This is a genomic window from Fulvivirga ligni, from assembly GCF_021389935.1.
Taxonomy (GTDB): domain Bacteria; phylum Bacteroidota; class Bacteroidia; order Cytophagales; family Cyclobacteriaceae; genus Fulvivirga; species Fulvivirga ligni.
Window position 1 is genome coordinate 1,453,087 of sequence record NZ_CP089979.1, and the last position, 115,343, is coordinate 1,568,429.

General features: G+C 38.7%; 96 protein-coding genes, 1 tRNA gene and 1 riboswitch (2 of these 98 only partly in view). Of the genes, 72 read left to right on the forward strand and 25 right to left on the reverse strand.

The window, feature by feature from the left end; all coding sequences use genetic code 11:
• A protein-coding gene (locus LVD16_RS06485) for a hypothetical protein (RefSeq protein WP_233773108.1) crosses the window boundary here: on the forward strand, positions 1–179 show its 3' end. Its footprint begins 1,468 nt before the window's first position; the window shows 179 of its 1,647 coding nt (coding positions 1,469–1,647); the start codon falls outside the window, past its left edge; it ends in the stop codon at positions 177–179.
• 70 nt (positions 180–249) lie between these two features.
• On the opposite strand, the gene LVD16_RS06490 is transcribed toward LVD16_RS06485, so the two are convergent.
• The 3 genes from LVD16_RS06490 to LVD16_RS06500 all read right to left on the reverse strand — a co-directional run bounded on the left by LVD16_RS06490 (position 250) and on the right by LVD16_RS06500 (position 4,155).
• Positions 250–2,790, reverse strand: coding sequence for an ATP-dependent Clp protease ATP-binding subunit (locus LVD16_RS06490; protein WP_233773109.1), 2,541 nt, complete (start codon positions 2,788–2,790; stop codon positions 250–252).
• Positions 2,791–2,890: 100 nt separating this feature from the next.
• Positions 2,891–3,529: a WbqC family protein gene (locus LVD16_RS06495; protein ID WP_233773110.1), complete on the reverse strand. Its 639-nt coding sequence runs from the start codon at positions 3,527–3,529 to the stop codon at positions 2,891–2,893.
• Complete coding sequence (locus LVD16_RS06500) at positions 3,526–4,155, reverse strand: L-threonylcarbamoyladenylate synthase (RefSeq protein WP_233773111.1); 630 nt, start codon at positions 4,153–4,155, stop codon at positions 3,526–3,528. Before LVD16_RS06500 ends, LVD16_RS06495 begins: the two co-directional genes overlap by 4 nt.
• 91 nt (positions 4,156–4,246) lie before the next feature.
• Here LVD16_RS06500 and LVD16_RS06505 point away from each other — a divergent pair, with 91 nt between their 5' ends.
• From LVD16_RS06505 to LVD16_RS06535, 7 genes are all read left to right on the forward strand, one after another.
• Positions 4,247–5,614, forward strand: a complete 1,368-nt coding sequence (locus LVD16_RS06505; protein ID WP_233773112.1) for an aminopeptidase P family protein — start codon at positions 4,247–4,249, stop codon at positions 5,612–5,614.
• Between the two features lie 227 nt (positions 5,615–5,841).
• Positions 5,842–6,045, forward strand: a complete 204-nt coding sequence (locus LVD16_RS06510; RefSeq protein WP_233773113.1) for a hypothetical protein — start codon at positions 5,842–5,844, stop codon at positions 6,043–6,045.
• Between the two features lie 42 nt (positions 6,046–6,087).
• Positions 6,088–7,488 (forward strand): tetratricopeptide repeat protein, encoded by a 1,401-nt coding sequence (locus tag LVD16_RS06515; RefSeq protein WP_233773114.1) that lies wholly within the window; start codon positions 6,088–6,090, stop codon positions 7,486–7,488.
• Positions 7,489–7,636: 148 nt separating this feature from the next.
• Positions 7,637–8,689: an endolytic transglycosylase MltG gene (gene mltG, locus LVD16_RS06520; RefSeq protein WP_233773115.1), complete on the forward strand. Its 1,053-nt coding sequence runs from the start codon at positions 7,637–7,639 to the stop codon at positions 8,687–8,689.
• Positions 8,689–9,099, forward strand: a complete 411-nt coding sequence (locus LVD16_RS06525) for an acyl-CoA thioesterase (protein ID WP_233773116.1) — start codon at positions 8,689–8,691, stop codon at positions 9,097–9,099. Before mltG ends, LVD16_RS06525 begins: the two co-directional genes overlap by 1 nt.
• The gene (locus LVD16_RS06530) at positions 9,096–10,073 is read left to right on the forward strand and encodes a YihY/virulence factor BrkB family protein (protein ID WP_233773117.1); all 978 of its coding nucleotides are present in this window, start codon (positions 9,096–9,098) and stop codon (positions 10,071–10,073) included. The genes LVD16_RS06525 and LVD16_RS06530 overlap by 4 nt, the downstream gene beginning before the upstream one ends.
• 94 nt (positions 10,074–10,167) lie before the next feature.
• Positions 10,168–10,252, forward strand: a tRNA-Ser gene (locus LVD16_RS06535).
• A gap of 75 nt (positions 10,253–10,327) precedes the next feature.
• Here LVD16_RS06535 and LVD16_RS06540 read toward each other — a convergent pair.
• From LVD16_RS06540 to LVD16_RS06560, 5 genes are all read right to left on the reverse strand, one after another.
• Complete coding sequence (locus LVD16_RS06540; RefSeq protein ID WP_233773118.1) at positions 10,328–10,723, reverse strand: tellurite resistance TerB family protein; 396 nt, start codon at positions 10,721–10,723, stop codon at positions 10,328–10,330.
• A 175-nt stretch (positions 10,724–10,898) separates the two neighbouring features.
• A complete protein-coding gene (locus tag LVD16_RS06545; RefSeq protein WP_233773119.1) occupies positions 10,899–12,824 on the reverse strand; it encodes an AAA domain-containing protein in 1,926 nt (641 codons plus the stop codon).
• A 36-nt stretch (positions 12,825–12,860) separates the two neighbouring features.
• A complete protein-coding gene (locus LVD16_RS06550; RefSeq protein WP_233773120.1) occupies positions 12,861–14,417 on the reverse strand; it encodes a hypothetical protein in 1,557 nt (518 codons plus the stop codon).
• A gap of 117 nt (positions 14,418–14,534) precedes the next feature.
• Positions 14,535–15,239 carry a LytR/AlgR family response regulator transcription factor gene (locus LVD16_RS06555; RefSeq protein WP_233773121.1) on the reverse strand — a complete coding sequence of 235 codons (705 nt, stop codon included), beginning with the start codon at positions 15,237–15,239 and terminating at the stop codon, positions 14,535–14,537.
• Positions 15,229–16,338, reverse strand: a complete 1,110-nt coding sequence (locus LVD16_RS06560) for a sensor histidine kinase (RefSeq protein ID WP_233773122.1) — start codon at positions 16,336–16,338, stop codon at positions 15,229–15,231. Before LVD16_RS06560 ends, LVD16_RS06555 begins: the two co-directional genes overlap by 11 nt.
• Positions 16,339–16,551: 213 nt before the next feature.
• Here LVD16_RS06560 and LVD16_RS06565 point away from each other — a divergent pair, with 213 nt between their 5' ends.
• The 10 genes from LVD16_RS06565 to LVD16_RS06610 all read left to right on the forward strand — a co-directional run bounded on the left by LVD16_RS06565 (position 16,552) and on the right by LVD16_RS06610 (position 32,519).
• The gene (locus LVD16_RS06565; protein WP_233773123.1) at positions 16,552–19,605 is read left to right on the forward strand and encodes a SusC/RagA family TonB-linked outer membrane protein; all 3,054 of its coding nucleotides are present in this window, start codon (positions 16,552–16,554) and stop codon (positions 19,603–19,605) included.
• Positions 19,606–19,622: 17 nt separating this feature from the next.
• Entirely contained in the window at positions 19,623–21,176 is a 1,554-nt protein-coding gene (locus LVD16_RS06570) for a SusD/RagB family nutrient-binding outer membrane lipoprotein (protein ID WP_233773124.1), read from the forward strand.
• A 108-nt stretch (positions 21,177–21,284) separates the two neighbouring features.
• The gene (locus LVD16_RS06575) at positions 21,285–22,256 is read left to right on the forward strand and encodes an ROK family protein (protein ID WP_233773125.1); all 972 of its coding nucleotides are present in this window, start codon (positions 21,285–21,287) and stop codon (positions 22,254–22,256) included.
• A 37-nt stretch (positions 22,257–22,293) separates the two neighbouring features.
• On the forward strand, positions 22,294–24,243 hold the full coding sequence (nagB, locus tag LVD16_RS06580) for a glucosamine-6-phosphate deaminase (protein ID WP_233773126.1): 1,950 nt from the start codon (positions 22,294–22,296) through the stop codon (positions 24,241–24,243).
• A 10-nt stretch (positions 24,244–24,253) separates the two neighbouring features.
• Positions 24,254–26,959: a family 20 glycosylhydrolase gene (locus LVD16_RS06585; RefSeq protein ID WP_233773127.1), complete on the forward strand. Its 2,706-nt coding sequence runs from the start codon at positions 24,254–24,256 to the stop codon at positions 26,957–26,959.
• Positions 26,952–28,031: an acyltransferase family protein gene (locus LVD16_RS06590; RefSeq protein WP_233773128.1), complete on the forward strand. Its 1,080-nt coding sequence runs from the start codon at positions 26,952–26,954 to the stop codon at positions 28,029–28,031. The genes LVD16_RS06585 and LVD16_RS06590 overlap by 8 nt, the downstream gene beginning before the upstream one ends.
• Positions 28,032–28,045: 14 nt before the next feature.
• The gene (locus LVD16_RS06595) at positions 28,046–29,827 is read left to right on the forward strand and encodes a sodium:solute symporter family protein (RefSeq protein ID WP_233773129.1); all 1,782 of its coding nucleotides are present in this window, start codon (positions 28,046–28,048) and stop codon (positions 29,825–29,827) included.
• Between the two features lie 139 nt (positions 29,828–29,966).
• A complete protein-coding gene (locus tag LVD16_RS06600) occupies positions 29,967–30,572 on the forward strand; it encodes a hypothetical protein (protein WP_233773130.1) in 606 nt (201 codons plus the stop codon).
• A 224-nt stretch (positions 30,573–30,796) separates the two neighbouring features.
• The gene (locus LVD16_RS06605; RefSeq protein WP_233773131.1) at positions 30,797–31,099 is read left to right on the forward strand and encodes a hypothetical protein; all 303 of its coding nucleotides are present in this window, start codon (positions 30,797–30,799) and stop codon (positions 31,097–31,099) included.
• A gap of 781 nt (positions 31,100–31,880) precedes the next feature.
• The gene (locus tag LVD16_RS06610; RefSeq protein WP_233773132.1) at positions 31,881–32,519 is read left to right on the forward strand and encodes a porin family protein; all 639 of its coding nucleotides are present in this window, start codon (positions 31,881–31,883) and stop codon (positions 32,517–32,519) included.
• 63 nt (positions 32,520–32,582) lie between these two features.
• Here the strand turns inward: LVD16_RS06610 and LVD16_RS06615 are convergent, their stop codons facing one another.
• The 3 genes from LVD16_RS06615 to LVD16_RS06625 form a co-directional block, all read right to left on the reverse strand.
• Positions 32,583–33,038, reverse strand: coding sequence for a bactofilin family protein (locus LVD16_RS06615; protein ID WP_233773133.1), 456 nt, complete (start codon positions 33,036–33,038; stop codon positions 32,583–32,585).
• Positions 33,039–33,153: 115 nt separating this feature from the next.
• Positions 33,154–34,401: a cation:proton antiporter gene (locus LVD16_RS06620; RefSeq protein ID WP_233773134.1), complete on the reverse strand. Its 1,248-nt coding sequence runs from the start codon at positions 34,399–34,401 to the stop codon at positions 33,154–33,156.
• Positions 34,394–35,239, reverse strand: coding sequence for a universal stress protein (locus LVD16_RS06625; RefSeq protein WP_233773135.1), 846 nt, complete (start codon positions 35,237–35,239; stop codon positions 34,394–34,396). The genes LVD16_RS06620 and LVD16_RS06625 overlap by 8 nt, the downstream gene beginning before the upstream one ends.
• Positions 35,240–35,623: 384 nt before the next feature.
• On the opposite strand from LVD16_RS06625, the gene LVD16_RS06630 reads away from it, so the two are divergent.
• Positions 35,624–35,980, forward strand: a complete 357-nt coding sequence (locus tag LVD16_RS06630; protein WP_233773136.1) for a rhodanese-like domain-containing protein — start codon at positions 35,624–35,626, stop codon at positions 35,978–35,980.
• 351 nt (positions 35,981–36,331) lie between these two features.
• On the opposite strand, the gene LVD16_RS06635 is transcribed toward LVD16_RS06630, so the two are convergent.
• Positions 36,332–37,825, reverse strand: coding sequence for a sodium:solute symporter (locus LVD16_RS06635; protein WP_233773137.1), 1,494 nt, complete (start codon positions 37,823–37,825; stop codon positions 36,332–36,334).
• A 74-nt stretch (positions 37,826–37,899) separates the two neighbouring features.
• Here LVD16_RS06635 and LVD16_RS06640 point away from each other — a divergent pair, with 74 nt between their 5' ends.
• From LVD16_RS06640 to LVD16_RS06690, 11 genes are all read left to right on the forward strand, one after another.
• The gene (locus tag LVD16_RS06640) at positions 37,900–38,175 is read left to right on the forward strand and encodes an ATP-dependent Clp protease adaptor ClpS (RefSeq protein WP_233773138.1); all 276 of its coding nucleotides are present in this window, start codon (positions 37,900–37,902) and stop codon (positions 38,173–38,175) included.
• A gap of 341 nt (positions 38,176–38,516) precedes the next feature.
• Positions 38,517–39,131 (forward strand): recombination mediator RecR, encoded by a 615-nt coding sequence (gene recR / locus LVD16_RS06645; protein ID WP_233773139.1) that lies wholly within the window; start codon positions 38,517–38,519, stop codon positions 39,129–39,131.
• Between the two features lie 47 nt (positions 39,132–39,178).
• A complete protein-coding gene (locus LVD16_RS06650) occupies positions 39,179–41,755 on the forward strand; it encodes a response regulator (protein WP_233773140.1) in 2,577 nt (858 codons plus the stop codon).
• A gap of 157 nt (positions 41,756–41,912) precedes the next feature.
• Entirely contained in the window at positions 41,913–42,482 is a 570-nt protein-coding gene (locus tag LVD16_RS06655) for a hypothetical protein (protein WP_233773141.1), read from the forward strand.
• Positions 42,483–42,672: 190 nt separating this feature from the next.
• Positions 42,673–43,911, forward strand: a complete 1,239-nt coding sequence (locus tag LVD16_RS06660) for a NosD domain-containing protein (RefSeq protein WP_233773142.1) — start codon at positions 42,673–42,675, stop codon at positions 43,909–43,911.
• 30 nt (positions 43,912–43,941) lie between these two features.
• Positions 43,942–45,234 (forward strand): NHL domain-containing protein, encoded by a 1,293-nt coding sequence (locus LVD16_RS06665; protein ID WP_233773143.1) that lies wholly within the window; start codon positions 43,942–43,944, stop codon positions 45,232–45,234.
• Positions 45,231–46,913 carry a hypothetical protein gene (locus LVD16_RS06670; RefSeq protein WP_233773144.1) on the forward strand — a complete coding sequence of 561 codons (1,683 nt, stop codon included), beginning with the start codon at positions 45,231–45,233 and terminating at the stop codon, positions 46,911–46,913. The genes LVD16_RS06665 and LVD16_RS06670 overlap by 4 nt, the downstream gene beginning before the upstream one ends.
• A 9-nt stretch (positions 46,914–46,922) precedes the next feature.
• A complete protein-coding gene (locus LVD16_RS06675) occupies positions 46,923–53,840 on the forward strand; it encodes a hypothetical protein (RefSeq protein WP_233773145.1) in 6,918 nt (2,305 codons plus the stop codon).
• Between the two features lie 4 nt (positions 53,841–53,844).
• A complete protein-coding gene (locus LVD16_RS06680) occupies positions 53,845–55,914 on the forward strand; it encodes a fibronectin type III domain-containing protein (protein ID WP_233773146.1) in 2,070 nt (689 codons plus the stop codon).
• A gap of 162 nt (positions 55,915–56,076) precedes the next feature.
• A complete protein-coding gene (locus LVD16_RS06685) occupies positions 56,077–57,288 on the forward strand; it encodes a pyridoxal phosphate-dependent aminotransferase (RefSeq protein ID WP_233773147.1) in 1,212 nt (403 codons plus the stop codon).
• A gap of 1 nt (position 57,289) precedes the next feature.
• Positions 57,290–58,282, forward strand: a complete 993-nt coding sequence (locus LVD16_RS06690; RefSeq protein ID WP_233773148.1) for a bifunctional heptose 7-phosphate kinase/heptose 1-phosphate adenyltransferase — start codon at positions 57,290–57,292, stop codon at positions 58,280–58,282.
• 181 nt (positions 58,283–58,463) lie between these two features.
• Here LVD16_RS06690 and LVD16_RS06695 read toward each other — a convergent pair whose 3' ends face one another.
• Entirely contained in the window at positions 58,464–59,726 is a 1,263-nt protein-coding gene (locus tag LVD16_RS06695; protein WP_233773149.1) for a carboxypeptidase-like regulatory domain-containing protein, read from the reverse strand.
• 194 nt (positions 59,727–59,920) lie between these two features.
• Between LVD16_RS06695 and LVD16_RS06700 the strand changes: the two genes are divergently transcribed.
• Together LVD16_RS06700 and LVD16_RS06705 are read left to right on the forward strand one after the other, a co-directional pair.
• Positions 59,921–61,033, forward strand: coding sequence for a sensor histidine kinase (locus LVD16_RS06700; RefSeq protein ID WP_233773150.1), 1,113 nt, complete (start codon positions 59,921–59,923; stop codon positions 61,031–61,033).
• 27 nt (positions 61,034–61,060) lie between these two features.
• The gene (locus tag LVD16_RS06705; RefSeq protein WP_233773151.1) at positions 61,061–61,810 is read left to right on the forward strand and encodes a LytR/AlgR family response regulator transcription factor; all 750 of its coding nucleotides are present in this window, start codon (positions 61,061–61,063) and stop codon (positions 61,808–61,810) included.
• Between the two features lie 2 nt (positions 61,811–61,812).
• On the opposite strand, the gene LVD16_RS06710 is transcribed toward LVD16_RS06705, so the two are convergent.
• The gene (locus LVD16_RS06710) at positions 61,813–62,355 is read right to left on the reverse strand and encodes a hypothetical protein (RefSeq protein WP_233773152.1); all 543 of its coding nucleotides are present in this window, start codon (positions 62,353–62,355) and stop codon (positions 61,813–61,815) included.
• 191 nt (positions 62,356–62,546) lie between these two features.
• Between LVD16_RS06710 and LVD16_RS06715 the strand changes: the two genes are divergently transcribed.
• A complete protein-coding gene (locus LVD16_RS06715) occupies positions 62,547–64,250 on the forward strand; it encodes an alanine/glycine:cation symporter family protein (protein WP_233773153.1) in 1,704 nt (567 codons plus the stop codon).
• Between the two features lies 1 nt (position 64,251).
• Here LVD16_RS06715 and LVD16_RS06720 read toward each other — a convergent pair whose 3' ends face one another.
• Both LVD16_RS06720 and LVD16_RS06725 read right to left on the reverse strand, forming a co-directional pair.
• On the reverse strand, positions 64,252–65,664 hold the full coding sequence (locus LVD16_RS06720) for an energy transducer TonB (RefSeq protein ID WP_233773154.1): 1,413 nt from the start codon (positions 65,662–65,664) through the stop codon (positions 64,252–64,254).
• Positions 65,657–66,229, reverse strand: a complete 573-nt coding sequence (locus LVD16_RS06725) for an RNA polymerase sigma factor (RefSeq protein WP_233773155.1) — start codon at positions 66,227–66,229, stop codon at positions 65,657–65,659. The genes LVD16_RS06720 and LVD16_RS06725 overlap by 8 nt, the downstream gene beginning before the upstream one ends.
• 101 nt (positions 66,230–66,330) lie before the next feature.
• Here LVD16_RS06725 and LVD16_RS06730 point away from each other — a divergent pair, with 101 nt between their 5' ends.
• Together LVD16_RS06730 and LVD16_RS06735 are read left to right on the forward strand one after the other, a co-directional pair.
• The gene (locus tag LVD16_RS06730) at positions 66,331–68,163 is read left to right on the forward strand and encodes a vWA domain-containing protein (protein WP_233773156.1); all 1,833 of its coding nucleotides are present in this window, start codon (positions 66,331–66,333) and stop codon (positions 68,161–68,163) included.
• Positions 68,164–68,614: 451 nt separating this feature from the next.
• A complete protein-coding gene (locus tag LVD16_RS06735; protein WP_233773157.1) occupies positions 68,615–70,123 on the forward strand; it encodes an ArnT family glycosyltransferase in 1,509 nt (502 codons plus the stop codon).
• On the opposite strand, the gene LVD16_RS06740 is transcribed toward LVD16_RS06735, so the two are convergent.
• On the reverse strand, positions 70,107–70,820 hold the full coding sequence (locus LVD16_RS06740) for a lipopolysaccharide core heptose(II) kinase RfaY (RefSeq protein ID WP_233773158.1): 714 nt from the start codon (positions 70,818–70,820) through the stop codon (positions 70,107–70,109). The two genes, LVD16_RS06735 and LVD16_RS06740, sit on opposite strands and share 17 nt — an antisense overlap.
• Positions 70,821–71,046: 226 nt before the next feature.
• Here LVD16_RS06740 and LVD16_RS06745 point away from each other — a divergent pair, with 226 nt between their 5' ends.
• The 5 genes from LVD16_RS06745 (at position 71,047) to LVD16_RS06765 (ending at position 75,792) form a co-directional block, all read left to right on the forward strand.
• Complete coding sequence (locus LVD16_RS06745; protein ID WP_233773159.1) at positions 71,047–71,628, forward strand: sigma-70 family RNA polymerase sigma factor; 582 nt, start codon at positions 71,047–71,049, stop codon at positions 71,626–71,628.
• Positions 71,629–71,640: 12 nt separating this feature from the next.
• Positions 71,641–71,934 (forward strand): anti-sigma factor, encoded by a 294-nt coding sequence (locus tag LVD16_RS06750; protein ID WP_233773160.1) that lies wholly within the window; start codon positions 71,641–71,643, stop codon positions 71,932–71,934.
• A gap of 6 nt (positions 71,935–71,940) precedes the next feature.
• Positions 71,941–72,513 carry a guanylate kinase gene (gene gmk / locus LVD16_RS06755; RefSeq protein WP_233773161.1) on the forward strand — a complete coding sequence of 191 codons (573 nt, stop codon included), beginning with the start codon at positions 71,941–71,943 and terminating at the stop codon, positions 72,511–72,513.
• A 14-nt stretch (positions 72,514–72,527) separates the two neighbouring features.
• Positions 72,528–73,100, forward strand: coding sequence for a nicotinate (nicotinamide) nucleotide adenylyltransferase (gene nadD / locus LVD16_RS06760; RefSeq protein WP_233773162.1), 573 nt, complete (start codon positions 72,528–72,530; stop codon positions 73,098–73,100).
• An 85-nt stretch (positions 73,101–73,185) separates the two neighbouring features.
• On the forward strand, positions 73,186–75,792 hold the full coding sequence (locus LVD16_RS06765) for a DUF5686 and carboxypeptidase regulatory-like domain-containing protein (RefSeq protein WP_233773163.1): 2,607 nt from the start codon (positions 73,186–73,188) through the stop codon (positions 75,790–75,792).
• Positions 75,793–75,837: 45 nt separating this feature from the next.
• Here the strand turns inward: LVD16_RS06765 and LVD16_RS06770 are convergent, their stop codons facing one another.
• The 6 genes from LVD16_RS06770 to LVD16_RS06795 all read right to left on the reverse strand — a co-directional run bounded on the left by LVD16_RS06770 (position 75,838) and on the right by LVD16_RS06795 (position 81,960).
• Complete coding sequence (locus tag LVD16_RS06770) at positions 75,838–77,646, reverse strand: GAF domain-containing protein (protein ID WP_233773164.1); 1,809 nt, start codon at positions 77,644–77,646, stop codon at positions 75,838–75,840.
• Positions 77,647–77,650: 4 nt separating this feature from the next.
• On the reverse strand, positions 77,651–78,292 hold the full coding sequence (locus tag LVD16_RS06775) for a peroxiredoxin family protein (protein WP_233773165.1): 642 nt from the start codon (positions 78,290–78,292) through the stop codon (positions 77,651–77,653).
• A 165-nt stretch (positions 78,293–78,457) separates the two neighbouring features.
• Positions 78,458–80,032, reverse strand: coding sequence for an ArnT family glycosyltransferase (locus LVD16_RS06780; RefSeq protein ID WP_233773166.1), 1,575 nt, complete (start codon positions 80,030–80,032; stop codon positions 78,458–78,460).
• 70 nt (positions 80,033–80,102) lie between these two features.
• On the reverse strand, positions 80,103–80,663 hold the full coding sequence (frr, locus tag LVD16_RS06785) for a ribosome recycling factor (protein ID WP_233773167.1): 561 nt from the start codon (positions 80,661–80,663) through the stop codon (positions 80,103–80,105).
• Between the two features lie 20 nt (positions 80,664–80,683).
• Positions 80,684–81,388, reverse strand: coding sequence for a UMP kinase (gene pyrH / locus LVD16_RS06790; RefSeq protein WP_233773168.1), 705 nt, complete (start codon positions 81,386–81,388; stop codon positions 80,684–80,686).
• A 77-nt stretch (positions 81,389–81,465) separates the two neighbouring features.
• Positions 81,466–81,960, reverse strand: a complete 495-nt coding sequence (locus LVD16_RS06795) for an acyl-CoA carboxylase biotin carboxyl carrier protein subunit (protein ID WP_233773169.1) — start codon at positions 81,958–81,960, stop codon at positions 81,466–81,468.
• A 110-nt stretch (positions 81,961–82,070) separates the two neighbouring features.
• Positions 82,071–82,163, forward strand: a riboswitch (TPP riboswitch).
• Between the two features lie 45 nt (positions 82,164–82,208).
• On the opposite strand from LVD16_RS06795, the gene LVD16_RS06800 reads away from it, so the two are divergent.
• The 9 genes from LVD16_RS06800 (at position 82,209) to rodA (ending at position 93,389) form a co-directional block, all read left to right on the forward strand.
• Positions 82,209–84,653, forward strand: coding sequence for a TonB-dependent receptor (locus tag LVD16_RS06800; RefSeq protein ID WP_306309386.1), 2,445 nt, complete (start codon positions 82,209–82,211; stop codon positions 84,651–84,653).
• A gap of 67 nt (positions 84,654–84,720) precedes the next feature.
• Positions 84,721–85,602, forward strand: coding sequence for a geranylgeranylglycerol-phosphate geranylgeranyltransferase (locus LVD16_RS06805; RefSeq protein ID WP_233773170.1), 882 nt, complete (start codon positions 84,721–84,723; stop codon positions 85,600–85,602).
• A gap of 2 nt (positions 85,603–85,604) precedes the next feature.
• Positions 85,605–86,183 carry a phosphoribosylglycinamide formyltransferase gene (purN, locus tag LVD16_RS06810; protein WP_233773171.1) on the forward strand — a complete coding sequence of 193 codons (579 nt, stop codon included), beginning with the start codon at positions 85,605–85,607 and terminating at the stop codon, positions 86,181–86,183.
• 33 nt (positions 86,184–86,216) lie between these two features.
• Positions 86,217–87,740 carry a bifunctional phosphoribosylaminoimidazolecarboxamide formyltransferase/IMP cyclohydrolase gene (gene purH / locus LVD16_RS06815; protein WP_233773172.1) on the forward strand — a complete coding sequence of 508 codons (1,524 nt, stop codon included), beginning with the start codon at positions 86,217–86,219 and terminating at the stop codon, positions 87,738–87,740.
• An 84-nt stretch (positions 87,741–87,824) separates the two neighbouring features.
• Positions 87,825–88,850 (forward strand): rod shape-determining protein, encoded by a 1,026-nt coding sequence (locus tag LVD16_RS06820; RefSeq protein ID WP_233773173.1) that lies wholly within the window; start codon positions 87,825–87,827, stop codon positions 88,848–88,850.
• 58 nt (positions 88,851–88,908) lie between these two features.
• Positions 88,909–89,796, forward strand: coding sequence for a rod shape-determining protein MreC (gene mreC, locus LVD16_RS06825; protein WP_233773174.1), 888 nt, complete (start codon positions 88,909–88,911; stop codon positions 89,794–89,796).
• On the forward strand, positions 89,786–90,307 hold the full coding sequence (locus tag LVD16_RS06830; RefSeq protein WP_233773175.1) for a Rod shape-determining protein MreD: 522 nt from the start codon (positions 89,786–89,788) through the stop codon (positions 90,305–90,307). The genes mreC and LVD16_RS06830 overlap by 11 nt, the downstream gene beginning before the upstream one ends.
• Positions 90,304–92,115 carry a penicillin-binding protein 2 gene (gene mrdA, locus LVD16_RS06835; protein WP_233773176.1) on the forward strand — a complete coding sequence of 604 codons (1,812 nt, stop codon included), beginning with the start codon at positions 90,304–90,306 and terminating at the stop codon, positions 92,113–92,115. Before LVD16_RS06830 ends, mrdA begins: the two co-directional genes overlap by 4 nt.
• Positions 92,115–93,389, forward strand: a complete 1,275-nt coding sequence (gene rodA / locus LVD16_RS06840) for a rod shape-determining protein RodA (RefSeq protein WP_233773177.1) — start codon at positions 92,115–92,117, stop codon at positions 93,387–93,389. The genes mrdA and rodA overlap by 1 nt, the downstream gene beginning before the upstream one ends.
• Here rodA and LVD16_RS06845 read toward each other — a convergent pair.
• Complete coding sequence (locus LVD16_RS06845; RefSeq protein WP_233773178.1) at positions 93,386–94,231, reverse strand: DUF8457 domain-containing protein; 846 nt, start codon at positions 94,229–94,231, stop codon at positions 93,386–93,388. The genes rodA and LVD16_RS06845 overlap by 4 nt on opposite strands.
• A gap of 198 nt (positions 94,232–94,429) precedes the next feature.
• Here LVD16_RS06845 and LVD16_RS06850 point away from each other — a divergent pair, with 198 nt between their 5' ends.
• Genes LVD16_RS06850 through LVD16_RS06870 form a run of 5 tightly spaced genes read left to right on the forward strand, consistent with a single transcriptional unit; the run spans position 94,430 to position 99,030 of the window.
• Positions 94,430–94,756, forward strand: coding sequence for a 2Fe-2S iron-sulfur cluster-binding protein (locus LVD16_RS06850; RefSeq protein WP_233773179.1), 327 nt, complete (start codon positions 94,430–94,432; stop codon positions 94,754–94,756).
• A 40-nt stretch (positions 94,757–94,796) separates the two neighbouring features.
• The gene (locus tag LVD16_RS06855; protein ID WP_233773180.1) at positions 94,797–95,390 is read left to right on the forward strand and encodes a thymidine kinase; all 594 of its coding nucleotides are present in this window, start codon (positions 94,797–94,799) and stop codon (positions 95,388–95,390) included.
• Between the two features lies 1 nt (position 95,391).
• Positions 95,392–97,653 carry a type IX secretion system anionic LPS delivery protein PorZ gene (gene porZ, locus LVD16_RS06860; protein WP_233773181.1) on the forward strand — a complete coding sequence of 754 codons (2,262 nt, stop codon included), beginning with the start codon at positions 95,392–95,394 and terminating at the stop codon, positions 97,651–97,653.
• Between the two features lie 17 nt (positions 97,654–97,670).
• A complete protein-coding gene (recO, locus tag LVD16_RS06865) occupies positions 97,671–98,333 on the forward strand; it encodes a DNA repair protein RecO (protein ID WP_233773182.1) in 663 nt (220 codons plus the stop codon).
• Positions 98,334–98,379: 46 nt separating this feature from the next.
• Entirely contained in the window at positions 98,380–99,030 is a 651-nt protein-coding gene (locus LVD16_RS06870) for a hypothetical protein (RefSeq protein WP_233773183.1), read from the forward strand.
• On the opposite strand, the gene LVD16_RS06875 is transcribed toward LVD16_RS06870, so the two are convergent.
• On the reverse strand, positions 99,027–100,265 hold the full coding sequence (locus LVD16_RS06875; RefSeq protein WP_233773184.1) for an NAD(P)/FAD-dependent oxidoreductase: 1,239 nt from the start codon (positions 100,263–100,265) through the stop codon (positions 99,027–99,029). The two genes, LVD16_RS06870 and LVD16_RS06875, sit on opposite strands and share 4 nt — an antisense overlap.
• 137 nt (positions 100,266–100,402) lie before the next feature.
• On the opposite strand from LVD16_RS06875, the gene flxA reads away from it, so the two are divergent.
• The 18 genes from flxA to LVD16_RS06965 all read left to right on the forward strand — a co-directional run.
• Positions 100,403–101,941: a flexirubin biosynthesis tyrosine ammonia-lyase FlxA gene (gene flxA / locus LVD16_RS06880; protein WP_233773185.1), complete on the forward strand. Its 1,539-nt coding sequence runs from the start codon at positions 100,403–100,405 to the stop codon at positions 101,939–101,941.
• Between the two features lie 78 nt (positions 101,942–102,019).
• The gene (gene flxB, locus LVD16_RS06885) at positions 102,020–102,745 is read left to right on the forward strand and encodes a flexirubin biosynthesis SDR family reductase FlxB (RefSeq protein WP_233773186.1); all 726 of its coding nucleotides are present in this window, start codon (positions 102,020–102,022) and stop codon (positions 102,743–102,745) included.
• A 15-nt stretch (positions 102,746–102,760) separates the two neighbouring features.
• On the forward strand, positions 102,761–103,981 hold the full coding sequence (locus LVD16_RS06890) for a beta-ketoacyl-[acyl-carrier-protein] synthase family protein (protein ID WP_233773187.1): 1,221 nt from the start codon (positions 102,761–102,763) through the stop codon (positions 103,979–103,981).
• Positions 103,982–103,996: 15 nt separating this feature from the next.
• A complete protein-coding gene (locus tag LVD16_RS06895) occupies positions 103,997–104,245 on the forward strand; it encodes an acyl carrier protein (protein ID WP_233773188.1) in 249 nt (82 codons plus the stop codon).
• Positions 104,245–105,129 carry a lysophospholipid acyltransferase family protein gene (locus LVD16_RS06900; RefSeq protein WP_233773189.1) on the forward strand — a complete coding sequence of 295 codons (885 nt, stop codon included), beginning with the start codon at positions 104,245–104,247 and terminating at the stop codon, positions 105,127–105,129. The genes LVD16_RS06895 and LVD16_RS06900 overlap by 1 nt, the downstream gene beginning before the upstream one ends.
• Positions 105,130–105,131: 2 nt before the next feature.
• The gene (locus LVD16_RS06905) at positions 105,132–105,608 is read left to right on the forward strand and encodes a hotdog family protein (RefSeq protein ID WP_233773190.1); all 477 of its coding nucleotides are present in this window, start codon (positions 105,132–105,134) and stop codon (positions 105,606–105,608) included.
• A complete protein-coding gene (locus LVD16_RS06910) occupies positions 105,601–106,020 on the forward strand; it encodes an acyl-CoA thioesterase (protein WP_233773191.1) in 420 nt (139 codons plus the stop codon). Before LVD16_RS06905 ends, LVD16_RS06910 begins: the two co-directional genes overlap by 8 nt.
• Before the next feature lie 4 nt (positions 106,021–106,024).
• Complete coding sequence (locus LVD16_RS06915; RefSeq protein ID WP_233773192.1) at positions 106,025–107,173, forward strand: beta-ketoacyl synthase N-terminal-like domain-containing protein; 1,149 nt, start codon at positions 106,025–106,027, stop codon at positions 107,171–107,173.
• A gap of 25 nt (positions 107,174–107,198) precedes the next feature.
• The gene (locus tag LVD16_RS06920; protein ID WP_233773193.1) at positions 107,199–107,780 is read left to right on the forward strand and encodes a beta-ketoacyl-[acyl-carrier-protein] synthase family protein; all 582 of its coding nucleotides are present in this window, start codon (positions 107,199–107,201) and stop codon (positions 107,778–107,780) included.
• Positions 107,781–107,783: 3 nt separating this feature from the next.
• Complete coding sequence (locus LVD16_RS06925) at positions 107,784–108,038, forward strand: phosphopantetheine-binding protein (protein ID WP_233773194.1); 255 nt, start codon at positions 107,784–107,786, stop codon at positions 108,036–108,038.
• Between the two features lie 6 nt (positions 108,039–108,044).
• Positions 108,045–109,238 (forward strand): beta-ketoacyl-[acyl-carrier-protein] synthase family protein, encoded by a 1,194-nt coding sequence (locus tag LVD16_RS06930; RefSeq protein ID WP_233773195.1) that lies wholly within the window; start codon positions 108,045–108,047, stop codon positions 109,236–109,238.
• Entirely contained in the window at positions 109,235–110,239 is a 1,005-nt protein-coding gene (locus tag LVD16_RS06935; RefSeq protein ID WP_233773196.1) for a beta-ketoacyl synthase chain length factor, read from the forward strand. Before LVD16_RS06930 ends, LVD16_RS06935 begins: the two co-directional genes overlap by 4 nt.
• Positions 110,226–110,990: a polysaccharide deacetylase family protein gene (locus LVD16_RS06940; protein WP_233773197.1), complete on the forward strand. Its 765-nt coding sequence runs from the start codon at positions 110,226–110,228 to the stop codon at positions 110,988–110,990. Before LVD16_RS06935 ends, LVD16_RS06940 begins: the two co-directional genes overlap by 14 nt.
• A gap of 2 nt (positions 110,991–110,992) precedes the next feature.
• On the forward strand, positions 110,993–111,625 hold the full coding sequence (gene lolA2 / locus LVD16_RS06945; RefSeq protein WP_233773198.1) for a flexirubin biosynthesis/transport protein LolA2: 633 nt from the start codon (positions 110,993–110,995) through the stop codon (positions 111,623–111,625).
• Positions 111,606–112,199, forward strand: a complete 594-nt coding sequence (gene lolB2 / locus LVD16_RS06950) for a flexirubin biosynthesis protein LolB2 (RefSeq protein ID WP_502795806.1) — start codon at positions 111,606–111,608, stop codon at positions 112,197–112,199. The genes lolA2 and lolB2 overlap by 20 nt, the downstream gene beginning before the upstream one ends.
• 1 nt (position 112,200) lies before the next feature.
• On the forward strand, positions 112,201–112,569 hold the full coding sequence (locus LVD16_RS06955) for an ApeI family dehydratase (protein ID WP_233773200.1): 369 nt from the start codon (positions 112,201–112,203) through the stop codon (positions 112,567–112,569).
• Positions 112,570–112,578: 9 nt separating this feature from the next.
• Positions 112,579–113,781 carry a DUF2062 domain-containing protein gene (locus LVD16_RS06960; protein ID WP_233773201.1) on the forward strand — a complete coding sequence of 401 codons (1,203 nt, stop codon included), beginning with the start codon at positions 112,579–112,581 and terminating at the stop codon, positions 113,779–113,781.
• Between the two features lie 50 nt (positions 113,782–113,831).
• A protein-coding gene (locus LVD16_RS06965) for a 1-acyl-sn-glycerol-3-phosphate acyltransferase (RefSeq protein WP_233773202.1) crosses the window boundary here: on the forward strand, positions 113,832–115,343 show its 5' portion. It continues 2,340 nt past the right edge of the window; 1,512 of the gene's 3,852 nt are visible here — the first part of the coding sequence; the start codon lies at positions 113,832–113,834; its stop codon lies off the right edge, out of view.

Genomic DNA, 115,343 nt, shown 5'->3' on the forward strand with positions numbered 1-115,343 from the left:
TTTACACCATGTCAAATATTAATTCGATAAGAGGTGATCTTAGCAAAAAAGATATGCCAGGCATTATTCACAGTAGAGAGAAATATTTGCCTTTCATTCAGTTGAAATGGCTTTTCTTTCTTTTATTGGGACTTTTATCAGCAGAATGGTTCATTAGAAAATACAGCGGATCTTATTAGATTCTGATTCTGGACATAAAAAAAGCCACTTAATTTTAAGTGGCCTTTTGTGTTTATTTAGAATTGAATTCTATTCCTCTTTACCTTCTTTTTTTGAAGATTTAGCTTTCTTAGATTTCAATTGTAATTCATCTGATTTACCATCATGATCTGCCATAATGATTGATCCCTCTTCAAGTTCACCTCTCAGTATTTCCTCAGCTACCGGATCTTCCAGGTATTTCTGAATGGCTCTGTTAAGAGGTCTTGCTCCATATTGTGGATCATAACCTTTATCAGATAAGAAGTCTTTAGCCGCTGTGGTTAATTCTACTTCATATCCAAGAGCATTAATTCTCTGGAATAATTTACCAAGAGTGATATCGATGATCTTATGAATATCTTCTCTTTCAAGAGAATTAAATACAATCACATCATCTAATCTATTCAAGAACTCAGGGCTAAATGCCTTCTTCAAAGCATTTTGGATGGTGGTCTTCATCATCTCATCGTTACTCTGACGAGAAGATGGTGCAAAACCGATTCCAGCTCCGAAATCTTTAAGATCTCTAACTCCGATGTTCGAAGTCATAATGATGATCGTGTTTCTGAAGTCTACCCTTCTTCCAAGACCATCAGTTAATATTCCATCGTCAAGGACCTGAAGCAACAGGTTAAATACATCAGGGTGAGCTTTTTCAATCTCATCCAAAAGTACTACACTGTAAGGTTTTCTTCTAACTTTCTCAGTTAACTGACCTCCTTCTTCATACCCAACATATCCCGGAGGCGCTCCTACTAGTCTTGATACAGAGAATTTCTCCATGTACTCACTCATATCAATTCGTACAAGGCTATCCTCTTTATCGAATAGATAAGTAGAAAGCATTTTTGCTAATTCAGTTTTACCTACACCGGTAGGGCCTAAGAATATGAATGAACCAATTGGCTTCTTCGGATCCTTTAATCCTACACGAGTTCTTTGAATGGCTTTTGTAAGCTTCTTAATAGCTTCATCCTGACCAATTACCTTTCCACTTAGCTCAGTGTTCATACTTAAAAGCTTATTACTTTCTTTCTGAGCTATTCGCTTAGTAGGTATTCCGGTCATCATGGCTATTACATCTGCCACATTGTCCTCGTCTACGGTATATCGCTTGCTCTTAGTTTCATCTTCCCATTTAGCTTTCGCCTGGTCTAATTGCTCTAAAAGCTTCTTCTCTTTATCTCTAAGTTGAGCAGCCTCTTCGTATTTCTGGCTTTTCACAACTTTGTTTTTCTCTTCTTTGATGTCCTCAATGGCAGCTTCAAGCTTCACTATCTCATCTGGTACATGAATGTTATTTATATGTACCCTTGCGCCCGCTTCATCTAAAACATCAATAGCCTTATCTGGTAAATATCTATCACTGATGTATCTATCAGATAGCTTCACACAAGCCTCAATGGCCTCAGGAGTATAATCTACATGATGGTGATCCTCATATTTCTCCTTAATGTTATCCAATATCTGAATTGTTTCTTCAGGAGTAGTGGCATCTACCATTACCATTTGAAAACGTCTCGCTAAAGCACCATCTTTTTCAATGTACTGGCGGTACTCATCAAGCGTGGTAGCACCTATACATTGGATCTCGCCCCTGGCTAACGCAGGTTTAAACATGTTAGAGGCATCTAACGAACCAGAAGCACCACCCGCACCTACTATGGTGTGAAGCTCATCTATAAATAGAATTACTTCAGGAGATTTCTCTAATTCATTCATAACCGCTTTCATACGCTCTTCAAACTGGCCACGATACTTAGTGCCAGCAACTAAAGAAGCTAGATCGAGGGTTACTACTCGCTTACCGAAAAGCACTCTAGATACCTTTTTCTGAACGATTCTCAATGCAAGACCTTCAGCGATAGCTGTTTTACCTACACCAGGCTCACCTATCAAAATAGGATTGTTTTTCTTTCTTCTACTGAGAATCTGAGCTACACGCTCAATTTCCTTTTCACGGCCCACGATAGGGTCCATTTTATTTTCCTCAGCTAATTTGGTCAGATCTCTTCCGAAATTGTCTAATACAGGAGTTCTTGACTTCTCAGTGCCTTTTTTCTCTTTTCCTGCACCAGATCCGGAGCTGCTGCCAAATATTTTAGACGAATCTTCATCAGGATCATCAGTGTCTGATGATGCCATCGGATTTTCTGTTTGATATTCTAATAATTCTTTCACCACATCATAGTTTACGTCAAACTTTTCCAAAATTTGGGTTGCAATGTTATCATCGTCCCTAAGGATAGATAATAGCAAATGCTCCGTGCCAATGAGTTGGCTTTTGAAAATTTTTGCTTCCAGGTATGTGATTTTAAGAACCTTTTCTGATTGACGAGTGAGAGGAATGTTCGCAAGATTCTTAACATCGTGAGACGCAGTTCCTTTAGAAACTTTCTCTACCGCTGTCCTTAATTCTTCTAGCGAGATTCCAAGCTTTTTTAACAGACCTACAGCCACGCCTTCTCCTTCTCTTATCATTCCAAGTAGAAGATGTTCGGTACCTATATAGTCATGCCCAAGCCTCAACGCCTCTTCCCTGCTTAGGGAGATAACTTCTTTAACTCTATTCGAAAATTTTGCTTCCATATTTGAGCAATTCTAGTGACTACTGTAAATGTATAATAACTTGAATATAAATACCACGATACTTGTGATAATTATTCCTTGTAAAAACGTAATTTAATTCCTAAATGTTCACTTTTCCTTTCGTAGAAAGGTTGATCACATTTCTAGAATTTGGACCTTCACAAAATAGTAGATCAATTACACTAAGATTTTCTACAAAACTCAAGCCAAATACCTGAGTGTAGCTTTGGGGTGTATACAGATTATGGTCTGTATGTGGTTTTTTAGGATGAATGGCTGATCTGAAATCTACTATATCTGCTTCGGTGCTTTTAATATACGAATTAGTTAACGTAATAGGTTTATCAATATGCAGAAATTTAAAACATAACTGCAACAGTTGCATGTTGAGATCTAGTAAGAATTTTTCCTTTTTTTGGAAAATAAATTCAAAATGGTCAAAATAATATTCGAAAAATGGAGCTTTTCCATAAGCTGAGCGGATGGTTCGAAGGTGGTTCAGCAACCACTTTTGAGTGTAATCAATTTGGATATCCTTGACTTTTATCTTTTTTCTGCCTCCGATAACGGGTACAATAAGTCTCTCCACCTTGTTAGAAGATAAAATATGACAGCGATTTCTATAGCTCTGCTTTTCGAAATATTCTTCTTGCTCTATGATAATTTCATCATATTGATTTAGACAGCAAAAATATTCGAGAGAGGGTAGATACTGAATGTCTAGCAATACACTACTCATAGGTAATCATTTATGTCGCCGAGGCCCTCTCTGATTACCTCAAAATCGCTCTGAGTGCAGTCAACCACAGTAGAAGGGATGTTGCCTCCAAAACCTCCGTCTATGATAATGTCGACCTCGTGCTTAAACTCTTCATATATAACTTCTGGGTCAGTAGTATATTCTAATATCTCATCATCGTCTTTTATGGATGTGGTGATAATAGGGTTGTTGAGCTGCTGTACAATATTTCTTGGGATATTATTATCAGGAATTCTTATACCGACCGTCTTTTTATTGGTGTTTAGAATCTTTGGAACGTTGCTGTTTGATTCTAAAATGAAAGTAAACGGACCGGGTAAAGCTTTTTTAAGCATTTTAAAAGTCGGTGTATCTAATCTTTTAACATAATTTGAAATATCACTCAAATCATAACATATAAAAGATAAGTTAAGATTTTTGGGTTTTATACCTTTAATCTTGCACACTCTCTCTACGGCTTTTCTGTGGAAAAGGTCACATCCTATTCCGTATATGGTGTCAGTTGGGTAAATAACTATACCTCCATCTCTTAGCACATTTACAATATGCTCTATTTTTTCTCTTTCGGGGTTTTCCGGATAGAGCTTAACAAATTCTGCGGGCATAGAACAAAATTAAAAAAATAAATCTAATGGATGGATATCTGGGAGGATTATGGTTTATTTGAGTATTTAGGAATTAAACAGATTAAATTTAATGGCAGCTTTTTCGAAAGAGACCTATGTAAATAGGAGAGAGGTATTAAAAAAGAATATTAATTCAGGGATTTTGCTACTGATGGGAAACAATGAAAGTAGCATGAACTTTAAAGATAACTGGTATCCATTCAGGCAGGATAGTACTTTCCTTTATTATATAGGTGTTGATCTACCAGAATTAATGGTGATGATTGATTTGGATTCTGGTGAAGAAGTGTTGTTTGGTGACGATTTAAGTATCGATCATATAGTTTGGACCGGTCCTCAACCTACAATAAGTGAATTAGCTTCGGGTGTTGGAATTTCTAAAAGTTCTCCTTTAAATAAGGTAAGTGAGTTTTTGGCACAGGCTAAAGGAAGGCAAATTCATATTCTTCCTCCTTATAGACCTGAAAATAAATCGAAGTTAGTAGAGCTTCTAGGTAAAGTTGAGCCTTCTGTAGAATTTATAAAGGCTGTTGTAAAACAACGATCGATAAAAACAGCAGAAGAGGTAGCTGAAATAGATAAAGCTGTGAGCCTGAGTGCTAAAATGCATTTGGAAATCATAAAAAATGCAAGGCCTGGCATGAAGGAGCATGACCTTGTGGGGATGATCCAGGGAATAGCCGTTGGAGATGGAGGAAATTTATCTTACCCGGCTATTTTAACGATAAATGGGCAGATTCTTCACAATCATTATTATGGTAATACCATCAAAGAAGGTGATATGGTATTGTGTGATGCTGGCGCTGAAGTTTCAAGTCATTATGCGGGTGATTTAACACGGACCTTTCCTGTAGGTAAATCTTTCTCTCCATTACAGAAAGACATGTATCAGATTGTTTTAGATGCTCAATATGCCGCAATAGAAATGTTGAAGGCGGGGGTGAAATTCAAAGATGTACATCTACGTGCCTGTAAAATCCTTTCTCAAGGACTTAAGGATATGGGCTTAATGAAAGGAGATCTTGATGGTGCTATAGAACAAGGTGCGCACGCCATGTTCTTCCAGTGTGGACTGGGGCATATGATGGGATTAGACGTGCACGATATGGAAGATCTGGGAGAGCAATATGTTGGGTATGATGAGCCTAAGAGTACTCAGTTCGGTTTGAAATCCTTAAGACTAGGTAAAGAATTGGAGGCCGGTTTTATTGTAACTATTGAACCTGGTGTTTATATTATACCTGAGTTGATAGACTTGTGGGGTAAGGATAATAAGTATGCAGAGTTTTTAGATTACGATAAATTAAATGAGTATCGTGATTTTGGAGGTATACGAATTGAAGATAACTTCTTGATTACTCAGGATGGTAGTCAGTTATTAGGCGATCCATTAGTGAAAGAAATTTCAGAAATTGAAGCAATTAGGTCGTCAAATTAGAAAATTAGATGATTTCAGTATGTAAGAAATAAGATGATTGCTTCATAAAATAGCACCTTTTTTAGGTGTTTTTCGAGGGTCGTTTTACTGAAAATGTGTTAAAGATGAAATTAGGCTAATTGTGGGGTGAGTTAAGGCGTTGGTTACCTAAGTAATGTTGATACGATTAATGATTGAATATGTATTGAAAATATCATTAAACTTGAAAACACTTAAATTTTACAATTATGAAACCTAAGCATTTTATTCTTTGTATGGCAATTCTTGCAGGTGGATTTTGTTTTACGTCTTGTGCAGACGAGTCAGAAAACATAACACCTAATAAACTACAAGAAGAAGAAACTACTACTAGTTCGACTTCGAATGCTGTTGATGATTCTGATTCCGGGACTGTTGGGGCCGGTGGTCAGGGAAGCGACGGTATGGATTAATCCACCTTGTTAAATTAATGCAACCCTAAACCCCAATATTTTATGAAGAAAATTTGCCTTTACATATCAATTGTTGTCTTTATGTCATTTCTGTCGTGTGAATCGGAGCAGGAGCCTAATGTGGTTCTACCAGAGAACACAACTGAATTAGAGGCTTTGTTGGATCAAGATTTGAGTGTCGCTTCAAAAATATTGGTTAATAACAGGTTGTATAAAATTAATCGAGTTGATAATCCGGAGTTAGCCTTGGGTTATCTTGAGGATGAAAGACTGTTAGCTGAATCTATCGAAGATTATGATGTAGCTGGAAAAGCGCTCTTTAATCAGGGTTTGATACATCTTAACAAAGGTGATTACATCAAATCGCTAGATAAGTATTTACAGGCAGTTAATTATTTCGAAACTCTTAAGGATAATTACAAGATTGCGACCACATTCAATGAGATTGGTCTTGTATTAATGCAATCTGGGAACTATGAGTATGCTATTCACTTTTTAGATGAGGCAAGAGGTCATTTGGATCCTGCAAACAATCTGTTAAGACAACGCTTGGTTTATAACCTGGCGGTATGCTATTACTCAAAGAATACGCCTGATTATATTAAATCGGAATCTTTATTTGATGAAGCTCTAGATAATATAAAATCACTTGAAGAAGGTCAGGACTATCAAAGACATGCGATCTATAACGAATTGGGTGCAATTAAATATAGTGAGCAAAAATATAACGAAGCTATTTCATATTATCTAAAATCCCTTGAGTTTGCAGAAGGCGAACCTGAGAACTTAGCTAGAGGTTATGCTAACATAGGAGAAGCATATATTAGCCTTAACGAATATGGAAAATCTAAAGAATGGATGGACAAGTCCTTGGCTTTAGAATCTAATCTTGATGATAAGCAGGTTGTGGTAAGTATATATAATATCATGGCTAAAAACTTTTTAAGTCAAGGTAAGTATAAGGAAGGTGATGAATATCTTGAGCAGGCCATGGCTATCGCTAATAAGGAGATTATTAATGCTCCGCTTCAGGAAACGTTAGAGTTAACTAGAGAAACTTATAAGAGTTTAAGGCAATCGTCATCAGCAGTGATGGTTTCTAAATACGAGCATGTTATGGAAATAGATGCCAAACAAGATGCTCTAAAAAGGGAATTTGCTGATAATACTAATTATAAAGCATTGCAAACTGCTTTGAGTCTTTCCATTGATCTTAACAATGAGATTAAGGCCAAACAAGCTGAAGTAGAGCAAAGAGAATTAGTAAGTAATATAGCCTTAGTTCTAGGAGTACTTCTGATTATAGGTGCTTTCTTAATTTATACCTACATGAATAACTACCGTAAGGAAAAGAAAAGCAAGGATAAGCTTGAAGATGTTTTTGTTAAGGTAGGAGATATTTTAGAGGGTATTCCTGGAGTATCTTCTTCAGGTACTGCATAAAAACGCTAAATAAAATAAGTAAAAAGAGCAACCAGATTTTCTGGTTGCTCTTTTTCTTTTATTGGATGTGTAAGCTTAATTCCATTACATTCTAGAGCTAAATTGGATATATTTGCCCAGGAAAAATGGTTGTTAGAGAAATTCAGTAATGAAAAAGAAAAAATTAACGGTAATCTTCATCTTGGTTTTTACCATTCTGCTTACATCATTCACCTTCTACGGTTATCAGATGATGTTTACACCAAATGTACTGGTTGGTAAGACGGATAAGATACTTTATATAGAGCCTGGAGAAAGTTTTAAAGATTTGCAGGATAAGCTGCATAAGCAAAAATATGTGAATGACTTGATGTCTTTTAGTTTTATAGCTAAGATACTGAAGTACGATAAGTCCATGAAGCCAGGCAGATTTTTGCTGAAGGCTGATATGAATAACATGGAGGCTGTGAGATTACTCAGATCTGGTAAGCAGGCTCCCGTTAATCTTACTTTCAATAATATTCGCTTAAAATCCGAATTAAGCGAAAAGTTAACCGCCAGACTGGCAATTAGCCCTGAAGAATTTGTAAGAGCACTTGATAGCTTTATTGAGTCTAATAAACTTGGGTTCAATGAAAATAATATTATCAGTATGTTTATTCCTAATACCTATCAAGTGTATTATGATATATCAGCAGAAGGATTAGTTGAGAGAATGCTGTATGAGTATAATCAGTTTTGGACTGATGCAAGAAAAGCAAAAGCAAAGGAAATAGGGCTAAATCAGCAGGAGGTATCTACTCTGGCTTCTATAGTTCAGGCAGAAAGCGTTAAAGCGGATGAGAGTAAAAGGATAGCTGGTTTATATATGAATAGACTTAAAAGAGGAATCGCTCTTCAGGCTGATCCTACCTTGGTGTTTGCTAGCGGCGATTTTGCTTTGAAGAGAGTGCTGAACGAACATAAAGAAATTGACTCTCCTTATAACACCTATATGTATCCTGGGTTGCCCCCTGGCCCGATAAATATGCCTACAATTAGGTCTATAGATGCAGTGCTTAATTATGAGCATAACGATTATATCTATATGTGCGCAAAAGAGGACTTTTCTGGATATCATAATTTTGCTTCAAATTATGCTCAACACATGGTTAATGCTAGGAAGTATCAGAGGCAGCTTTCAATTGAACAGCGAAAGGCCAGACAAAATCAGGTTCAATAATGTTTGACTATAGTACTAAGGTAAGGGTAAGGTATGCAGAGACCGATCAGATGGGCTATGTCTACTATGGAAATTATGCCAGCTATTATGAAGTAGGCCGTGTGGAATGTTTGCGTAGCTTGGGCTTGAGTTATAAAGCGTTGGAAGATCAAGGCATTATGATGCCCGTGCTTGAATGCCATACAAAATATCTTGCACCTGGAAAGTATGATGAATTGCTCACAGTAAAAACGGTAATCAAAGAAATGCCGTCAGTTCGAATTACTTTTAACTATGAGATTTATAATGAGGCTGAAAAACTAATTAATCAGGGAGAAACGACGCTGGTTTTTGTTAATATGGAAACAGGCAGACCTTGTAGAGTTCCTGAGAGCATGGAGAAATTGTTGAGCCCATTTTTCGATAAATGAAGAAAAGAATCACCCGTTTAATAGTTAGGTCGAATACCTATAAGGCACTCATTGAACTTTTAAAAAGCATTAAGTTTAAAAGATATGATGGATTGAGCTTGTACGAGGTGATTCTGGTGTTTATTGAAAAAATAAGTAAAGATGAAGTAATTGAAAGGGCCAATGGAGTAGCTTTCAATTTTACCTTGGCAGTTTTTCCGGGAATAATATTTCTATTCACCCTAACACCATATATCCATGAGGTGGTTCCCGGCGTAAGTAAAGCTAATATCATGCAGTTTATTGGAGATGTTATTCCTCCTAATATGTATGAGACAGTATATACCACTGTGGAGGATATTGTAGGTAAAACAAGGGGAGGACTTTTGACCTTTGGTGTGCTCTTTTCTTTGTACCTGGCAACGAATGGTATGATGTCGCTCATGAAGGCTTTTAATTCCTGTTATAAGACCATTGACAAGCGGGGTTATTTTAAAATGCGGCTTGTCGCGACGGCACTCACCTTAATGTTGGCCATTGTTCTCATTTTGGCTAGTGTGTTACTAGTTATTGGTAACTTCATTATTGATATAGTGAATAACATTGAGTGGTTGAATATAGAGAACTTCATGATCTATATATTCTTCTTGCTTCGATTCATTGTGCTGTTTATAGTGTTCTTTTTGGCCATATCGTTCATGTATTACTTTGGTCCATCGGTGCATTACAATTGGCGCTTTTTTAGCGTGGGATCTTTCATTGCTACTTTTCTTTGCATGGCAGTGACCTACGGCTTTTCATTCTATGTGTCCAATTTTGCTACTTATAATAAGCTATATGGATCGCTCGGGGTCCTTATAGCCTTGATGATATGGCAAGAGCTTCTTTCGGTGGTTCTATTAGTGGGATATGAGGTGAACGCCAGTATTCATCATGCCTACAGAATTACAGGTATTGACAATGCCAGAATGAGCCACCATGCGAGTGAGGAATAAAAAAATCGATAAAAAATTCTTTAAGAGTTTGCGTTAAAAAAATATTCAATTACATTTGCAATCCTGTTGGGGAAATGATCCTCACAATCGACCTAGAGGAGTGGCAGAGTGGTCGAATGCACCGGTCTTGAAAACCGGCGTGCCGCAAGGTACCGGGGGTTCGAATCCCTCCTCCTCTGCATAAAAAAAGGCTTTCAAACATTTGTTTGAAAGCCTTTTTGCGTTTAGGGGAAATGCCTTTTTAAAAGGCATTTCTAACTTTTCTTTCCAAAGGCTATTCGCTTTTTATAAGTATCATAAATGAGATCATGAATTACTCGTGGTAGTAGATCCAGATTAAGAGCTATTTTCTTGCAGATCTCTATTTCATTCTTGTCTATATCGCCATCGATCATCATTACAGCTACAAGATCTTCCAGTTGCTGTATCTTTTCTTCGTATTTTTTTGGAGGCGTGAATTTAATGTCGTCAGGGTTGTTTTTGATGTTTTGGATTTCATCAGTTTCCATTCCTAAATTCTGAGCAATATTCATTAAAAAATCCCACTCCTCTTTATCTAGATGGCCATCAGCCATAGCCACTGCAATTAAATTTTTTATATGGCTCTTTCTCTTTTCAGATTCAGACCCGAATATGTTGAATAAACTCATGAGAATTAATGTTTTAAGTTATTGTTAAATACAGTGCTATGCCTAAAGGTAAATGGTAAATAGACCTTTTTGTAACCGCTCATATAACAATTAACACAGATTATCTCAGAAAAGCTTCTGTATGCAATGAATAATGTAAGAAGTGTAAGCTTTTCAGCTTTAATGCCCCGATGCCTTACTCCAGATAAATGAATTCAAAAGCGCTTCTATAAGCGCCAATTTCATTAACATAATCAAGAAATGCTGAGTAGAATTCGTTCTGGCCAATAGTAGAGCTGTCTCCTATCACCACCAATTTTTTTCGGGCTCTGGTCATGGCTACATTCATTCTCCTGGCATTAGAGAGGAAGCCGATTTCTCCTTTTTCATTGGATCTGGTGAGGGTGATGTAGATGATGTCTCTCTCTTGGCCCTGAAAACTATCAATGGTGTTGATGTCAGTTCGGGCTTTGATCTGTTCTGGCAGGTGCTTATTTTCTACAAAATGTTCCACCAAGGCGGCGGTTTGTGCTTTGTAGGGGGCAATAATGCCAATGTCTTGAATGTTATCTAGCTTGCCGATTGCCTGAACTTGCTCAATATATTGGTTAAGGTGAAGGGAAAGTAGATTGACTTCATCAGTGTTGAATGTGCTACGGCTCTCTGGGTCTACCTGTTCGAAATATCCACAACCAGCTGTATCTATAAACTCTACCGCACCATCATCTTCAAACACGGTCCAGCCGGCCACTTTAGAGTTGGCAGTGAGCTTGTCTTTGTAGAAGAATCTGCTGGAGAAACTCATGATGTCAGTATGCATTCTATATTGCTCCTGTAGCATGACATCAGCAGAATTATTTTTGATAGCTCTTTCAAATAGTGTTATTTCTAAGCCCTCTTTTGCTGCAGTGAAAGATTTAATGGTAGGGGGTAGTTGATGATGATCACCCGCAAATATTACTCTTTGAGATTTTATTATTGGAGTCCATGAGGCTGGTTCCAGGGCTTGGGCTGCTTCATCAATGAATACCGTTTTGAAGCTGATACCTTTAATGGCATTATTGCTTGCTCCCACCAGTGTGCAGGCGATGACCTGAGCTTTGTTCAATATATCATTAGTAATATAAAAACTGAGCTGCTCCGCTTCATCTTTAAAGCTTCTGGCCTCATCTAGTAGTAGTTTGCGTTGCCGCCTCTCTGCTTGGCCAAAGTGTCTTTTATACTTTCTGCCTAGTGCTCGGTATTCTTCAGCCTTTTGCTTTAGATTTTTAAGTTCTTTATAATCTGAATGATGAGCTATTTTGGCATCTAAAGTCTTGCTTAAAATGTCTTCAGTTACTCTTGCCGGATGCCCAAGCCTAAGTACGTTAACACCTCTTGCGCTTAATTTTTCTACTAGAAGATCAACAGCTGCATTACTAGGTGCGCAAACTAACGTCTGTTGCTCTTTACCAACAGTCTGTAAAATAGCCTCAATGATGGTGGTAGTTTTACCTGTTCCCGGAGGTCCGTGTATGATGGCTACATCTTCCGCTTTGTTAATTAAATTTACGGCTGCTTGTTGAGAATCATTTAAGCCTTGAGTTGCAGTATCCGGACTGGTTTTAAAAGATGCGGGTGTTTCTGATAATAGAATGGATGCTAACTCCACTATACGCCCGGTATCTACTTTCTGTAAAGTTTTAAGGGTCTTGTCCATCTCCCTGTAAGAGCTTTCATCAAAAAGTAGTTGTACACCTAAGCTGCCACCTTTTAACCAATCAGGTGCGAAGTCATGGTTTAGGGTGATGAGCATTTCATGTTTATTTACATAATTGACCACCCCATTAATGGCCTCTTCTTGCTCGTTATTATTGCCTGCCGTGGAGAAAACACTAACTAGCTTCCCAGATTGAAAGAGATGAGAGTCAGTGTGTTTGCTTGACCTGGAAACCCTTACTACCAACCTTTCACCGGCGTCAAAGCTGGTTTTTTCTAATTGTACCGGAAACCAACATACACCCTGCTTACGCCTTTCTGTAAGCGAGGTGCTGGTCATTTTTATTTTATATTGATAAAGATCCTCTTCTTTTTCTTTCTTTAATAAAGATTGGAGTTGGGCGAAGTGCTCTTTTATTTTCAATAATATGGTCTTTTAATGATTGATTTCCAGTGTTAATTATTCCTCGAAACCTTCATTGTTAAAGTCAGGGAATTGCTTTTTCAGGTTTTTATCCGTCGATTTAGTAGGGTTTTCCCAGCTGGCATCTAGCTCTAAAAGAATCATCTTTTTGTTATTGAGCTGAGCCTTAAGTTTATCAACATCAGAATAGAAGTTTTTATCTCTTCTCTGAGATTTTAAGGCATATTTTCTGGCATATTGATCTCCTTCGGCTTGAAGTGCATTTCTAATATCTATATTGAGTTTTAGTCTCTCAAGAATATCATCTTTAGATTTACCCAATACTTCGGTAGCCTCTAATGTACCTAATGTAAGTACGGCCGTTCCGCCTACTCCTGTAACATAATCTTTTTCTTTGTTTTCAAGGAATACAGGGCTTACACCAGTTACAGCACCTAAAGATGCGTTGATAATTGATCTATTTTTCTTGCCTTTTTTAGCTCTCTTTAATTGTTTATTCAAGGCCTTCTGGTTGGCGTCTAGCTGATCAATCATGTCCATGGTTTGCACCAGCATGTTTCTGTATTTGTTATATAACCTCTGATCTTTCTGTTCCAGATTCTCAGTGTCTTGAATTTCTATTTTTAAACTTTTCTCCGCTCTCTTATTGCTTTCATCAAGAACATAAAATACCACTTCTACCGTGGTAGTTCTTTCTTCCTCACCTACAAATTCATAACCAGGAGTCCAGGTAAATTCCCACTGAGTGGCGGTGTTTCTGATAAGACCACTTTTTGGTACCCGAAGGTCATTGGAAACGAACGCCACATCTCTTATGTTATCATCTCCATTAGGGTCTGACACGTAAAAGTTAAGGTTAATTACCTCATCTTCTTTCATTTGTATTAGAGTGTCATTAGGAACCATTAATATTTCAGGAGGTAAATCCAGCTGGGTAGGGGATATCAGTATTGTACCCATTGTCTCTGATTTTTCAGGTTGATCTTGCACTATAAAGTGAACTTCAAGTGGCTTTTGTCTAATATTTCTGAATTGATTTCGTGATGGCTTCCAGCTAAAAATCCCTAATTCTGACAAGGAAGCGCCCTCAGGCATCTCAGATAAGATAGATTTGAAAACTATAGGATCTTCATCAGGGTCGTTAATCTGGTTTAGCTGCTTAAGGTTGAACTCATTTTGTGCATACTGCTTCACATAAAATATAGGCAGCTCCCCGATTGATGGAGGCCTGTTTTTATGTGAAATAGTGAAAGGAACCTCTTTTCTGATCTTATTCCCGGTGCTATTGATTGCTTCGAAAATAACACTGAAGTCTTCTTTTTCTTTTACTCTGTCTACAAGATCATAAGATGGTACCCAATGAAAATTTCCAACGGAATCGAAATCAATGCTTAATCCTCTGTCACCATATAGGGAGAATTTATAATCATGACTGGCTTCGCCAGTTATTTTTACTGTGAAATTGAGTGTGTCGCCTTCATTTAAAGTATTCCATTCATAATCCTGAGGGAAAACGAAATTTTGACTGTTTGCTTGAGTGCTAAAAAAGAGAGCCGCAAAAAATAATAAGACAACGTGTTTGGCTTGCATCATGAAATTCATTTGGGTGCAAATTTATAAACGAAAAGTTGTCTAGTAAATTGAATTGAATTTTTTTGCAGTTAAGATTGGAAAAAGTTATATAAAACTCAATTTATTTATAATTGACAGCTATATTTTATCTGCACCGATACGTTTTTTAATTTTCTTCTGGTAGTTTCTTCCTATAGGCAACGACTTGCCTTCTATTTCAATATTATTTCCTTCTAGTGATTTTATTTTATCTATGGCTACCGTGTATGAGCGGTGTATCCTTAAAAACATCTCTTCAGGCAGTAATTTGGTAATACTCCGTAGGTTATGATGCGTAATAAGACTTTCCAAAGGAGTAACCACACGTACATAGTCTTTCAGACTTTCTATGTATAGGATGTCCTGAAGTAGAATTTTTACAATTTTCTTATCTACTTTGATGAATATATGATCATTACTTTCTTGTGCAGTACTACCTGATATGAGTTTAAAATGATCTAAAATCTTATCGGCACTTTTCATGAATCTCTGCAATGATATTGGTTTTACCAGGTAATCCACCACATCTAACTCGAAGCTCTCTACCGCGTATTCTCTGTAGGCAGTGGTTATTACTGTTAAAGGCTTTTTATCCAGTCCCTTGATGAACTCTATGCCACTCATTTCTGGCATATTGATATCAAGGAACATAACATCTACAGATTCCTTTTTAATAAATTGAAACGCTTCCATGGCATCGTTACAAGTACCAATGATCTCAAAGTCGGAAAAATTTTTCAAGTGATTGATGATCACATTTCTCCCGAGAGGTTCGTCATCCACAATCAGGCACTTAATTTTCATCCAGGATAAGTTTTAGTGATATTCTGTACTGATCTTCATCATCCTTTATGCTAAGGTTGAAATCTCGATCATATAATAATTCTAATCTTCTAATAGTATTTTGAATGCCTATTCCGGAGTTACTATTGATGGCTTTGGCCCCGGTGAAATTTTTCTTTTTAGAATTCCTCACCGTAAAGTAAAGTGTGTTCTGCTTTATTTCAAGTCCTATAAGAATTGGTTTTTTTCCATTTTTATAATCCGACCCATGTTTAAAAGCATTTTCAATAAAAGGCATGAGGATAAGTGGAGGTATGGCTTTGTTCTGAATATCTCCAGAAATGTTTACCTCAGCAATGTGTTTATTGCCATATCTTAACCGCTCCAGGTCTATATAATTGTGTATATGCGATACTTCATCTGGTAATGACACCTGCTTATTTTTTCCTTTATATATAACATAGCTCATTAGCTCTGAAAGTTTCAATACAGTTTCTGGTGCTTTGTCTGATTTATCTAGCGTTAGAGAATATAAGTTATTCAGGGTGTTAAAGAAGAAGTGTGGCTGCACCTGTGATCTAAGAAAAGATAATTCAGTTTCATGGTTTCTTCGCTCTAGCTCTCTTGCTCTTTTTTGAGCGCTTACCCAGTCGATGATCAGTTTCATGGCCATGGTAAGACCAATGACATATAGTTCGCCAATAGCTACAGCTATGATATAGTTAAGGCCAAACATGGCCTGGTCTTTTACTACTGACTCCCGCCAGATTTCTGTAGTAACTAAATTGTAAGTAAGAACAATCCGTATCAGTGACATGGCTATGAGTGCCACGAATAACATCATGAGGTACTTAGTAAGGCGAGACGGAATGTATCTGGGGAGGAGATAATAAAGATTAAAGTAAACCAGTACCAGATGTATTGGAAACTCTACCAAGTTAGAACGTAGAGAATAGCCATAATCATCAAAATAGTTTCCCCATCTAAAGATGTTGAAAACAAAATAGCCTATCCAGAATAGAGAGTGATAAACGACCGGCTTCTTGAGTAGAGTAATTATTTTTTCTTTCAAACCAGCACTAATATAGTGATCTCTCAATATGATTGAAAATGATTCCATAAATAAGAAAGTGGCTTTGTAATAACTAAACATAGTGAAAAAAAGCTATTGAAAAGATGGTGTCAGAAGCTATATAAACCGCTTATTTTCAGGCAATCGATTGAATAATGCCAAACAGCTACAAATTTTAACCATTTAGCTAATAAGGTTTATTTATTTTCCTTTTTACGCTTTTCATTATCAAATTGGGATTCCTAATCAACCTTATTATCTATGAAAAATCTTTTACTAACTGGTCTATTTATGGCGTTGCTGATACCTGGCGCCTGGGCCCAATTTCAGGTATCAGGAAAAGTTACTGACCCTCTAGAGAACGCACCGATCCCCGGTGTGAACATAGTGGTGGAAGGCTCCAGCGTGGGCACCACTACCGACATGCAGGGTAACTACAGTTTGCAAGTACCTAATGAAAATGCCGTTTTAGTTTTCTCCTTTATTGGTTACACTACTAAGGAGGTAACGGTAGGCAATCAAACCACTATCAACATAGAGCTCTCTCAAGATGTGACCGAGCTTGGTGAGGTAGTAGTGACAGCGTTGGGTATTGAGAGGGAGGAAGGAAGTCTTACCTATGCTACGCAACAAATAGATGCAGAGGAGCTAACTACCGTTAAGGAACAGAATTTAGTTAATAGTCTTGCCGGTAAAACGGCAGGTATTAGTATTACTAGAACTGCAGGTGGTGTTGGTTCGTCTTCAAGGGTCCTATTAAGGGGGAATAAATCTATTAATGGCCCTAATGAACCATTATATGTTATTGACGGTGTCCCAATGAATAGTGGAGATTTAGGTACCGCTACTGATTTGTTCGGAACTGTTGATAATGGAGATGCAATTGGAAACTTAAACCCAGATGATATTGAGAGCATTAACGTTCTTAAAGGTGCATCAGCTGCGGCACTTTATGGAAGTCAGGCAGCAAATGGTGTTATATTAATTACTACCAAAAAAGGGAAAGAAGGATCGAGTCAAGTTTCTTTTTCCTCATCTATCACCTTTGAATCGCCTTTACTTACTCCAGATTTGCAAAGTAAATACGGACAGGATGCTCCTGGAGCTTCATTGAGTACCTGGGGTAGCGCAAATAATACGGCTAGTGAAGATCATGTTGATGAATTCTTTAGAACTGGTTCTACTTTTATCAATAGCTTGTCTCTTTCAAGTGGAAATGACTTGGGACAATATTACATTTCTTATGCAAGAACGGATGCAAAGGGTATCGTTCCTGAAAACAACATGGAAAAAAACAACTTTATGGTGAGGTTGTCTGGTAAGGTATTCGACAAGGTTACCGTAGACGGAAGTGCTAATTTTATCAATCAGAAAATCAAGAATACTCCTTTACCTGGTTTTTATCATAACCCTGTTTTGGCTACTTATATGTATCCTGAATCTTTCGAAGCATTTAAGGATTATAAATCAAATTACGAGGTGTTCGATCCGGCCAGGAATTTGAACGCTCAAAATTATCCTTACAAGGATAATAACTATATTTTTACGGCAGAAAACCCATATTGGATTGTAAACAGACAGCCAAATGATAGCTGGAGAAATAGAGGAATTTATAAGTTAGGAATAACAGTTCCTGTAGCCAGTAATCTAAAAGTAATGGGGCGGGTTAACCTTGATAGAATTGAGGACCAGTTTGAACAACGTTTATATGCAACATCATCAGCAATCAACGTAAATACTGGTGGGGATTATCAGACAAGAAGTCAAACATCATCCTTTTTATATTCTGATTTATTGTTGACTTACAATAAGTATTTTGGTGATAATTTGTCTTTGAATGCCACTGCTGGATTTAGTAATTATTACACCACTGTAGAGAGTATGTTACTTAGGTCTACTGGTGATAATACCGTAGGAATAATTGTTCCAAACTATTTTGCGATACAAAACTTACAGTCAGGATTTTATAAAGAAGAAACAGCCACTGAAGAGCTATTGCAAGCTGCATTTGCCACAGCTTCTTTAGGAATCAAAGATATGGTTTTTGTTGATTTCACTTTGAGAAATGAGTGGTCGTCGACACTGCCGTCAGATAATAATTCATTCCTTTATCCTTCGGGAGGTTTAACCTTTATTTTATCCGAACTTATAGGACAATCAGATGCTTTAAGTTTTGCTAAAATACGTGGATCTTACAGTGAGGTTGGTAATGATTTACCATTCGGTTATGCATTTGCGCAGCCTAGAACAATTAATGGAAATGGACAAATTCAATCTCCAACCACAGCTCCTTTGGGAGAGCTTAGCCCTGAGAGATCTAAATCTTTCGAATTAGGTACAAATTTGAAATTCTTAAATAATAAAATTGGTCTGGATATTACTTATTACAATAATAAGATTGAAGATCAAATATTTACAATTCCGGCAGCAGTAGGTGATGCTTATGAAAATTATTATATCAATGGCGGTGCTGTTAGAAACAGTGGAATTGAAGCTATGCTAAGTGCTGATGTGGCTACTAGTGGAGCACTTACTTACTCTACTATTTTTAACTTCTCTAAGAATAATAATGAAGTGCTTTCAATAGATCCGCGTCTAGAAAATTCTTCATTTATCGTAACTAAGTTTGTAGATGGACGAATGATGGAGATACGTGTAGAAGAAGGTGGATCATATGGTGATTTCTACGGTATTGATTTTTTAAGAGATTCAAATGGAAACATAGAAGTGTTGGAAGAAACAGATCCTAATACAGGAGAAGTAACCCGTTCTATTCAGACTACCCCAAGTAATGAATTAGTTTATTTAGGAAACCCTAATCCAGACTGGCAGCTTGGATGGCAAAATACTTTCCATTATAAAAATTTCACATTCAAATTTTTAATTGATGGTAAATTTGGCGGAGAAGTTCTTTCTCAAACTGAGTCAATTCTCGATTCATATGGTAGATCTCAGGCCAGTGCTGATGCCAGAGACGCAGAAGTGGTAAATATAGGTGGTCAATCTTTTGATCCTCAGTTCTATTATACTTCAGTGGGAGGAATTGCAGGTGTAGGAAGCCAGTATGTTTATGATGCAACCAATGTTAGACTAAGAGAATTATCTTTAGGATATACATTGCCTGCTGGTTTCTTAGGGAAAGCTGTTAAAAGCATGACTTTGTCAGCAATAGGTAGAAACCTTTTCTTCTTCAAAAATGATGCACCATTTGATCCGGAAGTTTCAGCAGGTTCAAGTAATGTGCTTCAAGGTATGCACACATTCTTTGTGCCGTCTACCAGATCTTATGGCTTTAGTCTTAAAGCTACATTTTAATCATTAAAAATATTGATATGAAAAAGCAGACTAAATATACATTAATCACATTGATGATGGTTGCTATTCTATTCGGCTGTAATGACGTAATGGAAGATATGCAAACTAGTGATAAGGCTCTGAATGAAGAACTGCTTAAGGCAGATGCATTAAATGTAAAATCTTTCATTCCAAGCTTATCAACAAACGTTAATAACATTACAACATCCTGGCAGTATCAGGTAGAGCAAAATCTAAATGCTGATCATTTTAGTGGTTATATGATGAGTGCTAATCCGTTTGGCTTACCTGGAACCAATGCCCATTACAATATTAATGATGGCTGGAATGGGTGGATTTACACAGTGGCTTCTACTAACCTCACTCAAATGGTGGCATTAAAGAGAGAGGCATTACCTGAATATTCAGATTATTATTCTTACGGTTTATTGTTGAAAATACTTTCGGCTTTACCAATGGTAGATGCTTTTGGAGCCTTTCCTTATAAAGATTTTGGAACGGGAACAGATGTGCAGTGGGATAACCTGGAAACTATTTACGATGAAATGTTTTCAGAGCTAGATTTCGCCATTGATACATTAAGTTCTTATGTGGGTACAGAAAGAGCTAATAGAATCAGTAATGATGTTTCTTCTTATAGTGGTGATTACATTAAATTTATAAAACTGGCTAACACGCTTAAGTTAAGGCTGGCTATGCGTATTTCTGATGTTGCTCCTAGCAAGGCGCAAACTTTGGCTGAGGAGGTAATTGCTGATGAGTATGGGACTTTAACGGCTGATGACGGCGAATTTTCAATAGTGACATCATACAACCATCCTTTGTGGCAGTTGGCTGCTTGGGGTGATATTCAAATGGGAGCTGATGTTGAGTCTATACTAGGTGGATATCAAGATCCTAGGCTAGGTGAATTTTTCAGTGCTGCGGCAGATGAAGAAGTTGCAGGTGAGTACAAAGGAATAAGACAGGGTGCACCTCCAATACAAGGGGCGTATGTAGGTTTTTCAAAACCTAATTTTGCTCAAACCGCACCGATGGTATTAGTGACAGCAGCAGAAGCCTATTTTCTGAAAGCTGAGGCAGCCCTATATGGCTGGAACATGGGTGGGACAGCTCAGGAATTTTATGAAGAAGGTATTAAAACATCATTTGCACAATATGGTCTTGAAGATGCGGATGATTACATTAAGAGCCACCTGACTCCTAAAAGCTATACTGATCCTAAAAATGCTTCTAACGCATTTGCAGCTATGACAACCGTAACCCCATCTTGGGAGGATGCTACTGCTGATGAGGAACGCTTAGAGAAGATTATTACTCAAAAGTGGATTGCCATATTCCCTGATGGCGCAGAGGCTTGGGCTGAATTTAGACGAACTGGATACCCTAAGTTAAAGCCAATACCTGCCAGTCAGAATGCTAACATTCCAACAGGGCAGTTTATAAAGAAATTACCTGTTCCATCTAATGTTACCAGTGTGTCTCCTACTAGATATCAAGAGGCTAAAGATAATTTCTTCGGAGGAAATGATAATGCAGGTACGTCAGTCTGGTGGGACGTAGAAAATTAATCAATCAACCAAAACAATCAACTTAAACTATTCCCCTGTATAAAGAGCCTTGCCGGTTAATCTGTTAAGGTGTTAGCTGGCAGGCTCTTTAACTAAACTTTATCTCTTATGCTTGTAGCGGTAGGTATAGATGTAGGCGGTACTAATACTAAGCTTGGCCTGGTTACTAAGGGTGGTAAAATCATAAATAAAACCAGATTTAGAACCCGCGAGCTTACCAGTGCGGAGAGTTTTGCTAATCATCTTATTCTTAATATCAGAGCGTTGCTGGAAACCAGCGCGCAAGAGTTGCAGCTGGTAGGTATTGGCATAGGGGCTCCTATGGCTAATATTCATACAGGGCTTATAGCAGGAGCCGCTAACTTACAGTGGTCCTTCCCGGCAGATATTAGAAAGCCTCTTTCCGATCATTTTGCAGTACCTGTGAAAATCACTAATGATGCTAATCTGGCCGCTATAGGAGAAAAAGTATATGGAAATGCCATTACCATGGAGAATTTCCTTTCTGTAACCATTGGTACCGGGCTTGGTTGTGGTGTTTTTACATCCGGGCAGTTGCAACATGGTGAAAGTGATCTTGCAGGGGAGCTAGGCCATACATCCGTAAAAAAGCGTGGTAGACAGTGCTCTTGTGGTAAGAGAGGGTGTTTAGAAACTTATGTTTCAGCCCGCGGCGTTATTACTACAGCATATAAAACTTTAGGGGAGTATAAAGGAGAAACAAGGCTGAGATCAATTGCTCAGCATGATTTTAATCCGGCCATTATTGATCAACTGGCAAGAGAGGGAGATGGCGCGGCTATTAAAATAATAGCCAAAACTGCTGATACACTGGGTTTTAAGTTGGCAGATGTGGTGGCCATGTATAATCCCGAGGCCATATTCATTACAGGAGGCGTTGCTAATAGCCACCTTCTTATCGAGAAGACCTTAGAATCTATTAAGAAATACATTTATAAAACTTACAGCCACCCCATACAGGTGCTACCATCAGCTTTGAAAGATGATGAGATAGCAGTGCTTGGTGGTGCTGCCATAATTTGGAGTGCATTGCGCCAGGAAGAAGCGGTGTTATCCTGATTGAACAGATAAAAAACGCAAAAAATATAAATAGGAAATGAAAACTTTGACAGCTTCACGAAGTATTGACCATCAACCGAGTGGTACTACAGAGAAGACTAAATTCGAGAGAATACACTCAGAAGTGTTTGAAACATCAGCAGAGGCATCTTTTTCCGTAGCTCAGGAAATTGCACAGCTGATAAGAGGAAAGGCAGAGAATGGTGAGCCTTGTGTGCTCGGACTTGCTACGGGATCATCTCCTACTTCAGTGTATAATGAGCTGGTAAGAATGCACAAAGAGGAGGGTTTGAGCTTTCAGAATGTGGTTACGTTCAATCTGGATGAGTATTTTCCAATGGAGCCGGACGCACTTCAGAGTTATGTCCGTTTCATGAATGAATACTTGTTTGATCATGTAGACATCAAAAAAGAAAACATACACATACCTGATGGCACCTTGCCTTATGAGCTGGTAGATTCTTTCTGTAAAGATTATGAAAAGCTCATTAATGAATATGGAGGCTTAGATTTGCAGGTGCTGGGTATTGGTAGAACAGGACATATTGGTTTTAACGAGCCAGGTTCTCATATCAACTCCAAAACCAGAATGATCAGCCTTGACCACATTACTCGTGTGGATGCTGCCAGTGATTTCTTCGGTCAGGAAAATGTGCCTAGAAGAGCCATTACCATGGGTGTTGGTACTATCATGAAGGCGAAAAGGATTATCCTTATGGCCTGGGGTGAAGGTAAGGCGAAGATTATTCAACGTACTGTTGAGGGTGAAATGTCAGATTCTGTTCCGGCGACTTACCTTCAAAATCATCCTAATACCACAGTGGTTTTAGACGAGGCTGCTTCTGCAGAATTGGTGAGAATAAAAACACCTTGGTTGGTGCAGACTTGCAAATGGGATAATTACTTAATAAAAAAGGCAGTTATTTGGCTTTCACAGAAGCTTGATAAGCCCGTGCTTAAGCTTACCGACAGAGACTATAATGACCACGGTATGAGTGACCTTGTAACCGAGCATGGTCCTGCTTATAATATTAATATTCAGATATTTAACGAGCTTCAGCATACCATTACCGGCTGGCCGGGTGGTAAGCCCAATGCTGATGATACACACAGGCCAGAAAGAGCTGAGCCGGCTAAGAAAAGAGTAATCATTTTCAGCCCTCATCCAGATGATGATGTGATCTCTATGGGAGGTACATTTATCAGGCTGGTAGATCAGGGACACGATGTTCATGTAGCTTATCAAACTTCAGGTAATATTGCTGTGTTTGATCAGGACGTGATCAGATTTGCCGACTTCTTTCAGGAGTTTAATGCAGAGTATAATGAAGGTGGTAAAGATGGAAAAGCTCTTTACGATGAAATTGTTGAAAGCATAAAGAGTAAAAAGCCAGGCGATATTGATAGTCCTAAAGTTCAAGCTATAAAAGGCTTGATAAGAAGGGGTGAGGCGAAAGCTGGCTGTAGATATGTAGGGCTTACAGATGATAAAGCACACTTTTTAGATATGCCTTTTTATGAAACTGGGTTGGTTAAAAAGAAGCCAATCGGTGAAGAGGATGTGCAAATTATTGTCGATCTTATAAAAGAAATTAAGCCTCATCAGATTTATGCAGCTGGAGATCTTTCAGACCCTCACGGAACACACCGCGTTTGTCTGGATGCTATCTTTAGAGCGGTAGATCGATTAAAAGATGAAGATTACATGAAAGACTGCTGGGTGTGGTTGTACAGAGGAGCGTGGCAGGAATGGGATGTAAACGATATTGAAATGGCAGTACCTGTGAGCCCTGAAGAGCTGAGTAGAAAGAGGCAAGCTATATTCAAGCACCAGTCTCAAAAAGATACAGCACTCTTCCCAGGTGCGGATCCAAGAGAGTTCTGGAAGCGTGCCGAAGATCGCAATCATGACACAGCCACGCTTTATGATCAACTAGGGTTGCCAGAGTATGAGGCAATAGAAGGATTTAAAAGATATCATTTTTAAGAAAGATTCAATGAGATATAAGAGAATAGTAGGGTGGGCCTTGGGCCTGATAATGATAGGTAGTGCCTATGTGGGGTATGCTGGTGGAGGAGAGGAAGGTCTTAACCTAATGCCATACCCTAAAGAAGTGAAGTTGCATGAGGGTAAATATTATTTGAATGAAAATTTTAATGTTTCAATAGGTGAAAATGCATCAGACCGTCTGTCTGATGCTGCCACCAGATTTCTCCGTCGTTTGGATGCCAAGACCGGGCTTTTCTTTTTGCAAAACCTGGTAAAGCCGGCAGCAAGTGAAGCCGTCTTGAATGTGAAGACTGAACAGATGGGAGAAATTAAATTATATGAAAACGAGTCTTATCAGCTGGAAGTTAAGGCTGATGGTGTTATGCTTGCCGCTACAACGGATTTGGGAGCTATGCACGGACTTGAGACTTTGCTGCAGTTGGTAATGGCCGACGAAAAGGGATATTACTTGCCTTTAGTGGCTATTGCTGACGAACCGCGCTTTCCGTGGAGAGGCCTTATGATTGATGTGTCCAGACATTTTCACCCTATAGATGTCATCAAAAGAAATATCGATGGATTGGCAGCAGTAAAAATGAATGTGCTCCATTTGCATTTATGTGATGATCAGGGTTTTAGAGTGGAAAGTAAAGTCTATCCTCAGCTGATGGAAAAGGCCTCTGATGGTAAATACTTCACACAGGTGGAGATTAAAGAAGTAGTAAATTATGCTGCAAGTCGTGGTATAAGAGTGGTGCCTGAGTTTGATTTTCCTGGGCACGCCACTAGCTTTTTGACGGCTTTTCCGGAGCTGGCAAGTGCGCCTGGTCCATATACCATAGAAAGACATTCGGGCATATTTGACCCTACGGTAGATCCTACCAATGAGAAAACTTATGAGGTACTAGACAAGCTATTCACTGAAATGGCCAGTCTTTTTCCTGATGAATACTTCCATATTGGAGGAGATGAAAACGAAGGAAAACATTGGGATGCCAATGCTGATATTCAGGCATTTATGAAGAAAAACGGTATAGCTAATAACCACGAGCTACAAACCTATTTTAACAATCGCATTCTTAAAACCTTAAAAGCCTCTGGTAAGAAAATGATGGGCTGGGATGAAATTCTTCATGAAGGTATTCCAACTTCAGCTCTTATTCAATCATGGAGAGGACATGAGGGGTTAGCTGAAGCTGCTAAAAAGGGGTATAAAACCATACTTTCTAATGGTTACTATATTGATTTAATGCATCATGGAGCTAAGCATTATCTGAATGATCCTTTGCCGGAAGGTCATGGACTTACAGCAGAGCAACAGAAAAATGTGCTGGGAGGTGAAGCTACGCAGTGGAGTGAGCTAACTACATCATTAACAATTGATTCACGAATCTGGCCAAGAACAGCAGCTATTGCTGAGAGGCTTTGGTCTCCAGGCAATATCAATGATGTGCAAAGCATGTACAAGCGTATGGAGGTGATAAGCAGAGAACTTGAAGGAGTGGGATTAACGCATATCAGAAATAGAGATGTGATTTTGAGAAATCTTTGTAACTCTTATGATGTGCAGGCTCTTAAGACATTGGCCAATGTGGCTGAGCCTATGAAAGGTTACACCAGAAATACCAATGGTACTTTGTACGCCACCTATTCGCCTTACACACTATTCGCCGATGTGTGTATTACTGATGCTCCAGACGCCTTGCAGTTCAAGTATCTAGTAGATGAGTATTTGGCTGATGAAAATGAGCAGTCGTTAGAAAAGATCAAAAAATGGTTAACAAAATGGGAGCAAAACGAGGCAGAACTAAAGCCTGTTATTGATGCTAATCCTGTGTTGAAATCCATCGAGCCTATGTCTAAGAACTTGGCGACCATATCGTCATTAGCACTTGAGGCACTTTCAGGTATTGAGGGCGACGCTAGAACTCAGATAGACTGGTTCAATAATACCCTTTCTACGTTAAATGATAGTCGAGAGCAAAGCGGGCGAACCAGACTTGAAGTAGTAGATCCTATCGAACGAATCATCAAGTTTAAAACTGCCATTATTGGTGCTGATAAAACCGGTAGCATTAAAGTAGACGGTAGCCTTGGTGAATGGGCTACGGCAGAATGGTATGCCTTCAAGCCATTTAACTATCCTTACTGGAATTACTTGAGCGACTCATGTTATTTCTCAGTAAAATGGGATGATCAGAATCTATATGTGGCCATGAAAGTGAAGAATAGAAATCTTCAGGCTTTGGCAAAGAAAAGAGATCAAAAAGGTTTGCATATGGATGATGGTATAGAAGTGCTTATAGATGCTAATTATGATCAATCCACCACCTGGCAGGATGATGATTATGCCTATCACATTAATATTCTAAATGCAATATTAGATGATAGAGGCATGAAAAAAGGCGAATACAATAGCGCCTGGAATGGTAAATTGAAGTCTGCTGTAGCATTGAATGGCACCTTAAATAACTCTAAAGACAAAGATCAGGGTTATCAGGTAGAGCTGGCCATCAGCTGGAAAGAACTCAACGTGAAGCCGGAGCATAATAAAGCTCTGGGGATTGATTTCGCAGTAAATGATCGAAATGATAAAACCTCAGAATATCAGTATTATGATTTTATGAATCTCACTATGTTTCATAATTCAAAAGGTTTTGCCAAATTGGTTCTTTTAGCAGACGACAACAAATCACAAACCTCTATTGAGTAAACAAGACAGGCTACTTTCCTTAGATATTTTCAGGGGAATCACTATGGTGGGAATGATAATCGTAAATGATCCGGGATCATGGAGCTATATTTATGCGCCTTTGGAACATGCCGAGTGGCACGGCTGTACTCCTACAGACCTGGTTTTTCCTTTTTTCCTATTTATAGTGGGGGTAGCAATTTGTTTGTCTTTACAAAAAGCCAGATATGAAACTGCCCATCATAGCGGCAGAATATGGCATATCGCTAAGCGTAGCATGATATTATTTGCCATAGGATTATTCCTCAATACCTTTCCTGTTTTTGACATCGCGAACATCCGAATACCAGGGGTGCTGCAAAGAATAGCTATTGCTTTTCTGGCTTGTGCTGTTCTATTCCTAAAAACGAATTGGAAGACTCAGGTAAGTATTGGTGTGGGTGTATTGGTTGTTTATTGGTTGATTATGAGTGTTTTGCCTCTGCCTCATGGTCAGGTTTTAGAGCCTGGAAATAACCTGGCAGCTTTTGTAGATTCTAAAATACTCACTGGCCACATGTGGTCAGCTACTAAGACCTGGGACCCGGAAGGTCTATTAAGCACATTCCCAGCCATAGTCACGGGAATGATAGGAATGCTGGCAGGGCAGTGGCTTCAATCAGATAGGGATCCTTATGAGAAAGTGGTGGGATTCTTTGTGGTGGGCAATATTCTCATGGTGCTAGGCCTTTTTTGGGATATGAGTTTTCCCATTAATAAAGCTTTATGGACCAGCTCCTATGTAATTTACACAGGTGGTATTGCACTTAACTTATTAGCTATATTATTTTGGCTGTTGGATATTAAAAAATGGAGAGGCAGTTTTTGGCAGCCGTTCCAGGCTTTTGGTATGAACGCTATTTTCGCCTACATACTTGCAGGAATCATGGCATTTGTAATAGGAAGTACCATTCAGCAACCAATATTTAATACTTTAAAAGATCTGACGGGAGATGCTTATTTAAGCTCATTAATGTTTGCACTAATGTTCACTGCGCTCATGTTTATCCCTGTCTGGATCATGTATAAAAAGAAAATTTTCCTCAAAGTTTAAAAACTTTTACCTTAATGATACTCGAAACAATCGACTGGCTTTCTGTAATCGCTTTCTTTATTATCTCACTCTTTATTGGTCTTCTTGTAGCCAGACAGGCAGGATCCAGTGTGTCAGAATATTTTCTTTCAGGAAGAGACATGCCGTGGTGGCTTTTAGGTGTTTCCATGGTAGCCACTACCTTTTCGGCAGATACTCCAAATTTGGTCACAGATATTGTTCGTCAGAATGGTGTTTCTGGTAACTGGGAATGGTGGGCTTTCCTACTCACTGGTATGCTTACCGTATTCGTGTACTCCAAGCTTTGGAGGCGCTCAGAAGTACTTACCGATCTCGAATTTTATGAGATGCGTTACAGTGGTAAAACAGCGGCCTTTCTTCGTGGCTTCAGGGCTTTATACCTGGGTGTATTCTTCAACATAATGATTATGGCCACCGTATGTCTGGCGGCCATTAAAATAGGCGGTGTCTTACTGGATTTATCGCCAGTTCAAACCTTGTTGATAGCTTCTGTAGTTACGGTGATTTACAGTTCTTTAGGAGGTTTAAAAGGAGTTTTAATAACTGACTTTGTACAGTTTGTTATAGCCATGGCAGGTTCCGTGTGGGCGGCTTATGTTATTGTAAACTTACCTGAGGTGGGTGGTATAGAGGCTTTGCTTTCTCATGAGGAAGTAGCCACAAAACTGGATATATTACCAGATTTCACCAAAACAGAAACGCTGGTGCCATTATTCATTATACCATTGGCCGTACAGTGGTGGAGTGTTTGGTATCCGGGCGCTGAGCCAGGTGGTGGAGGCTACATCGCACAGAGAATGCTCTCAGCTAAGGATGAGAAAAATGCCATTGGTGCAACCTTATTTTTCAATGTAGCACATTATGCTTTAAGACCATGGCCATGGATTTTAATTGCCTTAGCCTCTATTGTGGTTTTTCCTAATTTAGAATCTATTCAGGCGGCATTCCCTAATGTAGCTCCAGGCATAATTAAAAACGATTTGGCTTACCCTGCTATGCTTACCTACCTTCCACATGGTTTGTTAGGAATAGTAATCGCTTCATTGATAGCGGCATTTATGTCTACCATTTCAACCCATCTTAACTGGGGGTCCAGCTATGTGGTAAATGACTTTTATAAACGATTCGTAAACCCTGAAAGCTCTGACAAAACACTGGTAAACGTGGGTAGAATATCTACCGTCATACTTATGGTATTCTCAGCTATTCTAGCGCTTTATTTAGAAAATGCTATTCAGGCATTTAGAATATTGCTAACCATTGGGGCAGGAACAGGTCTCATCTTTATATTAAGATGGTTCTGGTGGAGGATCAATGCCTTTACAGAGCTATCAGGCATGTTTATATCCTTCTTTATCGCCATCTACTTTGAATTTATTCATGAAAGCCTTGGCTTCACTGCGCTAGAAGGTTGGGAAAAACTGCTCATAGGTGTCATTGTTACCACAGTGGTTTGGCTCATAGTTACTTTTACTACCCGTAAGACCGATATGGACCAACTTATTCAGTTCTATATCAAAGTGCGTCCTGCTGGGCCGGGATGGTCAAAAGTGAAAGAAGCTGCTAAAGACAGAGGCGTGGATATGCCAGAAGTAAAGCATGCACTAAGTGCAGAGATATTAAGTGTCTTCATAGGAACTGTGGCTGTTTTCGCTGCATTATTTGCCACCGGATACATCATCTATGGTCGCACAGGTCTGGCATCTATCCTTATATGTGTTTCCGCCGCCTGCTTCGGTTATTTAATTTATATGTGGAAGAGGTTATCGAGTTAATTGAATTATAATGTTTTATAGTTAAAGCCCGTGTTTTTTAGCATGGGCTTTTTTATTTATGTATGGAGAAAAGTTGGATAGTTAATAATTGATGGAGTAAGTACCTGATAATGAGAGGTATGTGTATATTGGATTTAACATGAAAAGATTTCTTTTTTGTTTTCAAATATTTACCATATCCATTTTGGGTGCCTGTGATTCAAATTTTGATCAATGTTCCCATGATTTGAAATACTTAAGTGGTGGTAATAAGCCGGTGATAGCCATAACCGGTAAAGATAATTCAGTAAAAGACAGCTGTCAGTATTTAATTGATTTTAACTACTGGTTTAAAGATAATGCCGTCTCCAGAAAGGGTAGCTTATTAATTCATAATGATGCTTTTTATGTTAGGCTGAAAGAAAGTCAGAGTGGCTTCGTTAGGTATTTCGACTTCACCAAAAAAGCTCATGATGCATACGAAGTGGAAATGCTGGTTGACGGTAAGAAGTATGTCATTAAAATTATCGTTGAGGAGGTGGTTGTGAAAAATAACCAGCAATACCATGTTTTTAGGTTTATAGACTCATTTGAATTTAAAAACAATAGGACAGATACTATAATTATTGCTTCTCTCAACAAAGGCATATTAGGATCTTATTTTACCTATAATAGAAATGGTGTTAATATCATGCTAATGCCAGAGGGAGAGCTTTTAGATGATATGATAGATTATTCTAATGTTGAGAAAAGGAATTTGAATTGATGTTTTTTAATCAAAATAAATAATGTAAAACGGATGCGTTAGCGCTACGCTCAAACGCATCCTAACGGGGGTGTGAAATAGAGGAAAACAGAAATGAGAAGAATAATATTTTATATTTTAGTACTACTTGTAACAATGATATTTTCCTGTTCAAGCTTACAACACTCAATGAAAAAAGAGAATAATTTTTCTGTCATTTTTGGGGATTGTTTAATCAGGATGATGTGAGTGTTACTATAAATGGGGTACAGCTTTTAGAAAATGTTGTATTTAACTCTGGATTTTCTACAGGAAGTGTCCCCAATACATACATTATTTATGAAAATGGCAAACTAAAAACAAGGCAAGATCAAAATGTAAATGAAATTGAGTTGTCAATTGGCAATCAATTGACACTTGAGTTAAAGGTAAGTGACAAGGATAACTTATTTAATCTCTCGCTTTCAAAAGGAAGAATAATAATAGTTGATGCTTGTCAATCAAAGTTGAGTGTTACCCAGCATAGAAAGACAGTTACATTTGAATAAATGAGTGTGTCTTGTGTTATATAATGGAAAATATTTCCCAGCATCGAGTTGGGGCTTTTAATGACTTTGGATAATCTGAGCAACTTCAATCTGAATGAGTAGCGACACTCGTTACCGCGCGTTTAACGTAAGCGTAACCGTCCCGCCATGCTGAGCATGGTGGTTTAGTAAAGCAGATCTGTAATCATAAGCTTTGCTGTTGAGTTAGCAGTGAAATGAAATAATATCACCAAGAATAAATTCAATTTTCGCGACGGCATAATAAGCCTCTAGATTCTGCGAAGAGACTCATCACTATCTTTATATCTCAGCAATCAACTATGCTGTCCATTTGTTTAATGATCTGAAACGGCACCACCATGCTGGGCATGGTGCGAACGGGGCACAAAAAAAAGCGCCTGTTACCAGAGCGCTTTCTTTTACTTAACTAATCAACCTAAACCCTAATCTTAAATATCTTTATATCTGTTTTATCAGATTTTAGCTCTTTTTGAAATCATTTTTCTGAATGATTATAGATCAAAGGTATAACATGTTATGGTCTGAAACTTCAGGGGAAATGTGTAATTTACAAGTTAAGGGATACCCCTAGGTTATGTGATAAGCCACTAAGTAGATCAGCTTAGAAAACTGTAGGAAAATGTATTTCGATCTACAACTTTGAGTAAACTCTTACTCAATAATTCTAGTCCCAGGTGTAGTAATCCTTGAAAATCAGCGATAATTGATGATTTGGCATAGTTGTTTCATGTGATCTCATAAATCAAATGAAATAATAACTATGAAAAAATTGAAGGTTAAGCTAGGAGTTGTGGCTGTGTTGTTAATGTTAGTGGGCGTGAAGCAGGCAAGCGCTCAGGAGGCCAGATCAGGGATTAAAGGAGGTTTAAACCTTAGTAATTTATATGTAGATGATGTGGATGATGAAAACGTAAGAGGTGGATTTAATGCTGGTATCTACACACAAATCATGGTAGGAGAAACTTTCGCAATCCAGCCAGAATTGCTTTACTCTGCTAAAGGTGCAAAAACCGAATATGACAATACATTCGGTAATGGTGAAACTGATTTTAATCTAAACTATATTGAAGCACCAATCTTAGCTACTTTTAAGTTAGGTGATGCTGCAGATATTCACATAGGTCCTTATTTCGGATACTTAGTAAGTGCAAAATCTAAAAGTACTAATGATACCGTATTTGGAGGTATCGATTCTGAAGGTGAATTGGACAGAGATAACTTTAACAAGTTTGACTATGGTTTAGCCGGTGGTATTGGATTTAACTTTTCAGCCCTTACTATAGGTTTAAGATATAATTATGGATTAGCCGAAATAGCTAAGTCTGATAGAGCAGAAACTTTCTTAGGAGATTCTAAAAACTCAACCGCTCAGGTATATGCTGCTTTTAACTTGCAGTAATAACTAAAATATTGAGACCGCAAAAAGCCTTTTGATTAACTTCAAAAGGCTTTTTTTGTTTTATTAATTAGCTTTCGGTGAATTTACGGGAGTGCTGTTAGCTACTGGCTGTCCGTTGTCACTGCCAAACTCTACTTTCTTGGTGGCTTTCCCCATATTACATTTTCCATCAAACATAGCTCCTGACTCTACCACTAATTTGTTGGTGTTGATGTCGCCGTTGATTTTACAATTCGGTTTTAAAACCAATAAATCACTAACCTCTACTGATCCTTTGACTTCGCCTTCTATTTCGGCTACCTGAGAGTGGATATTTCCTTCTATCACTGCAGACTGCCCCACAGCTACCTTAGATTTAGATTTTACATCACCAATGATACGACCTTCTACACGCAGGTTTCCATAGGTTTCAATATTACCTCTAAATGTACTTCCCTGACCGATGATATTATTGGAGTTAGCATACTCCGCGGAGGCCTTGCCTTCGTTGCCTTTAGTTGGATTGTTTTTGTTGAACATGAGCGCTTTTTTTATCTAATCTATTCAATGGACCTATATGTTGCCAAACATACTCTTCTATTAGCACAAACATTAGCTTAAATACAAAATTATAAGACGATTGGTTTAAGTCTTTCTAATTTTTTGAAGAAACAAACTTAAGACAGTATTTCATTAAAGGTGCAGAGGCTACTATAGTTACTACTACCATTACCAGAATGGCTACTAACACTTCATCGGTAATTAGGCCAGCTTGCAGTGCAATGGCTCCGAGGATTACTTCTAAAGTGCCATGGGTGTTCATGCCGAAGCCTACTGCGTATGATTCGTATTTAGGAAGTCCGCCCATACGAGCGCCTAAAGTGGCACCCAAGACTTTAAAAATAAAGGCGAGTACAAGTAGTACCAGGATGATTTGCAGATTGAATGCTGCTATGAAGTTGATGCCTAAACCAATAGAAATGAAGAATAAAGGTGCGAATATATTATTGATAAACTGATGTATGATTTCTTTCGCTCTTTCAGAAAGATGCTTTGAATCTCCTAATGCAACACCAATAATAAAGGCGCCGAAGATACTGTGAATACCAATATATTCGGTAAAGGCTGCTCCTAAGAAACAGAAGGCTAATGATAATGATAACAAACCGCCAGGCCAGGCCAAACGTTTGTTGATCCAGGGTAATGCTTTGTTAATCAATCCTTTACCAATAGTTAGCATTAATACTGTAAATCCTATTGATATCCATATTGTCTTGGAAAGGCTTAGAGATTCTGAGTTTGTGCCCATCATATTTAATATAATGGTAAAAATGATCCATCCCACCAGATCTATTATCATGGCCGATGCGATGATAAGCATGCCCATTCTGGTCTTGAAAACTTCAAGGTCCATAAGTACTCTGGCCACTACCGGTAAGGCAGTAATAGACATTACAGTGCCTATAAACATAGCAAAGACCAGCCTTTTATCTTCATCTGCATAGTCAAAAAGCTCGGGGAAGAACCAGGTAACTATAAAACCTGCCACAAAAGGTATAACTAGTGATACTAAACTTACATAGAGCGCTTGTTTTCCCTGTTGCCAGACTATATGGAGATCTACCTCCAGCCCGGCTATGAATAGCAAGAGCACTACTGATACCTGAATAAATCCATCCAGCACCACTGCAGAGGCACCTGTGGAGGGGAAAAGCATCTCAAATATCTCAGGGGTAAAGTTTCCCAGAATGGTTGGTCCCAGAATAATTCCCGCCAATATTTCTCCTACCACAGCGGGTTGTTTAAACTTACGGGCAAGCTCTGCTAACAGTCTTCCTAAGCTAAGCATTACACATAGCTGTATGAGTAAGTTAATAACTTCGCTATGGTTCAGCTTATCCATTCTTTTTCTTTGGGTTTACAATTAAAAGATCGCACGGAAGATCAGCGAACACATACTCAAGATCATGTGGGAAAACCCGATCAAAGATTCCCATTTTCCTGTTAGGAGATCCTACTACCAATAAGTCTGCTCTGGTACGATTGCAGAAGTTGGCTAACTCAAAACCAGATTTACCTGAGATCACCTTTATATTTACTTTCAGACCGCTGATATCCATCTTTTTCAAAATGTTCTCAACGATAAGAATTTCCTCGTTCACTAAGTTTCTTCTTATTTCCGTTAGCTCCTCCTCTGTTTTTTCGCTACTCACGGACATGGCTAGCCCATATAATTTTATCTCTCGTACAATATGGAGCTGCTGAGAATGCTGTGTTTTTCCAATATATGTTCCTGCCTTAATCGCTTGTATCGAATAAGGGCTGTTCTCTGCATAAATTACCATTCTCTTGCTAGGGTTGCTTTCAAGCGAAGGCTCCGTAAGCATAAGTACAGAACAATCAGCTTTACGCAATATTTTTCTGGCAATGGAGCCAAGGTAATAGTTGATAAAATCCTCTTTTTTTAAAGCACCAGCTACTAAAAGATCAATGCGTTCCTTTTTACAAACTGCCAGAATTCTTTTGGCAGGGTCTCCCGCTTCCCAGATAACCTTCACATCTTCCGTGATGTCTGCTTGCTGCAGATTTTCCATCATAAAAGCATCCTCTTTATCAGTATGTGAGCCCACATGGATGATGATTAGCTCACTTTTGAAAAGCGCCTGAACCCTCTTTGCTTCCGCAAGCAGAGTTTGAAGTCTTGGAGAAAAAGCTATAGCGATGGCTATCTTATTGAACATAGTTGGTTATTGCAGATTCATTAAAAATAAGGATTTTAATTAAACTGTCTATCTAACGGACGGCTATCTCTTGATTTTATTTTATAAAAAATAACAATTGTATTTCATTACCGCATCTATGAAGATGAGCTTCTTCAGCTGGCAACCAGTTTTTTAGACCAAAATCTATAATACGAATACTATAATTAATTGATCGTTTTAAATAATCGTAAATGGCCTACCCGTCAATTGAGTCCCGATTTTGGAAAGTAATTCCTAATTCTGCTTTTAAATTTCTGTTCATATGTAAGAAAACGCTCAAAAATGTCGTTTTTAGATTGGCACAGTGTTAGGTTAATACCATGCAGTATTTAACTGACACAACTATTTATATTTAATTAAATTATGAAAGCGTATAGAAATTTAAATTCTAAGGAATTTTTGGAGTTGTTTAATACGACTCCTGATGCAGTGTTGTTGGATGTAAGAACGGAGAAAGAATTTAAAGCAGAATCATTCGCTGAGGCCTCAAATATTCCTTGTACTGAAACCGATAAGCTTTTGGCTCTAAATAAGGACAAAGCTTATTTTATTCATTGCAGGATGGGAGGAAGAAGTGCTATGGTGGCGTTCACTATGTCTCAAGCTGGTTTTCAAAATCTTTACAATCTAAACGAAGAGTTTAGTAAGCTTAAAACTGAAGCGAAAGGTTATAGTCTGTCTGCCGGAAAAGTTTCCGAAAACGAGACCAAAATTATGTAAAAACTTACATATATGACCTCTCAGAAGCATTTTTGCTTTTGGCACATAGGTTGTAATAAGGAAGATAGGTTTAGGTTGATTAAAAGGCTGTATGATTTTCGTTTTTAGTTGGTTTTAGTATGTACAGCTAATGGCCGCCCTCTGGTAAAGGGCGGCTTTTTTTATGTCTTTATATTATGATTAATTCAATCTTGAGATTCAAAATGAGATCAGATTCTCTTATTGGGATAGATTCTTTTCTGAAATGTGTCTTTAAACTTGTTTTTGGTACATTCTGCCTTTGGCACAAGCCTTGGATATAGTTATATCGTTAGGTTAAGGTTAAAGAAGCTGTAGTTGTTTTAGTTGGTTTTAGTAATTTACAGCGCTTAAGTCGCCCTTTTGGCTAGGGGCGACTTTTTTTATGAGCAATAATAACCCGATAAAGGTCAGAGCTCCATTCACGATCAAAATTTCAAATCCGAATTTATAGCCATTGAACCATGCTTCGGAATTTATATTAATAACATAAGATATTATCGGGCTTAAAAGGCATACTATTGGTACTCCTCCATCTTTTAATTTATAGTTTGTAAATAGCCCAAAAGCATAAAGCCCCAACAAAGGTCCGTAGGTATATCCTGCGGCTTTAAATACCAGACTGATTACGGCCTCATTGTTAATTTCATTGAAAATGATAATAACAATGTAGAGCAGTAGCGAGAATGAAACGTGTACAATCAATCTTGTTCTTTTTTGCTTTTTCTGTACTTCCAGTGTTTCTTCTCTTTGTTTGAAATTTAAAAAGTCTACGCAAAAAGAAGTGGTAAGTGCAGTAAGTGCAGAGTCAGCACTGCTATATGCGGCAGCAATGATTCCGAGTAAGAACATGGCTCCGGCAAACTGGCTAAAATGATCCAGTGCCAGCATAGGGAATAGATTATCTGTTTTAGCTGGTATGGCTATGCCATTATTGTTAGCATATAAATACAGAAGAGCCCCCATACAGAGGAAGAGTAAGTTTACAAAAACCAGAATCACAGAGAACCAGAGCATGTTCTTTTGAGCCTCTCCAATATTTTTACAAGTGAGATTCTTTTGCATCATATCCTGGTCTAAACCAGTCATTACTATGGCTATGAAGGCACCGGAGATAAATTGTTTGAAGAAATTGTTGCCACTTTTCCAATCCCAGAAAAACATTTTAGAATAATCACTCTCTTTAATCGTATTCACCAGTTGACCACCAGATATATCCAGATCTTTGGCTACCAAATAAATTACTACTATTACCGCTGTGATCATAAAAAGCGTTTGTAGTGTATCTGTCCATACAATGGTTTTGATGCCACTTCTAAACGTATAAATCCAGATAAGGGCGATTGTGACTAAGACCGTTACAGAAAAGTCAACACCCAAATCGTTGAAAACAGCAAATTGAAGTACACCGGCTACTAAAAAGAGCCTAAAGGCTGCGCCAACCGTTCTTGATAGGAGAAAATAAAAAGCCCCAGTTTTATATGACCAGAAGCCAAAACGCTGATCCAAATACTCATAAATGGATGTGAGATTCATACGATAATATAGAGGCATAAGTACTTTGCCAATAAATAAATAGCCGAGTAAGTAGCCAAATACTACCTGCATGTAGCCAAACTGGGTGTCAGCTACCCAGCCGGGAATAGAGACGAAAGTTACTCCGGATAAAGAGGCTCCAATCATTCCAAATGCCACCAAATACCAGGGTGACTGGCGGTTAGCGGTGAAAAAGGTCTTGGAATCTGCATTTCTTCCGGTGAGAAATGAAATAAGAATTAATAAGGCGAAATACGCCGCAATTATCGATAAAACTAGATTTGGGCTCATAAAATGTGTTCTAATTCCGGCTAAAGTTGTAATTTTTTTTTTACTTTTGACAAGTAAACTCTAAAGCTCGCTTTATGGATTTTGGATATAAGGAAGAAGAATTAGTTGACGTTTTAGAAGATGTAGATGGCGTACGTGATCTCATGGTGTTTAATGATGATGTAAATACTTTTGATCATGTAATTGAAACACTCGTACGTGTTTGCCAGCATTCTACCACTCAGGCAGAGCAATGTGCCTACATAATTCACTATACAGGTAAGTGCTCTGTTAAAAAAGGAGCTTTCGCAAAACTGAAGCCTTTGAAAGAGGCCATTTGCGAAGTGGGTATAGATGCTCAGGTAGTTTAAGCTGATTTACATCTCTTTAGCTCTCCTTAAAGCCTTGAACTCTCAAGGTTATTGGAATTTTCTGGAAGAGAAAACTTTTCTTTACAGCGAAATAGGTCTGTTTTCATAAAACCGGTCTTGTCTTCGAGGGTCTCAGACTGACCTCAGGTGGCATTTACTTTAAAGAATAGTTAAGACCTACTTACCTAAGCTAGACCGATTACTCTAGCAAAGTCCTTCTGAGGTACTCGAAGGGTAGACCTTCTGCAAAACCTGGAGAAGCCTAAAACTCAAGTTTTAACCTAAATAAATCACGTTTTCTTATCGGCCGGAAGGTTCTAGTCATGTATCTTTGAGGTAATATGGAATATCCTTCAAAGTTGATAGAGCAGGCCGTGGAAGAGATTTCAAAACTTCCCGGTATTGGGAAGAAGACCGCCCTGCGGTTAGCACTTCATTTATTAAAGGAATCAGAAGATCAGACACTGGCACTTTCCGCTGCTTTGCAGGAAATGAGGCAGAATATAAAATACTGCAAGCATTGTTTTAATATTTCTGATGATGATGTCTGTAATATTTGTATCAGCCACAGAAGAGATAAATCTATTGTGTGCGTGGTGGAAGACACCAGAGATGTGATGGCCATTGAAAATACATCGCAGTTCACGGGGCTTTACCATGTCTTGGGCGGAGTGATCTCTCCCATAGAAGGAATAGGTCCATCAGACCTGAATATTGATGCGCTAGTGAATAGAGTGAGTGCATCGCAGGGTGAGATTAAAGAGATTATTTTTGCCCTTAGCTCTACCATGGAAGGTGATACCACCACCTTCTATCTTACCAAAAAATTGAAAGAATTTGACATTTCACTCAGCACCATCGCTAGAGGTATACCTATTGGTGGTGAACTTGAATATGCGGATGAAATTACTCTTGGTAGAAGTATTTTGAGTAGGACGGCTTATTCTAAGGAGTAAATTGTTAGGAATTATTACTATATTTAGATTTGGTAATAATTCATATCATGAGACAAATTCTTCTAGGTCTGTCTCTGGCTTTAAGTTGTTTATCTGTTTGTCAGGCACAGTCATCAGAGGTGTTATTAGATACACTGCTGGTGAAGGCTCGTGGTTATTATAGCAATAATGACTTTGCTAATGCTATTCCCTATTATTTGCAAATAGATTCCATTGCGGAGGCTAATCACATCAACAATAAAACTGTAGTTCAGGCTATTTTAGATAGGTCTGAGATTTCACGCTCCACGTTTACCTCTGATGGAGTGGCAATAGCTCATGAACTACAAATGTTGGCTTTGCACAAAGCTGAAGAGTTGAAGAATCGAGAGCTCATTTATAAGATATATACACAACTTTCGGACATGCACGGGTTAATGGGCAACTATGATAGCGCCAAGTTATTTCTTGATAAAGCTTTTCCATACTACTATAGCGAGAGTGATAATCATGCCATATTAGCTCGTATCTATACCACTTACGGCAATTATTACACTTCAGTAAAACAAAATGATAGCGCATTATGGAAACTTGAGGAAGGTATAGAGCGATTAGAAGAACTAGGAGAAGAGAAAGGCTTGGCAGAGGTTCTGGTCTTCTATGGGGGAGTGCTTAGTGGGCGATTAGAAAATTGTAAAGCTGCGCTAAGTCCATTATTAAGAGCGAAGGCTATTTATGAAAAACTGGATCTGACTGTGGTTGATCGATACATTTACCTCAATGAAGATTTAGCATACTGCTACGCGGAGGTAGGAGATCATGAAAAGGCTTATGAGCTTGCTCAGTTAGCTCATGATAAGAGAAAAGCATATTATAAAAAGACCAAGAATGATATTACTCTGGCGCTCGAAACCAAGTACCAGGCTAATACCAAGCAAAAGGAAATAGAGCTACTTGCCGCCAAAAATGATCTGGCTGAACAACAGAATGAAAATCAACTGCTGTTGTTCATTGGGGTCATTTTTGTGCTCATAGTAGTGGTGTTTTTGATTATTCTGCTTTACGTAAATAGACAGAAAACCACTAAAAAACTACAAGAAATTGACAAGGCAAAGAATAGGTTTTTCGCCAATATATCTCATGAATTTCGAACTCCGCTTACTCTTATTAAAGGCCCTGTAGAGCAAGAGTTAAAATCACAAGATTTAGATCCTGGGTTAAAAAAGCATTTGGAATTAATTGATGGCAATGCCAATAGGCTTTTGAACCTGGTGGATCAGTTATTGGAACTTACCAAGCTAGATAGTAATACGGATCAGCTTCATGTATCAGTTTTTTCATTAGATGAATATTTAAAGGCCCTGCTCTCTTCATTTTATTTTGCCGCTGAGCAGAAGGAAGTTCCTCTGCAGTATGAGGCCAATATGGGCGAGCCAGTTTGGTTGGATGTTTCGGTGGTGGAGAAAGTGGTGGTTAACCTGATGTATAATGCCATTAAGTATACTCCGGCGAAAGAAGGAAGAATAGATGTGAAAGCTGAACTTAGCCAGGGCAACTTCAAGTTGAATATTGGCAACACAGGTAGCATTCCTAAATCAGATTTGAAGCATATTTTTGATCGCTTTTATAGGGCTACCAAATCCGAGGAAGGTGTAGGGTTAGGATTGGCGCTTACCAAAGAGTTAGTGCAACTTCACAAAGGTAATATTGCCGTTACCAGTGATAATAATTATACCGAGTTCACTGTCATAATTCCTGCTCATAAAGATGCTTATGCTGCAAGTGAAATTTCAGAAGGTAAAGGTATTGGAGGAACAACCATCCAGGTAAACTATACTCATGATGAGGTAGAGAACGATACTGAAAAGACATCTGAAGTTCCACTATTATTACTGGTAGAGGATAATCGAGAGCTAAGGAAGTTATTGGTAGAATTGTTTTCGGAAACTTTTCAAATTAAAGAGGCCAGAAACGGTGAAGAGGGTATTAAGCTGGCCCTGGAGTTTGTTCCTGATATCATTATTTCTGATATCATGATGCCTAAGAAGAATGGTATTGAGTTATGTGAAGAGCTGAAAAAAGATGAACGAACCAGTCATATACCTATCATTTTGCTTACGGCAAGAGCAGGTGAAGAGAATGAGCTAGAAGGTGTAGTGCATGGCGCAGATGATTATATTGTAAAGCCATTCAATCAAGATATTCTTAAAGCAAGGGTTAATAATCTTATTGAGTTAAGGAAGCAGCTTAGATCCAGATATAGTCAGGAGGTTATCCTAAAGCCGAAAGATTTAGCAGTTACCTCGGCAGATGAAAAATTCCTGAACAGACTACAGGTATTGCTTGATGCCAGGCTTACGGAACCTGATTTTAGTGCAGAGAATTTCAGTAAAGATATTGGCATGAGCCGTATGCAACTACATAGAAAGTTAAAAGCGCTCATGGGTGTATCTACCACTGAGTTTATTCGCTCTCAGCGATTAAAAATGGCCGCTGATCTGTTAGAAAAAGCCGATGTAAATATGTCCGAAATAGCCTATTCCGTAGGCTTTAATGACCCATCCTATTTCACCAAATGCTTTAAAGAGAGCTATGGTTGCACCCCGGGACAATATGCTCAAAAGTATGTTGCTGATGTAGAGTGATCCTTTTAAATGTTTTATGTTCAGTAATTTATGATCTTGTTACATATTTAATAGCTTCTGTTACATATCACCTATATAGAAAAATAGTATCATAATACCTTTGGTTTGAAGACGGCTCTGTGAAGTTGGGTTTTTGTTCACCTCTAAACTTCAGACCATGATACTTTTTAAAACCAATCAAATTACTGTCCTTCTAAGCCGGGCAGGTCATTATTTATCTCTTTTAGTAGCGCTATTGTTTTTAGGCTCTTGCGAGGTAGATGAGATTCCTGAAAATGATGTCACTAGGCCTAGTTTTGTCTTCTACATTTCTGGCCCCGGAGTGAATGTTAATCTCACAGATGAAATGGATTACTCCGATCTTGTCTTAAAGCTGGCAAGAGGGGGAGAATATAGTTTTGTGTTCATCGCCTCAGACGCTGGAGCTATGGCTTACATGCATATAGGTGTACCTGTAGGTGGTTTTGATTTTTTTGACCTTGAACCTGAAAATATTGATTTTCACGATAATCTGTCTTACAAATACTTGGCCTTATACGGTGATCGCAATGATCCGAGGCGCTCATTAATAATGACAGGAGACTTCATTAGTCAAGAAACTACATCCACTGAATCAAGTATACAACTCTATATGTATGATTTCGGGACAAATATAAGCAGGCAAAACGTTAAAGTCAGATGGGTGGACCAAGATCCAGGAATAGAAAGGCGACTCAAATCAGAATGATTTAAATCCTTTATCTGAATGAACCTAGCGTGAAAAGTTACAATGAAAAACCAAAGGAATACAGAGGCTCTTTGTCGGAGCTGACTAGCAAGAAGATTTACCTCAATATTGATGAGATGAGAGCGGGTAAGTACGAACTGAAAATTTTACATCAGGGAAGAATTATAAAAACTATATTTTTTAGAAAGCCATGAAACTTAACAAAATCAAATCTTACTTATTCCTTGGGCTGGTTGCTCTAGGGCAAGTCATTCTATTATCAGGTTGTGGTGAAGATGAGGGTGGTCTCGGACAGGAGACCTTATCGGATAATATCACCGAAGATTTACATCTGGTAAATATTCATGATGATCCGGATATTCCTGATTACGTGATTGATGGTTTTCTTACGGTAACCGCAGAGCTCACCATCGATCCAGATGTACACATTGCTTTTACAGCAAACTCTGGTCTGTTTATAAACGGAGATGGTATGATTGAAGCCATAGGTGAGGAAGATTTACCGATTAGATTTACAGGAGTTCAAAAAACACCAGGTTATTGGCTGGGTATCAAAGTGAGAGCCAATGACGTTCGTAATCAGCTGGATCATGTCATAGTAGAATATGCAGGCAGCGACATTATTGCTTCTTATGGCAGTGTAGATTTAAAGGCAGGGGTAGCTATAGACGGTGCTTCCGGTAATAGTGGAAGTCTAACTCTAAGGAATTCTACTATTCAAAATTGTGAAGGGTATGGGTTTTTGGTAGAACATGGTACTTTACTCAGAGGATTTCTAAATAACACGTTCTCTGGAAATGAGGAAGCTGCGGTAAGAATTGATGCAGAGAACGCAGACATGCTCGATGACCTATCTAATTACAATAATAATAACGGATATGATGGTGTTGAGATCAACGCTAGTGGCTCGCCTGTTCATGCTTTAACATCTGATGCTGACTGGGTTAACCTTGGTGAAGATGTACCTTACAAAATAGCGCAATCATTTGATGTAGAGGCGGAGCTGACCATTATGGCAGGAGCTACATTGTCCTTCGACGCTAACCAAACCATGTATTTTAAGCAAGATTACAATGGCCCTAATGACGGAATTATTATCGCAAAAGGTACCTCCGGTAACATGATCACTTTTACTGCGGTGAATAAAACTCCTGGTTTTTGGCGTGGTCTGGTAGTCCAAAGCAATAGTGTGCTTAATGAAATGAACTATTGTATAGTGGAGTATGGAGGTAGTGATTTAATCACTGATGAACTGGCCAATATAATCTTAGATAAAGATGGGGCCTATGATCCTCCGGTGCTAAAAGTAACAAACTCCACCATTAGAAATAGTGCAGGCTGCGGTATAGTGGTAGATAACTTCGGAGGCTCGCTTACCGCTTCAGGCAATACCTTCTCCGATAACTCTGGATCAGATGTGTGTGATTGATAAGCATTAAAAACAACTTAATCTAAACCAATGAACCAATCCCTAAGAGCCGCATGCTTCGGCCTGTTGCTCTTTATCCTTTCTTGTACTGACCCGGATGTGCTGAAAGAAGACCCTAATTTACCACAGATAACAAGCTTAATGCCTGCTGAAGGTTATTTAGGGGATAGTGTAGAGGTTTTGGGATCAAATTTACAAAATGTAGACTCTGCATGGGTGAATGGAGAGTTAGCGGTTATTTTGTCTTCCGGCAACAACAGCGTTAGGGTCATTGTCCCAGACAGCGCTACTAGTGGTCCTGTATTATTACATAATGGTATCGGCTATAGCCTGGGGTCGGATTTTACAGTGCTCTTTAACCCTCTAGCCGAGCTGGTGGTATCTACATTTCCTGGATTATCTCCAAACGACAACTTCGGTCCTGCATTTCAGATAGTTCCTGCCCCCCAGGGAGGATTTTACTTTTCAGCTCCTGAGAGAAATCAGATCAATTATATATCAGAAAAAGGAGAAGTGTCAGTTTATGCAGGTACTGGCCAAACTGGTTGGCAGGATGGTGAAGCAAATGAAGCCAGTTTTAATGGCCCGTCAGGTATTGATATTGATGCGGAAGGTAATTTATATGTAGCTGATACCTATAATAATGCTATCCGAAAAATTTCAGTAGGTGGTTTAGTATCTACTCTGGCAGGTAGCGGACAGAGCGGTTTTCAAAATGGTTTCTCACTTCAGGAGGCTTCTTTCAATGCCCCTATTGATGTAGCGGTAGACGATCAATTGCTATATATTTCAGATTTCGGTAATCATGCCATTCGTGTTTTAAATATGTCTGAGCAGCAGGTTTCTACTGCTATCGGCACAGGTGAGGGTGGGTTTCAGGATGGTGATGCGGAAGTTGCCATGTTAAACTTTCCATTAGGCATTTATTATAAAACCAATGACAACACGCTCATAATTGCGGATGCGCTTAACCATAGCATCCGCAGTTATGATGCTGAAAATGGAACCCTCAGTACTCTTGCTGGAAATGGAGAAGCTGGTCTGGTAAATGGCTCATTGGCTGAAGCCCAATTCAGTGTCCCTTATGATGTTATAGCAGATGGTGACGTGATTTATTTGGTAGAGCGCACCAATCATGATGTGCGCAGACTAAGCAATGGACAGGTGCGTACCTGGGCAGGAACGGGAGAAGCTGGTTTTCAAAATGGCCAGGCGGGACAGGCAAAATTTTACGAACCCACCGGCATAACCATAGGGCCGGATGGAGCCTGGTATGTGTGTGATTACAATAATGGTCTCTTAAGAAAAATTCATAGGCCATGAAAGCACTATTACCCGCTTTAATTATATCAGTACTGCCATTCTATTTGAGTGCGCAAAATCTGGAAAATATTCAGGATCAAAAGCCAGTTCAACTTACTGGAGGTCTCAATTTAAGTACGAATTTTTATTCCACCACCCGGAGTAGGGCCTCCCGCGATGCGTTTCTGTGGACACTTTCCGGGAGCCCTACTCTAAACATTTATGGTGTTACACTGCCTTTTACCTTTGTTTTAAGTAAGAAAAATGAGGATTTCAGGCAGCCTTTTAATCAATTTGGCTTAAGCCCTTATTACAAATGGGCTAAGCTGCATTTAGGCTATAGAAGCTTGTCTTTCTCTGATTATAGCTTAAATGGTCATATTTTTAATGGTGTAGGTGCCGAGCTAACTCCTGGTAATTGGCGCCTGGCTGGCATGTATGGCACCTTGCTCAAGCCCATTGAGCCTGATCCTTTTGCCGAATATGCTGTGCAGCCTACTTATAAGAGAAAGGGATATTCGTTTAAAATAGGCTACGGCCCATCTAGCAACTTTCTTGATTTAATATTTCTGAAAGGTTGGGATGACCCGAATTCAATAGAGCGCCCTGCGGATAGTGCCATGGTAAACCCTCAGGAAAACGTAGTGTTGGCTGTAAAAACACACCAGGTAATTTTTAAAAAGTTAATCTTTGATCTGGATGTAGGACTCAGTGGTTTCACCAGCAATCTTTATGTGGAGGATGTTCCTGAAGAAGATCTTCCGAATAGTGGATTGGTGTCTAATTTACTCACAGTCAATTATTCAACACAATTTCTCACCGCGGGAAAAGCAGGGCTCTCGTACCGGCTTAAAGGCGTTTCTCTGAGGCTTCAATACGAGCGCGTGGAACCCGAATACCAAACCATGGGCGCTTATTACTTCAATACCGATCAGGAGAATATCACCATAGCGCCTGGCTTTTCTCTATTCAAAAGAAAAATGAGGGTTAATGCCAGCGTTGGGTGGATGCGGAATAATATTCTGGATAATAAGGCTAATCAAACCAACAGAAGGATAAACTCTCTCCAGCTCAGCTATGCGCCGAGCGCCAAGTTTAACATCAGTGGTACATATAACAACTATCAGATTACCCAGCAACTGATAGATAGGGTGAAAAGAGATGTTATTGATTCGCTACAGCTTGAGCAGTTTACTAACAATCTGAATGTAAACGCTAATTATAATTTCGGATCTAAAACTAAGCGCTATGTATTTAGCTTGGGCTATAGTCGTCAGGCTACAGATCAGGAGTTTGCCAATGAGGCAGTTGGAAATAATAACACAGTCTCAGAATCGCCTATGGCTTCGTTTCGCTTTAATAACCGAGAGTCCGACTGGGGATATCGAGTTAATTTCAATTATAACAGTTTCGAAAATGCAAGCATCAACTCCACTCGGTGGGGACTCACGCTGGGAGCTAACAAGTCACTTTGGGATAAGAAAATGACCTTGAATGGTAATATGGCCTATTTCAAGACGAAACTTAGTGGCCAAGATGGGGGATCCACGATACGCTTTAACCTCAGGAGCAACTACAAGCTGTCTGAAAAACATGCTTTGGGAGTAACGAGTACTTTGGTGAAAAGAAGTTCTCAAAACGAAAGGATAGAAGCTTTTTCTGAGTTTCTGGGAAGCATCAATTATAGCTATTCATTTTAAGTAAATACTATGAAAAGAATTATCTACCTGGCTTTATTTCTTATGACAGCACCAGTGTTCCAGCTGGTGGCTCAGAATCAGGATCAGTATCCACTGTCCGTTTCATTGACTTTGGGGCAGCCTTACCCTGTTAAGCTCTCAGATTTTAAAGATATAAATTCACAGGTATTCATTAATATTACTAATTCCTCAGATCAGGATTATACCATAAAACTGCAGGCAGAACTTCGGGGGCCAATCTTTATCAGGTCCAAAGACATCTATTTGTCTACACCAGGTTCTTGCATTCAGCAAACCATTTTAGCTAATACCACTACCACCTTAACTACCCTTGATCTCTCAGAGGTATATGATCCTGATAATCTTACGGCCAGTAATGAAATTATCGAAGCAATAAGAGGTGACAGAGCCTTGCCACAAGGCGAATATGAACTTTGCTTTCGTGCGTTTGACTGCTCCACCAGAAAAGCCCTGTCTCCCAAATATTCATCTTTTGATGGATGTTTCTCATTCCCAATAGATTATGTGCAGCCACCTAGGCTTCAATTGCCGAGTTGTGGTGAGGTGATTTCTGAGCCTTTCAATACCACTACTTTCATGTGGGATCCTGTTCTATCTCTGCGACCAGGGCAGGTTTTGTACAGATTTAGGTTGGTAGAAATTGATCCAGCTGGTACCAATCCTAATCAGGCTATGCTCAGCTCCACTGCTCGTTATCTGGTGGATGAAGAGGATATTGCGGCCACTTCTTTCAACCTGAATTACGGAGCTGATGTAACGTTGGAAGAAGGTAAATCCTATGCCTGGCAAGTTATAGCATACGATCCAGATGAGAATATCACCTTTGAAAATAATGGTGCTAGTGAGGTGTGCTATTTTAGATACGGAGGGACACTTCAAGGCCTTTCATTCGATCCGATTTATCCACAAACCGGAGATTATTTGCCATTTAATTTCATGCCCTTCATTGTGAAATTTAGTCCTTTTAGCAATGACTATATTCAATATAACGGCAATATGGTGCTTAAAGAAAATATGGGATCAGGTTATCATAACATAGATAGAAAATCTACTAATAATAGTTGGAGGCCAGATGGACCCTGGGAGGTTCAAAAGAGGCGGGTTTTTACTGAGATGACGCAGGAACAGAGTCAGCACCTCCCAGTTTATAAAACTAACTCCGAAGCAGGACTCACTTTTCAGAGAGGCGGGGCTTACTCCTGGGAGTTTAATGGAGAAATGGAAACGAACGATGGTGAGGTGTTGTCAGCAAATTTCTCCAGTCAGGAATTCAAAATAGGGATGGCTCCGGTGAATCAATTGGCTCCTGGCAATGGCGTAAGTAAAGAGCCTGGAATGGTAAAGCTTGAATGGCAGGCTGTGAAACCAGAAAGATTGTTTCCTCCTTTTGATATAGTTAGATCTGACCGAAGAAGAGATGCTCAATTTTTTACAGGCACATTAGATGAACATTGGGTGCTGGAAGTTTCCCGAGACAGCTCATTTGATAGTATTTATTTTAAAAGCGATGATAGAATTCAGGGTATGGACATCCTCAATACTCCAGAAGAGGATATTGTTGCTGCATTGTATCATCCAGTGAGTGTAGATACGATTTTTAATGAAACAGGAACATATTACTGGCGAGTCAAGTGGCTTAAAAATCCTGCAGATATAAGATCTGAGGTATATAGTGTTAGCGAGGTGTTTAATTTTGTTATTGGTGAACCCGGAGAGGAAGCGCCTGAGGAAAGTGCCAGGGAAGAAAGCGAATGTGTTTCTGGATGTGATGCCCCGGCAATTACCGATAATACTGCCACCGGAGGTCTTCGGGTGGATGATGTTTTGAAAATAGGTATGTTTGATCTGGTGGTAAAAAGCATATCGAGCTCCTCCAGCAATAGCTTCACAGGTGAAGGCGAAGTTGAAATTCCATTTCTTCATTTTAAGGCATTGGTATCCTTTCAAAATGTGCAGTATAATGCGGCCAAAATAATATTTTCGGGGACTGTAAAAGCAAAGGATGATCGAGAGTTTGCCTATTCAAGTACCGTAAGTAATGGCGTTGAGGCTCTCGGTATGGAAGAAAGCACGGCGAATGATCTCAAGGATTACCTCAATACAGGTGAGCGTCTGGTGAGTCTATTCACTGGCAATAGAGCCATCGGTTTGCCTATAGGTATTGATAAAGAAATAGAGGGTAAGCAATTTACCATTGCCATTGTAGAAATGGTATTTACACCAGAACGCGCACATCTAAATGCCGTAGCCAATATTGACCTGGACCTATTGGATGATACTCATTTCTTCTCGGCGGGTATCGGTGATTTCTGTTTTTCACCTAATGGCTTTGGCAAAGAAGGAAAAGCATTTCTTCCCACTGATCATAGTTTCGAGCTGGGAGGTGGAAGAAATTTCACCTTAAAAGGTCTAAGCAATGCTACCAGTCTTAATGATAGTAGCTCATATTCATACTTCAATTGGGACTGTAACGGTTTTAAGTGTCTCAACCTTACTGGTGAGTATAAATTCTCAAGAGATGTAATAGTGCCTGATGGAGAAGATGGCATGCCTGGCGAAGGGCAGGTAACGGCCCGAATGAGCTTCAAGTCTTGCAGAGGAAATAATTTTATGGCCTCTTTTGATATGGACCCGTTTCAAATACCCTCTCAGGCTTTAGAGGGGTATGCCTTTGTGGTAGACGAAGCCTGGGTAGACTGGTCTACTTTTGATAATCCTCCTGAATTTCAGGAGAATATACCTTCAAATTATGATCATGCTGGTTTAAGAAGTGAAGAGGCAAGGCTTCGAAATGTTTGGAAAGGATTTTGGCTTAAAAGGCTTCATCTAAAGGTGCCAGAGTATATTGGGAATGTAGAACGAGAGCAGCTAGAGGCCGGAATTTCAAATTTGATCATTGATAATACTGGTTTTACCTGCTCTATAGATGTTGAAAATGTTGTTACTTGGGCTCGCGGTGGGCATGTAGAAGGCTATTCATTTTCACTGGATCGGATTTATGTCAATATAGTCCAGAATAGCTTTTCAGAGGCAGGTCTACAAGGTAAAATAGGGCTACCTATATCCGGAGAAACAGAGTACCTGGAATATACCGCTGCCGTAGATCATACTTCTGCCGGTACTGGTTTTAAGTTTGTAGTACAGCCGAAAGATACCTTAAATGTACCTGTATTTATAGCCAAAGCTTCTATAGAGCCTACTTCTACTTTTGAAATCAGGCTGGGTAGAGAAAACTTTATTGGGGTTGATCTGAATGGATCGATGTCCATTGCCAGTGATAATCAGCCTTCATCCGGAGGAGCTCGGAATGGTGCGCTTGATCTAAATATGCCGGGTGTTCATGTGGAGCATTTAAGGCTAAATAGCCGTGATGGTTTTGATGATACTGACTTTCGATATAGCCTGGCTAGCCCTCAAAAGAACATGTCGGGTTTTCCTATAAGTTTAGATCCGAGGGAGGGGATAAAACTCAAACTCAATGGTATGAATCCGGCTTTGGCTATTAAGCCTAAATTAACTCTTGCTGGCGAGTCCACAGGGTTTGCCGCTTCTGCTGAAATAGAATTACAGTCTGAATTAAACCTTGGAGATGAAGGCAAGCAGCGGTTCAGGCTTACGGGCATAGATCTAAATTCCATTGAAATAGAAGTGGAAGGCTCCGTCTCTATGAAGGGTTATCTGGAGTTTTATAAAACAGAGGCTGCTAAAGGAGTCAGAGGAGGTCTTCAGGTGGGACTTCCCATGGGCATAGGTGCAGAGTTTAATGCGGAATTTGGAGTTTATAAGGCTAATCCTACGGCGACATTCGGCAGTAGAGATCATTACGCTTACTGGTATGTAGATGGCATGGTGAAGTTTGGTGATAGTGGAATCGATCTTTTCCCACCATCACTGTTATTATATGGAATAGGAGGAGGCGCTTATTATCATATGGCACCTGCAGGATTACCTTCGGTGACGTCCATCATGAGAGATGCTGGAGATTCCACACGATCCACTTCAAGCGGCACTCGATATGTCCCTAGCTATGATACCCGATTTGGTTTTAAAATGATGGCGCTCATGGGTTCCTCAGGAAGCGGTAAAGCCTATAATTTTGACGTGTCTCTTGAGGCTAATTTTGCTACTCAAGGTGGGTTGTCAGAGTTTATTGTTCAGGGAAATGCCCGTATTCTTTCCAAAGGTATTAGCTCTTTAGAGGAGGCTCCGATTATGGGCTCGCTACGGGTGGCTTATCATAATCCGCCTGGAGGTGATAAAGTGGTAGAAGGCGATCTGATTATAACAGTCGATGTTTATGATGTCATCACCGGAGTAGGGGAGTTATCTGAAAGACCTCCATGGTATACTGGCCCTTTGGATAATGTGTTTGTGAAAGCCAGGTTCTACGCCGGGCCTGGAGAATGGTATTTTCATATGGGTACACCTGAAAACAGAGCAGGCCTACAGGTGGCTGGCATCGCCAGGTTTGATAGTTATTTAATGATTGGTCATGGTATAAACCCAAATCTGCCGCGGCCTAGTGAAGCGTTCCTGGCCATATTTAATAGAGGAAGATCCTCTGAAGATTTTGATTCAGGAAATGATGATCAACTCAGCCAGTTTATGAGTGGAGCTGTCACTCGTGAGGATGCTGGTTATGCTGAGGCTGAAGGTTTTGCACTTGGAAGTAGTTTCAGTTTTGATTTAAATGCTAATCCATGGCCTTTCTATTTTGAATTAGGCCTTGCACTTGGCTTTGACATCAACGTGATCAAGACCAGAGAAGATTTACAGGTGTGTCAGAATATAGATGGCGAAATTGGATCTAACGGCTGGTTTGCGCAAGGTCAATTCTATGCAGGCCTTTACGGAAGCTTTGGCATTCGGGTAAAGCTATTTCGGGAAAGAAGAATTCCCTTCTTAGAGCTCTCAGCCGGTATGATTCTGAAGGGGCATATGCCAAATCCTACGGGGGCTAAAGGTGAAGCCAGAATTTCATATTCGGTTTTGGCTGGTTTATTCGAGGGCAATTTCTCTTTCAAGGCAGAGGTTGGGGATCAATGTATAACCCGGGGAGGTATTTATGAAATTACATTTCTGCAAGACCTAAAACCTGATATGGAAGATAATGATGTAAGTGTCTACTCCTCCTGTACTGCCGCCTTTGCAGTACCAATAAATGAAATATTGGAAATACCCAGAGAAGATATGAGTGACCCACCTCAAAGGGTGATTGCGTCAGTTGATAGCTGGGAGCTTAAAGATCATACTGGGGTCAAAGTGCAAACCTATGAGATAGAATACCTTGAAGAAAATACCATGGCAGAAATGCAGCCAAAAGATATGCTGAGAGGCAATCATCGTTATCACCAAAAAATCACTTTAAAGGCTAAGGAACTGGTTGGTGGTGAGTGGGTTGCAATGGATTGGAGTGAAAGCAGAGAGGCTGATTTTGTTACAGGTGATGCCCCTGATACCTTCGAGGAAGAGAACATTGTATTTAGCTATCCTTTCAAAAATCAACGTTTTTTTCTTAAAGGAGAAACCCAGGCGGGTAAAGGTTATATGCAGTTAAACCAAGGTGATGTGAATAACCTGGGTGATTATGGTAGTATTGAGTTTAGAACTCATGATTATAAAGCCAGATTTTATGAGCTGGGTCAAGATGATTATACCGAGGTGCCACTGGTAATCACCAATCGATATAGCACGATCAGCTTTGATGTTTCTGGTTTGGATAATGATAAATACTACGCTGTTCAAATATTGAAAATTAAAATAGAGGAACCGAGTGAGAATACAGCTACTGCTTCTACTAATGGTCTCAATGCCTCTGTTTTAGGTGATGTAAATGTCAGACATAGTCCTTATGCCGCACAAATTAGAGAGTCCAGCATTTTGATGAATAGCAGCATTGGCACTATTACTTCTGACATCATTAAAAAGAGAAGCTTGCCGGGGCCAAAGGTGAGGTCAGCCAATGAGCATATTTTGTACTACTATTATTTTAAAACAGATAAGCAAAACACCTTTTTGCAAAAAGTAGCCTCTGAAGACTTAAGGCCTGATTACACCAGTGGAATCATAGAGAAATTTGAATTTGAATTTTCTGATAACGTTCAGTTTGATTGGCTGGATGGGGAAGGCTATCGCAATCAAAATGGACGTGAGATTTTTCCTTCATTAATAGATATGAGCATCAACACTCAGGGTGGTGAATTTGCAACTAATAGCTGGCCAGTTAACTATTATTATACTTTATTCTATGGTAAAGTCAGGGTGCCTGAAATGGAGATTATCCGATTGATAGGGATGCATAGCTTACCCTCATTATCAAGATATACCAGGATACCTTTTGAGGGTATGACCACCTTCACTTCAGATAGCCCATTCAAATCAGCTCTGAACACAGATGAGATGAACAGGGCTAATAATCCGCCACCTTCTACCCTGCAAAGTCGTATGGGCATCAGTAATCATAGCAGATTTGGTAATGTGGTGAATACAGGTGTTCCAGGTAATTTCACTATTGAAATGCCAACATATAAAGTGGTTCAAAGCCTTTCTTTAGCAGGTAAATGGAATCTTTCCAGCTTCAAATCTTCATTAGCTGGCTACATGACACGTTCTTTGCCGGTGAGCATTGGCTGGAGTGGGGAAAATCACTTCCGCGAGCAATATAGAAATGCAGGCTTAAGCAGGGTAGATAGAAATATGGCTGGCTACTTTCTAAGATTTTACCCAAGGCAATATGCAGAGTTCTTTAGGGTATTATTTACACCTGTATCTGATTTGAACTATCAAGCAACTACTGCTTCTAACAAGCATTCTTTCATTATGCAATATAGATATCCGGCCCCTGGCAGAGAGGCGAGACCTTTTGATGGAAGCAATAAACGAATCACCTTTAACCATACACCTTAAGCTCATGAAAAAGTATCTTATACTATGGCTGTTGGCTTTTTCTTCTTTGCAGATTCATGCTCAGACTGACAGCTTGAAAACGCCAACTATTTTCCTTACGGGTAAAAACACGGGTAAGGAAGTTATCTTGCGTTGGGCGCCAGAAACCCCAGGTGTATGGACATTATCTAATGCTCATGGTTATCAATTAGATAGAATGGAGTTCTCATCACAGCAGGACTTCTTAGAGGCTGGATATCAGCCATTAAGCAATACTCCTATAAAGCCATGGCCCATGGAAAAATGGAGGCAGCCTGCTCTTGAAAATGATTATGCAGCACTGGCAGCAGAGATATTGTATGGTGAATCTGACTATTCGCCTGACATCTTTAGGAAGGCAGAGCAATTTAAAAATCTCTTAGGATCAGCCCTGATGGCGGCAGAGTTTTCATCAGTTGCCGCAGAAGGTTTAGGATTGAGATATGTTGATACGGATATTAATCCTGATAAGAAATATTTATACCGGCTATACAGCTTAGGGGCATCCTCAGATTATCCCATTGATACAGCCTATCTTATGATTTCTGGTAATGAAATAGATGCTAATCCTGCTGTAGATATTGCCGAGGTAAAGGAAAGGGAAGGTCATATTGAAATCTGGTGGGATAGAGCCGCGCATGAAAAACTGTTTTCTGGCTATTACATTGAAAAATCGACCAATAAAAAGAACTTTCAAAGAATCAACCAGGCGCCTTTCGTCAGTAGTCCCTTGCCAGGTAGTAGTATTTCCAAAAGTTATATAATCTTTACCGATTCCGTTGAAAATTATCAGCCTCATTACTATCGCATTATTGGAATCAATACTTTTGGGGAGCAGGCGCCAGTCTCTAAAGTGATCAAAGCTATGGGCCGAGACAGGACGCCCCCGCCGCCACCTATCAATGCAAAAGCGGAGCAGATAGCACCAGGTAAAATGAAAATTTCATGGGAGATAAGTGGTGACGATAAAAATATTAAAGGCTTTTTAATTGCCAGGGGGCATAACCCTGAGGTAAAGCCAGTGACTATAACTACTGAGCCGCTCAAGCCTAAGGCAAGGTCGTTTATAGATGAAACTTATGATGAGCTGCAGAATAACTGGTATTTCATCGGCGTGATGGATACCGCCAATAATGCCAATGTCACACTACCTATCTATGGAAATGTAGTGGATACCATTCCACCAGCCGTTCCAGCAAATATTAAAGGCAAAATTGATACTACTGGTGTGGTCACATTATCCTGGAATTTAAACAGGGAGAGAGATTTGCAGGGGTATGCTATTTTCTTTACAAATCAAAATGACCACGTATATGCCAGGGTGAATCAGCAGGTTTTTCAGGATACTGTTTTCTATGATACTTTAAGTGTAAACGTGCTTACGGAAGAGATTTATTACAAAGTGGTGGCTATTGACGCAAATTTTAATCACTCTGATTTTTCCAATCCTATAAAATTAATGAAGCCGGATGTGGTGCCTCCGGTAGCTCCTGTTTTTACTAATTACAAGGTTTCAGAAAAGGGCATTTCTCTCACCTGGGCTCAAAGCTCTAGTGCCGATGTGAATAATCATATGCTTTATCGGAAATTATCAGATACCGATGCCTGGCAAGTGGTTTTTAAAACTGATTCAATAAAGCGCTACCAGAGTTATTTAGATACTAACCTTACTTTAAACGAATCTTACAACTATAAAATAATAGCTGTTGATGACGCTGGCTTAAGCTCAGATGTTTCTTATGAACTCACCTTGCGGGCCATAGATTTTAAAGAGCGGCCAGCAGTGAAGAAATTCAATGCTAAACTTTCAGGTAAAGAAACTAAGCAGGTAGATTTATCCTGGGCATATCCGGTAGAAGGAGATTTTTATTTTAGGATTTACAGAGCCGTAGATGGAGGCGGATTTTCTCCTCTGGATAAAATTCAGAAAGGTCAATTGTCTTTTAAAGATCAGGAGGTGAGGGCTAATAAAAAGTATGAATATGCCATTAAAGTGGTTTATAAAGATGGCAAAGAAAGTGGCTTCGGTCCTATTGCATCGGTCACCATAAATTAGTGTGTAAAGCTCAGATTTTTCATATCATAATAATGTTGGGCGAAAACGGATTTTTTTGAATCTGAATTGCCAATTATCTCACTTTAATTAAAAGTATTTCAATTTTGTGGTAACTCTTTGGTATAATCAATAATTTTGGCTCGTTTTTAAAATAAAAGAAAAATGAGTGAATCACTAACCGTTCAATTGTCTGATAGAATTGCCAACATGGAGGAATCCGCCACACTTGCCATGGCTGCGAAAGCCAGGGAGTTTAAGGCAAAAGGGATTAATGTTATTAGCCTAAGCTTAGGTGAGCCCGATTTTAAGACTCCCAAGCATATTCAAGAGGGAGCCAAACAGGCAATTGATGAAGGTAAGTACTTCGCTTATCCTCCAGTGCCTGGTTATCAGGATTTAAGAGAGGCCATTGCTAAAAAATTCAACGACGAAAATAATATACCTTACAAAGCTGAGAATGTGGTAGTTTCTAACGGAGCGAAGCAGTCTATTGCTAATGTAATGTTCTCATTACTAAATCCTGGTGATGAAGTAATCGTTTATTCTCCTTACTGGGTGAGCTACTCTGCCCTTATCCAATTGGCAGAAGGTACTCCGGTATTCATTACAGGAGGTTTAGAAAATGATTTTAAAGCTACTGCAGAGCAGCTTAAGAATGCTATCACTGATAGAACTAAAGCTATTATCTTCTCTTCTCCATGTAACCCAACAGGTTCTGTGTTTACGAAAGAGGAATTAGAAGCTATTGCTGAGGTAGTTTTAGCTCATGATAGCCTTATGGTGATCTCAGATGAGATCTATGAGCATATCAACTATACCGGCGAGCAGGTGAGCATCGGTTCATTACCAGGTATGGTTGATAGAACTATCACCGTAAATGGTTTCGCTAAAGGTTTTGCTATGACTGGCTGGAGAGTAGGTTATATAGGAGCTCCTTTATGGGTGGCTAAAGCATGCACTAAAATGCAGGGGCAGGTAACTTCAGCTAACTGTTCTATTGCTCAGAGAGCAGCGTTAACAGCTCTTACTTCAGATCTAGGACCTACCTATGAAATGAAGAAGGCTTATGAAGAAAGAAGACAGCTGGTTTATGATCTATTATCAGAAATTCCAGGTGTGAAATTGAATATGCCTAAAGGTGCCTTCTATTTCTTCCCAGACGTAAGCAGCTATTTCGGTAAGTCTACTGACGGTTATGAAATTAAAGATGCTTCTGACCTATGTTTATACATTTTAGAGAAAGCTCACGTTTCATTAGTTACTGGTGAAGCTTTTGGAGCTCCTGAGTGTATAAGATTATCTTATGCAGCTTCAGAAACAGAGCTTAAAGAGGCTATCAGCAAGATTAAAGAAGTATTGAGCTTATTATCATAACATGTCGTACCGTTCAGTTGAGGAAATATTTGAGGCGTTTGATGATCTGAAAGTTTTAATTGTAGGAGATGTAATGGTGGATGCCTACATCTGGGGTGTGGTGGAGAGAATATCTCCGGAAGCTCCTGTTCCTGTGGTAAGAACAACTAAGAGAGATTTTCGACTGGGCGGTGCTGCAAACGTAGCGCTAAATGTACAATCACTTGGCGCTACTCCATTGCTTTGCGCTGTAGTTGGTGACGATGACAGCGGTAAGCGATTTATTGATAGACTTTCAGAAAAAGATATATCTTCAGAAGGCATAGTGGTAAGCGCTGAGCGCCCTACCACTGTGAAAACCAGAGTCATGACCTCTCATCAGCACGTGGTGAGGGTAGATGAAGAAACGGATGTGCTTCTTTCTAAGCAGGAGGAGGCCGCTGTTTACAAAAAAATACAGCAGCTGATGGATCAGGCTGATGTGGTTATTTTTGAAGATTATGATAAAGGCGTTTTAAGTAAAGGCCTAATCAAAGACGTGGTAGACCTGGCTCAGAAAAAGGGCATTCCTACCGTAGTAGATCCTAAAAAACGAAATTTCCTTCACTATAAACATGTCACTTTCTTTAAGCCTAATTTAAAAGAACTCAAAGAGGGTTTAAAATTAGATTTTGATAAAAGTGATCAAAAGGCCATTGAAGAAGCAGTGGCTGTCCTATCTAAAAAGCTGGAAAGTAAAGGTAGTCTTATAACGCTTTCAGAAAGAGGCGTTTATGTAGATTACAAAGGTGAGAATCATCTGGTGCCAGCGCACATGAGAGAAATATCTGATGTTTCAGGTGCGGGTGATACTGTGATCAGCATTGCTGCACTTTGCGTAGCTCTTGATCTGCCTCCTTTTATGATCGCAGCCTTATCTAATCTTGGTGGTGGTCTGGTGTGTGAGTATGTTGGCGTGGTGCCAATCAATAAACAATCTCTTCTAAAAGAAGCTGTAAAACAGAATTGGATTTAAGCTTCCGCTCAAAACAAAAATCCTTATAAACGAAAAAAACATCCAAAAGCACCTGGGCCTAGGGATGTTTTTCGTGTCTATAGTTGGCTTTAATTGATACGAAGTACGCCCTATTCTTTTAGAAAATAAATATGTGCTCGGTGGAGTTGTTTAGGCTACGATGAGTAGCCATATATGCCGATTAATAATCGAATTGATCAGGAAGTTCGCCTTGTTCTTTTAGGTCAGTCATGATCTCTTTATCAAGCGGCGTATCCTTTATTACGTTGTAGTTGTCCCAGAATTCTCTATTGTATTTTTCATCCTGGTACTGTAAGCCATATCTGCGCATTTTGCGCGTATTGCCTATTCTGTTGTCGGTGTTGCTGTGAATTTTATTTATCAGCAGCTCTTGATATAACTCCGTTTCAAACTTGAGTTTATCATCTTTTACAGCATACCAGTTTACTTTTGAAACCAGCTTCATATAGTTCAGATAGAATTTGCCATCATACTCTTTAAAATCAATGGTCTTCTTATCGCTAATGTACTTGCTGTAAGCCTGGTTTTTCTTTCTAACCACATAGTCATTGGGGTATTTTCTGTCTAGCTCAAGCCTAATGATGGCGTAGGTTTTAGTATCTATATAAAGTTTCAATTTGTAGTCAGACTGTGAAGCTACCACAAAAACCCTGTGTCCGTTATAGAAGGTAATTCGGATTCGCTCAAAAGTATCGTAAAACTTATCTTCATCCTCTTCATTGCCATGGAAAAGCCTGTATCTCACATCGTTATGAAGTAGCAAATCTTCCAGCAGGTTGTTCTGGTCAAAATAATTGGTGAATTTATGGTTGTATCCTAAGCTTTTTCTTACTTCTACCAGGGCTACTCTTTCCCTTAGTCTATTCTTGTTTCTAGGCTCATGATAATCTTCATCATAGATTTTAACAGCCGCTTCTAATAAAGAATAATAAGTGCCGCCAATCTTTTTAAGATCTCTGTAAAATCCATCAAGCAAGAAAGGAGTGTTAGGGTAATTCTGATCAATTCTATTTACGGCTATACTCACAATATCACCTCCGCTCAGGCTGTCTTGTATAACCACCTCATCAAGTAACTGAACTGCCTTTTTTAGCTTAAAAATAATGGTATCCTGATTAGGAAGGCTTCTAATGTTAGTCTCTATATTTTCATAGCCTAACATTTTGATAACCAATAGCTTGTTTCTATATTCTGGTGGTATGTGGAAATCGAATTCACCCAGGGAATTAGATACTGTACCTATGGCTTCTCCTTTTACTCCAATAGAGGCAAAAATCAAAGGTTCACTAGTCTCTTGATCTACGATTTTACCTGATATGGTTATAGTAGCTTGTGCCCAAGCGAATAAAGGAGTAATTAAAAATAAAAGTATAAAACCAAACAGGCGCATAGGATTGGTGTTAGCAATATTAATTAAAGCCACAAATGCCAAATATGTAAACGAAACCCCAATTTGTCAATATTTACTGATCATATATTAAGGGAAAATGCAGGTGATGCAAGGTTTTGTTTATAAATGACTTATTTTGGAAAACGATGGAACTGGATAAAGTTATATCTTTGAATCAAACTTTCGGCCTTAATAACTGATTATTATTGCAACAAAATTACTCTGGCTTGAAAATAATTGAAAAAATACCGAGGATATGGAAAATAGCATACCTGCTCATTTGCGCATGGTACGCTATAAACTATACTTTAGGTTCAATAATGAAATGGCAAATTTTACAGCCCTATAATAAGGCGGTGCTGTGGAATGGTTTTTACCTGTTTGAGGCCATATGTATTTTGGTGGCGCTCACCTTCATTTATAGTAATTGGCTTTTAAGGTTTAAGCTGGGTGTGCAGATAGCCGGTCATATCGGCGGTCTTTTGACGTACTTCCTCATTATCAGCTACTTGTCATATTATTTCGATTACTATCTGGATGGCAAAGTGTACTTTGATGACTGGAAAGAGTACATGCTGGACCTGCTAAGCTTTGAAGCGATGCGTTTTTATGATCAGTATCTTATCACCGTAGCGGTTTATTATATTATCAGATATTTCGAAAGCCTACAGAGAAAAGATCAGGAGAAAAGTGAGCTGGCTTTAAAAAATAAAGAGATGGAGCTGTCGTTGCTAAAGTCTCAGATTAACCCGCATTTCTTGTTCAACACGCTTAACTCTATCAGTACGCTGGTAGGTACTAATAAAGAGAAAGCAAGAAAAGTGATCTCGCAATTATCTGATCTGTTTAGATATTCACTAGATTCACATTCGGATCAGAATGTAAGGTTGATACATGAGCTCGATTTTATTGAGAATTATATTCGGATTCAGCAGGTAAGATTCGGTGATAGGCTGAGATATGTGACCGATGTAGAGTCTACTTGCTTAAGTGTGGAAATACCACCGATGGTTTTGCAGCCTCTTATCGAAAATTCCGTTAAATACGGTATAGGTCCTAAAGAAGAAGGGGGTACCATCTGGCTAATCGTGAAAAGGACAGAGCATGGTATTTATTTTGAGATTACAGATGATGGGCTGGGTATAAATGCTAAGAAAGTTCTAGATGGAAACTCCACGGGAGTAGGACTTAAAAATTCTGATCGAAGGTTGCAGAGTACCTATGGTAGGTCTGCATGTTTGCATATAAATGCAGGTAAATATGGATACTCAGTAAGTTTTACGCTACCATCTAATTGGGAGGAAATCAAAAATGAGGAAAAACAATTAGAAGCAGTGTAAGCTAAAAATGATTAAATTGAAGAGACTATGAAAATTGAATGTTTAGTTATAGATGACGAAAAGTTAGCCAGGGATTTATTATTGGAATTTCTGGAGCCCTATCCTGAGATAGAGGTTATTGGCGAATGCTCAAAAGGGCAGGAGGCCGTTGAAAAGATAAATAAACTAAAGCCTAAGCTCATATTCCTTGATGTGCAGATGCCTGGAATGAATGGCTTTGATGTATTAGAAGCCATAGATCATAAACCATATGTGATTTTCACCACAGCTTATGATCAATATGCTATTCAGGCTTTTGATAAAAATGCAGTGGATTATGTTTTAAAGCCATTGGATGAAGAGCGTTTTAGCTTAGCTATAAAAAGAGTAACTGACCGCATAGGTACTGATAAGTCCAACGTGGAGGATATTCTAATGAATATTCAGGCTAATAAAAAGGAGGATGAAAAGTTTAGCAGCCACCTTTTTGTGCAGAAATCTGAAAAGCTTTTAAATCTGGATGTAAATGACATTGTTCATCTTGAAGCTTCTGGAGATTACACTATCCTAACTACCAAAAATGATCAATACCTGAGTTCTTCTGGTATTGGTAAGCTGGAGGAAAAGTTAGACCCTAACAAATTCATTAGGATACACCGATCTACAATCATTAACCTGAATTATCTTAAAGAGATTGAGAAGCACTTTAACGGTGGGCTAATTGTGAAAATGGAAAACAGCAAAAGCTTTCCTGTAAGCCGTACTTATGCTAAGCAAATAAGAAAGAAAGTAGTGTAAGGCTAGTGTACTGTTAGCTTACTCTTAATCAATATCGCCTCATCAGGAGTGCAAACTTCTGGTGAGGACATATATTTAATGATATACTTCACTATATCTTCTCCCAAAACAGAGGCATTGAGCTGATTTAAGTTGCTCATAATCACTTGCTTGTCTTCCTCAATATCTTCGCTCATACCCATATAATCAGGAATGCTCCTTTGTATATAAAGCCTTAAGAATCTTATTTCTAAATTATTCTTATCCTCACTTACTGCTTTGTCCATTAAGTGAGCACTTTTCTTTAGGTAATTGTACTTGCTCATAGGGTTCCAACTGTATTTGGCTATTAGCGCATCAGCCACTGCCTCATATGCTTTAATTACTGCGCTACCATCTTTTACGGAAGTAACATAGTTGTAAAACTCCCAACATTTATCAATGTCAAAATCTGAGTAGAATAGATCTTCTCTAATAGTTTGAATCTCTTTTGGTGTGTTTCCAAAGGAGTTGTTGGTCAGACTTATCTGAGCAAAAATGAGCAATATAATGAAGTACTTTTTCAATACCTGTTTATGGTTAGTATGGTTTTAAACGGGATGGAGCCAAAAGGTTGTTTTTTTAACAATTATTTTTACTTCCAGTAACAATTTTAACACCAAAAACGTCCAAAACGCTCCGCTGGCATAAAAAAACTTTGCCATCTGGATTTATTTATTAGATTTGCCAACTATCCTAAAAACTATAAACTCTAAGCATGCAAAAACTTAACGATATTCTTGTTCTTATAGATAGTTATATTGGAAGCGCCTGGTGGTTTCCTTATGCCTTATTAGGAACAGGTCTTTTCTTCACTATTTATCTGGGCTTTCCACAGATTAGATATTTCAGACACGCCTTAAGAATTGTTAGAGGTAAATACGACAAAGACACCGATCAGGGTGATGCTACTCACTTTCAGGCTCTGGCTACGGCATTATCAGGTACTATCGGTACTGGTAATATTGGTGGTGTAGCTTTGGCTATTCACCTGGGTGGTCCGGCGGCCTTATTTTGGATGCTCGTTACTGCTTTTTTAGGTATGACTACCAAATTTGTGGAAGTTACCCTTTCTCATAAATACAGGGAAAAAGATGAAACCGGGCGTATTGCGGGTGGTCCTATGTATTATATGAAGAATGCTGAGTTTAAGGTTGGCGGTAAGAAATTTAAACTGGCCTGGTTAGGAGGTATCTTTGCATTTGCTACCATCCTTTCTTCTTTTGGTACAGGAAACCTTCCTCAGATCAATCAGATTGCCAGTTCGGTATTTGCTTCGTTCGGTCTGGAGCAGTGGATCACTGGTGCCGTGCTTGCTTTAGTCTTGGCTCTGGTAATCTTAGGCGGAATTAAAAGAATTGTACAGGTTACTGAAAAGTTAGTGCCAGGTATGGCTATCCTTTATTTCTTAGGAGCCTTGGCGGTAATTTTTACTAACTATGAAAATATCATCCCTTCATTCATTTCAATCTTTCAAGATGTGTTTACAGGTTCTGCGGCTGCAGGCGGATTTTTAGGTGCTAACCTTGCTTTTGCCTTTAACCGTGGTGTAAACAGAGGTCTTTTCTCTAATGAAGCAGGTCAGGGTTCTGCACCTATTGCTCACGCAGCAGCTAAAGCGCATGAGCCGGTTTCTGAAGGTATGGTGGCTATATTAGAGCCTTTTATTGATACCATCATTATTTGTACCCTTACAGGTCTTGTTCTCCTTTCTTCAGGAGCCTGGAAAGATAAAGTATCCAATCAGTTTGAATACACAGAGCTGGATATCCTTACTTCTAAGTTTGATGAGAAAAAGGATGAAGATAGAGCCAGACTTTATGACTATCTGGTAAACGATAAGGAGATGACGAAATACACTGGTGACCTGGAAGTGAATAATGGTCAAATTATCAGTGATGTTACTTTGGTTCACTCCAGATCATTTGCTGATAATGTAGAGGTGTTTGATGAAAACGGACCGTACACAGGTTCTTTAGAAGTGAAAGATGGTGATGTAATTGATCCTGACAGGTCAATCATATTCCAGGGAGAATCATTGGTACACAGTGCTCCATTAACGGCGGAGGCTTTTAGAAGAAGTTTCTTAGGTAAATATGGTGAATACATTGTGACCTTCGGTCTTTTGCTATTCGCCTTCTCTACAGCCATCTCATGGTCTTATTATGGAGATAGAGCTACTACCTATCTATTTGGTAGCAAATACATCTTCATCTATAGAATTTTATATATCGTAGGTTTCTTCCTGGCATCATTTGCTGATACCACCGTCATTTGGACGCTATCAGGAATTACAATTGCCTTAATGACACTGCCTAACCTCTTTGGTATATTACTCTTAAGCGGAGAAATGAAAACTACCGTGAAAGAATATTGGGAGGACTTTAAAGCGAGCTGGCCAAACGAGAAAACGCCAGAATAAATTATTGTTCAGAGGTGAATTTTACTTTCACTCTGACCCTATCTAAAGTAGGAATACCATTAGGGCTAGCCGGCGACCAGGCTGGCCCTTCTTTTATTAATCTTATAGCCTCTTTATCATAATCAGCATTCAAACTCTTGATGACTTCAAAGTTAGAAAGCTCGCCATCTTTAGATACATCAAAGGCTATTGTAACCGTCCCTTCCATGGGCTGGGCCAGTTGCTTTGCATTTTCTTTCAGATAGTTTTCTAAAGCATCTTTTCCATCAGCAGGGGTGGCATATGGCAGGCCTGTAATTCTGGATTTCTTTGATCTCGCAAAGCCCAGAACTTCTACTTCTTCGTCTTCAGCATCTGCGTAAGCATAGAAATCTTCAAACATTTCTACATTTATGCTTTCCTTGTCATTGATAGTGATTTCTTGGGTAGTATGACCCTCTGAACTAAATATCAGGGCTTTTTGCTCGAAACCATCTGGTGCAACTATGGTATATTCTCCATTTTCATCGGTAATGGCTCCTATTGGCGTGCCGGATAAAACTACACTGGCACCAGCTATTGGTTTTCCATCTTCAGTGGTCACCTTGCCTTTAATCAGGCTGGGGTAGTCCTCTTTAAACTTGCTGTAAGGTATAATATCTGTAGTAGGCGGATTTTTAAGTCTTCCCTGATCAGAGCTTTTAATATTTTCTCCAGCAATGCGGCCTCTTAAGTCTTGCTGTCTAAGTATCAAGGTATCAGATGTATCAACATACCCTTTGGAACTTATTGCATCCTCATTAGTGATGGTGGAGAGAGATGGTGGTGCGAATTCGGTCATGATGTCCTTGTCAGCTTCTGCTTCTTCCATTTTGTAAGCATAAGCCGGTTCCTCAGCTGCTTTTTTGGGAGATGCAGCTTTTTTCTGAACTGATACAGAATTTCGATGTGATGACTCTTGCTCTGCTGTAGGTTCAGATTCTTTTGCTTCACTTACTTGCTCCTGTTCATCATACTTCTGTATTTCATCAGTAGTGGCATTGCCGATAGGGGAATTGTCAGCTGCTTCAATTTCTGCCTCTTCTTGCGGAGCATCATTCAGAGCGATCATTTCCTTTTTGTCATTATTAAAAAGGGAATTATTAAATACAATGGTTACGGCTATTCCAATTACAGCTACTGAAGCTGCAATTTTCATCCATACAGGTATACCACTTTTCTTGCGCTCTGTTTTCTGGTTTATCTTGTTTTCAAGATCTGGCAGGTCATTAAATGCAGGATAATCTTCAAAGCCATCCATAGCTTCGCTGTCGAAATCGCTATTGAGCATAATTCGTTCTACCCGGTTTCTTTCTTGCGGAGTAAGCTCATCATTGAGGTATTGCTCCATAATTTCCGGACTCAGGGTGTCGCTATGGTGATTTTTGTTATTCACTTTTCTTATCCATACAAATTTTTAAATTCCTTTTCCCGTTCTGAATATAGCTCTTTACTTTATTTAATCCATATTGGGTGATGTCTTCCACCTCTTTATACGATTTATTTTGTAGGTAGAACAATTCAATACACCGTTTCTGTTCATTTTGAAGCGTTTCAATGCATTTTTCTAAACTTTGCAAATCATCTTCAAGTAATGGCTCATCATTATGATGCAGTAAGTGGCCGGATTCCACATGGGTTTCGGTAATATCTTTATGTTTTTGCAGATTTTTATGCTGCGCCGATCGCAGGTACATCAGACAATGGTTTTTGGTGAGTACATAAAGCCAGCTTTTAAAGTTGTCAATGTCCTGAGTTCGAAGCTTTTCTACTAGCTTTTCAAAAATCTGCATAACAGCATCCTGGCTTTCCTCCCTGTTTTTTAAATACTTCAGGCAAACACCATAAACCAGGTGCATATATTTTTTATAAAGCACGCCAATAACCTGCATATCTCCAGTTTTTTTAAACTGGCTGATGGCTCTCAAGTCATCTTCTACGTCAACAGTTATTGGTGGCATTAGTCTGATTTAGCTCTAAACTTAAAAAAAAATCTTCATCATTTATGGAATAATGAGAAGCAGTGCATCTCCATGATAAGTTTATTTTAAAATCTAATGTCATGAAGAAGTATATAATCTTACTATTGGTCCTTTTAGTTGAATTTTCATCAATAGCCCAATCCCGAAAAATTACTGGAAAAGTGATTTCAGCAGAGGATGGTAGTGCATTGCCAGGTGTCACAGTGTTGATAAAAGGTGCCTCTGCTGGTGTGACTACTGATGTGGATGGTGTTTATGAAATACAAGCAGAGTCAAAGGACGTTTTAATCTTTTCATTTATCGGTTTCAAAAGCAAAGAGATAAAAGTAGCTGCTCAATCAATTATTAATGTATCCTTAGAAATGGGTTCAATGCTATTGGATGAGGTAGAGTTAAAGGTAGAAAGACCAGCAGTGAAAAAAAGGAATTTGGGGTATAGCGTAGCATCTGTATCTACGGAAAGGGGTTATATTAGTGATAATAGTTCTTACTACAACACAGAATCCTACTCTGCCATAGAAGAGAACATTTTCAAAGGAGCATTAAAAAGTCCACTTTCAACTTTCAGTATAGATGTGGATGCTGCCTCTTATAGCAACGTAAGAAGATTTTTAAACAATGGTCAGCACCCACCAAAAGATGCGGTGCGCATAGAGGAAATGGTAAATTATTTTACCTATGATTATGCCGAGCCCAAAGGTGATGATCCGTTTTCTATCAATACTGAAATATCTACCGCGCCCTGGAATGATAAACATAAACTAGTGCACATTGGGCTCCAGGGTAAAAATATTCCTACAGATGATCTTCCTCCATCCAATCTGGTTTTTTTGATTGATGTGTCGGGCTCAATGGGTGCTGCCAACAAACTGCCCCTGTTAAAGTCTGCCTTTAAACTTTTGGTGAAGCAAATGAGGCCTGAAGATAAAGTAGCGATAGTAGTATATGCAGGAGCAGCAGGTATGGTGCTGCCTTCAACTACGGGTGATGAAAAAGATGAGATACTCAAGGCTTTGGATCAGCTTCAGGCGGGAGGATCAACAGCTGGTGGACAAGGAATTAAACTAGCCTATAAGGTGGCAAAAGATAACTTTATAACAGGAGGTAACAATAGAATTCTCCTGGCTACTGACGGTGATTTTAATGTGGGAGCTTCCAGCGATGCCGAAATGCAAAGGTTAGTAGAGGAGAAAAGAGATGAAGGTGTGTTTTTAACTACTCTAGGGTTTGGTATGGGAAATTACAAAGACTCTAAAATGGAAACACTGGCAGATAAAGGCAATGGGAATTATGCCTACATCGATAATATCCTGGAAGCTAAAAAGGTGTTTGTGAATGAATTTGGAGGCACCCTCTTTACCATAGCCAAGGATGTGAAAATCCAGGTGGAATTCAATCCTGCTAAAGTAAAAGCCTATCGTTTAATCGGATATGAGAATAGAGCCTTAGAAAATGAGGATTTCAATAATGACAAAAAAGATGCTGGCGAACTGGGTGCAGGTCATACAGTGACAGCGCTTTATGAAATCATTCCGGTGGGCGTTAATAGTAAGTTTGACCCTGTGGATGACTTGAAATATCAGGAAAGTAAAATTTCTAATGAAGCCAAAAAGTCTGATGAGTTGATGACTGTAAAGCTTAGGTATAAGCAGCCTGATGGCGATACAAGTAAATTAATAACCATGCCGCTTAAAGATAAGGCAGTAGCTATTGAAGACACTTCGGATAATTTCCGCTGGTCAGCCGCTGTAGCAGGTTTTGGTATGTTACTTCGAGATTCTGAGTATAAAGGAGACCTTACCTATAGCGCCGTGCAAGCCATGGCAGAGAAAGCTAAAGGCAAAGATAAAGAAGGATATAGAGCTGAATTCATCAATATGGTGAATGCCAGTACTCTATTGGCTAGTAAATAGCCGCTGTTGTTTATGTTGTTGGCAAACAAAAAGAGCACCTGACCGCTGGTGCTCTTTTTTATTTAGTGATTTCTAAATAAATCCTATTTTGAGTTGTTGACCTTTGTTGTTGTGTTGTGATAATCATTATACTAAGAGTATGCCAAATTTGGTAAATGCGGTTTCTGACTCATTTGCAAAGGTTTACACTTTTAAACTGTTCGAACTTGAACAATGCGGTGAACGATTTTATCTCTTTTCAAACTCTGCGTATTCTGGCTTCTATGTTTTTTAAAGTTGCGAGAAGTACAGCCAAATAGAAATAATGCAGACTACCCTTGTTAGGGCTGGTGTATTCCAAATGATATATTAAATTGCCACATTAATAGAAAAAGTTTTAATTATAAAATCAGTAAAGTGGAGGCGTGTAAAGAATACTACTTCACTTGTTGACAATGTTTTTCAGTTAACTATGGTAGAAAGATTATTTATTGAATTTTTTCACAATAGAGTGGTAAGAGTTATCTCCTTGCTTCTAATACTTATTATTTCATTTAGTCTTTACCATAGATATATTCAGCAAGACGAGCCTTGGTTTGGTGAGCAAGCTTACTGGCTTTTGAAGGAGGGTGATGTCAAGATCAAAAGTATGCCAGGGGTTTTCGATTGGACCAATAAGATGCTTATTTTTCATAAGCTCTTTGTCTGGGTGGGAGCAGTTATCATAGCTGTTTTTGGATGGTCATTATATCCGATGAAGCTATTTATTCTGGCGTGCTTTATACTGCTTGCCTATTTTCTAAATAAGCATGCAAGTGACTTAATGGATAAGAAAAAATGGAATTGGCTTACACTTTTACTTCTCATTTCTATTCCTGAATTAATCCATCGAAGCTTCATGTTTAGGCCTGAGGTCATGATCATGTCCTTAGGATTTTTGTCATACTACTGCTTAATCAATTTCGAAAATAAAGGACGGGCCTATTTTGCGGTTTTGGCAGGGCTATTCTCAGGGTTAGCATTTTTAACCCATCTAAATGCCGTAGTTTTTCCGGTAGTAGGCTTTATTTTTCTGCTCTGGAGGAAAGAGTGGAAAGGCCTAATGTTTTACTCATTGATTTGCTTTGGGGTGTGCATGATTTATACCATTGGCCTGTGGGATGCAAATACATTTGACCAGTACATGTTTGAAATGAAGCATTGGCCAACCCATCAAAAGACTTTTGGTGACAAGGTTAATGGAGGAATTTTAGATGTAGTATATAACAATGTATTAAGATTACTTGGTGAGCATAAACGCTACTTCTGGGATCAAGATGTTTGGGGTATTAGTGGTCTGTTTTTGGTAACAATAATAGCTCAGTTTCGATATCTGTGGAATAATTATAGAGCTTTGACTCAGTATGCTCTGCTTTCAGTATTGTGTCTGGCAGTGCTGAGCAGTAGCCCGGGTCCGCGATATCTGGTATATATCATGCCATATATGATCTTGACTACTGCAGTTGGTATTTTCAGATTAAAAGATCATACGGGCTTGGTTGGGCTCAAAGCTTTTTACGTTTTAGCAGTGGCGGCTCAATTGGTTTTTGCTAGCCTCACTCTCAAGTCAATTTTTGAGAAAAATTATGATCATGTGGCTCTGCATGACAAATATTTATCATCCATACCTGAAGGAGATAGGGTGCTGGCTCCCTGGGAATTTATCTATAATCATATTGATGATCATCAGATATTCTCATACAAAACCTATGAATATATTGAGGATCAGGAAAAGATTAAGTTATCGCAGCTAGATCTTTTGCAGCTTGCCGCTGAAAAATTTGAAATGGATTATATTATTCTTGATCATAAACGGAAGGATGATAAAGAATTTCCATGGTTCAACCAGTGGGAAATTCAGCCCAATAATTATTACAAGGAAGATTATAGAACTGATAAGTTCTTGATTTTGAAAAGAATAGCGGCTACCCCAGACCAATAAACTTTTTAAGTTTTCTTCTGGTTCGGGTCCATTTTCTTTCATAGATGTCATACTTGTAAGCCAGCTTATATAGCCACCAGTTGTTTATCTCCCCGAAGTATTCCTCTATGCCAGGCGCGCTTTTTCGGAGGTAAGCAAACTCATAGGCTTTCGAAAATGGAAATATGCCCGCTGGCTTTGGGTTGCTATCTATAACATAGATTTTTTGATCTTCCTTCTTATAAAGGAAATTTCTGATTTGTGGATCACCGTGCAGGTAGCCTTTAGCATGTATTTCTTTGAGCTTCTCTATTACTTTTGGGTAGTACTCTTCGTGGCCCAGACATGGTCTGCCTTTTAGGTATTCGTAGAGTAGCCAAGAGTCTACCACCATGCCTTTCTTTCTTTTTTCAGCGGCCATTATGGGTTCCGTAGAGGGTATGCCTAGTTCTTTGTAAGTGAGCATGCCCTTGATGTTTTTAAAGGCCTCTCCATCTCTAAACCAGGTAGTTAAGCGGATCCATTTTCGTTGGTTTTTTTCTTTCGGAATTTTGAGCACATACTTTTTATCTTCAACCTTTATGATTGTTACCTTGCTGCGCTGATTGTTTTTCAGAACCTTTTTTCTGTTATATCTCTTCTTTTGCACCTCTTTAAAAAGGTGTTTGTCTTCCGGGCTACACAATAAGCTCCAATTTTTCTTCAGAATAACCTCCATCGCTGCAAAAATAAAGGATAAAATTAAAACCGTTTTTAGTAAGGCTTATATTAACCAAACGAAAGCTTCGTTGTTATACCATAGACTGTCCGAAAAACGACATCGCCATCTTTTATTGAAACATTTACGTAAATATGGTGACCGCCGAAAATGGTTTTTCGTTGAGTTAAAGTATAAAAGCAAAATAAGCTATTAATTAAATTGTATAATTATTACTTTTGAACCAATGTCCGATACAAACAGACAAAGTTATTCACAACGTGAAAAGGAGAAAACCTTCGAAAAAGAGTTTCTACCTCACATAGATTCCATGTATAACTTTGCCTACCGCTTAACTTTTGATGAGGATGATGCGAAGGATCTTGTGCAAGATACCTACCTGAAAGCTTTCAGGTTTATCGAATCTTTTGAAAAAGGAACTAATGCAAAAGCGTGGTTGTTTCGGATACTGAAAAATAGTTTTATCAATGATTTCAGGAAGAAAAGTAAGCAGCCTGCTAAGGTAGATTATCAGGAGGTTGAAACTTTTTATAACTCTGAAGATGTTGATAAATCTATTACTACAGATCTAAGGATAGAGACTGTTCAGGACATGATTGGAGATGAAATCTCTAATGCTCTAAATTCTTTAGATGTAGATTTTCGTACAGTTATTATTCTTTGTGACTTGGAAGGATTTAAGTATGATGAGATGGCCAAGATTTTGGATATTCCCATCGGTACGGTGCGTTCAAGGTTACATAGAGCACGAAACCTTTTGAAAGAAAGGCTCAATGATTATGCACAAAAAATGGGTTATAAAAATTAATAGTTTGGTTATATGACAGTATCCTCTACAAATTCATTAGAAAAAGGACAGGTTGAAAGATCTGCCGAAGAAACACCTGATCATAACGAATGCCTCAAGATACTTAGCTTAGTATTAGATCAGGAAGCTTCAGATGAGGAGCACGCCTATTTCAAAAAGCACGTTGAAAACTGCATGCCGTATTACGAAATCTACAATGTAGATAAGGCTATAAAAGATATGATTAAGACAAAATGCATTAGTCAGGATACTCCAGCAGACCTGATTGACAGCATCAAATCAAAAATCTATCAACAGGCAGACTAATCAATTATGCATAAAGGAAGAGCAATAATATTCTCCGCTCCGTCAGGATCGGGGAAAACCACTATTGTTAAGCATTTACTTAAGACGAATCCTAAATTAGGCTTTTCTATTTCTGCTTGCACCAGAGATAAGCGAGGTAGAAATGAGCAGCACGGAAAAGATTATTATTTCCTTACTCCTGATGAATTCAAGAAAAGCATCGATAATGATGAGTTTATTGAGTGGGAGGAAGTGTATGCAGGTAATTTCTACGGTACCCTAAAGTCAGAAGTAGAGCGCATTTGGGAAGAAGGTAGACATGTAATCTTTGATGTAGACGTTAAAGGTGGCCTTCATCTTAAAAATTACTTTGGAGATAAAGCCCTGGCTGTTTTTGTGAAAGTACCTTCTTTAGATGAACTCAAAGAAAGGCTTCATGATAGAAAAACAGAAACGGAGGATAGCCTTTCGCAAAGAATATTCAAAGCTAAATTTGAAATGAGCTTTGAGGATAAATTCGATATCACTCTCGTAAACAAGGATTTAGATGAGTCTTTGGCTACAGCTGAGAAGTTGGTAGATGATTTCTTAGCCAAGTAATAAACCTACTCTGAATGACTGTCGGATTATTTTTTGGTTCATTCAATCCCATTCATATCGGCCATCTGATCATTGCTAACGTGATGGCCGAATCACCAGATATCTCTCAGGTTTGGTTTGTGGTTTCTCCTCAAAATCCTTTTAAAAAAAGGAAAACTCTGCTGCATGAGTTTGATAGGCTTGATATGGTAAATGCAGCCATACAAGATAACTTCAGTATGCAAGCTTGCGACATTGAGTTTAATATGCCCAAGCCCAGCTACACGATTGATACACTTACTTACCTATCTCAAAAGCATCCTGACTATACTTTTAAGCTAATTATAGGCGAGGATAATTTGAAGAGCTTTCCTAAATGGAAAAACGCTGATCAAATTCTTCGTGATTATGGCCTTTATGTTTACCCGCGGCCAAACTCTCAACCTTCAGAATTGTTAGAGCATGAGAATGTTAAAGTAATAGAGGCTCCTATGATGGACATATCCGCTACTTTTATTAGAGAAAGTATTAAGAATAATCGCTCTATAAGGTATCTGGTACCATCTGCTGTGGAGCAAATGATTTTAAGTAAGAAGTTTTATTTGTAACATCTTCCTCTAGAAATCGTCTTTACTTGCATTATAAATGTATTGAATATTATAATATTCAATAGGTTAGCTCCATTATATTCTTATGAGATATTTCTTTTTTGCTTTTAGTATGTTGCTGGTGTCTGCGAGTTATGGCGGTGGCGTTCGCGGAACGGTATCTAATGATGCAGGTGAACTTCTTCCTTTTGCTACCATCTATGTAAAAGAAACAGGCAGCGGGACTACAACCAACTCAGAGGCCTTTTACGAGATTTCTCTCAAACCCGGTAATTACCAGATTATTTTTCAATACGTAGGTTATGCTTCGCTTACCAAGGAAGTTATTGTGGAGAATGATTTTATTGAGCTAAATGTAAAGCTGCAGACTCAGGTGGTGATGCTTAAGGATATTGAGGTGCGTGCAGGAAAGGAGGATCCGGCTTACACCATTATGCGAAAGGCTATAGCCAAGAGTAAGTTTCATACCCAGCAGGTAGATGGCTATTCGGCAAAAGTATACATGAAGGGGACCGGGCAGCTAAAAGATTATCCATTCTTAATGAAAGGCCAGATAAAAAAGGCTGGAATTGATCCTGATCGTGTTTTTATTCAAGAATCTGTAAGTGAGGTTGAATACAAACGTCCTAATACCTATAACGAAAAAGTAATATCTATATATAGTACTGGTGATAATGAAAACACCAGTCCTAATGCCTATATCAACGGCTCTTTTTATGAGCCAGAGTTAGCCAAGTCGGTTTCTCCGCTGTCGCCAAAGGCTTTTTCATATTATACTTTTCAGTATTTGGGCACCTATCAGGATCAGGGTGTGGAGGTGAGTAAAATCAGGGTGCTGCCGCGGTCAAGAGGTGATAATGTTTTTGATGGTACCATCAGTATTGTGGAAGACTATTGGAGTATCTATAGTCTGGATTTGAAGGTGACTAAGTTTGGAATAAATTTCCATATAATACAAGTATATAAGCCTATAGAGGAAGGTGTTTGGCTGCCGGTAACCCATAAATTTCATGTAGAAGGCAAGGTGCTCGGCTTCGAATTTGAGGGTGATTATTTAGCCACTTTAAGTGATTATAAAGTAACAATTAATCCTGACTTGGATGTGGAAATAGAAGTGGTGGATGAAAAGGTGGAGAAGGAGCTGGCCGAGAAGCTTGATAATCAGGTGAAAAGTAAGGAGGAGCAAGAGATACAGGAATTGCTTACCTCAGGAGAGGAAGTTACCCGTAAGCAGCTGAAGAAGGTATTAAAGGCCTATGAAAAGAATGAGCTGAAGTCAATAGATGGTGGTATGGATATTATGGCCAATCGGACCTTTAAAATAGATTCAAATGCCTATGAGCATGATTCCACATATTGGGCTAAAATAAGGCCAGTGCCATTAAACAGAGGTGAGCAGCGTGGTTATGACATTCTTGATAGCCTTAATCAGGTTCGCGAGATGGAAGAAGGTGGAGATACGCTGAGAAACTCGAAAAGGAAAGGCTTTCATATTCAGGATTTGGTGCTGGGTAATAGTTATAAGTTGGGAGACAAAGGGCATTTTACCATCAGAAATCCACTGCTCAATTTTAATTATAATACTGTAGAGGGTTTTAATCTGGACTATTCATTGGCCTATTCTAAAACCTTTGATGAAAAACACTGGATCCGCTTTGGGCCAACGGCCAGGTATGCCTTTGCCAGAGAAAAACTATCCGGATTCTTTAACATCCATTATGGTTTCGGAGACAAACTAACGCGTAATAATCTGGTGGTGAATACAGGTAGGTATGTGAGTCAGTTTAATAGTGATGAGCCTATTCATAGATATGTGAATAGTTTCATGTCATTATTTGCGGAAAGAAACTACATGAAGATTTACGAAAAGGATTTTGTGGAGTTGAAATACCATAAGAAATGGCATGATGAAGTGGATTTGCATGTGTATTCTGAAATAGCTCAAAGAAGGGAGTTGTTTAATAATACAGACTTTACAGTATTTAACTGGAAGGGCGATTATTTTACTCCTAATGCTCCTGTAAGTCTCGAGCTTCCAGATACTTCTTTCCCTGAGCACAATGCTTTCACGGTTGGCGCTAGTATTTCCTACAAACCTTTTGTGAAGTATACTGTCTATAATGGTCGTAAAAATGCCATACCAAATTCTTCCCCAATTTTTGAGGTAAACTATAAAAAAGGAATACCTGAAATATTAAATAGCGCGATAGATTATGATTTTCTGGAGTTAGGTTTTAAAGATCAGTTTGAAATTGGTATTAGAGGTTTGGTAGACATACATCTAAAAGGAGGTATGTTTTTGAATAGTGATAAGATGCAATTCATTGATTATAAGCATTTTCTTGGAGGGAGAACTCCTTTTACTACCCTTGATCCCGTGGGGAGTTTCAGACTGCTGGATTATTATAAATACAGTACTAATGACAAATACTTTGCTGGAAATTTAAATTACCAGTTTAGAAAGCTTTTGGTAACGAGAATACCTTTGGTGAGAATGTCTGGTGTTAGAGAGAATTTCTTTGTGAATTACCTGGCTAATGATGTTTCTTCGAATTATACAGAGCTGGGTTATAGCATCAATTATATCTTTAGAATCTTTAGAATAGAGTTTGCGTCAGCTTTTCAAGATGGACAATATAAGGATTGGGGTGTGAGAATAGGTATCGCCAGCAACCTGATGAACGCATTTTAGAAAAATGAGCGGAGACCGTCCTTAAGAGCCTCCGCTTCGCATTAGTTAGTTGTTGTTAACTTGTTCTAATTCTTTTACACTACTGAGTAGATCTTTTACCTGCTTATTATCAGTGAGTTTCTCTAAAGAATCAATAAGAGTTTGCATGGCTGTTACATCATGGCCGCTCAGTATAATCTTACTCACTCTGCCTGAGTTGTTGAAAATGGGATTGAATGATCCTTTTAAGATCAGCTTATTTCCAGAGTCTCCATGAAGTGTAAATGTGCCTCTCTGCTCTCTTCCTGTTCTCAGATTGGACCAGAATTCCTGGTAGTCACCTGAGCTTGCTATCCGGCTGTCTACCAGATCATTATACTTTAAATTTTTGAACCTGCCTTCTATACTTAGAACAGACGCTAACCTGGTGTTTACTTGTTTTATTTTGCCTTCATGGTCTAATTCCATGTAGAGCAGTTCACCAGAGTTTAATGCCGTTAATGTTTCTTCCATCTCCTTGCTGTTCCTCTGCATTTCTTCCTGTGTGGCAGACAGTTCTTCCATATTTTGGCGCATCTCTTCTTCCTGAGATCTCAATTGCTCAGCCTGCTCTTTAGATTCACTATAGAGCTTGCTGGTGATTTCTGCTGTTCTTACATTGGAAATAGCACTACCAATGCTTTGACCAATTTTCAATAGAAAGTCAATTTGATATTTCTCAATCTTGTGGAAAGAGGCTAGTTCTATTACTCCCTCTACGTTTTCATTATAAATCAGAGGAATAATGATGATGGTGTTAGGATTGGCTTTACCCAGCCCTGAAGTGATGTTTAAATAGTTGTCAGGAATGTCCGTAAGATGAATGAACTGTTGCTCCTGAAAGCACTGACCTACCAGTCCCTGTCCGGGGATAATCTCCTTTTCGAAGTGTTTTTTACGTTCGTAAGCATAGCATCCTTTTAGAATGAGTTTCACTTCATGATGTTCTTCTGTTTTTATAAAGACACCACCTTGATTGGCGTTGAGATATTTTACCAGATAAGAGATGAGTTCATCAGATAGTTGCTCCTGATTTTCGCTGTTCCTAATAATCTCACTTACTTCTGCCAGCCCTACGTTCAAAAACTTATCCTGTTTTTCTCTTTGAGCACTCTCCTGAAGGTTTTTCTTCATGTGTAGCAGTGCTTCACCAAGATGATCACCGTCTTTTAGATCATAGCTGGTGTCATAATTACCGTTAGAGATAGCATTAGCAAATTGTATGTTTTCTTGTATGATCTCTTTTTCTTTCTCCAACTCTATGATATTGTTGGCAGTATTTACGGTGTCTTTATGTAGCTGATAAGCGTGGTAGCCCATAATGATGGCATAGATAGCATAGAGCCCAGCATGGAATAGGAAAGTTTGTAAGTCCATATAGTCCAGCTGGGTGAAATAGATATTCCTGTAGGCATCAATATTATCTCTTAACCCAATGAACTGGATGTATGCAAATGAGGCATGATGCACAACTACAAACAGAACTATAGGAATGAAAAGCTTCCAGTTTCTATAAAAGACCATAATAGAGATGGCTAAGAATGCTGTAAAGTGCATTTCGAAAAGGCCATGCATCTGATAGATAAACTGCGCCATAAAAATGCCCAGGCCTAAGCTGGCCACATAGTGGTGCGCTGTTTTGTTAGGAAAAGTAAGCTTAGTGACGAAATATAAAGCTAGAATTAATGGCCCCGAAGTGAGTGCTATAAGCCATGTGTCATAAAAAATAGCTAAAAAAATGCCGAATAGCAGATAAGCAGAAAGAAGTGTTTCAATAACCTTATCCGATGATTTGTTGATGGCATCAAAAAATGTTTTTAGGTCCTTGCGTTTCATAGTATTAGAATATGTCGAAAAAATTTAGGGCGTTATCATTTTGATTTACTGGTAGTTCGCAGCCATAAGCTATCGTAGCTAATGAGCCAAACTGAGGTGCGGGTTCTTTCTTGAGCCAGGCTTCGAGCGCCATTTCGGCGAACTTGGTGTTTTTTGAAACACAATATCTGGCTCTGTTATAATTTCCTTTGTAAAATAAGGTGCTGTCCGTATTTATGATTACTGCTTGTGGTGTGGCATATACTCCAAGTTGACGAGCTATCTTTCCTGATGGATCTGCTAGAATAGGTATGCCAAGATTATACTTTTCTTTAAAAGCGTTCAGTTCTTCTTCAGCATCTTCATTGATTTGAACTACAGCATAGAAGTTAATGCTATCCTTATATTTTAAAACCATCTTATCGAACTCAGCGGCGTTAAATCTGGAGCAGGGGCAGTCGTTATTATAAAAATGCACGAAGGTGGCCTTGTTGCTGGAGGTGGCAAAAGGCAAATCTTTCAAATCTAGCTTCTCTCCGCTGGCAATTTCAACTAAGTTGGAAGGGACTTCTGTAGGAAGGGAGTATTGAAGCTCCTGTTTCCAAAATATATATGCCAGAGTGCTTAAAGCCATAAGACAAAAGGCTATATATAAAAATATCTTCATTTTGATTAATTAAATATAGTAAATATTACATGATACGTGCCAGTTTTTCTTTGATTTGTTTTTTGCAATTTATTCGTAGTAAAATTAATTTTTACCCATCAAATGAATTTATATTATTTCAAAGGCACAGTATTTTATAAATAATTGCGGTTGAGATTAAACTATTTAATGGATATACGATGTCTGCTGATGATCTGGTTTTACTCTTGATAAGTAAAATGTTTCACCATGAATAGAGAAATGTTCTATTTCCTCAATTTTATTACTTGATAAATTGCTTGATGAGATAATATATCCGGAGGTGGGAAATGAGCTGCTACGCGTTAATGTTTGATCCATTTTAATTTCCAGGTAAGCGGCCAGTATGCTGTGTACATAAGTGATGTCATATAGATAGACGATTTCGTTGTCCGTAATTTGCGAAATGTGTAATGCGGTATCTTTTATATGCTGGTCTTTGGCGTATAATTCGCGCTCTTTAAAATATATACTGTCTATTCCTAGTCTGATGCTGATAACAATAAAGATGAGAATGAGGAGACTTTGCTTGCTATATTTAAGTTGTACGCCAATCAACACCATGAAAATGACAGCCAAAATCCAGGAGTATGTTTTAACATCAGGAATGTTGGTGGCTATGGGGCTGAAAGGTAAATAGCAGCAGCTTACAAATAAAAGTGCGGTCAATGAAAGGTTAATATACTTAAAATGCTTGCTGTATGATTTTGCTCTATTTATGAAGAGATGACTGATTGGTATGATCGCCAAAGGGAGTAACATCATAATGTATCTGTCTTTGGAGCCAGGCATAAACCAATATAGCCATGTGTTAGAAGCAAAAGCTACTATACAGAATGCTATGAAAGGGTTTCCGTGTAGGTATGACCAGAGGCCTTTCCACCGAATGAATGGTATGAGTAATGAAGCGGGCAAACAGAGATATAGCAGCTTGAAGGGAAAAGTGACAAAGTATTGTGCGAATGCTGTGATAGAATGACCCGCTGGTGTTCTTTCTGAGGTTTCCGAAAAGAGAGTTTCTATTAGGGCTTGAAGTGTTCCGTGCGCATAATGCATGTATAAGTAGAGTCCAATAGGTGTAATTAAAAATATGATTCCTGTCAGATGATAGCGACTAATAAGCAGTCTCCAATCTTTTTTATAAAGTAGATATCCGGTTAGCGTAAATAAAACGAAGAGTAAACTCTGAGGGCTTTTAGTAAGAATGCCAATCGCAGCCACGAAATAGGGAATAGCAAAGAGAAGATACTTGTTCTTTCTTTGGTAAAGCGGGTAAATGATTAGGATTGAAGAAAGCGAAATGAAGCTGTAAAAAGTATCGATCTCTGCCAGGTAAGACATAGAAAAGTACAGCGGCGGAGTGATGCAGCACAAGAGAGCTGTGATGAATGCTGCTGATTTTGACATGCTCTTTGTGCAAATCAGAAAGCAGAGTAAACCAATGGCAAGTAAAGAGAGGGCGCTAATCAGGCGGCTATTAAATTCTGAAGTATCTCCGGTGATGTTGTAGATGCCAGCTAAAAGCCAGTTATATAAAGGAGGTTTTTTAAAGTAGGGTTGGCCTTGAAAAGTAGGTTGAAGGTAATCGTTGGAATGTATCATCTCCAAGGCTATGACTACTCTTCGAGGTTCTTCTTTGGTTAGTGTGAATATGCCGAGGTTCCAAACAGTGGAAATGATAAACAAAATGATTATGCTGAGGTAGATTGCCTTTCTGGTCATTCATAATCAAACGCAATAAAAAAAGGGAAGATGGTAGTCTTCCCTTTTCTTAATAATATTATAATATTGATTATACTGTCATAATCTCTTTTTCCTTCTTCTCTAGTAGTTCATCTACCTTCTTAGTGAAGTCATCAGTTAAGGCTTGAACTTTATCTTCAGCTCTTTTGATATCATCTTCAGCAGCTCCATCTTTTTGAAGTTTCTTCAGGTTGTCATTAGTTTCTTTTCTGATGTTTCTGATACTAACTTTACCTTGCTCGCCTTCGCTTTTAGCTTGTTTCACTAAAACCAGACGTCTTTCTTCTGTAAGCTGAGGTATGTTGATGATTACCTGCTCCCCGTCGTTTTGAGGGTTAAGGCCTAAGTCACTGTTAATGATGGCTCTTTCAATTTCAGGAATTATATTCTTCTCCCATGGTTTTACCATTAGCGTTCTTGCTTCCGGAGTAGTAATAGAAGCTACCTGATTTATAGGAGTAGGATTGCCGTAATATTCTACCATTAGCCCTTCTAGCATGCCTGGAGTTGCTTTTCCTGCTCTGATTTTAACTAGTTCGCCACTTAAGTGCTGAATACTTTTGTTCATTGACTCCCTGGCTTCATCCAGGTACATATCTATTTCTTCCATGGTTATTACAGTATATTAAATTAGTTTATAAGTGTTCCAGCGTTATCTCCCTTTACTATTTTCATGAGATTTCCCTGCTTATTCATATCAAACACTATAATTGGGAGGTTGTTTTCCTGGCATAACGTGAAGGCCGTCATATCCATGATGTTGAGGTTCTTCTCATAAGCCTCCTGGAATGTAAGCTCTGAATATCTTGTAGCAGTAGGATCTTTCTCAGGATCGGCCGTATAAACGCCATCTACTCTGGTGCCTTTTAACACTACATCAGCTTGTATTTCAATAGCTCTTAAGCTGGCAGTAGAGTCTGTAGTAAAATAAGGGTTACCGATACCAGCCCCAAAGATTACTATTCTTCCTTTTTCCAGGTGTCTGATCGCTCTTCTTCTAATGAAAGGCTCACAAACTTGTTCCATTTTAATACCAGACATCAATCGGGTGTAGAGTCCTGCTTTTTCTAAAGCACTTTGAAGAGCCATACCATTGATAACGGTAGCTAGCATCCCCATATAATCTCCTTGAACTCTTTCAATTCCTGAAGCTTCCGCCTGAACGCCTCTGAATATATTTCCACCTCCAATTACTATGGCCACTTCTATGCCCATTTCTTTAATGGCCTTTATTTCATTGCCATATTGTTCTAATCTTTTTGGGTCAATACCATACTGTCCTGATCCCATTAGAGATTCGCCACTAAGCTTAAGTAAAATTCTTTTGTATTTCATGAAGAATGGAAAGGTGTTTTTTAGATTTAAATCCCTGCAAATATAACAGGGATAAATGAATATTTAAGAGCAGATCTTTAAAATTGAATCAAGACCTGATTTTTTTCTACGCTATCGCCCTGAGCCACATTAACCACTTTCACTGTGCCATCTCCCGGTGCCTTCAGCACGTTCTCCATTTTCATGGCTTCCAATATCATTAAAGCATCTCCTTCTTTCACCTCATCTCCTTCGGAAACATTTACCTGCAGGATAAGTCCGGGCATTGGAGCTTTAATATCGTTCATCAGATTAGCTGTGCTCATATCCATTCCTAGTTTTTCCAGTAATAGATCAAGCTTGTCTTTTACAGCTATCTCATACTTGTCTCCATTGATTTTTAGCGCTACAGTTTTAGTGCTATAGTCTACTTTCACCACCTCCAGGCGGTAAGAGACATCATCTTTTATAATGTGATATGCGTGATCGCTGATTTTAGTGAAATCCCAGCTAAATAATTCGTCGTTGAGTAAAATTTGGTCGTCTTTGTGGGCTACGCTGTAGTCCTTTTCACCAATTATTGCCTTGTACATACTTTGTTTGATTGTATCATATCAAATATAAAGGCTTATTTCTAAAAGGCATGACCAGAGAATAATTATTTGACACTCTATTTAATATGCCGTTAAAATTTAGATACCTTTGCTTCAATAAGGGGTGCTCATTATTCGGGCTGAGATTATACCCATGACCTGATCCAGGTAATGCTGGCGTAGGGAGGTGTGTTAAAATGTATCTGGGGAATCCCCTGTCCTCAGTTGGTTTAACAAAAAAATATTTAATGATGCGATTTGTTTTTATGACGGCTGTGCTGCTGTCATTAGTAAAGGTGTGCTTTGGGCAGTTTTCCCTGAGCGGTTCCGTAAAGGATGCCTCTTCTGGCGAGGTACTACCCGGTGCTAATGTGATTTTGGGTGAAAGAGCTACTGCTACTGACCTCGATGGTAATTTTTCTATTATGAAATTATCAAAAGGGAAGTATAAGCTTAAAATATCATTCGTAGGTTATGAGACTTATGAAGAATGGGTGGAGGCTACTGGAGATGTGGAACTGAACATCCAGCTAAATCCAGAAACTTTAGTTACGGATGAAGTAATAGTATCTTCAACCAGAGCTAAGGAAAATACACCCACCACCTATAGTAACGTGAGTAAGGAAGATATTAAGGAGAATAATCTGGGGCAGGACTTGCCATACCTTATTAATATGACTCCTTCGTTAGTAACTACTTCAGATGCTGGTGCTGGTGTGGGCTACACCGGACTAAGAATCCGAGGGTCGGATGCCACCAGAATTAATGTAACCATCAACGGTGTGCCACTCAATGATAGTGAGTCGCAAGGTGTTTTCTGGGTAGATATCCCAGATATAGCTTCTTCTACTCAGAATATTCAAATACAAAGAGGTGTGGGTACATCAACTAACGGTGCCGGAGCCTTTGGAGGAACTATCAACCTGCAGACGAACTCAAGAGCACAAAAGCCTTATGCTGAGTTGATTAACTCATTCGGTTCTTATAATACCAGAAGACATACCATTGGCTTTGGAACTGGCCTTTTAAATAATCATTGGTCATTTGACGGTAGATTGTCAAAGATCAAATCTGATGGATATGTGGATAGAGCCTCTTCTGATCTGGATTCCTATTACTTGTCAGGAGGTTATTATGGTGAAAATACCATGGTGAAATTTATCATGTTTGGTGGAAAGGAAAGAACCTATCAGTCTTGGTATGGTACACCAGAAGCAGTACTTGAAAATGATGCTGAAGGTATTGAAGCGGTAATTGCAAACAATGGCGTGAGTGATGCTCAGGCTGAAAACTTAAGAAATAGCGGCCGTACTTTTAACTGGTACATGTATGAAGATGAGGTAGATGACTATGGACAAGATCATTATCAGCTTCATATATCACAAAAATTAGGTTCGAATCTGGTAGGTAACATTACTTTCCATTCCACCTTTGGTGAAGGCTACTACGAGCAGTTTAGAGAAGATGATGATTTTGAGTCCTATGGTTTGCCAAATGTAGTGCTTGGTGATACGACCCTAACTTCATCGGATATTATAAGAAGAAGATGGTTAGATAATGAGTTTTATGGCTTGACCACCTCTTTCGATTATAACAAAGGAGCGCTTAGCCTAAATGTTGGTGGTGCTTATAATGATTATCAAGGAGGTCATTTCGGAGAAATCATCTGGGCTGAGTACGCTGGTAATGCTTTTAATGAGCAGCGCTATTATGATAACAATGCCGATAAAAAGGATTACAACATTTACGCCAAGGCTCAGTACACCATTCAGGATAAATTCTATCCATATTTAGATTTACAGTGGAGAGGTGTGACCTATGATATTCTTGGAGTGGATAGTGATCAGCGTAGCATTGATATGAAAAATGATTTCAGTTTCTTTAACCCTAAAGTTGGGGCTGTTTATGATATCAATAACCAGAGTAGAGCATATGCCAGCTTCAGTGTGGCTAATCGTGAGCCGGTAAGAACTGACTTTGTTGACTCGCCTACACCACCTAAGCACGAATCTTTGTATGATCTGGAGGCAGGTTATAAGTATGGAAATTCTAATCTGCAGCTATCAGCTAATTTTTATTATATGAGTTACAAAAATCAGTTAGTATTAACTGGTGCTCTTAATGATGTAGGTAGCTCTCTCCGTACTAATGTAGATGAAAGCTACAGAACAGGTATTGAGTTAGTGGCCGGTGTAAAATTAAGTGACCGATGGAACTGGCAGTTTAATACTACTTTCAGCCAGAATAAGATAAAAGATTTTACAGAGATCATCTATGACTATGGAGCTAACTGGGATGAGTATAACGTGGTTGAAAATAACTATAAGGATACCGACATTGCCTTTTCACCAAATGCCATTGTAGGTTCTCAGCTTTCTTATTTACCTCTAAAGGGGATCAAGCTTACTCTTTTAAGTAAATATGTAGGCAAGCAGTATTTAGATAATACTTCTAATGATAACCGATCTATAGATGCTTACCTTGTTAATGACATCAGAGCTTCATACACTATTAGCACCAACTTTATAAAAGAGTTGAGTTTCACACTTCAGGTCAATAATATATTTAGCGAAGAGTATGTATCTAACGGCTATACCTTTGGTTATGCTGCCGGTGATTATGAAGTAAGAGAGAACTATTATTACCCTCAAGCCACAAGAAATTTCATGGCTTCTTTAGCCTTAAGATTTTAATATTAGGCACCACATTGTTTAGCATACCATCAGGAGTTAACTTTACCGTGAGAAAGTAGTACTCCTGATGGTTTCTTCTATAAAATCTAGACCAAATAACTTTTCATTATCAGGCTTCATACAGCTTACCAGGCTGTGGAATCTTGTCATTATAGTACTTGCACAGTACTTTACCGCCTTATTCCTCATAGGCAGGGGAGAAGGCTTTTTAGTCTACCTTACTGATATACGTCTTTTCTTATTGGTCTTTTCATCGGTTATTATTGCGGCAGCCGGCTACATTATTAATGATTATTATGATGTGAAGATTGATCTCATCAATAAGCCAGAGCGGGTGGTAGTAGGTAAAGTTCTGAAAAGAAGAATAGCCATGATTGCTCACACGGTTTTGAATGTGGTGGGAGTAGGAATAGGCCTCATCCTATCGCCCAAGATAGCGGTGGTAAATTTTGTGTCTGCATTGCTGCTGTGGCTATATTCCAATCAGCTGAAGAGAATGCCCTTTATTGGGAATTTGGTAGTAGCTTTTCTTACGGGTCTATCCATCTATATACTTAATGTATTATATGGTACGCATCACATTCTGGTGCTGTCTTATGCTACGTTTGCTTTCGCCTTTACTTTGGTGAGAGAGATTATCAAAGACATGGAAGATTTGAAAGGCGACGCCACCTTTGGTTGTAAAACTTTGCCTGTAGTTTATGGCCTTAGAAAAACCAAGGTCATTATATATGTGCTCACCGTTATATTTATAATTTCACTTTCTGTTTTGTCGCATTTGTTTGTTGGTGAAGGAATGACCTATTTTTGCATCAGCCTGATTTTGCCGTTAAGCTATTTGGTGTACAAGCTATACCTGTCAGATACGGTGAAAGATTTTAGGTATTTAAGTAATTATTGTAAAGTAATCATGCTCATAGGTATTTTGAGTATGATATTTTTTAAATAGACATGACCAGAGTAGCCATATTTGCCTCAGGAAGCGGATCTAACGCACAGAAAATAGCTGAGTATTTTAAGGATGATAAAGAGGTAGAGGTAGCCCTTATCTTAAGTAATAAGAAAGATGCCTTCGTTTTAGAAAGAGCCAAAAATCTAGGTTTGCCATCTTTTGTATTTACCAAATCAGAATTCACAGATTCAGAGAAGGTGCTTGATCAGCTAAAAGAGCATAAAATTGATTTCATTGTATTGGCAGGCTTTCTTCTGCTTATTCCAGAATATTTAGTAGAGGCTTATCCTAATAAGATGGTGAATATACACCCAGCCCTTTTGCCTAAATATGGCGGAAAAGGTATGTATGGAGATAGAGTGCACCAGGCTGTTTGTGAGGCAGGCGAAACGGAAACAGGTATTACTATTCATTATGTGAATAATAAATATGATGAAGGTGAAATAATTTTCCAGGCTTCTGCACCTGTAGATCAAGGAGATACACCGGATATGGTAGCTTCAAAGGTGCATGAGTTAGAATATATGCACTATCCGAAGGTTATAGAATCAGTGATCAAAAAATCAACAAAAAATTAATAGCTTTGCAGCTTCATTTTTAAAAGTACAATCATGTCTCTCTCAAAGATAAAATCAGCTTTAATATCAGTTTATTACAAAGATAATTTAGAGCCAATTGTAAAGCTTCTTCATGAAAATGGAGTGCAAATATTTTCTACTGGAGGAACTCAGAAATTCATTGAAGATTTAGGAGTAGAAGTAACACCTGTAGAAGACCTTACAAGTTACCCTTCTATTTTTGGAGGTAGAGTGAAAACTTTACATCCTAAAGTGTTTGGTGGTATCCTTCACAGAAGAGAGTTATCAGATGATGTAGAGCAGGCCAAAGAGTTTGAAATTCCATCTATTGATTTAGTGATTGTAGATTTATATCCATTTGAAGAAACTGTGGCTTCAGGTGCTGGTGAGCAGGATATTATTGAAAAGATAGATATTGGTGGCATCTCCCTAATAAGAGCAGCAGCTAAAAACTTCAAAGATGTATTAATAGTGTCTTCTAGAGAGCAATATACTGATGTAGAAGAAGTACTTAAAGCCAATGGTTGTGCTACTACGCTAGCAGACAGAAAGAAATTCGCAGCTAAGGCATTTGACATTAGTTCGCACTATGATTCAGCTATATTCAATTATTTCAATGCTGAAGAAGAAGTACCAAGCTTTAAACAAAGCTATAGAGAGAAGAAGACATTAAGATACGGAGAGAACCCTCACCAAAGAGGTGCTTTCTATGGCGATCTTTCAGCCATGCTAGAGCAGCTTAATGGTAAAGAGCTTTCTTACAATAATCTAGTAGATGTAGACGCGGCTGTTTCCTTAATGGAAGAATTTGACGATACCGCTTTTGCTATATTAAAACATACTAACGCCTGTGGTGTAGCTACTGGCAGCTCCGTAAAAGAAGCGTACCAAAGAGCTTTCGCAGCGGATACGGTTTCCGCTTTTGGAGGCGTATTAATTACTAACAAGCCTGTGGATAAGGCAGCGGCTGAAGAGATGCATTCTCTATTCTTCGAAATCCTTATCGCACCTGACTTTACTGGTGAGGCATTAGAAGTGCTTACCCAGAAGAAGAATCGTATTTTGCTTAAGCAAACACAAAAGCTGAAAACAACTAAGCAATTCAAAACGTTGCTAAATGGAATTGTAGAGCAAGATAGAGATTTGAAAACTGATCAAATGGAAGATCTTAAATCCGTGACTAAAAAAGCGCCTACTGCTGAGGAGAAAGAATCACTTCTTTTCGCTAGCAAGGTGTGTAAACATACCAAGTCTAACACCATTGTTCTTGTAAAAGACGGTCAGTTATTGGCTAGTGGCGTTGGGCAAACATCCAGAGTAGATGCTCTGAAACAAGCTATTGAAAAAGCTAAGTCTTTTAATTTTACCTTAGACGGAGCTGTGATGGCTTCTGATGCATTTTTCCCTTTTCCTGACTGTGTAGAGATAGCTAGTGGCGAAGGTATTAGTGCGGTAATACAACCAGGAGGTTCTATCAAAGATCAGGATTCAATAGATTTTTGTGATAATAATGACATGGCCATGGTATTTACTGGCGTGCGTCATTTTAAACATTAAAAAAAACTTTATTTATAAAGTTTAAATGAAACAAATTTGTAAATTTCAAGCTTATTCGTAAGCCTAACCTATTGAAGACACGACATGGGATTGTTCGATATTTTTTCAAGTGATATAGCCATAGACCTTGGAACAGCTAACACACTAATCATTCACAAGGATAAAATTGTAGTAGATGAGCCATCTATAATAGCCATAGATAAGAATACTAATAAAGTATTGGCTATAGGTAGGGAAGCCATGCAAATGCATGAAAAGACTCACGAAAATATAAAAACTATTCGTCCACTTAAAGATGGTGTAATCGCAGATTTCCATGCTGCAGAGCACATGATCAGAGGGATGATTAAGATGATCGATAGCGGTAAGAAGTTTTTCCCAGCTTCTCACAGAATGGTTATTTGTATTCCTTCAGGCATTACGGAAGTTGAAAAAAGAGCGGTAAGAGACTCCGCAGAACATGCTGGTGCTAAGGAAGTTTACATGATTCACGAGCCAATTGCGGCAGCCATTGGTATTGGTATCGATATAGAACAACCTGTTGGATCCATGATCGTTGACATCGGTGGTGGTACTACAGAGATTGCGGTAATAGCACTTAGTGGTATTGTGTGTGATCAGTCTATCCGTGTAGCAGGTGATACTTTTAACAGAGACATCCTTGATTATATGCGTAGACAGCATAACCTTCTTATAGGTGAGCGTTCTGCTGAGAAAGTTAAAATTGAGGTAGGATCAGCATTAACGGAGCTGGATGACGGCCCTGAAGACTACGAAATCAGAGGTAGAGATTTAATGACTGGTATCCCTAAAGTAATAAAGATTTCTTACTCAGAAATTGCTTTCGCTTTAGATAAATCAGTTTCTAAAATTGAAGAAGCTGTGCTTAAAGCATTAGAGATTTCACCTCCCGAATTATCTGCAGATATTTATGACAATGGTATTCACCTTACTGGTGGAGGAGCTTTGCTTAGAGGGCTGGATAAGAGACTGGCACTGAAAACTAAGTTGCCAATTCACGTGGCTGAAGATCCATTAAGAGCAGTTGTAAGAGGTACAGGTCAATCTTTGAAGAACCTGAACTCTTTCAAAGCAGTGCTTATGACCTAAGCGCGGGTTGATAGTTGGCTACTGTTAAATTTTTTAAGATTGAATCAATTCCGGATAAATGCAGAGACTGTTTCTGTTTCTATATCAGTATAGAGCCTTTTTATTATTCCTGTTTCTGGAATTAGTTTGTGTATGGTTAATAGTCCAAAATAACGCGTATCAGGGAGCCGGTTTTTTTAATTCATCCAATAGAATAGCAGGAAATTTTCTGCAGTCTTCAGATAACGTTTCTGATTATTTTAATCTAACACATGTAAATAAAAGCCTGGCAGATGAAAATGCCAGGTTAAAACAGAGACTGGAAACATTAAATAGAAAGGTGCAATACCTTTCTTCTGATACGCTTCAAAGCAATGATTCTACTTTTTCTGTAACCTCAGATTCCATAAAAACAGATACTACAGAGTGGCAGAAGTACAGATTTATCAGTGCTAAGGTCATCAATAACTCTGTTCGTAATTTCAATAACTATATTACTATCAATAAAGGTGTGTCTGATGGTATAGAGCCTGATATGGCCGTAATTGGTAACGACGGCATTGTGGGGAAGGTAAAAACTGCCTCTGAGCATTTTGCCGTAATCACCTCGTTTTTACACAGTGATATGCAGGTATCTTCGAAAGTAAAAAGTACGGGAGATCTCTGTACTGCCAAATGGCCCGGAAATGATCCCTATCATGCAGACCTTATGTTTGTGCCGCGCCATGTACAAATAAATGTTGGAGACACCATTATTACTTCAGGCTTTAATGCTATTTTCCCTGAAGGTATAGATGTGGGTATTGTGAGCAATGTAGATATCACTGAAGACGCCCTTTTCTATAATGTTAAAATTGATTTGGCCAGTGATTTTAATGAGATCGGTTATGTGTATCTTATTAAAAATGAGTTAAAGGCCGAGCAAGATTCTGTTCAACAAGAAGTGCAAAAACTATATGCTCAATAAGAGAATAATTATACAGGCCATTTCATTTGTTCTTTACCTGTTGGTACAAGCCCTCTTATTAAAGAATGTAGTTCTTTTTGATAAAGCCTTTTGCTTTTTATACGTAGCCTTCTTACTGGTATTACCCGTGGAAACCAAGGTTTTATCTTTAATGGTCATAGGTTTTATAACCGGATTTATTTTAGATATTTTTTATGACAGTTTGGGAATTCATGCTGCCGCCTGTGTGTTTATAATGTTTGTTAGGAATTACTGGTTAAACTTGCTTACACCGCAGGGAGGTTATGATTCTGGAACGGTACCTATTATTAAATCTAATGGTCTTAGGTGGTTTACATCTTATGCGCTGCCTTTGATATTTTTACATCATTGCGTATTGTTCTTTTTAGAATCTTGGGGTTTTAATCTTTTCGGTTTCACCTTATCTAAAGCTTTTTTTAGTACTGGCTTTACCTTCCTGGTTGTGCTTATAACTCAGTATCTTTTTTATAATAAGAAAAGGTCATTATGAACGAATCGCGAAAGAATATTATCCAATTAGTAATTATAGCTGTTGCGGTAATTTTTTTGGTGAAGCTATTTTCCATCCAGGTGCTGGATGATACATATGCGCAGGCAGCTACAAGTAACATCATCCAAAAGGTGGTGGAATATCCTTACCGTGGCACCATTAAAGATAGAAATGGTAAGCTTATAGTATTTAATACGCCACAGTTCGATTTGGTGGTGACGCCAAAAGAGGTAAAGCAGTTAGATACCGCGAAATTTTGCGAGCTTTTTGAGCTTACCAAAGAGGAACTCAAAGAAAAATATCAAACACTTAGAAAAACAAGAGGCTATTCTTACGTAAAGCCAAATGCATTTATTAAGCAGCTTTCTGAGGCAGATTTGGCCAGAATACAAGATTATCTCATAGATTTCCCTGGTTTTGATATTCAGGCCAGAACCACCAGGGCTTACACTTATCCTGTTATGGCTAATGCCTTAGGATATGTAAGTGAGGTAAATAAAAGACAGTTGGATAGAGATACCGCCGGCTACTACAGACAAGGTGACTACATCGGTCAAAGTGGGCTGGAGTCTTACTATGAAAATCAGCTAAGAGGTAAGCGGGGTGTTAAATACAAAAAGAAAAACGTTAGAGGTATCGAAATGGGAGATTTCGAAGATGGTAGATTTGATACCCTGGCAGTAAGAGGTGAAAACCTGATCACCACCATAGATATTGAGCTTCAGCGATATGGTGAGGAGCTCATGGATGGAAAGGCGGGCAGTATAGTTGCCATTGAGCCGTCTACCGGCGAAATACTCTCCATTGTTTCCGGGCCTACTTATGATCCGGCAGATCTTACCGGTAAGAGCTACAGTAAAAACTTTTACAGGATCAGTTCAGATAGTTTAAATCCTTTATTCAACAGACCGTTGATGGCTCAATATAGGCCGGGTTCTATCTTTAAAATTATTCAAGCCATGGTAGGCTTGCAAGAAGGAGTCATTAACAAGCAAACCTATATTCCTTGTGTAATGTACCCGATGAAGTGTCACTACCACGGTCCGGGAGAGACATTGGTTGGTGCTATTACTCACTCTTGTAATCCTTATTTTTATAATGTTATGAAAAGAATGGTGAATCAGGATGTTTCTGAAGACCCGTTTGAAGATACTCGGATAGGCCTTAAAAAATGGAATGAATATATTGAAAGCTTTGGTTTAGGATCTCCGCTAGGCATAGATCTGCCGAATGAAAAGAGTGGAATGGTGCCAAGTGTGGCCTACTATGATAGAGCTTATGGTGGCCGGCCATGGAAGTATTCAAACATTTATTCGATAGCTATTGGCGAAGGTGAAAACCTTGTAGTGCCTATTCAAATGGCCAATTTCGCAGCTTTGGTAGCCAATAGAGGTTATTATTATATTCCTCATTTAGTAAAATCTGTAGGCGATAGCGGAGAGCCACTAGCCAGGTTTACAGAAAAACATCAAACCATGGTAGATAGTAAATATTTTGATATCGCTGTGGAGGCCATGTCTAATGTGGTAAAAGAAGGTACCGGGCAGTATAGAGCAAAATTGAAAGATATAGAAGTGTGTGGTAAAACAGGAACAGTACAGAATGATCCTTTGCCAGATCACTCAGTTTTCATTGCTTTTGCACCAAGAGATAATCCGAAAATTGCGGTGTCAGTGTATGTGGAGGATGCCGGACAGGGTGCCAGGGCAGCAGCTTCTATTGCAAGCCTAATGATAGAAAAATATTTGCTTGGAGGTACTGAGAGACCTCAGATTGAAGCATATGTTAAAAAAGGAGATTTTTTATAGTGAGACGCGGAGACAGTATAGTTAGTAAAATTGATTGGCTTACAATTCTATTATTTTTTCTGATTGTAATGTTGGGCTGGCTTAATATTTACGCTGCTGTTTATGATGAAAACGCAGCTCAGAATATTTTCAGCATGTCTCTCAATAGTGGTCGTCAGCTAATCTTTATTGGTGTTATTATAGTGCTTATTATAGTCATGCTGGTGGTAGACTTTAAGTTTTATGACACCTTTGCTTTTGCCATTTATGGCCTCATTGTCTTCCTGCTGATATTTATTTTACTCTTTGGTAGGGAAGTGGCCGGTTCCAAATCGTGGTTTGAAATTGGGGCGTTTCGCTTTCAGCCGTCAGAGTTTGCCAAGTTTGCTACCTGCCTAGCTGTAGCAAAATTCATAGGTGGCACCAGTGGCTTTCGTATGGATCAGCTAAAAAATCAGATCACTCTATTTGCCATGATTGGTTTGCCAGCTGTACTTATTATCCTTCAGGGTGATACGGGTACAGCATTGGTTTATTCGGTCTTTATTTTAGTGTTTTTCAGAGAAGGTATGGCGCCAACTCTTTTGATATTGGGCGTTTCTGCCGCTGTTATATTCATACTAACCCTTTTGGTGGAAAATCATTGGTATTTGTATGGGGGAATTGGCCTTATAGCAGGTGCGGTCATACTGTTTGGTAGAAGAAGTACCAAGAGAATTATATTGGTAGTAGGTGGTGCTTTAACCATTATGTTGGTGATAATAAGTGTGGATTATGTAGTTTCCAACATTCTAAAACCTCACCAGCAGAACCGTGTAAAAGCATTTATTAACCCAGATGCCGATCCGCTTGGTTATGGCTGGAATGTGACCCAATCTAAAATTGCCATAGGTAGTGGTGGTGCTGTAGGTAAGGGCTTTCTAAAAGGAACCCAAACCAAGTTTGACTTCGTGCCGGAGCAGAGTACCGATTTTATTTTCTGTACCATCGCTGAGGAACATGGTTGGCTGGGTAGCTTTGTAATTATAGGGCTGTTCGTTACCTTACTATTGCGGCTAATATTCATTGCCGAAAGACAAAAATGGAGGTTAGCCAGAGTATATGGGTACAGTGTAGCCTGTATATTGTTCTTTCATTTCGCAGTAAACATTGGCATGACCATCGGTCTGTTTCCTGTTATAGGTATACCATTACCCATGTTTAGCTACGGAGGTTCTTCCCTTATAGGATTTACAGTGCTTATTTTTATCTTGATAAAGCTAGATGCACACAGGGGGCAGGTGCTGGTGCACTAGTTTAGGCGCTTGCTTACAATTTCCATAAACTCTTCGTGCTCTTCACTTTCCTTGTCCCAGAAAGGGTAGTTTTCTGAAAGGTATTCTTCAGCTTCTCGCTTGTTTTTAAGTCTTTCCAGATCATCTACGGTCTGGTTAAACGACTCCTCATCTCCAGCAAATAAAGTGTTGATGAACATAAAGCGCTGATTAATGCTAATGCTCTTTCTTATGCTTTCTATTTTCTGATTCCTGTGTACATCGGCTATGGTCGGTCGCTTTTCTGAATGCTGATCATTCAAAATGTTCTTAGGAGACTCAAAACGGCTGTTGATCTGTACGTTAGGTTGAGTAGATTTTACTTCCGGCTGATAGTTTTTAGATGATCCGTAAATCATGTCTTCGCTCAGCGGTGCTATCTTTGAGAAAGCTTCAATATAACCTTCTACATCTTCGGGCTCCTGAGTAGAATCAAAGGCCTCGTTTAATAATTTTGAAGCTTCTTCCTTAGATATTTTATCTAAACCATTTTCTTCTGCCTTCTCGATCAGCTTTAATAAAAGATCCTGATTGATTTTTACATACTTAGCTATTCGCTTCAGATCTTTAATAGAAATTTTGTTCGCCTTAGGATCATGGATCAAATGCATGTAATAATCATAAGGGGAGAATATAAGCAGAATAGTTTCCTGCGTAGCCTGTAATAAAAGAGGCTTGAAGTTTTCTTGGGTTATGGCAATATTTCTGGAGAGGATGTTCATAAATTCTTTCTGAGCTTCCTTCACTTCCGGAGCGTCATAGTTGAAATATGGACTCTGAATTTTACTGGTTTCTTTCCTCCAGGCGTTTAGTAAATTTTTCATAACGAAAAGGTTTACTTGTCTTATTTCCTGTAACTCAAGGATTTCAGACCCAGTTATAACTTCGTTATGGGCAAAATGCTCATTAACCAGTTTATCACAAAAGTCATTACTATATCTTTTTATTCCCTCTTGGTTTAGATTATTTTCCATACTTTTAAAAAATCGCTTTAAACATTTTGCCCTATAAAGTTAAGAAATATGCCTAAGATCGTCATCAAAAATCTAGGTGATAAGGTTATCAATACTAACGCAACAGATAAATCAGTGTTAAGCATCCTGCAAGAAAATTATCAGGACTGGATGCATGCATGTGGAGGCAAAGGCCGATGTACCTCATGCCGAATGATTGTGAAAGAAGGAATGAGTAATCTGTCTGAGCTAAATATTCATGAGCAGCGATACAGGGAAAAAAATGCCTTGCAGGAAGATGAAAGACTTACCTGTCAGTCCGTTTTGCAGGACGGTGAGATAATTATAGAGGTCCCAGCGCCAACTAAATTACCACATTTGACTTATTCATATTAACTATAAAAGCTTTTTCAACTTGAATTCTTAATTTTGAAGTATGTTTATTGAGCCTAATTTTGGAAGAGTAAAAAGAACCGGTTGGATTGAGGTTATTTGTGGTTGCATGTTTTCTGGCAAAACGGAAGAACTGATAAGAAGGCTCAACCGATCTATCATTGCCGGACAGAAAGTAGAAATTTTCAAGCCTACCATAGATAAAAGATACCATGATGAAGACGTGGTTTCTCATAATAGTACAGCCATAAGAAGTACGCCGGTGGACTTCGCCAGTGATATCATACTCATGGCCGGTAACTGCGATGTGGTGGGAGTAGATGAGGCTCAATTCTTTGATGATGAGATAGTTAATGTTTGCAATACTTTGGCTAACACTGGCAAGCGAGTAATTGTAGCTGGTCTGGATATGGATTTTGAAGGTAAGCCTTTTGGGCCTATGCCTAATTTGTTGGCCGTAGCCGAGTTTGTGACTAAAGTGCATGCTATATGTGCTTCAACCGGTGAGTTGGCTTCTTATTCTTTTCGCCTGGCTGATGAAACTGGAAAGGTTCTATTAGGGCAAAAGCAAGAATATGAAGCACGAAGCAGAGCCAGCTTTTTTGAAGGCATGAAAAGTAAAAAGGATCAAAAATAATATGAAGTCAAGGGTAAGTATCTTAATATTCATCTTCACCTTTTTCTTCTATCAGCTTCAAGCCCAGGATATTCCCATTGGCACCTGGAGAACTCACTTTTCTTATTATAACACACAGTACATTGTAGATACACCTGATAGAGTATACGCTTCTTCAGGAAACGGAATCTTTTACATCGATAAATCTGATAATAGTGTTATCCGTTTATCAAGGTTAGATGGTCTGCAGGGGAATGATGTTTCAGCTCTCGGTTATAATCCAGATTTTAAGGCCCTCTTTATTGGCTATGCTAGCGGCAAGTTGGATGTCATTATCGATGGTGAAATAAGTAATTATGACCTTACTGCCAACTCTCAGGTCATTGGGTCGAAGAAAATGAATGGTTTCGTGCATCAGGGCATGTTTACTTATGCTTGCACAGATTACGGTGTTCTAAAATTCGATATTCAAAAGCTGGAGGTGAAGGAAGTGTATAGAGAAATAGGCACAGACGCCGTTCAAATAGGTGTGTATGATGCCGGCGTTCTCAACGATTCAATATATGTGCTTTCCGATGAAGGACTTCTTGCCTCCTCTTTGAATGCATCAATCAACCTTTTAGACTATCGCAATTGGGTAAGGCATAATTCTGATGAAAATTACCCTTCTGAGCATCCTTCGGTTTTAGCTGTAAAAGAAAATGAGCTACTGTTAGGAGTAGATAATTTGGGGTTATTCGTTTATGATGGTAATGGAAGCTGGAACTCACTAGACGCTCTAACTGGTCAGATTTTTAAAGATGCTTCGAGCAATGGCAGCGAAGTGCTAATCTCGTCTGGTCTGTCCGTGAATAAAATTTCTGGTAATAATAGCCTTGAAACAATCAGCAGTGAACTGATCAAAGCTCCCAATGCTGCTATTCAGGTTAATGAGGAATTATGGATCGCTGATGGAGTAAATGGATTATTGATAAATCGATCTGGTTCTTTTGAAAATATTGTGCCAAATGGACCAGTAAGTAATAGTTGTTATAACCTTAAAGCTGGTAGTAATATGGTGCTATTTGCGCCAGGAGGTTTTAGCTCAGAAATGAAGCCAAGCAATAACGAAAGTGGCTTCTCTATTTTTACTGATGGAGTATGGAATAATTACGGTTCCTTATCAGGTGCTGTTGATATTCCTGAATTTCATGATGTTACCAGTGTTGCCTATCAGCCTGAGACGCAGACTATCTATGCTGCATCTGCCGGCTATGGTCTGCTTAAGCTAAATGCTGACGGTTCTACTAAGGTTATCGATAACACAAGCACTACTTTGCAAAATACTACAGGCGAGGAAAATGGAGTTTTGATCTCAGACATAGCTACTGTTTATGACGGTGTGTGGGTTTTGAATTATGGAGCAGATGTTCCTCTAAACTTCTTAACCAATGATGGTGATTTGATTCAACATCCACTTTCATCTTCTTTGGCCAGATTTGCTGTGCAGGTACTGCCGGTTAATGAAGTTATCTGGTTAAGAGTGCATCCTAATCTTGGAGGCGGACTTATCGCTTACAATTATCAAACAAAAGAGACACGTTATCTGGATGATGACATTGGCGATGGAGGCTTAGTTAGCCAAAGAGTAAATGATATAGCGGTAGATAGAGAAGGCTATATTTGGGCAGCTACTACTGAGGGAATTTCAGTATTTACCAGCCCACTATCCATAATGACTGGCGATGTAGATGCTATAGAGCCCATCTATGAGGGACTTCCTTTGTTTTATCAGCAGGAGGTGCTAAGCATCACGGTTGATGGTGGCAATAGAAAATGGATCGGTACCAATAGCGGTGCTCATCTGTTTAGTGCTGATGGAGATGAAGATATCATATATTTTAATCTAGATAATAGCCCTTTTTCAAATAATAGGATCGATGATATTGCCATAAATAATCAATCCGGAGAAGTTTTCTTTAGTACATCCGACGGCTTGGTTTCTTACCGGTCTTCATCATCTGAATCAACTGATAAGCATGCTGATGTTAAGGTTTTTCCTAACCCGGTAAACAGAGACTTTAAAGGGCAGGTAGGTATTTCGGGGCTTGCTCAAGATGCGCAGGTGAAAATTACTGATGTTAGTGGCAAGCTCATCTGGCAAACGCAGGCCAACGGAGGCACAGCTTCCTGGAATGTGAATGATTATAATGGTAGCAGGGTAAGTACCGGCATATATCTGGTGTTCAGCTCTACAGCTGATGGTGACGATACTTTTGTTGCTAAAATTGCAGTGGTTAATTAGTCAGAGATTCTCGCATTATGCTTCACAAAACTCAAGGCGTAGTTTTTAAATATTTTAAATATAGAGATACCTCTATAATCGTTAAAATATTCACCAGAGAGTTTGGCATTCAAACATATATAGTTAATGGTGTGAGGAGTAAATCTGCCCGAAGTAGAATAGCTCTTTATCAGCCACTGACACTATTAGATTTAGTAGTTTATAGAAAAAACGGAGCGGAGATAAACCGTATTTCTGAGGTGAAATGTAATCATCCATTCCAAACGCTCTCCACGGATATCAAGAAAACCTCTATAGCTATTTTTTTGGCAGAAATTTTGTATAAATGCGTGAAAGAGGAAGAAGAAGATGTTTCTGATCTTTTTGATTTTATATACCACAGTATAGAAATGTTTGATCATATAAATACTGGTTATGAAAACTTTCATCTCCAGTTTTTATTGAAGTTGGCGCGCTATCTGGGCTTCGGATTAGATTCTCCCGAAGAGCACTTTCTTACAGTGGATCCTGAAGAATTAAATATTCTTAAAACACTGGTTTACAATTCTTATGAGGAGGGAATAAAGATATCAAATGCCCAACGAAGAGCATTGTTAGACCAAATAATAAGATTTTATAAGGTGCATGTAGAGACACTGAAAGAAATTAATTCCCTTCAGGTTTTGAAAGAAATCTTATAATATTTTATATAATTTTATAACTTAATTATCTAAACCAAAAAATGTCATGAAGAAAATTCACTGGTTACTTAGCTTGTTATTGATGGTTTCGGCACTTGCAAATGCCCAGACAGATAATAAACTACTATACGGATCTGAAAAAGTAGTATGGTGCGGACTAGATTACTCTAAAGTAAAATGTATTGGAGCAGAAGGTTTTACAGACCCTGATAATATTGTAGATACTTATTTTAATGGCTGGAATAAATTAGTTCAATCAGAAGCAACAAGATATGATGTAAAGAAGCTTTATGGATTTGAAGGTAAGGTTACTGATCTCAGTGTAGTAGAGAAAAGAAATGAAATGCCAAAAGCAGATGATCTGGTTATCGATGATAGCTATTCGTTTGAGGATGGTACAGTGGAGGAGATTATTTCTACTTACAAACTTGAGAAAGCTGATAGCGGATTAGGCTTGGTTTACATTTTTGAATCACTGAATAAAACCGAACAAGCTGCGCATGTTTATGTGGTATTCTTTGATATTGCTTCTAAGAAAATATTGTGGTCAAACAAATATGAAGCTAAAGCCGGTGGTTTCGGATTTAGAAACTATTGGGCTAGAACAGTATTAGAAGCCATGGAAGAAAGCGGCGACGTATACAGTAAAGAAAAAAAGAAATTCGAAAAGGAAAATTATAAGCTAAGCAGAGCCTAGCTTATAATCTTTAATATGTTGCTCAGTACGCGCTGAGGTTTTGTTACAAACGGATTAGTTTTATCCCAAACATAACCAGCGAGTACTGAGCATATTTGTTTTCTAATCTTATCGTTAGCATTAGGGCTAAAGAAAATGGTTGGTAAGGTGCCGTCATACCATGCTTCTATAAATGTTTTGAAAACTTTCACCCCATCTTTAATATAGTTGGAGTAATCATCTTCCCAGTTAGCATCTTCGCCTTCAAATTCTTTTATAATCAACTCGGCTGCTCTGGCTCCGGATTCGGTGGCTAAAGTTACACCTGAAGAAAAAACAGGGTCAATAAAGCCTGATGCATTTCCAGTAAGGGCATAACCCTTTCCATATAGCTGTTTTACGGCCGAAGAATATCCAATTATTTTCCTCGGTTCAAATTTAAACTCATGATTAGAGAACCTTTCATTTAATGCGGCTATTTCATTGATCCAGTTTTTCATCTGCTCATCCAGGCTACCTTCAAATTTGTTAATGCTTTCGGCACTGCCCACCACACCTACGGATGTAGAACCATCTGCAAAAGGTATAACCCAAGCCCATACATCTATATCATGAACTACTATTATAATTCTCTGTCTTTCAGGGTCAGTAGAGGAAGACTGGCTATCGATGTGTGTAAATAATGAGGCCCTTGCCGGTATGTCAGATGGGGCATCTAGATCTAACAATCTTGGTAAGACCCTGCCAAATCCGCTGGCGTCTATTATATATTTAGCTTTTATTTGGTGTTCTTCACCTTTAGTATTTCTTACTGTAGTTATGGACGTGCCGTCTTCATGAATAACTACATCAGTCACTTCAGTTTCATAGTCTAAGGGTACGTCACGATTTTGTACTTCATCAGCTAAAACTTTATCAAAGCAGCTTCTTTGCACCTGCCAGGTCCAGCTCCACCCTTTGGTATATTGTTGTGAAAAGTCAAAGTCACAAGTGCTATCCCCTTGAACGAACTTAGCCCCAAATTTCTTTTGGAATGAATTCTTCTCAATAGCGCCAATCAGCCCGGCCTTGTCGAAATTCTCCATGCATCGGGGCAAAAGGCTTTCTCCTATCACAAACCTTGGAAAGCACTGTTTCTCAACAATATGGACCTTGTAGCCTTTTTTTTGTAAAATTGCGGCGGCAACCGTTCCGGAAGGACCGGCGCCTATGATTAAAACATCAATAGATTCTGTTTTGATTTGATTGTCAGACATATATAGAAAAAATACAACGTATAATTAGCTAAAAAATTTCAATTTAAAACTTTGTATGGTAATACCTTCAAAATTTGTTTTGTAATTTACCGGCGAATTAAAGTAAATTTCGATTTTTTTAAAAACATTTCATATTAATGGTAGAAATAGAAGTTGGCTCCTTGTCACTAGCTGATATTGAAAAGGTGGTCTTTGGGCAGACAAAAGTTGAGTTATCTAAGAAAACGATAGAGGTAATACAAGAGAGTCATAATTTTTTGAGCGACTTCTCTAAAAACAAAGTTATCTACGGTATCAATACCGGCTTTGGCCCTATGGCTCAGTATAAAATTGATGAAGCAGATCAGAAAGAATTGCAGTTCAATCTTATAAGAAGTCATTGTTCAGGTCAAGGCGAGTTGATAGATCCTGCTTCTGTAAAAGCTTCTATGCTGGCCAGATTAAATACTTTATCATTAGGCTTTTCCGGAGTTGATAAGTCTGCTATTGATGTTTTAATCAACCTAATTAACCATGATGTAACACCTGTTATATTTAAACATGGTGGAGTAGGAGCGAGTGGAGACTTGGTGCAGCTGGCACATTTAGCATTGGTAATGATTGGTGAAGGTGAAGTAGTATATAAAGGAGAAAGACAGCCTACTGCCGATGTTTTTAAAAAGCTGGATATAAAGCCAATGCAAATCACATTACGTGAAGGGCTTGCCGTAATGAACGGTACCAGCGTAATGACTGGAATAGGTATAGTAAACTCGCTTAATGCTGAAAGAGCACTAAGCTGGTCAGTAGCTATATCAGCCATGATCTGCGAAATGGTTGATTCTTATGATGATTACTTCTCACCTCAGCTCAATCAGGCCAAGAAGCATCAGGGGCAGCAGCATGTTGCATCTCTTATGAGAGGCATTATGGAAGACAGTAAGTATATCCGTAAAAGAGAAAAGCAGCTGTATGATACCCTGGTAGAAGAAGAAGTAATTGATAATAAAGTTCAGGAATACTATTCTTTAAGATGTGTACCGCAAATTGTAGGTGCCATCTATGAAACCATAAAAGAAGCACAGAAGCTATTAGTAGAAGAGGTGAATTCTGCCAATGACAACCCAATAGTAGACGCTAGGAATAAGAACGTTTATCATGGTGGTAACTTTCATGGAGACTATGTAGCCTTTGAAATGGACAAGCTAAAAATAGCTATCACAAAGCTTTCTATGCTGGCAGAAAGACAGCTTAACTTTTTGATGAATCCTCACCTAAATGGAATTTTACCTCCTTTTGCCAACCTTGGTAAATTAGGATTTAATTTTGGAATGCAAGGTGTTCAGTTTACAGCTACTTCTACCACAGCAGAAAATCAAATGCTTTCTAACCCAATGTACATTCATAGCATCCCGAATAACAATGATAATCAGGATATTGTGAGTATGGGAACCAATGCCGCCAGCTGTGCCGCCAGGGTAATTGAAAATACTTTCGAGGTTTTGGCTATAGAGGTGGTATCAGTGGTTCAGGCATTGGATCATTTACAGAAGACTGATGGTCTTTCTTCTCATAGCAAAGAGATATATAATAAGATTAGAGAAATAGTACCAGTGTTCAGTGATGATTACCCTCTTTACAACAAAATAAAGGAGGTGAAATTCTACATGATGAAAAATTCTTTATTGAACGTGTAGTCAATTATTGGAAGTGAAATATTATATGAATAAATTGCAAATCCTTTTGTTGGAACGAAAAATTGAATTTTTAGGGGTATGAACTACGCATTAGTGACGGGGGGATCCAGAGGTATAGGAAGAGCCATTTGTATTCAATTGGCCCGTCAAGGTTTTAATATTATTATCAATTATTCATCTAATAAACAGGCTGCTGAAGAGGCTAAATCTGCTGTGGAAGCAGAAGGCCAGCAAGCCGAACTTATTCCATTCAATGTAGCGGATAGAGAAGCCAGCCGAAAGGCAATGGAGGACTGGTTTGCTCAAAATCCTGATAAGAAGGTAGAAGTACTGGTAAATAATGCCGGTATCAGAAAAGATAACCTTATGATTTGGATGAAAGATGAGGAGTGGGATGATGTATTAGATATTAGCCTTGGAGGTTTTTATAATGTTACCAAAAGTGTTTTACCAGAAATGGTGAAAGCCAAGAAAGGTAAAATTGTAAACGTAGTTTCTCTTTCTGGTTTAAAAGGATTGCCTGGGCAAACTAACTACTCAGCTGCTAAAGCGGCTGTAATTGGTGCTACAAAAGCGCTAGCTCAGGAAGTAGCTAGAAGAAATATAAGCGTTAATGCTGTTGCTCCAGGTTTTATAAAAACGGAGATGACAGAAGATATTGACGAGAAAGAATTTAAAGGTATTATCCCAATGAGAAGGTTTGGTTCTGCTGAAGAAGTGGCCAGTGTGGTGGGCTTCTTAGCGTCAGATGCCTCTTCTTACATTACGGGAGAGACCATATCAATTAATGGAGGTCTATATTAGTCAAGTTGGATTTAGATGAAAAGAGTTGTTATTACTGGTATCGGTATTTACTCATGTATAGGCAGAAACCTGGAAGAAGTAAAGGACTCTCTATATCATGGTAAGTCGGGCATAGGTCTTGATCCCGAAAGAAAAGAAATGGGCTTTCGCTCATCTCTAACAGGTATATTAGAAAAACCTGTTCTAAAAGAAATGCTCTCTCGGAGGCAGCGTATTGGCTTGGCTGAACAAGGAGAGTATGCATACATGTCTACTAAAGAAGCCATGAAAGAGGCTAATATTGACGAAGACTTTCTTGCTAATGGTAATGTAGGTATCATTTTCGGAAATGATAGCTCAGCCAAACCTTGTATAGAGGCGGTAGATACATTGAGGTTGAAAAAAGATACTACCCTTATTGGTAGTGGTTCTATTTTTCAGTCAATGAACAGTACCGTAACCATGAACTTGTCCACCATATTTAAACTTAAAGGCATCAACCTTACGGTAAGTGCCGCTTGTGCCAGTGGATCTCACTCTATTGGCTTAGGTTATATGATGATTAAGAGTGGTTTGCAAGACAGAATAATCTGTGGTGGAGCCCAGGAAGTAAACTACCAGTCTATGGGTAGTTTCGATGGCTTAGGTACTTTTTCTATGGAAGAAGGTGCCCCTGAGACAGCTTCAAGGCCGTTTGATAAAGGTAGAGATGGCTTGGTGCCAAGTGGAGGTGCCGCTACCGTTATCATAGAGAGCTTAGAGTCTGCGCAGGCTAGAGGTGCGAAGATCTATGGAGAAATATTAGGTTATGGATTCTCTTCTAATGGAGATCATATTTCTCACCCAAATATAGACGGACCATCTAAGTCATTAGAAATGGCCCTGCAACAGGCTAACGTAAAACCTTCTGATATTGAGTATATTAACGCCCACGCCACTTCTACTTTGGCGGGTGACCTTAACGAGGGAAAAGCTATACTCAATGTATTTGGTGATACCCAACCTTATTTAAGCTCTACCAAGTCTATGACGGGACATGAGATGTGGATGGCCGGAGCCAGTGAGGTGGTGTATTCATTGCTAATGATGCACAATGGATTCATAGCACCAAACATTAACCTTAAGAACCCTGAGGATGAACTTAAAGGCCTCAATTTTGCGTTTGAAACGGTGAAAAAAGATTTTAATTTATTTTTGTCTAATTCATTTGGATTTGGCGGAACAAATAGCAGCTTAATCATTAAGAAATTTGATTAATACTTTTACAAAGTGATGAACAACGAAGAGATAATTGAAAAAATAAACGGCTTTCTGGTAGATGAGTTTGAAGTGGAGCCGGAAGTAATAGAGCCAGAGGCCAACCTAAAAGAGACCCTTGATCTCGATAGCCTTGATTACGTAGACTTAGTAGTAGAGATAGAGAGCAACTTTGGCTTTAAAGTTAGTCCTGAAGACTTTGCCGGTATTATTACTTTTCAGGATTTCTACGATTATGTAATTCAAAAAGCAGAGGCAGCGTAATGTCATCCTGGAAAGGAAAGACTAAAGGCGGACTACTAGGTTATCAAATATTCATATATATCCTCCGTAATGTGGGGCTTAGTGCAGCTTATCTTTTATTAAAGTTCGTGTCTGCCTACTATGTGCTCTTTTCTGCCAAGTCTACCTCAGCGATTTATAAATATTTTCGAGAAAGATTCAACATGCCTTTTTTTAAGGCATGGTCTTCTGTTTATAAAAACTACTATGTTTTTGGGCAAACTTTAATTGATAAAGTAGCCATTGGGTCTGGAAGTACTAAAGAGATTACTTATGATACCGACGGTGAACAATATCTTAAAGATCTAAAAGAAACAGGAGGCATACTAATGGGAGCTCACCTGGGAAACTGGGAAATAGCGGGGTTTCTATTAAATGAAATTAATTTAACAACGAACATTCTTGTTTACGAAGCCGAGCATGAGAGGATTAAGAACTTCTTAGACAAGGTAATGAAGAATAAGAATGTGAAGATAATTGCTATTAAAAACGACCTTTCGCACCTGTTTAAAATCAATAACGCTCTTAGAAATAAGGAAGTTATATGTATGCATGGTGATAGGTTTACACACGGTGCTCGTGTAGTAGAAAAGTCTTTTTTAGGCAAGACAGCACTCTTTCCATTAGGACCTTTTAGTATGCTTACTAAACTAAAAGTGCCATATACTTTTGCTTATGCAGTAAGAGGAGACGGAAAGCATTATCACTTATCGGCCACGCCGGTAGAAATAGCTACAAAGTCTGCCTTAGAAATTCAAGACGATTACATAAAGCACCTGGAGAAAAAAGTAAAGCAGTATCCCTTACAGTGGTTTAATTACTATGATTTTTGGGATAAGGACGTTAAAGGAGCCATTGTAGAATAGTTATGATTTCCGTTTCACAAGAAATACTTCAAGAGATTAAACCTCAGCACAGTGGGGAAGATATATTAAAGTTTATACCTCAAAGGTCACCCTTTGTTATGGTGTCAGCATTGTATGATTTTGATGAGGATTCCGTGCTTTCAGGCTTCGATATAGAAGAGGGTAATCCATTAGTAGATGATGGTGTGCTAACTGAAGGAGGACTTACCGAAAATATGGCGCAGACGGCCGCACTTTTTGCGGGTAGTAAGGCTCAAGCATCAGGAAAGCCTGCTCCAGTGGGTTTCATAGCTTCTATAAAAGGATTAAATATAGAAAAATCACCAGCTGTGGGTGAGCATATTTTTACTACCATCCAGATTGTGAATGAAGTGATGAACGTGCAGATAGCACAGGCTCGATCGTTCAACAAAAACATGGAGCCACTGGCCGAATGTGAAATCAGAATATTTTTACAACCTACCGAAGAGAATGCTTAAGGATATTACACAGATAAAAGTAAGATTCAGTGAGGTGGATAGCATGGGTATCTTATGGCATGGGCACTATATAAAATATTTTGAAGATGGTAGAGAAAGCTTCGGAAGCAAATATGGCATCGGATACATGGATGTCTATAATAACCATGGCTTCTTAATACCAATAGTTAAGGTAGACTGTAATTATAAAAGACCGGTGAAATACTTGGATGAAGTGTATTTAGAAACCACATTCATCAACTCTCCGGCAGCTAAGCTAAGGTTTGAGTATCGTCTATTTAATAAGGAGACCAACGAGACTTATGCTACAGGAATGTCAGAGCAGGTATTCCTAACCAAGGATCATCAGCTGCACCTTACAGTGCCTGATTTCTTAAATGAATGGAAGGAAAAGTGGAATATAGTAGATTGAGATCATGAGCATTTATTCCATAGCAGATAATATAACCAGCCCATTAGGACTCACTTCCGCTGAGAACTTTAGCGCCTGTATTAATGGTGTTTCAGGTATTCAGCAGATCGATAGCAAGGATTTTTATCCAACGCCATTTCTAGGTTGTCTCATCAACAGAGAAGAGGCCGAGGAGCTAAAAGCTAACGATGCGTTCAGTAACCTTGAGCAATTATTTATCCACTCAATAAATAAGGCTTTACAAGATGTAGACGGACTTGATTTAAGTCGTACTGCTCTGGTGGTATCCACCACAAAAGGAAATATAGATATCCTGGCTGATAACTATTCAGGCTCACTGCCGAAGGAGAGAGCGTTGCTTTCTAGGTTAGGAAATACACTTTCAGATTATTTTAATTTGGAGCACAACGGTGTGGTGGTTTCTAATGCCTGTATCTCCGGCCTTTCAGCCATAATTACTGCTAAAAAAATAATAGAGGCAGGTCTTTACGATCATGCTATTGTTACTGGTGGTGATATACTGAGTGAATTTACTATCAGTGGTTTTCAGTGTTTAAAAGCCATGAGTGATGAGCCCTGCCAACCATACGATGCTGATCGTAAGGGTATTACACTTGGTGAGGCATGTGGTACGGTAATTTTGAGTACTAATAAAGAGCTGTCACTTAAACCTGAAAATGTCATGAAGGTATCCGGTGGGGGGCAGGCTAATGACGCCAACCATATCAGTGGACCTTCCAGAACAGGAGAAGGGCTGAAGCTTGCAGTGCGTAGAGCGTTGACAGAGGCTCAGCTTTCAGTTAATGATATTGATTATATAAGTGCGCATGGTACTGCTACTATGTTCAATGATGAAATGGAGGCCATTGCTTTTGACACTTTGGGATTAGCCAATGTTCCACTCAATAGTTTGAAAGGCTTCTTTGGCCACACTCTTGGTGCAGCTGGCATCATTGAGTCTGTGATGACCATGGAGCAGATGAGAAACAAGGCTTTGATCCAATCCAGAAATTTTAGTAAAATGGGAGTGAGCAAATCTTTGAACATCATTGAAGAGAATACCTCTGATCACACTATAAAATACGCCCTCAAGACAACCTCGGGCTTTGGAGGTTGTAACGCCGCTTTAATATTTGAGAATAATGCAAACTAAAATATTAAAATACGCGGAGTTGAATATGAATAAAGCCACAAGTAATTGCCAGCTCATATTTGATAATAAAGATAAGCTGCCATTCAAGGAGTATATCCGTGGTGTTTATAAGGCTTTGGGGCTCAAATACCCTAAGTTTTTCAAAATGGATGAGCTATGCCAGCTGGCAGTGATCACTACCGAAATGCTTTTGGGAGAGGGCTCTGACTACAGTGGTGAGCATACAGCTTTGATACTTGGAAATAAAAACTCTTCACTGGTTTCGGATACGAACCATTACTCTACCATAAGCTCAAAAGAAAACTATTTCCCTAGTCCAGCGGTTTTTGTGTATACATTACCTAATATAATGTTAGGTGAAATATGCATTAAACACAAGATTACAGGAGAAAACTCATGCTTTATGATGGAGGAGTTAGATGCTAAATTTCTTTATGAATATGTATCTCAACTTTTTAAAGTAGAAGAATATAAGCATTGCATTACCGGTTTTGTAGACTACGAAGAGGGGCAATACATTGCTAAACTATTTTTGATAGGTTATGATGAAGATGATCAATCATCGGATTCTAGGTTTGACGGAAATTTTAATAAAAATATACCTTAATTCATGGAAGAACTGAAGGAGAACTTGAAAACAGCCATTATAGAGGCTCTTAACTTAGAGGATGTAAGTGTTGATGAAATTGATAACGATGCACCTCTTTTTGGAGATGGTCTGGGATTAGATTCTATAGATGCGCTGGAACTAATTGTTTTACTGGAGAAAGAGTATGGAGTAAAGGTTGAAAACCCTGAAGAAGGGAAAGATATTTTTCAATCTATTAACACTATTGCTGCTTACATCGAGAAAAATAAAAACTAAAAACAGATGGCTAAGGTGTACATTACCGGTTTTGGTATTGTTTCTTCATTAGGAATAGGTGTAGAAAAAAACCTGCAATCACTTAAGGAATTCAAGAGTGGTGTAAGCACACCCACCTACCTGAAAACTCAGCACAAAGAGTTACCAGTGGGTGAATTGAAGTTTTCTAATGAAATGCTCAGGGAAAAACTGGGCATTACCGACCCATATATTTCTAGAACTACATTACTGGCTTTACTTGCTGCCACTGAAGCACAACAGATGGCAGGTCTTACAGAGGCCAATCTGGCTGATGCTGCATTAATTAGTGGTACCAGCGTAGGTGGTATGGATATTTCTGAGCTAGCCTATGGTGCTGTACTAAACAATGAGGAGCTTGATTATAGATCTTCATTTCAGAACCACGATTGTGGAGCAAGTACTGAGATGGTGGCTGGTCATTTAAAAATTAAAGGCCATACTGAAACCATAAGCACCGCCTGTTCTTCTTCTGCCAATAGCATTATGAATGCCGGTAGATTGATAAAAGCAGGAATGGCAGATTTTGTAATTGCTGGAGGGACTGATGCCCTTTCTGTTTTTACACTTAATGGCTTTGGAGCCTTAAAAATATTAGATCCTAATCATTGTAAACCGTTCGACTCTACTCGCCAGGGCTTAAATCTTGGTGAAGGAGCAGCTTATCTAGTGCTGGAATCTGAAGCATCAGTGAAGGCACGTGGAGCAAAGGCTTATGGTGAATTAATAGGTTATGGCAACGCTAATGATGCTTATCATCAAACTGCTTCTTCGCCAGATGGTACAGGAGCCTTTATGGCTATGCAGAAGGCGCTGAATGTGGCGGGTAAAACTGCCGCTGACATTGATTATATAAATGCTCATGGTACAGGAACTCAGAATAATGATCTTTCTGAAAGCAAGGCTATAAAGCAAATTTTCAATGAAGATGTGCCCGTTTATAGCTCTACCAAGGCATACACCGGTCATACACTAGGAGCAGCCGGAGCGATAGAGGCTGTGTTTTCTATCCTATCCATTCAAGAGCAGAAGGTATTCCCTAATCTAAATGTGAAGCAACCAATGGACGTGCTTCCTGAGCCTGTTACCGAAATGCAGCCAGTAAAAATTCAGAATGTATTGTCCAATTCTTTCGGATTTGGAGGAAACTGTACATCACTAATATTCTCAGCGGCATCATGAAAGTTTATATAAAGTCTACCTCAGCTATTACACCACAGTTTACTTTTGATCAAAGTAGTTATCTCAAGGAGTGGTTAACTCAGGAAGGACCGTTTCTTTCTGCCCATGAACCTGATTATAAGGCACTTATTAATCCTCGATTATTGCGTAGGATGAGCCGTATTATTAAAATGGGAGTGGCCACCAGTCTCCAGGCGCTAAAAGATGCTAACGTGGAAAACCCGGGAGCCATCATTGTGGGCACTGGTCTGGGGTGTATTCAAGACACCGAAAAGTTTTTGGTAGATATACTTGAGTCTAAAGAAGGTATACTTTCTCCTACAGCTTTCATCCAGTCTACTCATAATACGGTGGCAGGTCAAATCGCTTTGCTTTTAAAATGTACTGAAGATAATTTCACCTACGTTAACCGTGGCCATTCATTTGAGAATTCTCTGCAGGATGCTGTACTAAGAGTAAAAGAAGGAGTTGATAATGTACTAGTGGGCGGTGCTGATGAAATGACTAATGAGATAGCCGCAATCATTGGTGAGATAAAATGCAATCCTTCAAACTTATGGGGCGAAGGTGCAAGCTTCTTTGTTCTGTCTAAAGATCCGGGAGAAAATCAAATAGTGTTGAATGGAATTTCTACAGCTAATAATTTAGAGGCTACAGAAATAACAGGGGCAGCAGATAAGTTTTTGAATAAATTGGGAATGTCAGCTGCTGATATAGATGCAGTAGTAATTGGTGGTGAAGGCAGTGATCCATATTATTCTAGTATTTCAAATCATTTCACTGACCAGGCCATATATAACTTTAAGGCGGTTACAGGTGAAAATTTCACAGCATCTTCTTTTGGGTTAAACCTTGGAGTAAATCTACTTCAGAATCCTGAAATTGATAGTGCCATCAAAATTAAAGAGGGCAAGAAAAACAATTTTAAAACGGTGCTTATGTACAATCACTACCGAGGTGTAAATCACACCTTTGCTTTAGTTAGTCATGAGTCCCTTTAAAATAGTTAGAGGCATTTTCTTAAGTGTGCTGATCATTTTGGTGGTCTGTACATTTTTTTTTGTGCACATACCCTGGTGGATCTTTCTTGTAATTAGCTCTTTATTTATTGCTTTGATAGGAATAGGTTCCGCCGTAATGAGGTATGAATTCTTTCTAAAGAGCTATAATCACCCCGAAAATCCTGATCATAAAATAGCCCTGACTTTTGATGATGGGCCTACCGAATATACCCCTGAAATTGTAGCACTGTTGGAGAACTATGATGCTAAAGGATCTTTTTTCGTAATAGGCAAACGAGTTGAAGAAATGCCTGACCAGGTAAAACGAATGTCTGAAAAGGGTCACCTCATAGGCAATCATTCTTATTCCCATCATTTTTTCTTTTCCATGTTCACAAAAGGCATGGTCTTGAAAGAGTTGATAAAAACTAATGAACTTATTAAATCTATTACCGGTAAGGTAAATGTCTTATTTAGACCACCTTATGGTGTAACAAATCCATCAATAGCTGCCGCTGTGATAAAGATGAAAATGCCAGTGATTGGGTGGAATATAAGGTCTTTTGATACAGCTACTAAGAATCCTGAACAAGTGGTTGAGAAAGTTATTTCCAGACTAGTGCCCGGCTCAGTGGTACTACTTCATGATAGCCTGCCTCAGACTTTAGGTATTTTGGAAGCAATTTTGCTATATGCAAAAGAGCACGATTATAAGTGCGTAACAGTAGATGAAATATTTAATATTAAATAATTATGTATAAGCTATTTGCAAGCCTTTTTATAATCACATTTTCTTCATGGTTTAGTCAGGGAGATGATTTTGTGCAGATGAAAGATGTGCCCGGTTTTAGGAGAGGTCTTAATAAAATGGCTACGAAAACCACTACTATTCAGGCTACATTTAAGCAAGAGAAATATTTAAGCATACTCTCAAATGCCGTTACCTCATCTGGTAAAATGTATTTTAAAAAGCCAGGATTACTCAAATGGTCTTACACCAAGCCTTATAATTATGGCATAGTGCTAAATGGAAAGCAGATTAAAATTAACGATGAAGGTAAGGTTAACTCTTTCGAAATAAGCAACAGTAAGATATTTAAGGAGCTTAATGATCTCATTATTAACAGTGTGCAAGGAGATGTTCTTCAAGAAGATCGCTTTAATATTGTTTTTAAAGAGAATAAGAATTTATACCTTGCGCAATTAACGCCTATTGACAAAAATATTAAAGATTATATTAAGCATATTGATGTTTACTTTGATAGAAAAGATTACAGTGTTCATAAACTTCAGCTCTTTGAATCTGAAGGGGACTACACTCTGATCACTTTCGAAGATAAGCAGTTTAATACCGCTATTTCGGATGATGAATTCTCTTTCCAGTAGATTTTTTTGGGTACTAATATTTTTTATTTGTTGTTTCTGTAAGGTTTCAGGCCAAGATCTAGTTACACCTCGTTCTTTCCTAAACTCAGGACAGGCTCAAGTGTATAATTCTGTATTCCAGTATAAAGACCATAGTTTTAGTGGCTTAATGGTTTTGAAGAAGCAAGGTGCAAACTATCGTGTAGTTTTGCTTTCAAAACTAGGTCCTACTATTATGGACTTTCTATTAACGGAAAATGGTCTGGTTTACAATATGGCTCCAGAGGTAATGAAGAAAAAGATTGTGAAGAAACTGATGGAGCAAGATTTTGATTTGCTGGTTCTTCGCAAATTAGATGAGCAACAAAAAGTAAGAAAGAAAGCTAACGGCTTCAAAATCAAAGGGAAGGAAGCAATTAAGGCGCGAGTAGATGGGCAAAAAAGGATAATACTAGCTAAGACTAATAGCTGGTTTTCCATTTTTAAGACAAAGGCTGTTTTCTATTATACTGATGATGACGCCATTCCTGATGAAATATGTCTCTCTCACAGGTTTGTGAAGATGCGTGTTCAGATGAATTTGTTAAAGCAATAATATGTTAAAAGATAACTTATATACTATTGGCTCGGTGAGTGATGATAATGGCCAATATGAAACTAAAATAAGCATAGATAAATCTAATGATATCTTCAATGGTCATTTTCCAGGCCAGTCTGTATTACCGGGTGTTTGCCTTTTGGAAATGTTGAAAGATATCCTAAAAGAGGTGCACGGTCAGAAGTATAAACTAGTAAATGGTGCTTCTATTAAGTACATGAAAATGGTAGATCCTAACCATAGTCCTACTTTACTGTTTAAGTTAAGTGAGAAGGGTGATGATGATCAACTTCAGGTGAGTGCAACTTCATTTTTAGAAGATGGTGAGCCTAACTTTAAGTTTAAAGGTCAATTTACTAAAGCTTAAAACTGGTCCATGGACTATAAATCTACTTTTAAAGCGTATAAGTGCTGCATTATTATGCCTACCTATAATAATGATCAAACATTAGAGCAGGTAGTTAGCAGTGTGCTCGCTTATACAGATGATTTGATAGTAGTAAATGATGGAGCCACTGATAACACGGCGCAAATTTTAGCATCTTTTGAAGATCAGATTCAGCTCATTACTCATGAGCAAAATCAAGGTAAAGGCATGGCCCTCAGAAATGCCTTCAAATATGCCTGTGATAAAGGGTATGACCACGCCATAACTATTGATAGCGATGGCCAGCATTTCGCTGAAGACTTTTCCTTTTTTATAGAAGAATTAAAAACTAATCCTGATGCTTTGGTCATTGGTGCCAGGAATATGACTCAGGAAAACGTACCTGGCAAAAGTAGCTTTGGTAACAAGTTTTCTAACTTTTGGTATTATCTAGACACGGGCATTAAGATGTCAGATACTCAATCTGGCTTTAGGCTTTACCCAATAAGGAAAATGCAGGGCATTAAGTATCTCACCAAAAAGTTTGAGTTTGAGGTGGAGGTAATTGTCAAAGCAGCCTGGAAGGGAATTCCTGTAAAGAACGTGCCTATTAAGGTGCATTACGAGCCAGGGAAGGGGCGGGTTACTCACTTCAGGCCATTCAAAGATTTTACAAGAATCAGTATTCTGAATACCTGGTTCTTCATTCTGGCGCTGTTCTATTATATTCCTAAGCGCTCTATGAAGCACTTCACCAGAGAGAATATTAGAAGGTTCTTCAAAGAGCAGCTTTTTAATAAGGAAGAGCCAGTGAAAACTAAAGTCCTTTCGGTAGGTTTTGGTGTGTTTATGGGGATATTTCCCGTGTGGGGTTATCAGATGATTATTGGCTTGGCGGTTTCTCATTATTATAAACTCAATAAAGCATTGTTTTTAGTGGCTGCCAATATCAGTTTTCCGCCGTTCATTCCATTGATCATCTTTGGAAGTTATAAAGTGGGAGCCTTATTCATGACCAATCCTCGTAATGATCTTTTATTCAACTCGGGTATTACCATGGACTCTATAAAGGGCAATTTATCGCAATATTTCTTGGGTGCGGTTATTCTTTCCATTATTATGGGAGTTTTGGCGGGTACCTTAACATGGCTATATTTTTTGATAAAGAGACCTCAAAATGATGAAACCCGAAAATCAGTATCATCTCAGTAAATTTTTAATTGTAAAATCAATCTAACCACCTTTATTGATCTTGAAATTTCATGTCTACTTTATTCTATAGAGTATTTAACATCGTTAAGAGCAATAAAATAGTTGCTATCATTTTGTTGATTCTCCTGTTGGCCGGAGCGGCTTACACTTCTCTTAATATAAGGCTGGAAGAAAATATTGTCAACATCATGCCTAAGGATGAAAAGGTGACTGAGGTGAACAAGGTATTCGAAGGCATAAAAATCAATAATAGGATAGTATTTCATCTATATTCTGATGATAGTACAGAAGCCATTCCAGACTCTTTGGTGAAGGTAGCCACGGCCTTTGCAGACTCATTGCAAAATGGTTATCCAGAATACTACAAAGAAATTATACTCACCGTTCCTGATGAGCAGATGCAGCAGATGTATGATTATTATTACAATAATCTACCCTTCTACCTAACGTCTGATGATTATAAAAATCTTGATGAAAGAGTAAAAAAGGGCTCAGTAGATAACTCCGTAAAAAGAGTGTACAAGCAGTTGCTATCACCCATGGGTGTAGCTACTAAAATGCTTTTGAAGGATCCTCTGGGTTTGGCAGGGATGCCACTGCAGCGCATGAGAGAAAATCAGCTGGATAGTAATTTTGATCTTTATCAGAACTTCATTGTCACCAAGAACCTGAAGCATTTGGTGTTTTTTGTGGTACTGAGTAATCCACCCAACGAAACATCAAACAATGGAATTTTTGTAGAGGGGATCAATGACCTTCAACAGCAGTTTGAAAAGAACTACCCGCAGGTTACAGTAGATTATTTTGGCCCCGCTGCTGTGGCAGTGGCCAATGCCAGTAGGATTAAAAATGATGTTTACCTCACTGTGACGGTGGCCATGGTAGCATTATTTCTGTTCATTTCTCTATTTTATAGAAATATAGGTACGTTCTTCATTGTCGTTACACCTGGTGTTTTTGGTGGGCTAATGGCGATAGCTTTCTTAAGCATAGTAAGACCTAGCGTCTCTATTATATCTCTTGCAGTGGGCTCTGTACTCTTGGGCATAACTATAGATTATGCTCTTCATTTCTTTACGCACTATAAGAAAGAGAAAGACCTTCAGAAGCTGTTTGCTGACATTACCGTGCCTATGATAATGAGCAGCCTTACCACCTCTTTTGCATTCTTTTCGCTAATATTTATTCGTTCATCAGCACTTCAAGACCTTGGTATTTTTGCAGGAGTAAGTGTGCTGGCATCAGTGTTTTATACACTGGTGGTATTGCCTCATTTGGTTACGCTTTTTTCAATGAAAGAAAAGAGTGCTCCTAAGAAAATGAACATTGTGGAGCGAGTGGTAAATGCAATTGCTACTTATCCATTCTACAAGAAAAAATGGGCGATTATCTTGTTTGTGCTACTCTCAGCTATAAGCCTTTTTACCTTTAAGAAAGTGTCATTCGAGAGCAATATGCTTTCGCTGAATTATATGCCAGCAAACCTGGAACGAAGTCAAAATGGAATTAATGCCATTTCTAATTTCACAGCCAATAACATATATGTAGCGTTTCATGGAGAT

Coding starts and splice junctions, on each gene's coding strand:
- LVD16_RS06665 (WP_233773143.1), top strand. CDS start 43,942: ATGAACCAATCCCTAAGAGCCGCATGCTTCGGCCTGTTGCTCTTTATC.
- LVD16_RS06555 (WP_233773121.1), bottom strand. CDS start 15,239: ATGAAAATTAAGTGCCTGATTGTGGATGACGAACCTCTCGGGAGAAAT.
- LVD16_RS06955 (WP_233773200.1), top strand. CDS start 112,201: ATGTTAAAAGATAACTTATATACTATTGGCTCGGTGAGTGATGATAAT.
- LVD16_RS06625 (WP_233773135.1), bottom strand. CDS start 35,239: ATGTTCAATAAGATAGCCATCGCTATAGCTTTTTCTCCAAGACTTCAA.
- LVD16_RS06690 (WP_233773148.1), top strand. CDS start 57,290: ATGTCGTACCGTTCAGTTGAGGAAATATTTGAGGCGTTTGATGATCTG.
- LVD16_RS06910 (WP_233773191.1), top strand. CDS start 105,601: ATGCTTAAGGATATTACACAGATAAAAGTAAGATTCAGTGAGGTGGAT.
- LVD16_RS06725 (WP_233773155.1), bottom strand. CDS start 66,229: ATGCCACCAATAACTGTTGACGTAGAAGATGACTTGAGAGCCATCAGC.
- LVD16_RS06685 (WP_233773147.1), top strand. CDS start 56,077: ATGAGTGAATCACTAACCGTTCAATTGTCTGATAGAATTGCCAACATG.
- LVD16_RS06560 (WP_233773122.1), bottom strand. CDS start 16,338: ATGGAATCATTTTCAATCATATTGAGAGATCACTATATTAGTGCTGGT.
- LVD16_RS06655 (WP_233773141.1), top strand. CDS start 41,913: ATGATACTTTTTAAAACCAATCAAATTACTGTCCTTCTAAGCCGGGCA.
- LVD16_RS06830 (WP_233773175.1), top strand. CDS start 89,786: ATGCTCAATAAGAGAATAATTATACAGGCCATTTCATTTGTTCTTTAC.
- LVD16_RS06875 (WP_233773184.1), bottom strand. CDS start 100,265: ATGTCTGACAATCAAATCAAAACAGAATCTATTGATGTTTTAATCATA.
- LVD16_RS06515 (WP_233773114.1), top strand. CDS start 6,088: ATGAAGAAAATTTGCCTTTACATATCAATTGTTGTCTTTATGTCATTT.
- LVD16_RS06715 (WP_233773153.1), top strand. CDS start 62,547: ATGCAAAAACTTAACGATATTCTTGTTCTTATAGATAGTTATATTGGA.
- LVD16_RS06795 (WP_233773169.1), bottom strand. CDS start 81,960: ATGTACAAGGCAATAATTGGTGAAAAGGACTACAGCGTAGCCCACAAA.
- LVD16_RS06925 (WP_233773194.1), top strand. CDS start 107,784: ATGGAAGAACTGAAGGAGAACTTGAAAACAGCCATTATAGAGGCTCTT.
- gmk (WP_233773161.1), top strand. CDS start 71,941: ATGCATAAAGGAAGAGCAATAATATTCTCCGCTCCGTCAGGATCGGGG.
- flxB (WP_233773186.1), top strand. CDS start 102,020: ATGAACTACGCATTAGTGACGGGGGGATCCAGAGGTATAGGAAGAGCC.
- LVD16_RS06730 (WP_233773156.1), top strand. CDS start 66,331: ATGAAGAAGTATATAATCTTACTATTGGTCCTTTTAGTTGAATTTTCA.
- LVD16_RS06500 (WP_233773111.1), bottom strand. CDS start 4,155: ATGCCCGCAGAATTTGTTAAGCTCTATCCGGAAAACCCCGAAAGAGAA.
- LVD16_RS06620 (WP_233773134.1), bottom strand. CDS start 34,401: ATGGATAAGCTGAACCATAGCGAAGTTATTAACTTACTCATACAGCTA.
- LVD16_RS06510 (WP_233773113.1), top strand. CDS start 5,842: ATGAAACCTAAGCATTTTATTCTTTGTATGGCAATTCTTGCAGGTGGA.
- LVD16_RS06805 (WP_233773170.1), top strand. CDS start 84,721: ATGGTTTCTTCTATAAAATCTAGACCAAATAACTTTTCATTATCAGGC.
- mreC (WP_233773174.1), top strand. CDS start 88,909: ATGCAGAGACTGTTTCTGTTTCTATATCAGTATAGAGCCTTTTTATTA.
- LVD16_RS06900 (WP_233773189.1), top strand. CDS start 104,245: ATGTCATCCTGGAAAGGAAAGACTAAAGGCGGACTACTAGGTTATCAA.
- LVD16_RS06735 (WP_233773157.1), top strand. CDS start 68,615: ATGGTAGAAAGATTATTTATTGAATTTTTTCACAATAGAGTGGTAAGA.
- LVD16_RS06495 (WP_233773110.1), bottom strand. CDS start 3,529: ATGAGTAGTGTATTGCTAGACATTCAGTATCTACCCTCTCTCGAATAT.
- LVD16_RS06680 (WP_233773146.1), top strand. CDS start 53,845: ATGAAAAAGTATCTTATACTATGGCTGTTGGCTTTTTCTTCTTTGCAG.
- LVD16_RS06505 (WP_233773112.1), top strand. CDS start 4,247: ATGGCAGCTTTTTCGAAAGAGACCTATGTAAATAGGAGAGAGGTATTA.
- LVD16_RS06820 (WP_233773173.1), top strand. CDS start 87,825: ATGGGATTGTTCGATATTTTTTCAAGTGATATAGCCATAGACCTTGGA.
- LVD16_RS06915 (WP_233773192.1), top strand. CDS start 106,025: ATGAGCATTTATTCCATAGCAGATAATATAACCAGCCCATTAGGACTC.
- LVD16_RS06745 (WP_233773159.1), top strand. CDS start 71,047: ATGTCCGATACAAACAGACAAAGTTATTCACAACGTGAAAAGGAGAAA.
- nadD (WP_233773162.1), top strand. CDS start 72,528: ATGACTGTCGGATTATTTTTTGGTTCATTCAATCCCATTCATATCGGC.
- LVD16_RS06765 (WP_233773163.1), top strand. CDS start 73,186: ATGAGATATTTCTTTTTTGCTTTTAGTATGTTGCTGGTGTCTGCGAGT.
- LVD16_RS06855 (WP_233773180.1), top strand. CDS start 94,797: ATGTTTATTGAGCCTAATTTTGGAAGAGTAAAAAGAACCGGTTGGATT.
- mltG (WP_233773115.1), top strand. CDS start 7,637: ATGAAAAAGAAAAAATTAACGGTAATCTTCATCTTGGTTTTTACCATT.
- LVD16_RS06610 (WP_233773132.1), top strand. CDS start 31,881: ATGAAAAAATTGAAGGTTAAGCTAGGAGTTGTGGCTGTGTTGTTAATG.
- LVD16_RS06940 (WP_233773197.1), top strand. CDS start 110,226: ATGAGTCCCTTTAAAATAGTTAGAGGCATTTTCTTAAGTGTGCTGATC.
- LVD16_RS06780 (WP_233773166.1), bottom strand. CDS start 80,032: ATGACCAGAAAGGCAATCTACCTCAGCATAATCATTTTGTTTATCATT.
- LVD16_RS06870 (WP_233773183.1), top strand. CDS start 98,380: ATGAAGAAAATTCACTGGTTACTTAGCTTGTTATTGATGGTTTCGGCA.
- LVD16_RS06565 (WP_233773123.1), top strand. CDS start 16,552: ATGAAAAATCTTTTACTAACTGGTCTATTTATGGCGTTGCTGATACCT.
- flxA (WP_233773185.1), top strand. CDS start 100,403: ATGGTAGAAATAGAAGTTGGCTCCTTGTCACTAGCTGATATTGAAAAG.
- LVD16_RS06935 (WP_233773196.1), top strand. CDS start 109,235: ATGAAAGTTTATATAAAGTCTACCTCAGCTATTACACCACAGTTTACT.
- LVD16_RS06905 (WP_233773190.1), top strand. CDS start 105,132: ATGATTTCCGTTTCACAAGAAATACTTCAAGAGATTAAACCTCAGCAC.
- mrdA (WP_233773176.1), top strand. CDS start 90,304: ATGAACGAATCGCGAAAGAATATTATCCAATTAGTAATTATAGCTGTT.
- LVD16_RS06640 (WP_233773138.1), top strand. CDS start 37,900: ATGGATTTTGGATATAAGGAAGAAGAATTAGTTGACGTTTTAGAAGAT.
- LVD16_RS06670 (WP_233773144.1), top strand. CDS start 45,231: ATGAAAGCACTATTACCCGCTTTAATTATATCAGTACTGCCATTCTAT.
- LVD16_RS06740 (WP_233773158.1), bottom strand. CDS start 70,820: ATGGAGGTTATTCTGAAGAAAAATTGGAGCTTATTGTGTAGCCCGGAA.
- lolB2 (WP_502795806.1), top strand. CDS start 111,606: ATGAATTCTCTTTCCAGTAGATTTTTTTGGGTACTAATATTTTTTATT.
- LVD16_RS06895 (WP_233773188.1), top strand. CDS start 103,997: ATGAACAACGAAGAGATAATTGAAAAAATAAACGGCTTTCTGGTAGAT.
- LVD16_RS06650 (WP_233773140.1), top strand. CDS start 39,179: ATGAGACAAATTCTTCTAGGTCTGTCTCTGGCTTTAAGTTGTTTATCT.
- recO (WP_233773182.1), top strand. CDS start 97,671: ATGCTTCACAAAACTCAAGGCGTAGTTTTTAAATATTTTAAATATAGA.
- LVD16_RS06490 (WP_233773109.1), bottom strand. CDS start 2,790: ATGGAAGCAAAATTTTCGAATAGAGTTAAAGAAGTTATCTCCCTAAGC.
- LVD16_RS06530 (WP_233773117.1), top strand. CDS start 9,096: ATGAAGAAAAGAATCACCCGTTTAATAGTTAGGTCGAATACCTATAAG.
- LVD16_RS06660 (WP_233773142.1), top strand. CDS start 42,673: ATGAAACTTAACAAAATCAAATCTTACTTATTCCTTGGGCTGGTTGCT.
- LVD16_RS06615 (WP_233773133.1), bottom strand. CDS start 33,038: ATGTTCAACAAAAACAATCCAACTAAAGGCAACGAAGGCAAGGCCTCC.
- pyrH (WP_233773168.1), bottom strand. CDS start 81,388: ATGAAATACAAAAGAATTTTACTTAAGCTTAGTGGCGAATCTCTAATG.
- LVD16_RS06600 (WP_233773130.1), top strand. CDS start 29,967: ATGAAAAGATTTCTTTTTTGTTTTCAAATATTTACCATATCCATTTTG.
- nagB (WP_233773126.1), top strand. CDS start 22,294: ATGAAAACTTTGACAGCTTCACGAAGTATTGACCATCAACCGAGTGGT.
- LVD16_RS06635 (WP_233773137.1), bottom strand. CDS start 37,825: ATGAGCCCAAATCTAGTTTTATCGATAATTGCGGCGTATTTCGCCTTA.
- LVD16_RS06525 (WP_233773116.1), top strand. CDS start 8,689: ATGTTTGACTATAGTACTAAGGTAAGGGTAAGGTATGCAGAGACCGAT.
- LVD16_RS06585 (WP_233773127.1), top strand. CDS start 24,254: ATGAGATATAAGAGAATAGTAGGGTGGGCCTTGGGCCTGATAATGATA.
- LVD16_RS06550 (WP_233773120.1), bottom strand. CDS start 14,417: ATGATGCAAGCCAAACACGTTGTCTTATTATTTTTTGCGGCTCTCTTT.
- lolA2 (WP_233773198.1), top strand. CDS start 110,993: ATGTATAAGCTATTTGCAAGCCTTTTTATAATCACATTTTCTTCATGG.
- LVD16_RS06575 (WP_233773125.1), top strand. CDS start 21,285: ATGCTTGTAGCGGTAGGTATAGATGTAGGCGGTACTAATACTAAGCTT.
- LVD16_RS06630 (WP_233773136.1), top strand. CDS start 35,624: ATGAAAGCGTATAGAAATTTAAATTCTAAGGAATTTTTGGAGTTGTTT.
- LVD16_RS06930 (WP_233773195.1), top strand. CDS start 108,045: ATGGCTAAGGTGTACATTACCGGTTTTGGTATTGTTTCTTCATTAGGA.
- LVD16_RS06775 (WP_233773165.1), bottom strand. CDS start 78,292: ATGAAGATATTTTTATATATAGCCTTTTGTCTTATGGCTTTAAGCACT.
- LVD16_RS06675 (WP_233773145.1), top strand. CDS start 46,923: ATGAAAAGAATTATCTACCTGGCTTTATTTCTTATGACAGCACCAGTG.
- porZ (WP_233773181.1), top strand. CDS start 95,392: ATGAAGTCAAGGGTAAGTATCTTAATATTCATCTTCACCTTTTTCTTC.
- purN (WP_233773171.1), top strand. CDS start 85,605: ATGACCAGAGTAGCCATATTTGCCTCAGGAAGCGGATCTAACGCACAG.
- LVD16_RS06570 (WP_233773124.1), top strand. CDS start 19,623: ATGAAAAAGCAGACTAAATATACATTAATCACATTGATGATGGTTGCT.
- LVD16_RS06595 (WP_233773129.1), top strand. CDS start 28,046: ATGATACTCGAAACAATCGACTGGCTTTCTGTAATCGCTTTCTTTATT.
- LVD16_RS06800 (WP_306309386.1), top strand. CDS start 82,209: ATGATGCGATTTGTTTTTATGACGGCTGTGCTGCTGTCATTAGTAAAG.
- LVD16_RS06770 (WP_233773164.1), bottom strand. CDS start 77,646: ATGAAACGCAAGGACCTAAAAACATTTTTTGATGCCATCAACAAATCA.
- LVD16_RS06750 (WP_233773160.1), top strand. CDS start 71,641: ATGACAGTATCCTCTACAAATTCATTAGAAAAAGGACAGGTTGAAAGA.
- recR (WP_233773139.1), top strand. CDS start 38,517: ATGGAATATCCTTCAAAGTTGATAGAGCAGGCCGTGGAAGAGATTTCA.
- LVD16_RS06850 (WP_233773179.1), top strand. CDS start 94,430: ATGCCTAAGATCGTCATCAAAAATCTAGGTGATAAGGTTATCAATACT.
- purH (WP_233773172.1), top strand. CDS start 86,217: ATGTCTCTCTCAAAGATAAAATCAGCTTTAATATCAGTTTATTACAAA.
- LVD16_RS06920 (WP_233773193.1), top strand. CDS start 107,199: ATGAATAAAGCCACAAGTAATTGCCAGCTCATATTTGATAATAAAGAT.
- LVD16_RS06705 (WP_233773151.1), top strand. CDS start 61,061: ATGAAAATTGAATGTTTAGTTATAGATGACGAAAAGTTAGCCAGGGAT.
- LVD16_RS06890 (WP_233773187.1), top strand. CDS start 102,761: ATGAAAAGAGTTGTTATTACTGGTATCGGTATTTACTCATGTATAGGC.
- frr (WP_233773167.1), bottom strand. CDS start 80,663: ATGGAAGAAATAGATATGTACCTGGATGAAGCCAGGGAGTCAATGAAC.
- LVD16_RS06845 (WP_233773178.1), bottom strand. CDS start 94,231: ATGAAAAATTTACTAAACGCCTGGAGGAAAGAAACCAGTAAAATTCAG.
- LVD16_RS06960 (WP_233773201.1), top strand. CDS start 112,579: ATGGACTATAAATCTACTTTTAAAGCGTATAAGTGCTGCATTATTATG.
- LVD16_RS06540 (WP_233773118.1), bottom strand. CDS start 10,723: ATGAGTTTATTCAACATATTCGGGTCTGAATCTGAAAAGAGAAAGAGC.